Annotated in this window: 109 protein-coding genes and 1 riboswitch (2 of these 110 running past the window's edge); of the genes, 43 read left to right on the forward strand and 66 right to left on the reverse strand. The window is 61.7% G+C overall.

The features are described 5' to 3' along the window. A protein-coding gene (locus tag OIM99_RS04920; RefSeq protein WP_311849210.1) for an amidohydrolase family protein crosses the window boundary here: on the reverse strand, positions 1–894 show its 5' portion. The gene continues 201 nt to the left of window position 1, outside the view; 894 of the gene's 1095 nt are visible here — the first part of the coding sequence; it begins with the start codon at positions 892–894; the stop codon falls past the left edge of the window. A 380-nt stretch (positions 895–1274) separates the two neighbouring features. Here OIM99_RS04920 and OIM99_RS04925 point away from each other — a divergent pair, with 380 nt between their 5' ends. From OIM99_RS04925 to OIM99_RS04935, 3 genes are all read left to right on the forward strand, one after another. Then, positions 1275–3044, forward strand: a complete 1770-nt coding sequence (locus OIM99_RS04925; protein WP_311849211.1) for an iron ABC transporter permease — start codon at positions 1275–1277, stop codon at positions 3042–3044. Between the two features lie 55 nt (positions 3045–3099). Continuing rightward, positions 3100–4200, forward strand: a complete 1101-nt coding sequence (locus OIM99_RS04930; protein WP_311849212.1) for an ABC transporter ATP-binding protein — start codon at positions 3100–3102, stop codon at positions 4198–4200. 160 nt (positions 4201–4360) lie between these two features. Next, positions 4361–5347: a tripartite tricarboxylate transporter substrate binding protein gene (locus OIM99_RS04935; protein ID WP_311849213.1), complete on the forward strand. Its 987-nt coding sequence runs from the start codon at positions 4361–4363 to the stop codon at positions 5345–5347. Positions 5348–5404: 57 nt separating this feature from the next. Here the strand turns inward: OIM99_RS04935 and OIM99_RS04940 are convergent, their stop codons facing one another. The 10 genes from OIM99_RS04940 to OIM99_RS04985 form a co-directional block, all read right to left on the reverse strand. Then, positions 5405–5704, reverse strand: a complete 300-nt coding sequence (locus OIM99_RS04940; protein ID WP_311849214.1) for a hypothetical protein — start codon at positions 5702–5704, stop codon at positions 5405–5407. A 179-nt stretch (positions 5705–5883) separates the two neighbouring features. After that, positions 5884–6255 carry a Rieske (2Fe-2S) protein gene (locus OIM99_RS04945; RefSeq protein ID WP_311849215.1) on the reverse strand — a complete coding sequence of 124 codons (372 nt, stop codon included), beginning with the start codon at positions 6253–6255 and terminating at the stop codon, positions 5884–5886. Positions 6256–6288: 33 nt separating this feature from the next. Beyond that, positions 6289–7566 (reverse strand): amidohydrolase family protein, encoded by a 1278-nt coding sequence (locus OIM99_RS04950; protein ID WP_311849216.1) that lies wholly within the window; start codon positions 7564–7566, stop codon positions 6289–6291. 303 nt (positions 7567–7869) lie between these two features. Continuing rightward, a complete protein-coding gene (locus tag OIM99_RS04955; protein ID WP_311849217.1) occupies positions 7870–8781 on the reverse strand; it encodes a phosphate ABC transporter substrate-binding protein in 912 nt (303 codons plus the stop codon). A 30-nt stretch (positions 8782–8811) separates the two neighbouring features. Continuing rightward, the gene (locus tag OIM99_RS04960) at positions 8812–9669 is read right to left on the reverse strand and encodes an HpcH/HpaI aldolase/citrate lyase family protein (protein WP_311849218.1); all 858 of its coding nucleotides are present in this window, start codon (positions 9667–9669) and stop codon (positions 8812–8814) included. Positions 9670–9782: 113 nt separating this feature from the next. Continuing rightward, the gene (locus tag OIM99_RS04965; protein ID WP_311849219.1) at positions 9783–10811 is read right to left on the reverse strand and encodes an amidohydrolase family protein; all 1029 of its coding nucleotides are present in this window, start codon (positions 10809–10811) and stop codon (positions 9783–9785) included. Between the two features lie 303 nt (positions 10812–11114). Next, entirely contained in the window at positions 11115–11897 is a 783-nt protein-coding gene (locus OIM99_RS04970; protein WP_311849220.1) for an SDR family oxidoreductase, read from the reverse strand. Between the two features lie 37 nt (positions 11898–11934). Then, positions 11935–12963 carry an extradiol ring-cleavage dioxygenase gene (locus OIM99_RS04975; protein ID WP_311849221.1) on the reverse strand — a complete coding sequence of 343 codons (1029 nt, stop codon included), beginning with the start codon at positions 12961–12963 and terminating at the stop codon, positions 11935–11937. Positions 12964–12988: 25 nt separating this feature from the next. After that, positions 12989–14116 (reverse strand): 5-methyltetrahydropteroyltriglutamate--homocysteine S-methyltransferase, encoded by a 1128-nt coding sequence (locus tag OIM99_RS04980; protein WP_311849222.1) that lies wholly within the window; start codon positions 14114–14116, stop codon positions 12989–12991. A 98-nt stretch (positions 14117–14214) separates the two neighbouring features. Then, entirely contained in the window at positions 14215–15411 is a 1197-nt protein-coding gene (locus OIM99_RS04985; RefSeq protein WP_311849223.1) for an FAD-dependent monooxygenase, read from the reverse strand. Between the two features lie 118 nt (positions 15412–15529). Here OIM99_RS04985 and OIM99_RS04990 point away from each other — a divergent pair, with 118 nt between their 5' ends. Beyond that, positions 15530–16087, forward strand: a complete 558-nt coding sequence (locus tag OIM99_RS04990) for a cupin domain-containing protein (protein WP_311849224.1) — start codon at positions 15530–15532, stop codon at positions 16085–16087. Positions 16088–16266: 179 nt separating this feature from the next. Here OIM99_RS04990 and OIM99_RS04995 read toward each other — a convergent pair whose 3' ends face one another. Continuing rightward, positions 16267–17310: an ABC transporter substrate-binding protein gene (locus OIM99_RS04995; RefSeq protein WP_311849225.1), complete on the reverse strand. Its 1044-nt coding sequence runs from the start codon at positions 17308–17310 to the stop codon at positions 16267–16269. Positions 17311–17382: 72 nt separating this feature from the next. Continuing rightward, entirely contained in the window at positions 17383–18420 is a 1038-nt protein-coding gene (locus OIM99_RS05000; RefSeq protein WP_311849226.1) for an ABC transporter substrate-binding protein, read from the reverse strand. A 206-nt stretch (positions 18421–18626) separates the two neighbouring features. On the opposite strand from OIM99_RS05000, the gene OIM99_RS05005 reads away from it, so the two are divergent. The 5 genes from OIM99_RS05005 (at position 18627) to OIM99_RS05025 (ending at position 24225) form a co-directional block, all read left to right on the forward strand. Beyond that, positions 18627–19592, forward strand: a complete 966-nt coding sequence (locus tag OIM99_RS05005) for a tripartite tricarboxylate transporter substrate binding protein (protein WP_311849227.1) — start codon at positions 18627–18629, stop codon at positions 19590–19592. 74 nt (positions 19593–19666) lie between these two features. Next, positions 19667–20611, forward strand: a complete 945-nt coding sequence (locus OIM99_RS05010; protein ID WP_311849228.1) for a fumarylacetoacetate hydrolase family protein — start codon at positions 19667–19669, stop codon at positions 20609–20611. Positions 20612–20754: 143 nt separating this feature from the next. Beyond that, the gene (locus OIM99_RS05015) at positions 20755–21924 is read left to right on the forward strand and encodes a cobalamin-independent methionine synthase II family protein (RefSeq protein ID WP_311849229.1); all 1170 of its coding nucleotides are present in this window, start codon (positions 20755–20757) and stop codon (positions 21922–21924) included. A gap of 323 nt (positions 21925–22247) precedes the next feature. Beyond that, positions 22248–23021: an SDR family oxidoreductase gene (locus OIM99_RS05020; protein WP_311849230.1), complete on the forward strand. Its 774-nt coding sequence runs from the start codon at positions 22248–22250 to the stop codon at positions 23019–23021. A 7-nt stretch (positions 23022–23028) separates the two neighbouring features. Continuing rightward, complete coding sequence (locus tag OIM99_RS05025; protein WP_311849231.1) at positions 23029–24225, forward strand: acyl-CoA dehydrogenase family protein; 1197 nt, start codon at positions 23029–23031, stop codon at positions 24223–24225. A gap of 5 nt (positions 24226–24230) precedes the next feature. On the opposite strand, the gene OIM99_RS05030 is transcribed toward OIM99_RS05025, so the two are convergent. Then, the gene (locus tag OIM99_RS05030) at positions 24231–25079 is read right to left on the reverse strand and encodes a fumarylacetoacetate hydrolase family protein (protein WP_311849232.1); all 849 of its coding nucleotides are present in this window, start codon (positions 25077–25079) and stop codon (positions 24231–24233) included. A gap of 185 nt (positions 25080–25264) precedes the next feature. On the opposite strand from OIM99_RS05030, the gene OIM99_RS05035 reads away from it, so the two are divergent. Continuing rightward, positions 25265–27025, forward strand: coding sequence for a thiamine pyrophosphate-dependent enzyme (locus OIM99_RS05035; RefSeq protein ID WP_311849233.1), 1761 nt, complete (start codon positions 25265–25267; stop codon positions 27023–27025). A gap of 67 nt (positions 27026–27092) precedes the next feature. On the opposite strand, the gene tal is transcribed toward OIM99_RS05035, so the two are convergent. Continuing rightward, positions 27093–28046 (reverse strand): transaldolase, encoded by a 954-nt coding sequence (tal, locus tag OIM99_RS05040; RefSeq protein ID WP_311849234.1) that lies wholly within the window; start codon positions 28044–28046, stop codon positions 27093–27095. 8 nt (positions 28047–28054) lie between these two features. After that, the gene (locus OIM99_RS05045; protein WP_311849235.1) at positions 28055–28642 is read right to left on the reverse strand and encodes a YceI family protein; all 588 of its coding nucleotides are present in this window, start codon (positions 28640–28642) and stop codon (positions 28055–28057) included. A gap of 187 nt (positions 28643–28829) precedes the next feature. Between OIM99_RS05045 and OIM99_RS05050 the strand changes: the two genes are divergently transcribed. Next, entirely contained in the window at positions 28830–29060 is a 231-nt protein-coding gene (locus tag OIM99_RS05050) for a hypothetical protein (protein WP_311849236.1), read from the forward strand. A gap of 135 nt (positions 29061–29195) precedes the next feature. Here the strand turns inward: OIM99_RS05050 and OIM99_RS05055 are convergent, their stop codons facing one another. After that, the gene (locus tag OIM99_RS05055; protein WP_311849237.1) at positions 29196–30647 is read right to left on the reverse strand and encodes a porin; all 1452 of its coding nucleotides are present in this window, start codon (positions 30645–30647) and stop codon (positions 29196–29198) included. A 485-nt stretch (positions 30648–31132) separates the two neighbouring features. Continuing rightward, complete coding sequence (locus OIM99_RS05060; RefSeq protein WP_311849238.1) at positions 31133–32221, reverse strand: aromatic ring-hydroxylating dioxygenase subunit alpha; 1089 nt, start codon at positions 32219–32221, stop codon at positions 31133–31135. 192 nt (positions 32222–32413) lie between these two features. Between OIM99_RS05060 and OIM99_RS05065 the strand changes: the two genes are divergently transcribed. Then, positions 32414–32917 (forward strand): MarR family transcriptional regulator, encoded by a 504-nt coding sequence (locus OIM99_RS05065; protein WP_311849239.1) that lies wholly within the window; start codon positions 32414–32416, stop codon positions 32915–32917. Positions 32918–33023: 106 nt separating this feature from the next. Next, positions 33024–34082, forward strand: coding sequence for a DUF561 domain-containing protein (locus tag OIM99_RS05070; protein WP_311849240.1), 1059 nt, complete (start codon positions 33024–33026; stop codon positions 34080–34082). Positions 34083–34087: 5 nt separating this feature from the next. Here the strand turns inward: OIM99_RS05070 and OIM99_RS05075 are convergent, their stop codons facing one another. Further along, positions 34088–35284 (reverse strand): site-specific DNA-methyltransferase, encoded by a 1197-nt coding sequence (locus tag OIM99_RS05075; protein WP_311849241.1) that lies wholly within the window; start codon positions 35282–35284, stop codon positions 34088–34090. A 200-nt stretch (positions 35285–35484) separates the two neighbouring features. Further along, on the reverse strand, positions 35485–36153 hold the full coding sequence (locus tag OIM99_RS05080; protein WP_311849242.1) for a ribonuclease HII: 669 nt from the start codon (positions 36151–36153) through the stop codon (positions 35485–35487). 100 nt (positions 36154–36253) lie between these two features. Between OIM99_RS05080 and OIM99_RS05085 the strand changes: the two genes are divergently transcribed. Further along, the gene (locus tag OIM99_RS05085) at positions 36254–36760 is read left to right on the forward strand and encodes a hypothetical protein (protein WP_311849243.1); all 507 of its coding nucleotides are present in this window, start codon (positions 36254–36256) and stop codon (positions 36758–36760) included. Positions 36761–36763: 3 nt separating this feature from the next. Here OIM99_RS05085 and bla read toward each other — a convergent pair whose 3' ends face one another. Together bla and OIM99_RS05095 are read right to left on the reverse strand one after the other, a co-directional pair. After that, positions 36764–37687 (reverse strand): class A beta-lactamase, encoded by a 924-nt coding sequence (gene bla, locus OIM99_RS05090; protein WP_311849244.1) that lies wholly within the window; start codon positions 37685–37687, stop codon positions 36764–36766. Positions 37688–37818: 131 nt separating this feature from the next. Then, complete coding sequence (locus OIM99_RS05095) at positions 37819–39027, reverse strand: PA0069 family radical SAM protein (RefSeq protein WP_311849245.1); 1209 nt, start codon at positions 39025–39027, stop codon at positions 37819–37821. A 129-nt stretch (positions 39028–39156) separates the two neighbouring features. On the opposite strand from OIM99_RS05095, the gene OIM99_RS05100 reads away from it, so the two are divergent. Together OIM99_RS05100 and OIM99_RS05105 are read left to right on the forward strand one after the other, a co-directional pair. Then, on the forward strand, positions 39157–39705 hold the full coding sequence (locus tag OIM99_RS05100; protein ID WP_311849246.1) for a hypothetical protein: 549 nt from the start codon (positions 39157–39159) through the stop codon (positions 39703–39705). 14 nt (positions 39706–39719) lie between these two features. Next, on the forward strand, positions 39720–40181 hold the full coding sequence (locus OIM99_RS05105) for a hypothetical protein (RefSeq protein WP_311849247.1): 462 nt from the start codon (positions 39720–39722) through the stop codon (positions 40179–40181). A 21-nt stretch (positions 40182–40202) separates the two neighbouring features. Here the strand turns inward: OIM99_RS05105 and moaB are convergent, their stop codons facing one another. The 5 genes from moaB to OIM99_RS05130 form a co-directional block, all read right to left on the reverse strand. Beyond that, complete coding sequence (gene moaB, locus OIM99_RS05110) at positions 40203–40751, reverse strand: molybdenum cofactor biosynthesis protein B (RefSeq protein ID WP_311849248.1); 549 nt, start codon at positions 40749–40751, stop codon at positions 40203–40205. Between the two features lie 9 nt (positions 40752–40760). Beyond that, entirely contained in the window at positions 40761–41663 is a 903-nt protein-coding gene (locus tag OIM99_RS05115) for a neutral zinc metallopeptidase (RefSeq protein ID WP_311849249.1), read from the reverse strand. Positions 41664–41811: 148 nt separating this feature from the next. Next, positions 41812–42807 (reverse strand): tripartite tricarboxylate transporter substrate-binding protein, encoded by a 996-nt coding sequence (locus tag OIM99_RS05120; protein WP_311849250.1) that lies wholly within the window; start codon positions 42805–42807, stop codon positions 41812–41814. A gap of 205 nt (positions 42808–43012) precedes the next feature. After that, positions 43013–43495 carry a peroxiredoxin gene (locus OIM99_RS05125; RefSeq protein ID WP_311849251.1) on the reverse strand — a complete coding sequence of 161 codons (483 nt, stop codon included), beginning with the start codon at positions 43493–43495 and terminating at the stop codon, positions 43013–43015. A 161-nt stretch (positions 43496–43656) separates the two neighbouring features. After that, positions 43657–44454 carry a protein-disulfide reductase DsbD domain-containing protein gene (locus OIM99_RS05130; protein ID WP_311849252.1) on the reverse strand — a complete coding sequence of 266 codons (798 nt, stop codon included), beginning with the start codon at positions 44452–44454 and terminating at the stop codon, positions 43657–43659. Positions 44455–44671: 217 nt separating this feature from the next. Here OIM99_RS05130 and fahA point away from each other — a divergent pair, with 217 nt between their 5' ends. The 4 genes from fahA (at position 44672) to OIM99_RS05150 (ending at position 50538) form a co-directional block, all read left to right on the forward strand. Further along, entirely contained in the window at positions 44672–45949 is a 1278-nt protein-coding gene (gene fahA / locus OIM99_RS05135; protein ID WP_311849253.1) for a fumarylacetoacetase, read from the forward strand. A gap of 161 nt (positions 45950–46110) precedes the next feature. Continuing rightward, positions 46111–47052: a hypothetical protein gene (locus OIM99_RS05140; RefSeq protein ID WP_311849254.1), complete on the forward strand. Its 942-nt coding sequence runs from the start codon at positions 46111–46113 to the stop codon at positions 47050–47052. A 22-nt stretch (positions 47053–47074) separates the two neighbouring features. Then, the gene (locus OIM99_RS05145; protein WP_311849255.1) at positions 47075–48283 is read left to right on the forward strand and encodes an MFS transporter; all 1209 of its coding nucleotides are present in this window, start codon (positions 47075–47077) and stop codon (positions 48281–48283) included. Between the two features lie 251 nt (positions 48284–48534). Further along, positions 48535–50538: a carbohydrate porin gene (locus OIM99_RS05150; protein WP_311849256.1), complete on the forward strand. Its 2004-nt coding sequence runs from the start codon at positions 48535–48537 to the stop codon at positions 50536–50538. Between the two features lie 61 nt (positions 50539–50599). On the opposite strand, the gene OIM99_RS05155 is transcribed toward OIM99_RS05150, so the two are convergent. The 7 genes from OIM99_RS05155 to OIM99_RS05185 form a co-directional block, all read right to left on the reverse strand. Next, a complete protein-coding gene (locus tag OIM99_RS05155; protein WP_311849257.1) occupies positions 50600–51547 on the reverse strand; it encodes a DUF5996 family protein in 948 nt (315 codons plus the stop codon). A 125-nt stretch (positions 51548–51672) separates the two neighbouring features. Beyond that, complete coding sequence (locus tag OIM99_RS05160) at positions 51673–52182, reverse strand: OsmC family protein (RefSeq protein ID WP_311849258.1); 510 nt, start codon at positions 52180–52182, stop codon at positions 51673–51675. 17 nt (positions 52183–52199) lie between these two features. Next, the gene (locus OIM99_RS05165) at positions 52200–52982 is read right to left on the reverse strand and encodes an ABC transporter ATP-binding protein (protein ID WP_311849259.1); all 783 of its coding nucleotides are present in this window, start codon (positions 52980–52982) and stop codon (positions 52200–52202) included. Then, the gene (locus tag OIM99_RS05170) at positions 52982–53779 is read right to left on the reverse strand and encodes an ABC transporter permease (RefSeq protein ID WP_311850352.1); all 798 of its coding nucleotides are present in this window, start codon (positions 53777–53779) and stop codon (positions 52982–52984) included. The genes OIM99_RS05165 and OIM99_RS05170 overlap by 1 nt, the downstream gene beginning before the upstream one ends. A gap of 79 nt (positions 53780–53858) precedes the next feature. Then, on the reverse strand, positions 53859–54833 hold the full coding sequence (locus OIM99_RS05175) for an aliphatic sulfonate ABC transporter substrate-binding protein (RefSeq protein ID WP_409371472.1): 975 nt from the start codon (positions 54831–54833) through the stop codon (positions 53859–53861). A 30-nt stretch (positions 54834–54863) separates the two neighbouring features. Continuing rightward, positions 54864–54941: riboswitch (SAM riboswitch) on the reverse strand. Between the two features lie 78 nt (positions 54942–55019). Beyond that, positions 55020–55958 (reverse strand): methylated-DNA--[protein]-cysteine S-methyltransferase, encoded by a 939-nt coding sequence (locus OIM99_RS05180; protein ID WP_409371500.1) that lies wholly within the window; start codon positions 55956–55958, stop codon positions 55020–55022. Between the two features lie 107 nt (positions 55959–56065). Continuing rightward, on the reverse strand, positions 56066–56563 hold the full coding sequence (locus OIM99_RS05185; RefSeq protein WP_311849261.1) for a DUF2244 domain-containing protein: 498 nt from the start codon (positions 56561–56563) through the stop codon (positions 56066–56068). A gap of 41 nt (positions 56564–56604) precedes the next feature. Here OIM99_RS05185 and nth point away from each other — a divergent pair, with 41 nt between their 5' ends. After that, on the forward strand, positions 56605–57348 hold the full coding sequence (nth, locus tag OIM99_RS05190; protein WP_311849262.1) for an endonuclease III: 744 nt from the start codon (positions 56605–56607) through the stop codon (positions 57346–57348). Between the two features lie 161 nt (positions 57349–57509). Here the strand turns inward: nth and OIM99_RS05195 are convergent, their stop codons facing one another. Further along, the gene (locus OIM99_RS05195) at positions 57510–58319 is read right to left on the reverse strand and encodes an undecaprenyl-diphosphate phosphatase (protein ID WP_311849263.1); all 810 of its coding nucleotides are present in this window, start codon (positions 58317–58319) and stop codon (positions 57510–57512) included. A 240-nt stretch (positions 58320–58559) separates the two neighbouring features. On the opposite strand from OIM99_RS05195, the gene OIM99_RS05200 reads away from it, so the two are divergent. The 5 genes from OIM99_RS05200 to OIM99_RS05220 all read left to right on the forward strand — a co-directional run bounded on the left by OIM99_RS05200 (position 58560) and on the right by OIM99_RS05220 (position 62849). Next, a complete protein-coding gene (locus tag OIM99_RS05200; RefSeq protein ID WP_311849264.1) occupies positions 58560–59252 on the forward strand; it encodes a glutathione S-transferase family protein in 693 nt (230 codons plus the stop codon). Next, the gene (gene queG, locus OIM99_RS05205; protein WP_311849265.1) at positions 59150–60385 is read left to right on the forward strand and encodes a tRNA epoxyqueuosine(34) reductase QueG; all 1236 of its coding nucleotides are present in this window, start codon (positions 59150–59152) and stop codon (positions 60383–60385) included. The genes OIM99_RS05200 and queG overlap by 103 nt, the downstream gene beginning before the upstream one ends. A gap of 110 nt (positions 60386–60495) precedes the next feature. Next, the gene (locus OIM99_RS05210; protein ID WP_311849266.1) at positions 60496–61374 is read left to right on the forward strand and encodes an NAD-dependent epimerase/dehydratase family protein; all 879 of its coding nucleotides are present in this window, start codon (positions 60496–60498) and stop codon (positions 61372–61374) included. Positions 61375–61383: 9 nt separating this feature from the next. Next, positions 61384–62361 (forward strand): glutathione S-transferase family protein, encoded by a 978-nt coding sequence (locus OIM99_RS05215; RefSeq protein ID WP_311849267.1) that lies wholly within the window; start codon positions 61384–61386, stop codon positions 62359–62361. A 17-nt stretch (positions 62362–62378) separates the two neighbouring features. Beyond that, positions 62379–62849 carry a hypothetical protein gene (locus OIM99_RS05220; protein ID WP_311849268.1) on the forward strand — a complete coding sequence of 157 codons (471 nt, stop codon included), beginning with the start codon at positions 62379–62381 and terminating at the stop codon, positions 62847–62849. A gap of 60 nt (positions 62850–62909) precedes the next feature. On the opposite strand, the gene OIM99_RS05225 is transcribed toward OIM99_RS05220, so the two are convergent. The 5 genes from OIM99_RS05225 to OIM99_RS05245 all read right to left on the reverse strand — a co-directional run bounded on the left by OIM99_RS05225 (position 62910) and on the right by OIM99_RS05245 (position 68355). Further along, positions 62910–63827: a GNAT family N-acyltransferase gene (locus OIM99_RS05225; RefSeq protein ID WP_311849269.1), complete on the reverse strand. Its 918-nt coding sequence runs from the start codon at positions 63825–63827 to the stop codon at positions 62910–62912. Between the two features lie 105 nt (positions 63828–63932). Further along, positions 63933–65654, reverse strand: a complete 1722-nt coding sequence (locus OIM99_RS05230) for an ATP-binding protein (protein WP_311849270.1) — start codon at positions 65652–65654, stop codon at positions 63933–63935. A 106-nt stretch (positions 65655–65760) separates the two neighbouring features. Further along, a complete protein-coding gene (locus OIM99_RS05235) occupies positions 65761–66951 on the reverse strand; it encodes an ABC transporter substrate-binding protein (protein ID WP_311849271.1) in 1191 nt (396 codons plus the stop codon). A gap of 163 nt (positions 66952–67114) precedes the next feature. Continuing rightward, positions 67115–67702, reverse strand: coding sequence for a hypothetical protein (locus OIM99_RS05240; protein ID WP_311849272.1), 588 nt, complete (start codon positions 67700–67702; stop codon positions 67115–67117). Beyond that, positions 67699–68355: a hypothetical protein gene (locus OIM99_RS05245; RefSeq protein ID WP_311849273.1), complete on the reverse strand. Its 657-nt coding sequence runs from the start codon at positions 68353–68355 to the stop codon at positions 67699–67701. The genes OIM99_RS05240 and OIM99_RS05245 overlap by 4 nt, the downstream gene beginning before the upstream one ends. 79 nt (positions 68356–68434) lie before the next feature. Between OIM99_RS05245 and OIM99_RS05250 the strand changes: the two genes are divergently transcribed. Next, positions 68435–69661: an FAD-dependent oxidoreductase gene (locus OIM99_RS05250; RefSeq protein ID WP_311849274.1), complete on the forward strand. Its 1227-nt coding sequence runs from the start codon at positions 68435–68437 to the stop codon at positions 69659–69661. After that, positions 69658–70128 carry a flavodoxin domain-containing protein gene (locus tag OIM99_RS05255; RefSeq protein ID WP_311849275.1) on the forward strand — a complete coding sequence of 157 codons (471 nt, stop codon included), beginning with the start codon at positions 69658–69660 and terminating at the stop codon, positions 70126–70128. The genes OIM99_RS05250 and OIM99_RS05255 overlap by 4 nt, the downstream gene beginning before the upstream one ends. Here the strand turns inward: OIM99_RS05255 and OIM99_RS05260 are convergent, their stop codons facing one another. After that, positions 70129–70593, reverse strand: coding sequence for a MarR family winged helix-turn-helix transcriptional regulator (locus OIM99_RS05260; RefSeq protein ID WP_311849276.1), 465 nt, complete (start codon positions 70591–70593; stop codon positions 70129–70131). 125 nt (positions 70594–70718) lie between these two features. Between OIM99_RS05260 and OIM99_RS05265 the strand changes: the two genes are divergently transcribed. Then, positions 70719–71705 carry a TAXI family TRAP transporter solute-binding subunit gene (locus tag OIM99_RS05265; RefSeq protein ID WP_311849277.1) on the forward strand — a complete coding sequence of 329 codons (987 nt, stop codon included), beginning with the start codon at positions 70719–70721 and terminating at the stop codon, positions 71703–71705. 84 nt (positions 71706–71789) lie between these two features. Here OIM99_RS05265 and OIM99_RS05270 read toward each other — a convergent pair whose 3' ends face one another. Both OIM99_RS05270 and OIM99_RS05275 read right to left on the reverse strand, forming a co-directional pair. After that, the gene (locus OIM99_RS05270) at positions 71790–72512 is read right to left on the reverse strand and encodes an alpha/beta hydrolase (RefSeq protein WP_311849278.1); all 723 of its coding nucleotides are present in this window, start codon (positions 72510–72512) and stop codon (positions 71790–71792) included. Between the two features lie 42 nt (positions 72513–72554). Further along, complete coding sequence (locus OIM99_RS05275; RefSeq protein WP_311849279.1) at positions 72555–73598, reverse strand: ABC transporter substrate-binding protein; 1044 nt, start codon at positions 73596–73598, stop codon at positions 72555–72557. Positions 73599–74043: 445 nt separating this feature from the next. On the opposite strand from OIM99_RS05275, the gene OIM99_RS05280 reads away from it, so the two are divergent. Together OIM99_RS05280 and OIM99_RS05285 are read left to right on the forward strand one after the other, a co-directional pair. Continuing rightward, entirely contained in the window at positions 74044–75015 is a 972-nt protein-coding gene (locus OIM99_RS05280; RefSeq protein ID WP_311849280.1) for a tripartite tricarboxylate transporter substrate-binding protein, read from the forward strand. Between the two features lie 57 nt (positions 75016–75072). Further along, positions 75073–76095 carry a LysR substrate-binding domain-containing protein gene (locus OIM99_RS05285; protein ID WP_311849281.1) on the forward strand — a complete coding sequence of 341 codons (1023 nt, stop codon included), beginning with the start codon at positions 75073–75075 and terminating at the stop codon, positions 76093–76095. A gap of 8 nt (positions 76096–76103) precedes the next feature. Here the strand turns inward: OIM99_RS05285 and OIM99_RS05290 are convergent, their stop codons facing one another. Then, positions 76104–76538 carry a hypothetical protein gene (locus tag OIM99_RS05290; protein ID WP_311849282.1) on the reverse strand — a complete coding sequence of 145 codons (435 nt, stop codon included), beginning with the start codon at positions 76536–76538 and terminating at the stop codon, positions 76104–76106. Positions 76539–76821: 283 nt separating this feature from the next. Here OIM99_RS05290 and OIM99_RS05295 point away from each other — a divergent pair, with 283 nt between their 5' ends. Beyond that, on the forward strand, positions 76822–77880 hold the full coding sequence (locus OIM99_RS05295; protein WP_311849283.1) for an alcohol dehydrogenase: 1059 nt from the start codon (positions 76822–76824) through the stop codon (positions 77878–77880). Positions 77881–77884: 4 nt separating this feature from the next. Here OIM99_RS05295 and OIM99_RS05300 read toward each other — a convergent pair whose 3' ends face one another. From OIM99_RS05300 to OIM99_RS05340, 9 genes are all read right to left on the reverse strand, one after another. Next, complete coding sequence (locus OIM99_RS05300; RefSeq protein WP_311849284.1) at positions 77885–79423, reverse strand: YifB family Mg chelatase-like AAA ATPase; 1539 nt, start codon at positions 79421–79423, stop codon at positions 77885–77887. A gap of 97 nt (positions 79424–79520) precedes the next feature. Then, the gene (locus tag OIM99_RS05305; RefSeq protein ID WP_311849285.1) at positions 79521–81896 is read right to left on the reverse strand and encodes a molybdopterin-dependent oxidoreductase; all 2376 of its coding nucleotides are present in this window, start codon (positions 81894–81896) and stop codon (positions 79521–79523) included. A 72-nt stretch (positions 81897–81968) separates the two neighbouring features. Then, positions 81969–82280, reverse strand: a complete 312-nt coding sequence (locus tag OIM99_RS05310) for a hypothetical protein (protein ID WP_311849286.1) — start codon at positions 82278–82280, stop codon at positions 81969–81971. 79 nt (positions 82281–82359) lie between these two features. Next, on the reverse strand, positions 82360–83034 hold the full coding sequence (locus OIM99_RS05315; protein ID WP_311849287.1) for an orotate phosphoribosyltransferase: 675 nt from the start codon (positions 83032–83034) through the stop codon (positions 82360–82362). Next, a complete protein-coding gene (pyrC, locus tag OIM99_RS05320) occupies positions 83031–84116 on the reverse strand; it encodes a dihydroorotase (RefSeq protein WP_311849288.1) in 1086 nt (361 codons plus the stop codon). The genes OIM99_RS05315 and pyrC overlap by 4 nt, the downstream gene beginning before the upstream one ends. Then, a complete protein-coding gene (locus tag OIM99_RS05325) occupies positions 84113–85399 on the reverse strand; it encodes a Zn-dependent hydrolase (RefSeq protein ID WP_311849289.1) in 1287 nt (428 codons plus the stop codon). Before OIM99_RS05325 ends, pyrC begins: the two co-directional genes overlap by 4 nt. Beyond that, positions 85396–86361 (reverse strand): dihydroorotate dehydrogenase, encoded by a 966-nt coding sequence (locus tag OIM99_RS05330; protein ID WP_311849290.1) that lies wholly within the window; start codon positions 86359–86361, stop codon positions 85396–85398. The genes OIM99_RS05325 and OIM99_RS05330 overlap by 4 nt, the downstream gene beginning before the upstream one ends. Beyond that, positions 86358–87206 (reverse strand): dihydroorotate dehydrogenase electron transfer subunit, encoded by an 849-nt coding sequence (locus tag OIM99_RS05335; protein ID WP_311849291.1) that lies wholly within the window; start codon positions 87204–87206, stop codon positions 86358–86360. The genes OIM99_RS05330 and OIM99_RS05335 overlap by 4 nt, the downstream gene beginning before the upstream one ends. A gap of 9 nt (positions 87207–87215) precedes the next feature. Continuing rightward, positions 87216–88457 carry an MFS transporter gene (locus OIM99_RS05340; protein WP_311849292.1) on the reverse strand — a complete coding sequence of 414 codons (1242 nt, stop codon included), beginning with the start codon at positions 88455–88457 and terminating at the stop codon, positions 87216–87218. A 389-nt stretch (positions 88458–88846) separates the two neighbouring features. Here OIM99_RS05340 and OIM99_RS05345 point away from each other — a divergent pair, with 389 nt between their 5' ends. Beyond that, on the forward strand, positions 88847–89539 hold the full coding sequence (locus OIM99_RS05345) for an orotate phosphoribosyltransferase (RefSeq protein WP_311849293.1): 693 nt from the start codon (positions 88847–88849) through the stop codon (positions 89537–89539). A 19-nt stretch (positions 89540–89558) separates the two neighbouring features. Beyond that, positions 89559–90200: a TIGR00725 family protein gene (locus OIM99_RS05350; protein WP_311849294.1), complete on the forward strand. Its 642-nt coding sequence runs from the start codon at positions 89559–89561 to the stop codon at positions 90198–90200. Here OIM99_RS05350 and OIM99_RS05355 read toward each other — a convergent pair. The 3 genes from OIM99_RS05355 to OIM99_RS05365 all read right to left on the reverse strand — a co-directional run bounded on the left by OIM99_RS05355 (position 90186) and on the right by OIM99_RS05365 (position 94021). After that, positions 90186–91112 carry a helix-turn-helix domain-containing protein gene (locus tag OIM99_RS05355; protein ID WP_311849295.1) on the reverse strand — a complete coding sequence of 309 codons (927 nt, stop codon included), beginning with the start codon at positions 91110–91112 and terminating at the stop codon, positions 90186–90188. The genes OIM99_RS05350 and OIM99_RS05355 overlap by 15 nt on opposite strands. 316 nt (positions 91113–91428) lie before the next feature. After that, positions 91429–93033 (reverse strand): GMC family oxidoreductase N-terminal domain-containing protein, encoded by a 1605-nt coding sequence (locus tag OIM99_RS05360; RefSeq protein WP_311849296.1) that lies wholly within the window; start codon positions 93031–93033, stop codon positions 91429–91431. Between the two features lie 49 nt (positions 93034–93082). Further along, positions 93083–94021, reverse strand: a complete 939-nt coding sequence (locus OIM99_RS05365; protein WP_311849297.1) for a tripartite tricarboxylate transporter substrate binding protein — start codon at positions 94019–94021, stop codon at positions 93083–93085. 242 nt (positions 94022–94263) lie between these two features. Between OIM99_RS05365 and rocF the strand changes: the two genes are divergently transcribed. The 3 genes from rocF to nadA all read left to right on the forward strand — a co-directional run bounded on the left by rocF (position 94264) and on the right by nadA (position 97604). Further along, positions 94264–95184 (forward strand): arginase, encoded by a 921-nt coding sequence (rocF, locus tag OIM99_RS05370; protein WP_311849298.1) that lies wholly within the window; start codon positions 94264–94266, stop codon positions 95182–95184. A gap of 2 nt (positions 95185–95186) precedes the next feature. Continuing rightward, positions 95187–96236: an ornithine cyclodeaminase gene (locus OIM99_RS05375; protein ID WP_311849299.1), complete on the forward strand. Its 1050-nt coding sequence runs from the start codon at positions 95187–95189 to the stop codon at positions 96234–96236. A gap of 288 nt (positions 96237–96524) precedes the next feature. Then, a complete protein-coding gene (gene nadA / locus OIM99_RS05380) occupies positions 96525–97604 on the forward strand; it encodes a quinolinate synthase NadA (protein WP_409371473.1) in 1080 nt (359 codons plus the stop codon). 171 nt (positions 97605–97775) lie between these two features. Here nadA and OIM99_RS05385 read toward each other — a convergent pair whose 3' ends face one another. The 6 genes from OIM99_RS05385 to OIM99_RS05410 form a co-directional block, all read right to left on the reverse strand. Then, complete coding sequence (locus OIM99_RS05385; protein ID WP_311849300.1) at positions 97776–101114, reverse strand: error-prone DNA polymerase; 3339 nt, start codon at positions 101112–101114, stop codon at positions 97776–97778. Then, positions 101111–102628, reverse strand: coding sequence for a DNA polymerase Y family protein (locus OIM99_RS05390; protein ID WP_311850355.1), 1518 nt, complete (start codon positions 102626–102628; stop codon positions 101111–101113). Before OIM99_RS05390 ends, OIM99_RS05385 begins: the two co-directional genes overlap by 4 nt. After that, on the reverse strand, positions 102579–103397 hold the full coding sequence (locus tag OIM99_RS05395; RefSeq protein ID WP_311849301.1) for a hypothetical protein: 819 nt from the start codon (positions 103395–103397) through the stop codon (positions 102579–102581). Before OIM99_RS05395 ends, OIM99_RS05390 begins: the two co-directional genes overlap by 50 nt. A 108-nt stretch (positions 103398–103505) precedes the next feature. After that, positions 103506–104402: a transglutaminase family protein gene (locus OIM99_RS05400; protein ID WP_311849302.1), complete on the reverse strand. Its 897-nt coding sequence runs from the start codon at positions 104400–104402 to the stop codon at positions 103506–103508. A 115-nt stretch (positions 104403–104517) separates the two neighbouring features. Then, on the reverse strand, positions 104518–107394 hold the full coding sequence (locus OIM99_RS05405; protein WP_311849303.1) for a PAS domain S-box protein: 2877 nt from the start codon (positions 107392–107394) through the stop codon (positions 104518–104520). 231 nt (positions 107395–107625) lie between these two features. After that, positions 107626–108132, reverse strand: a complete 507-nt coding sequence (locus OIM99_RS05410) for a PRC-barrel domain-containing protein (RefSeq protein WP_311849304.1) — start codon at positions 108130–108132, stop codon at positions 107626–107628. 258 nt (positions 108133–108390) lie between these two features. Between OIM99_RS05410 and OIM99_RS05415 the strand changes: the two genes are divergently transcribed. Genes OIM99_RS05415 through OIM99_RS05425 form a run of 3 tightly spaced genes read left to right on the forward strand, consistent with a single transcriptional unit; the run spans position 108391 to position 109385 of the window. Next, positions 108391–108549: a DUF3309 family protein gene (locus OIM99_RS05415; RefSeq protein ID WP_311849305.1), complete on the forward strand. Its 159-nt coding sequence runs from the start codon at positions 108391–108393 to the stop codon at positions 108547–108549. A 25-nt stretch (positions 108550–108574) separates the two neighbouring features. Continuing rightward, positions 108575–108892, forward strand: coding sequence for a hypothetical protein (locus tag OIM99_RS05420; RefSeq protein ID WP_311849306.1), 318 nt, complete (start codon positions 108575–108577; stop codon positions 108890–108892). A 4-nt stretch (positions 108893–108896) separates the two neighbouring features. Then, positions 108897–109385: a hypothetical protein gene (locus tag OIM99_RS05425; protein ID WP_311849307.1), complete on the forward strand. Its 489-nt coding sequence runs from the start codon at positions 108897–108899 to the stop codon at positions 109383–109385. Positions 109386–109413: 28 nt separating this feature from the next. Here OIM99_RS05425 and OIM99_RS05430 read toward each other — a convergent pair whose 3' ends face one another. Then, positions 109414–110226, reverse strand: coding sequence for a response regulator (locus tag OIM99_RS05430; protein ID WP_311849308.1), 813 nt, complete (start codon positions 110224–110226; stop codon positions 109414–109416). A gap of 208 nt (positions 110227–110434) precedes the next feature. Here OIM99_RS05430 and OIM99_RS05435 point away from each other — a divergent pair, with 208 nt between their 5' ends. Next, positions 110435–110668 carry a NepR family anti-sigma factor gene (locus OIM99_RS05435; RefSeq protein ID WP_311849309.1) on the forward strand — a complete coding sequence of 78 codons (234 nt, stop codon included), beginning with the start codon at positions 110435–110437 and terminating at the stop codon, positions 110666–110668. A gap of 46 nt (positions 110669–110714) precedes the next feature. Beyond that, a complete protein-coding gene (locus tag OIM99_RS05440; RefSeq protein ID WP_409371501.1) occupies positions 110715–111233 on the forward strand; it encodes a sigma-70 family RNA polymerase sigma factor in 519 nt (172 codons plus the stop codon). A 1-nt stretch (position 111234) separates the two neighbouring features. Here OIM99_RS05440 and OIM99_RS05445 read toward each other — a convergent pair whose 3' ends face one another. Continuing rightward, the gene (locus tag OIM99_RS05445; RefSeq protein WP_311849311.1) at positions 111235–112524 is read right to left on the reverse strand and encodes an MFS transporter; all 1290 of its coding nucleotides are present in this window, start codon (positions 112522–112524) and stop codon (positions 111235–111237) included. 121 nt (positions 112525–112645) lie between these two features. Between OIM99_RS05445 and OIM99_RS05450 the strand changes: the two genes are divergently transcribed. Then, on the forward strand, positions 112646–113227 hold the full coding sequence (locus tag OIM99_RS05450; protein ID WP_311849312.1) for a TetR/AcrR family transcriptional regulator: 582 nt from the start codon (positions 112646–112648) through the stop codon (positions 113225–113227). 18 nt (positions 113228–113245) lie between these two features. Here OIM99_RS05450 and OIM99_RS05455 read toward each other — a convergent pair whose 3' ends face one another. Then, the gene (locus tag OIM99_RS05455; protein WP_311849313.1) at positions 113246–114073 is read right to left on the reverse strand and encodes a siderophore-interacting protein; all 828 of its coding nucleotides are present in this window, start codon (positions 114071–114073) and stop codon (positions 113246–113248) included. Between the two features lie 229 nt (positions 114074–114302). Then, on the reverse strand, positions 114303–115343 hold the 3' portion of the coding sequence (locus OIM99_RS05460) for a protein adenylyltransferase SelO family protein (protein WP_311849314.1). It continues 381 nt past the right edge of the window; 1041 of the gene's 1422 nt are visible here — the last part of the coding sequence; its start codon lies off the right edge, out of view — the gene reads right to left on this strand; the stop codon is at positions 114303–114305.

Here is a 115343-nt window from a genome sequence, read left to right on the forward strand (position 1 = left end):
CAGAATCTTGGGATCGCGCGGCGCATCGACCGGCTGCAAGGTGAGGCGGACGTGCTCGCGGATGATTTCGGCGGGCACCCGGTCGAGCCAGGGCACTTCGGTGCGCACACCGCGCCAGGTCTTCGACGTCCGCCACAGGAAGGTCGGCATCCAGGTGAAGCCGGATTCCATACAGACGAGTTTTAGCCCGGGAAACTTCTGGAACACGCCTTCCGCCAGGAAGCCGACGATCAGGTTCTCGAAGGCACTGCTTTGCAGCATGTAGTCTTCGCTCTGATAGGAGGGCCAGCCGGCGGCGGTGGGCGGATTGCGATAGGTCGAGCCGGCATGGACGGCCAGCGACAGACCATAACGCTCGCAAGCCTCGTAGATCGGCCAGTAGATGCGGCGACCGAGCGGGCTGTCCCCCATTACCGGCAGCAGCACCGCAACGAAGCGCTTGTCGCCGGCGCAGCGCTCGATCTCTTCGACGGCGAGGGCAGGATTTTGGGCATGGACGAGGATCGACGCGCGCAGGCGCGGATCGCGGTCGAGCCATTCCTTGGCCACCCAGGCATTGATCGCTTTGCAGAATTCGGCGCCCATATCCTCGTTGAACAGGGCCATGGCGCCATGCATCGTATGGCAGATGGCGCCCGACAAACGGCCAGGATCAAGTACGTCGGCTTGCAGCGCGGCCAGACCCGTCGGCCGGCCCGGCGCCGCGCGCCAGTCGTCACGCACGGTGAGCGGCGAGCGCGGCGGATAGCTCGTCAGATTGAAGCCGACACGATCGATATAGCGCGTGACAAGCTGATCGCTCCAATAGTCTGACATATAAGGCAGGAGCGTCGCGACATTGGGAACGCTCAGGTGCACATCACAATCGATGGCACCCTCCAGCGGCAGTTTCATCCTTCTCTCCGTTGCGCCGGGTCGAGCCGGCTCATTCTTTTCTTGGCCGCTATCCTATCACCAGCTCGTTATAGGCGGCGATTATATCGTTTATTAGAAACGATTATATCGCTGACTTGCAGTCGGTGACCGTGCCTTATTTGCCTTTAATTATACCGCATCCAGCGCGCTACGCCTAATGCATGTGACTTGTCATATTGAACGCGGGACGTGTCCCAACACTCGATGCTTGCGGTGCAAGGGCTTTTATCGCCTTGCCATGTAAGGTAGTTTTCGCTTATCCGCTTTCCAGCAGAGCGGCCCGAGCACAAGAACTCAGTTAAAAGCCGTTTTCGCAACGCATCTGGAAATCGGCGTGGGGAACCGCGAGAGGGTAGGACATGACTGATAACACAGCGGGAACGCTGCGAGGCTCGAAGCTTGCAGACAAACCGCTCGCCGGGCCCAATTCATTGGCGTTTCGGCTCTCGCGCTATTTCACCGGTCGCGACGCGGCGGTACTGACTCTCGTTCTCATCCTTGGGTTCCTGGCGGTCTATCCGCTCGCAATGCTGTTTTACGGCAGCTTGCATTCGACGCCGCCAGGCATGGCCGGCGAGTTCAATCTGGATGGCTATCGATCCATCTTCACCGCTTCCAACATGGTGGTGCTGCTCAACACCGTCGGCATCTCGCTGGCCAAGACCATTCCGGCTTTGCTGATGGCCGTGCTGCTTGCCTGGATCGTAGCGCGCACCGACACGCCCTACCGCGACAAGCTGGAAGTGCTGATCACCTTGCCCTTCTTCGTGCCGCCGATCCTCACCGCCATGGCCTGGGGCATGCTCGGCAATCCGCAAGTCGGCCTGCTCAACCAAGTATGGAAATGGGCGACGGGTTCGCAGACATCGATCATCAACGTTTATTCTTATGGCGGCGTCGTCTGGCACATGATCCAGTATTCGACGCCGTTCCTGTTCCTGTTCATCGTCGACATCTTCCGCGCCATGGATCCGTCGCTGGAAGAATCGAGCCGCATGTGCGGCGCCTCGCGCTGGCGCACGTTCCGCAACATCACCTTGATGCTGATGCTGCCGGCGCTGACCAATTCCTTCATTCTCAGCTTCATCCGCGGCATCGAGAGTTTCGAGTCACCCTTGTTCTTCGGCACTCCGGCGAAGATCACGGTGATCACCACGGAGATCTATAATTCGATCAACCATCGCGCGACGCCGGACTATCAATATGCCACCGCGCTCAGTTTCGCGATCATGGCTCTGATGTTCATCCTGGTGATCTGGCAATGGCGTCTGCTGCGCGGCCGCACCTTCTCCACGGTGACCGGCAAGGGCTATGCGCCCAATGTCATGAAGCTCGGCAAATGGAAGTGGGTGACGTTCGGCTTCTGCATCCTGTTCTTCTTCATCACCGTGGTGCTGCCGATCGGCCAGCTCGCCATCGGTTCGTTCTTCCGCTTCTTCGGCTTCTACTCGCGCGACATGCTGACGCTCGAACATTATTCCGCCGTGCTCGGCAATGCGGAAGTGTGGCGGGCGTTCAGCAACACCATGCTGCTTGGCCTGATCGGCGCGACAGCCACCATGGTGCTGGGTTCGGTGGTCGCCTATGTCTCGATCCGCACGCGCTGGCGCGGCCGCCGGCTCATCGATGCTTTGGCCTGGCTGCCGTGGATGATGCCCGGCATGGTTCTGGGCATCGGCTTCCTGTGGGCCTTCGCCATGCTGCCCGGCCCGATCCCGATCTACGGCACGATCTGGGCGCTGCTGTTGGCTTATATGGCGCTCGGGACGCCGGTTTCCGTCCGCGTCATGACCAGCGCCTATGCGCAATTGTCCTATGACCTGGAGGAATGTTCGCGCGTCCATGGCGCCTCATTCTTCCAGACCTTGTGGCGCATTCTCATCGCGCTCGCGTGGCCGTCCTTTGCCGTCGGCTGGGTGCTGGCCTTCTTCGGCATCATGCGCGAATTGTCGGCCTCGATCCTGCTCTATTCCGTCGGTTCGGAAGTGCTGTCGGTGGTGCTGCTGCGATTGTGGTCGAACGGTCAGGCGGAACAGGTCAGCGTCATCGGCCTGTTCATGATGCTGCTGGTCATCCTCTTCCGCTGGGCGCAATTGCGCTTCATCAAGAATCGGATCAGCACGCTGTAGTCTTATCGATCCATCATCCGTAGAAATTAGATATCTAGGCAAGGAGAGAACGCGAATGGCTGCGATTACGCTGGAGAACGTGAGCCGGCACTTCGGCTCCGTCGCGGCCGTGGACAATGTCAATCTGAATGTCGACGCGGGCGAATTCGTCACCCTGCTCGGCCCGTCGGGCTGCGGCAAGACCACGACGCTGCGCATGGTGGCCGGACTGGAGCAGAACACCGGAGGGCGCATCGCCATCGACAATCAGGTGGTGAGTGATGCAGGCGCCAGCTTCTTTGTGCCGCCGGAACGGCGCATGCTCGGCATGGTGTTCCAGTCCTATGCGATCTGGCCGCACATGACCGTGTTCGACAATGTCGCCTATCCGCTGCGCATCCGCCGCAAGTCGGCGCAGGAGATCGCCGAGAAGGTGAAGACGGCGCTGCGTCTGGTCGAGATGGAGAATTATGCCGACCGCCCGGCACCGGCGCTCTCGGGTGGCCAGCAGCAGCGCGTCGCCATCGCCCGCGCGCTCGTCTTCGAACCGCGCGTGCTGCTGCTCGACGAGCCGTTGTCGAACCTCGATGCGCGCCTGCGCACCCAGACGGGCGACGAATTCCGCGCCCTGCAAAAGCGCCTCGGCATCACCAGCCTTTACGTCACCCACGACCAGGGCGAGGCGATGGCCCTGTCCGACCGCATCGTCGTGATGCACTCGGGCCATATCCTGCAGATCGGTTCGCCGGAGGAAATCTATCGGCGGCCGGCCAATCGCGGCGTCGCAGGCTTCTTCGGTTCGCCCAACTTCCTGCCTTCGAAAGTGCAGGCCTGCACGCAGCAACCGGACGGCTCCTACCTGCTCACCCTCGACGGCCCGGGCTGGGTCGGACCCTGCGGCTGTTCAAGCGCACTGGCCGTCGGCACCGACGTTCTGGTGATGGTGCGGCCGGAAAACATGCGCATCGCCGACAAGGCTTCGATCGGCGCCGGCGAGATGAGCTGGACCGGCCCCATCGTGCAGTCGATCTTCCGCGGCACCCATCGCTCGATCATCGCCGAGACGCCGGCGGGGCGGCTCAACATCGACGTGCCGTCGGTCCACAATCCCGCCGTCGGCGAGAGCATTACGCTCGCCGCCGATAGCAGCGCCGTCTGGGCGACGCCGGCCAACTGATTTCCAAGCGGACGGGCCGTATCCCGTCCGCTTTTCCCTCCCTCTGTCCGATCTGGCACTGACTTTTAAGGGCTCGAGCTTAGCCACTTGCAGCCTCTTACAATCACTTGCTATTATGCACACGTGTGCGTAACCTGCCCACAAAAGGGGAGGAAGCAGCATGGCGATCTTTCGGCGTGTCCTGAATCTGTGCGCGATCCTGGCCGGACTGGCCGCGCTGGCACCGGCGGCCGCCCAGGCGCCTCCCGATTATCCCAACCGCCCGCTGCGCCTGATCGTACCTTTTGCCGGCGGCGGCACCACCGATGTGCTGGCCCGGCTGATCGGCCACCACCTCGGGCTGGCGCTGGGCCAGCAGGTCGTCATCGAGAACCGGCCGGGGGTGAACGGTAATGTCGGCACCGATGCGGCGGCCAAATCGACACCTGACGGCTATACGATCGTGCTGGTGGCCGACGGCACGGTGGCGATCAATCCCGGCCTCTATCCCAAACTGCCGTTCGATCCGGAACGCGACCTCATGCCCATTTCACGCGTCGCCCTCGTGCCGCTGATCCTCGTCGCCCATCCCAGCCTGAAGGCCGAGACGATCCCAGCCCTGATCGCTTTGAGCCAAGAGCCTTCCGCCAGTCTGTTCTTTTCCTCGGCGGGGCTCGGCAGCACCGGCCATCTCGCCGGCGAATTGTTGAAGAGCCGCACCGGCCTGCGCATGACCCATGTCAACTACAAGGGCGGCGGCCAAGCGGTGAACGATGTGGTGAGCGGACAGATTCCGCTGCTGGTCACAGCCTTGGCGACCGCCGGCTCCTTCATCGAAGCCGGACAGCTCAAGGCACTGGCGGTGACATCGGCGCAGCGGCTTTCCGGACTGCCCAATGTGCCGACCATCGCCGAGAGCGGCGTGAAGGATTTCGATGTCTCCTCCTGGTACGGCATCATGGCGCCGGCCGGCACGCCGGCCGCGATCATCGACAGACTGAACGGCGAATTGGTGAAGGCGCTGCGCAATGACGATTTGCGCCGCAAGATGCAGGCGCTGGGCGCCGAGCCGATCGGCGACAGCCCCAATACGTTTGCCAAAATCTTGACGGCGGATATCAAAAGCTGGGGCCACGTCATCAGCGCGGCGAAGATCAGCTTTCAGTAAACAGAAAGCCCGACCGTGGGAACCACGATCGGGCTTCCAAAACTCTTGGCTATCAGATCAGAACGTGCAGCCGTAAGCGCCGACCGCCGCCTTCATCTGATCCGACGAAGACTTACACATCGCTTCCATCGACGGCTTGGTCTGCGGATTCTTCGCCATGTCGGTCCAGGTCTTGCGCATCTGGTCGATCTGCATCTGGAACGTGCTCTTCTGCGCCTCCGGCACTTTGCCGGAAATGCAAGCTTCATATTTTGTCAGGAAGTCGTCGCAAGCGGGAATGCCAACCGGATCAGCCGCATGGGCGGCAACAGCCGAAAGCGAGACCGCAGCGGCGACAAGAGCGTTTCTGAAAAACATGAATCCTCGCAGAATGTAAAAAGTGAAGAAAGATGCGCCAGGCGCAGGCCTTATACGGCAGCGTAATGTGACAAGAATGCGGCTCCGCCACATCTAAGGCAGCGGAGCCGTGGAATAAAAGAATTGGGGCAGTTGCAAACAAACGCTTATGTCGTAAGTGACATTCGCGCAGCAGCGCATTATCCGCGCAACGTCACATAGATCTCACCGCGTTCGACGCGCACGGGAACTTTGCGCAGACGAATCGCCTGATTGGTCGGGTGACGGCCGGTGCGAATGTCGAATTCCATCCCATGCCAGGGGCATACGATATTCATATGCTCCTTGGAAAATTCGCGACCGCGACTGGTACGATCGTCATTCACGGCTTCCGTCGCCAGCGGCAGCAAACGACCCTGACAGGCAGGGCCATCGAGATGCGGGCAACGGTTCTCCCAAGCGTAGAACTCGCCCCCGAGCAGAAACACGCCAACTTCTTGTCCGCCGACTTCGAACACTTTGCGGCCGGGATCGGTGAAGGACGAAGCGGGGCCAACATTCACTTCAGACATGGTCTTGGATCCTGATGTCTTGTGCTTTGAAGATCAAGAAACGCGATCAGCGGCGCGCGCCGCGATCGCATCGGCCGCACGCGGACGCGTGCGCTTGATCGGTAGATTGAACAGCTTCGCTGCGTTGAGGCCGAGGATGTTGCGCTTCGCCTGATCGTCGAGGAAGGGCAACGTGGTGATCGAGCTCGGCGGATCGAAGTCCCAATGCGGCCAGTCTGACGAGAACAGCAATTGCGTGCTGGCCTTCATCTTCTCGAAGGTCGCTTCGAGCAGTTTCAGGTCGTAGCGTTCGAGCGGCTGGCTCGAATAATACATGTCCTGCATATATTCGCTGGGCATGCGCTTGAGGCCCGGCGCTTCGCTCTGGCGCAGCAGCACTTCATGATCGAGGCGCTGCATGAGGAAGGGAATCCAGGCAACGCCGCTTTCGACCCACACGGTCTTCAATTTCGGGAAGCGTTCCGGCAGCGCGTTGATGATCCAATTGGTCATGTGGATCAGGTTGTAGTGCACGAAGGACAGAGCGTGCATGGAGATGAAGCGATTGAGCTGGGTGAACGACGGATCGTCCCAATGCGGACCGGCGTGGAACACCAGCGGCTTGCCGCTCTCCTCGATCATCGCATAGAGGCGCATGTACTGATTGTGATGGATCGGCTTATGGCGCACGGCGCAGATCGTATAGCCGACGATCTGCGGATGGTTGCCGAATTCGCGAACCATGCGTTCGCATTGATCGACGTTGTTCAGGGGCAGATAGATCAGGCTGGTCAGGCGCGGTTCCTGCGGCAGAACCACTTCCACCATCCAGCGGCAATAGGCGCGGGCAAGGTAGACTTCGACATCGTCCATCGGGTTCATGCCCAGATGCAGCATCGAGGTCGGGAAGATCACCTGATAGTCGACGCCCATGAAGTCGATGCTGCGCTTGGCGATCTCGACGAAGGCGGCACCGGGCTTATCGGGATTGGAAACGCTTTCGCGCGGGCCCGACTGATGCGGCACGCGGCCCGACAGCGACTGGAAGCTCATGCCCGGCTGCATGTTGATCAGCGGCGTACGGATGCCACCGGCCAACTGATTGAGCGCCGTGTGTTTGAGAACGTCGTTCTCCATGAACTCGAGGATTTCCGGCCAGAAGCGGCCTTCCTGCGTATGCGCATCGACGTCGACGATCAGTTCGTAATCGTCATACTGGCGCTGCGCCTGACGGGCGGCGGCAAAGAGATAGTCGCGGGTATCGGTGGCCGCGGTGATTTCCTGAAGCTCGCGCACTTCGCCCACCAGCGACGATTTGAGTTCGTCAGGCATCGTTCCCTCCGCATAGCATTCTGCAGTCGTCAAACGCGTCGGACGCGTCAAACAAGGATCATGGACAAGATCGCGCTCGAACGAAACGCGGTTTGCCCTGGAATGTTTCTAAGCCCGGACAATGCCACCAAAAGCGGCAGCGTAAAAGCAAATTATTAGCTATTATAAAATGGAAACCGTTCAGTTTCCTTCAATACCCGAAAGATTAAGGATTTAGAGGCTTAGGCGCGGCGATATCAGCAAAAAAGCAAAAGGCGCGATCCTCCTGGACCGCGCCTCAACTCACGAAAACCGCAAGGACCGTCAGACGAGCTTGATCGTCACGTCGTCGAAAAGCTCTTCGACCTTGTAATGTTTTTTGACGATCTTCTGCTCGTAGGCATAGCGGGTCACCAGCTCGAGCGACTTGCGGCAGGCCTCCAGGCCCATCGGCAGCTGATCGATCTCGCCGCTCTTGGGCAGGCCGGCGCGGGCCTTGCTCTCCTTCAGCGCCGCGAAAATCTGCTTCACCACATCGGGCCGTTCCTTCGGCAGATCGCGATGCACGGCGAACATGTGATTGATGTGGCCGCAGCCATATTTCTCACCCCAGGCGCGCGCCGTCTCTTCCGGATTCTGGATGACGGTGCGCATTTCGGGGTTGGCAAGCAGATCGGCGGCGGGGATGACCGCATCGACGTCGCCATCGAGCGCCATCTGATTGAGGTTCTTACCGCCCGGCGGCGCACGCTCCACGAGCTGCGGCGGATCGGTGTATTCGGCGAGATGCGGATCGTCCCAGCACAGCCACTTCAGCTTGTTGAGATCGACGCCATACTCATCCTGAAGAATGCCGCGCACCCACACGCCGGTCGTCTGCGTATAGGAGCGCACCGCGACCTTCTTGCCTTCCAGGGTCTTGGGGTCCATCGGCGAGCGCTCTTTGCGGCAGACGAAGAACTGATGCTGAAACCGGCCAACCATGGTGGCCGGCAGCAGGACCAGCGGCTTGCCGTAATCGAGCGCCTGCATGTAGGTGACGATGGCCAGTTCACCGGCGGTGAACTTGCCTTCACGCACCATGGGCTTGAAGCCTTGATTGGCGGTGGCCGGACCGGCGAAATCCCAATTGACGAGCGGCGTTTCGATCTCGCCCGCCTTCAGCGCCTTCGACAGCGCCGAATCGGCGAGATTGGTGCGCAGCGTGACGGGCCCCGTCGCAGGGAAAGTCGCCATGTCCTTACCTCTTCTTCTTACTTGTTCTGCTCAGCGACCGGCCAGTTCACGGCCCTTGTTGAGGGCGTTGAACGTACGCTCCGGCGCCGCCATCAGGAAGCGATAGCCTTCGCTGAGCACGCGCTCGACATTCTTCGAATCGACATGCGGATGGCCGACGACCACATTGTTGGCCTTCGCCGTTTCGACGATCTTGCGCATGTGATCGAGCACCACCGGATGCTCGTACTGGCGCGGATAGCCGAGTTCCTGCGACAGGTCGCCCTCGCCGATCAGCACGGCGCCGATGCCCTTCACCTTCTTGAGGATTTCGTCGAGATTCAGAATGCCTTCGAGGTCTTCGATCATCAGGATGACGAAGATTTCGCCGTCCGGATTGAGCGGCCACACGTCGGCGCGCTTGTAATATTCCTGCTGCGACAGACCCCAGTAACGCACGGCACCGTGCGGGCCGTCGCCGCGTTGACCGAAGGGCTCGTGCAGCGGGTTGTTCTTCATGGTCGGATAGCGGCAAGCCGAGACGGCATTGTAAGCCTGTTCGGCGGTGCCGACATGCGGCCACACCACGCCATAGGCACCGAGGTCCAAAACCTGCTTGGCGAAGGTCTGGTTCATTTCCGCTCCATTAGGCGGAATGCGCACGATCGGCGTCAGCGCCGGCGCCAGCGAGCCGGAGGTGGCGATCTCGTTGCGGTTGAGCAGATATTGCAGGGCGTGGCGGACATTGGTGCCATCCCAGACGTTGTGCTCGGTCTCGAACACGACGCCGTCATATTTGGTGCCTTGCAGAGCGGTGGCGGCATCGGCCGTCGCCGGAGAAAACATCGTGAATGCGGGCTTGCCGGATTCGAGCGCCCGGATGACGCCGTTGAGCCGTTGCTGTGCCATGGAAGTCCTCTTGAAGATAAGAGCCGGACTGCTGCCGGCTTTGAGATTTCAGCCCGCCGTCTGCAGGCTGCGAAAAGGGAAAAGCGGCGCCCCAGAGGGACGCCGCGGATGGATCAGATCAGGCCGCGCTTCTTGAGCTGGCCGTCGAGGCGGCTGTAGACCTTGCGCGCATTGCCTTCGTAGATCTTGTGCAGATCTTCGGCGCTGAGGCCGAGCTGATCGACGTAGCGCTTGGTGTCGTCATATTCGTGGCCGGTTTCCGGATCGATGCCCTGCACCGCGCCGATCATTTCCGAGGCGAAGAGGATGTTGTCGGTCGGGATCACCTTGGAGAGCAGTTGCATGCCCGGCAGGTGGTAAACGCAGGTGTCGAAGTAGACGTTCTTGAGGAGATGTTCGCTGAGCAGCGGCTTCTTCAGCATCTGCGCCAGGCCGCGATAGCGACCCCAGTGGAACGGCACCGCGCCGCCACCGTGCGGAATGATGAACTTCAGGGTCGGGAAATCCTTGAACAGATTGCCCTGGATGAACTGCATGAACGCCGTCGTATCGCCGTTGATATAGTGGGCGCCGGTGGCGTGGAAGCAGGGGTTGCACGAGTTCGACACGTGCACCATGGCCGGCACGTCGAGTTCGACGAGCTTTTCGTAGACCGGATACCACCACTTGTCGGTGAGCGGCGGCTCTTTCCAGTAACCGCCCGACGGATCGGGATTGAGGTTGACGCCGACGAAGCCGAGTTCGTTGACGACACGCTCGATTTCCGGGATGCAATTGCGCGGGTCGACACCCGGCGACTGCGGCAATTGCGCGACGCCGATGAAGTTCTTCGGGAACAGTTCGGAGACGCGATAGATCAGGTCGTTACAGACCGTCGCCCATTGTTCCGAGGTCTTCTGATTGCCGACATGATGGGCCATGCCAGCGGCGCGCGGCGAGAAGATCGTCAGGTCGCTGCCACGCTCGCGCTGCTTCTTGAGCTGGCCCTTCTCGATCGTCTCGCGGATCTGGTCATCGCTGATGACCGGCGCCGGGCCCGGCAGCGGGCGATTGGAATCGACAAGGCCAGCAAGCTGGCGGTCGCGCCAGGGCTGGAGCGGCGCGGGCTCAGTCGTGTAGTGACCGTGACAATCGATGATCATAACTCGTGACCTTTGTGGTTCTTGCGGTGGACAAAGCAGCATCCCGGCCGGGTCGGGTGAATTTCCTCCCCCTTATGGACGGCCCGGATGATCCGGCCGGCACAATGACCGGAGAGACGGCGGAATGCAACGGGCGGACCCCGAGCGCAAGTCCCTTGATGGGAGGCGCGCGATAAAGTGCAGGCTTCGAACGGTTCATATATTAAGAGTTACCTAGGGTGCTGTGATTCCAAATGAATCAAAACTGGGCTCCAGCTTTTTGCACTGATGCGTTTTCTTCATAGGGCAAGGCACGCGCCAGCTTTAGACGAGACCTTCGTAAGAGCCGCCATCGAGCTGAATGTTCTGGCCCGTCATGAAGCCCGCATGCGCCGAGCAGACGAAAGCGCAGGTCGAACCGAATTCCTCGGTGGTGCCGAAACGTTTCGCCGGCAGGCTATCGGCGATCTGCTGGCGGGCCTCCGCCATGGTGATACCCTGCGCTTTCATCATCCGTTCCGCCATGAACTTCTGCCGGTCGGTGTCGATGCGTTCGGGCAGCAGATTGTTCAAGGTGACATTATTGACCATGACGCTGCGCGACAGAGATTTCGACGCGCCGATCAAAGCGGTGCGCGCCGCTGTCGACAGGCCGAGATCGGGATCGCGCGGCGATTTGGTCATGGCCGAGAGAATGTTGACGATGCGGCCGAACTTGCGCTCAACCATGCCCGGCAACACACCACGGATCATCAGCACGGCCGCCAGCATATTGGCCTCGAGCGCCTGGATCCATTGATCGTGGTCCCAATCGAGGAATTTGCCGGGCTGCGGCCCGGCATTGTTGTTGACCAGAATGTCGGCTTGCGGACAGGCGGCGAGCAGTTTGGCGCGGCCTTCCTCCGTGGTGATGTCGGCCACGACAGCCACGACATTGACGCCGGTGGCGGCGCGGATTTCAGCAGCGGTCGCATCGAGACGCTGCGTGTCGAGGCCGTTGATGACCACATCGACGCCCTCCTTCGCCAAGGCCAATGCGCAGGCTTTGCCAAGGCCGCGCGAAGACGCACAGACGATCGCCTTGCGGCCCTTGATGCCCAGGTCCATGTCGTTCTCCCAGTCCTGAAGTCTTTTGTCGTCGTTGCTATTCGGCGGCTTTCGCGGCTGGCGGATACCAGGTGGCGAAGCCAAGACCCGTGCCGGTCAGCGCATCTGTGCGATAGCCCGGCGCATAAGAGATCCAGGTCAGATCGAGATCGGGACAGGCGCCAGCGAGCACCAGCCAGTTGCGAATCTCGGAACTGCCCGCCTGCAAGCGCTTGACGTCGAGGTTGCTCAAGAACTCCAGATCCTTGCGCTTCATCGCGGCGATCACCGCATCGTCGAGATCTTCCTCGGCCTGGAAATGGCTGAGGCCGCCCGAGGCCATGAAGCCGACGCGCAGATTGTCCGGGAAACTGCGCACCAACTCGCCGATGCCCTTGCCCAGTTCGACGCAGCGACGCGGCGTTGGCTGATTCGGCGGAAAATAGGTGTTCAGGAAGATTGGTACGATCGGCACTTGGCCATTGGGGGCGCCGTCGAGATATTTCTTATGCATGAAGGAATAGGCGTGGCCTTCATATTGGTGATCGGCCATGCCGCCGAGCGAGGCGATATCGAAGCCGCGATCGCACAAGCCTTTGATGAGATGTTCGGCCAGCGGCTTGTTGACCGGATAGAACACGCCGTCTTCATCTTCCAGCCGGCGGTTCTGCGCGAACTTGTACCAGTGGAATGGATCGCTCTGCGGCAGTTCCTTCTTGCGGCCGTTGCGAATGCGATCGGCGTGATAGATGCCGATCGCCGGCTGCATGTTCTTGGAGAACAGTTCGTTCTGATCGTCGCCGCAGATGATCAGAACGTCGAGTTTGGCGGTCTGCACTTCCTTGCGCATATGCGCCATGGCGTCCTGCACCTGGGCAAAGCGCTTGGCGATGGCTTCGTCCGTCACCAGCTCCTTCGCATTGGACGGCGCCAAAGCGAGCAACTGATCGTAGGTCACCACATTGCCCTTGCGGTCAAAGTAAGTGCCCTTGGGATCGAACGTGCGAAAGCCCTTCTGCCAATCCTGCAAGGTGCAGGTCAGCATGACGCTGTGCGACGAGGCGAAAGCGGCGACCATCTCGGCCATGACCAAACTCCCTGTTCAACGATGCTTAGGCGTCAGCCCAGACTTCGCGCGCGGTTTCGCTGACCAGTTTCAACTTGGCGATCTCCTGATCGATGGTCATAGCCATGCCTTCGATGCCGCTGGCGAAGCCGCATTGCGGCGACAGTGCGAGCTGTTCGATCGGCACGATCTTCGCGGCCTCTTCGATGCGGCGCTTGATCGTGTCCTTCGTCTCCAGCGTGCCGTCCTTGGTGGTGATGAGGCCGAGCACGGCGATCTTGCCCTTGGGCAGGAAGCGCAACGGCTCGAACCCGCCGGCACGATCGCTGTCGTATTCGAGGAAATAACCGTTGGCGTTGATCTCGCTCAACAGCACTTCGGCCACCGGCTCGTAACCGCCTTCCGCCACCCAGGCGCCGCCATAGTTGCCGCGGCACAGATGGATGCAGATGACCATGTCGTCAGGCTTGCCGGACATCGTATCATTGAGCAGCTTGGCGTAGGTCTTGAGAAGCTGATCGGGATCTTCACCCAGGCTCTGCGCATGGGCGCGCAATGCGGGATCGCAGAGATAGGCGAGATTGGTTTCGTCGATCTGCAGATAGCGGCAGCCGGCGGCGGCGAGATCAGCGATTTCCTCACGATAGACGCGGGCGAGATCGGCGTAAAATTCCTCGATCGTCGGATAAGCGACCTTATCGATGGCTTCGCGGCCGCCGCGGAAATGTAAGAGCGTCGGCGAGGGAATGGTGATCTTGGGTGTCGAATTCGGACCGACCTTGGTTTTCAGGAATTTGAAATCGTCGACGAAGATCGGCCGCACGCGCTTGAGCTTGCCGGAAATCTGCATGGTCGGCGGCTGCTGCAAGGCCACGCCGTCGGCCTTGTGAAAGCGCACCGGGACTTTCGAGGGAATGAGCTTGACGTTCTCGAAGCCGAGCAGGAAGTCGCGCTGCCAGCCGCCACGGTTGTATTCGCCGTCGGTGACGGCGCGGAAACCGAGGTCTTCCTGCAATTTCACCACCGGACCGATGGCCTCGCGCTGCAGCTTGATCAGTTCCGCTTCAGGCAGCTTCCCGGCCTCGAACTCCTTGCGCGCTTTGCGCACATTGTCGGGGCGGATCAGCGAGCCGACCTGATCGGCACGGAAGGGCGGCTTTGACTTCGCGGACATGTTTCCTCCTCGGTTTTGTTTTCTGGCGCAGTTTTTTGACCGGCAGAACGCTCAAGCTTTTACAGCATCAGGGACCCTGCAATCAATTCGCATGGTCGTCAAATGAGGGCGGCCGTGGCATCGTATTCGAACAGCCAGTCGTAGCGCAGACGCACTTTTTCCGGTGCCCACTCGCGCTCCATATATCCCACCGCCGCCGCCGCATCGGCGAGAATGGGATTGTGGAAGCGCTTGCCGGCCTCGGTCGAGCCCACGACGATCTTGGTCGCCCGCTCGACGCGGGCTTTTTGATAAGCGGCGAGCGCGGCGCCGATATCCTCATATTTGTCGAGGCAGCGAGCCAGCACGACGCCATCCTCGATGGCCATGATGGCGCCCTGGGCCAGGAACGGCAGTGTGGGATGACAGGCATCGCCCAGCAAAGCGACATGTCCCTTGGTCCACGTCTGCAGGGGCGCGCGACCGATCAGTGCCCATTTATAAGGCTGGTCGGTCTTGGCGATCATTTCATGGACATAAGGATGCCAGCCGGGGAAATCGGCGGCGCATTCTTCCTTACTGCCCTTTTCGTTCCAGGATTCGCCGCGCCAATCGCTACGTTCGCCGAAACCGACGAAATTCAGGATTTCGCCCGAGCGCACCGGATAGGTGATGACGTGGCCGCGCGGGCCGACCCAATTGGTGCCCACCGGGCGCTGCAAGTCGGCGGACAGCGACTTCATCGGGATCAGACCGCGCCAGGCGATGATGCCCATGAATTCCGATTTGCCGGAATCGAACATCTGCTGGCGCATCAACGAATGGACGCCGTCGGCGGCGATCAGCACATCACCCTGCGCCTTGCGGCCGCCCTCAATGTCCAGGGTGACGCGACCATCCTTTTCGGTGAAACCGAGGCAGCGGGCGCCGGTGTGGATGGCATCGGGTTTGAGCGCCAGCACCGCATCGCGCAAAACGGAATTAAGATCGCCGCGGTGGACGAACCAATAGGGCGCGCCGAAGCGTCGGACGGAATCCTCGCCCAGATCGAACAGTTTGAACGTCTGGCCGCTGTTCCAGATGCGCACTTCCTTGCCGGCCGCCTCCTTGGCGACGCGACGCATCTGGTCCTCAAGACCGAGATGGATCAAAAGGCGCGATCCGTTGGCGGCGATCTGGATACCGGCGCCGAATTCGAGGAGCTGCGGCGCCTGTTCGTAGACATCGACGTCGAAACCGCGGCGCAGCAACGCCAGCGCCGCCGTCAGCCCACCGATACCCGCACCCGCAATCAGCACATGAGGTTTGGCCGCCACAGTTTCCTCCGTTTCTTATCTGTTCGTTGCACACTTGCAACGTGGTCTTGCAATGTGGTCTTGAATGTCGTCGCCGTTCCTGCAACGAAAGCGCATAACAAATCAAGCGGAGGAACCCATGGTTCGGCAAACCCGGCGCGTCATCGTCGATCACGACAGTTCCGGCAAGGCCGTCGTCACGGCGGATGGCCCCACCCCCAATGTCAAATTACGGCAGGCAACCGGTATTACCTCGACGCAGCTCTGGGTGACCGACCGGGCCCAGCCCGACCTGTCGTCAAGCGAAGACATGTCGCTGCGCGACGTCGGCGTGGCGCCGCCGGCCAATGGCAACATCCTGCGGATCGTCGATTTTCCGCCGGTGTCGGAGATGAAAGCCGTCGACAATGCCGCCATGCTGAAGGAAATGGGCCTGAGCGCCGATTCTCATGGCGGCGCGGCGAGCCGCAGCGCCTTCATGCATCGCACCAAGAGCATCGATTACGCCATCGTGCTGGAAGGCGAAATCGACATGCTGATGGACGACACCGAAGTGCATCTGAAGGCCGGCGACATTCTGATCCAGAAGGCGACCAACCACGCCTGGGTCAACAACAGCCAGGCGAATTGCCGCATCGCCTTCGTGCTGATCGATGCGCAAGAGCCGCCGGCGTGGAAGCAAACGCCGGGGCATTAGGGCGTCATTCTCGATCTTGGTGTCATCCCCGACGCGGCGAAGCCGCGAGCGGGGATCCAGGAGTCGAGGGCACGATGCCTGTCGTCCTTAGGTGTGGCAGCGTCTTACATTCTACCATTTTGCCCCTGGATCCCCGCTCAGCCGCTACGCGGCTGTCGGGGATGACACAAAGGCAGCGATCAGCGGCAGTTCTCCAGCTTCGAGTCCGGATTGACCTGCGGCGGCGGTCCCAACTGCTTGTTGGCATAATCGACATATTGCCGATCGAAGATTTTCTCCGCCGGCGCCGCCGTCTTCACCAGACCGACCTTCTGGTAATAGGCCTGCTGATCAAGCAGCCCCGCGACATTGATGATTCCATCCATGCGCCGGCCCGTCCACGGATTGCGCTCAATGCTTTCGGCGCTTTTATCGAGGCCATTACGCAAAGCGATTTCGATCACTTCCTTGCGGTTCGGCCCACCGTGATAGGCGACGCAATAGTCGCGCGCGGCGCGCATGTAGGCGACGAAGAAACGCTGCGCAGCCTCCTTGTTTTTCGCCGCCCATTCGGTGTTCATGAAGGCGACGGCGATCGTCAGAGGCCGGGGCTCGACGAGTTTGTCGACGCTGGCGATGGAATAGGCGATTTTCTGATCCTGGTAGGCGGCCGCGAAGGGCGGAATGACCAGAGCGGCATCGAGCGCACCGCTGACCAAAGCCGGGCCCATCTGCGGGAAGCCCAGAATCTTGATGTCGACATCGTCGAGCTTCATGCCGACGCCTTCCAGCATCTTACCGACTTCATAGGTCGTTACCGAGCCCGGACCATTGCTGCCGACCACTTTGCCTTTCAGATCGGTGAGCTTGGTGATCTTGCCCTGGTTCTGTATGCCCACCAGCATTTGATGATGGATCGGGGTGGAGACGCGATCGGCCACCATGATGACGGGCAGATTCTGTTCCAGAGCGTTGAAAAAACCCGCCGACGTGCCGCCTTCGACAAACTGCAGATCGCCCTTCGCCAGGATCGCCAGCACGTTGGCCGACGAATTCATCAGCGAAATTTCGACATCAAGGCCGGCGTCACGGAAGTAGCCTTTTTCCAGGGCAATGTAAGTTCCAACCGCACCGAACGATTGAACAGTGCCGACATTGACCTTGGTCCTTGTTTGCGCCTGCGCCACGGGCGTAACCAGCATCATGGCACCCAGCACGAGGGCGCCAGCGGCATATCCTTTCATGATTGTCCTCCCTTTTTTTCGTCCCTCCGGAGCCGTTGACTTCGAATTTCGGCTTCGAATTGTTGCGATCACCTATCGGCAGCCCTCGATCTTGCTGGCCGGATTCACCTGCGGCACGGGTCCCAGCACCTTCATGGCATTGTCCGTATATTGTCGCGTCACGAGCTGCTGTTCCGCGAATTTGGCCTTGATGAAGCCCTGTTCGTAGAAGAAATCCTGCATGTCGAGCAAGCTCGCCATATTGACCTCGCCATTCATATTGCGTGCAGGCCAGGGATATTTTTCGATGAAGGCGACATCCTTAAGAGGGCCGGTACGGGTGACGCGGTCGACCATTTCCTTGCGGTTGTCGCCGCCGTGCAGCGCTACGCAGTAGTCACGCACGCTGCGCATATAGGCGATGAAGAAATCGCTGATCAGCTTTTGATGCTGCTTCGCCCAATCGGTGTTGATCATCGTCACGGCGATGGTGAGCGGGCGCACCTTCACGTGATTGTCGGGATCGGCAAGCAGGAAGGCCGAATTTTCCTCGACGAGCGAGGTGCCCCAGGGCTGGATGATCAAAGTGGCGTCAATCGCCTTGTTTTTGAAAGCCGCGCCTTGCAGCGGAAACGCCAGGATCTTGATGTCGATGTCCTTGATGGTGCCGCCATCGGCTTCAAGCAACCGCGCCAGTTCGTAGGTGGTCACCGCAGCAGTGCCATTGCTGGCGACCATCTTGCCTTTCAGATCGGCGATGCGCGTCACCTTGCCTTCCAGGTCCTTGCGCACCAGCAATTTGTGATTGAGCGGCGTCGAAATGCGATCGCTGGCGATGGTGATCGGCATTTTCTGTTCAAGCGCGTTGAAATAGGCGGCGGAAATGCCACCCTCGATCATCTGCAGCCGGTTGGTCGCCAACAACGCCACCACATTGGCCGAGGTATCGAGATTTTCGATCTCGACATTGATACCATATTGCTTGAACCAGCCCTTTTCGATGGCGGTGTAATTATTGACCGTGGCGATCGAATTGACCGTGCCGATGCGAATCGTTTGCAGCTGTTGTTCCTGTGCTTTGGCTTGAGCCGGCGCAACAGCCAACGCCAAACCCATAGCCAGTCCGGCCATCCCAGCCTTCCGGATCATTTCTCGTTTCCTCCATGACGCCGATTATCTCGGCTTGATCTTTCGCCGCCCTACCGGCGACGCGGCGCCAGTGTCGCAGTGTTCGGCGTGCGCCGCAATATGGAACGCTTCCCAACGACCTGTGGGATTGCCTTGTCGCCGAGCGAACGATACCAAGCGGAGGCTAAAGAATTAGGGGGGGAGACCATATGCGTCCGTTTCGTTCCGCTTTGATCGGCGCCGCCGTGCTGTTCAGCGGGTTCGCCACGGCCAGCGACTATCCGACGCAGCAGATCACCATGATCGTGCCGCTGGCACCGGGCGGTCTGGCCGATATTGTCGCGCGCGCCATCCAGACGCCGCTGCAGGTGGCGCTGGGCAAACCGGTGATTATAGAAAATCGGCCCGGCGGCGGCGGTGCCGTCGGCGCCGTGGCTGTCGCGCGCAGCAAGCCCGATGGGCACACGCTGCTGCTGGCTCTCTCGCCCACCATCGCTTTGCCCGAGATGGACCGTCTCGACGGCAAGAAACCCTCTTATGAATTGTCAGAACTCACGCCGATTGCGCGTCTGACGGCCGAACCTTTCGTCGTGCTGGTGCGGCCCGATGCACCCTGGAAAAGCTTTGCCGACGTGGTGGCGGATGCGCGCAAACGGCCCAACGCCATTTCCTTCGCCTCGTCTGGCACGCGCGGCTCGATCCATTTCGCCGTGGCGCTCGCCGCTCATGCCGCCAACGTAGACTTTTTGCACGTGCCCTATCGCGGCGGCGGCCCGGCGGTGACAGCACTGTTGTCGAAAGACGTCGATTTTACGCTGGCGGCACCGAGCGTCGCGGCGCAATTCGTCGACGGCGGCCAGTTGCGCGCCATCGCCCGCAGCGGCGGTGACGAACCGCTGAAGCTTTATCCGAAACTGACGAGCTTCAAGGAACAAGGCGTCGATGCCTCATACACGCTGTGGTCGGCGCTTTATGCACCTGCCGCCACGCCGGCCGACGTACAGGAAAAGTTGAAGACCACGTTGCGCGCCATCTACGCCGACCCGGCTTTCCAGAAGGCAGCCGATGACGCCGGTCTCGATCTGAAAATGTTGCAAGGATCCGATCTCAAGGCCTTCCACGAGAGCGAAGAAGTCGCGACCAACAAGCTCATTCACATCATCGGCAAAATATAGATTCTTTATTTTGGCGCGTCTTTGTGACGTTTGATGTATCCATCAAACTACAAAACGCTATGGCTGGAGATTTCATGCGTATCGTCAATTTCGTCATCGATGGTGTGACGCGCTTTGGTGTGTTGCGCGACGAGAGCGTCATCGATCCTCTTCGCGCGGCGGCGGCCGAGGAGCGCGCCTGGTTCGCCGACACGGTGAGCTTTATTCGCGCCGGCGCGCCCGCTCGTCAGGCGCTCGACAAAATCGTTTCGCAAAGCGATGCAAAGGCCAATTTGAAGCTTCGCGATGTCAAACTGACGGCGCCGATGATGCCCAGCACGATCCTGTGCAGCGGCAGCAACTACCGCGCCCACAACGCAGAAAAGGCCAATACGGCGATCAGCGGCAAGGAGCCGGAATTCTTCATCAAGACGAGCGACTGCGTCATCGGCCCCGACGATGCGATCCTCTACGACGCCGCGCTCAGCAAGAAGATCGACTGCGAAACCGAACTCGCCGTGGTCATCGGCAAAGCGGGTCGACACATTCCGGTGGAGCGCGCGCTCGAGCACGTGTTCGGCTATACGATCGTCAACGACGTGACGGCGCGCGACCGGCAAGTACGCATGAAGGACGGCTTCGTCTGGTATGAGCTGGGACGCAGCAAGGCCTTCGAGACCAGCGCGCCGCTCGGCCCCTGCATCACCACCGCTGATGAAATCGGCGATCCGCAGGCCTTGATGCTCAAAACGCGCATCAATGGCGAGTTGCGGCAATCTTCGACAACAGCCGAAATGATTTGGAGCTGTGCCGAGCTCATTCATTTCTTCTCGGTCAATTTCACGCTCAAGCCCGGCATGATGATCATCACCGGCACGCCGGCCGGCACCGCCTGGTCGACCGACGCGGAATTGGGAGGCAAATGGTCGCCCACCCCCGGCCTCGTACCGGCGACGCGGTATTGCCAACCCGGTGACGTGATCGAAAGCGAGGTCGAAAAGATTGGCATCTTGCGCAACACCGTGGCCGCCAGTCGTTAAGTCGCCTCGCAGCCCCGTCGAGGGAACCTGCCCACAGAGAGCGCCAGATTTGTCGTTTTCCGTGGGCATTTGGCAGTCTTGCTGATACAGGCGATGACCGCTAGAAATCCGTCGTTCAAAAAACAACAGTTCAGGAAACACCCATGAAGCGCAGCACCGACCGCATTCTGACATCCCATGTCGGCAGCCTCATCCGTCCCGACAGCGTCGTCACCTATCTGCGCGACAAGCAGGCCGGCAAGCCGGTGGACGAAGCGGCGCATCAGAAGAAGCTCGGCGAGGAAGTCACGCAGGTCGTCAAGCAGCAGAAGGATGCCGGCATCGATATTCCCAGCGACGGCGAATTCGGCAAGGGCATTTCCTGGTCGCAATATGTGCTGGAGCGCATGAGCGGTTTCGAGCGCCGGCCCTTCAAACCCGGCGTCAACGCCTGGCGCACCGGCGCCGACCGCACGCGCTTTTCCGCCTTCTACGATGAGATGGACAGCAAGGAAGGCATGGCGACGACGATGGAATCGGTCTGCGTCGGGCCGCTGACCTATACCGGCCAGGCCGCCGTGCAAAACGACATCGACCATATGAAGGCGGCGCTGAAGGCCAATGGCGTCGAGGAAGGCTTTCTGCCGGTGGCCTCGCCCACCTCGGTGATCCCCGACCGTACCAATGAATACTACAAGAGCGACGATGACATTCTCGTCGCCATCGCCGAGGCGATGAACACCGAATATAAGATGATTACCGACGCCGGCCTCGTCGTGCAGCTCGACGATGCCCGTCTCGCCGTCACCTATGACCGCATGGTGCCGCCGGCCAGCATGGCCGATTATAAGAAATGGGTCGGCCGGCAGGTCGAACTGATCAACCATTCGCTGCGCGGCATTCCGCAGGAAATGGTGCGCTATCACGTGTGCTGGGGCAGCTGGAACGGTCCGCATACGACCGACGTGCCGCTCACCGACATCATCGACGACTTCCTGAAGATCAAGGCCAATTGCTTCGTCATCGAGGGCGCCAATCCGCGCCATGAGCATGAATGGAAGGTCTGGGGCAACGGCCGGTTCCCGAAAGACAAGATGCTCGCCACCGGCGTCATCAGCCATGCCACCAATGTGGTCGAACATCCCGATCTCGTCGCCGAGCGGCTGGTGCGCATCGCCAAACTGATCGGCCGCGAAAACGTGATGGCCGGCACCGACTGCGGCTTCGCGCAGGGGCCGTTCTATCGCCGCGTGCATCCCTCGATCATGTGGGCGAAGTTCGAGGCGCTGTCTGAGGGGGCGCGGCGCGCGTCGAAGGAATTGTGGGGCAAGTAGTTTTCCTGTTGAACGCAACCTCTTGGTGTCACCCCGGACAACTGCGTAGCAGATGATCCGGGGTCCAGGGGCAAGTGGTAGAGCCTATCCTCCATATCTTCCGTCGTTTTCAATACCGGCAACATTCGTCACACGCCCCTGGCTCCCGGATCACGCCGCGCGTGTCCAGGATGACACACGATGATGCGAGGCATTCTCTTCGCCTTCTGAAAGATCAGCAGCCAGGTTGCCGCGCCCAGCCGCCGATGGTTCAGTGCAAGTTACCTCTTGCGCAGGCCACGGCCGTCCTGCCAATATTGGTCCATTAACACAAGGAACCTTCCATGGCGGGGAAAATCACGGCTGATCTCAGCGGCATGACCATTTTGATCACCGGGGCCTCGTCGGGGATCGGCGCGCATTACGCAGAGATGACGGCGAGCCGGGGCGCGCAGGTGGTCGTCACGGCGCGGCGCCGCGACAAGCTGGAGGAACTTGTGGCCGCCATCGCAGCCAAGGGCGGCAAGGCCTATGCGGTAACCATCGATGTTTCCAGCGCCACCTCGATCCGCGATGGCGTTGCCGCCGCCGTCAAAGTGGCAGGACCGATCCATGCGCTGATCAACAATTCCGGCGTCGCGCCCGGCCGGCCACTGCTCAACGAAAGCGCCGAGGCCTGGGACGAGGTGATCGCCACCAATCTTTCCGGCGCCCGTCACATGGCCGTGGAAGTCGCGCGGCAGATGGTCGAGCAGAAGAGCGGCGGCACGATCATCAACATGGCCTCCATTCTCGGCCTGCGCCAGGGCGGCCATGTGACGGCCTATGCCACGTCCAAGGCCGGGCTGGTGCAATTGACCAAACAGATGGCGCTGGAATGGGCGCGCTACGGCATCCGCGTCAATGCCATCGCCCCTGGCTATATCGAGACACCGATGACGGCGGCGCATTTCGACACCGAGGCTGGTAAGCAACAGTTGCAACGCATTCCCCTGCGCCGCCTCGGCCAGGTTGAGGATCTTGACGGGCCTATCCTGCTCTTGCTGTCGCCTTCGTCTGCTTTCATGACCGGTTCGGTTCTCGTCGCCGACGGCGGCCATCTGATTTCCAGCTTGTGAGTGAATCATGGATTTCGCGCTACCTCCGGACCTGGACAACATCAGAGTTCGCACCCGAGCCTTCATCGCCGAACACGTGCTGCCGCTCGAAGCCGATCCGAAGAATTTCGACGAACATGAGAACATCCGCCTCGACCGGCTCGAAGACGTCCGCGCCAAGGCCAAAGCCGCCGGCTTATGGGCACCGCAGACGCCGAAACAGTTCGGCGGCATGGGCCTGCCGACGGTCGGCTGGGCCGCCATGTACGAAGAGGCGAATCGTTCGATCTTCGGGCCGGTCGCGCTCAACTGCGCCGCGCCCGACGACGGCAATATGAATCTCCTCGCCAAGGTCGGCACGCCGGCGCAGCAGGCGCGCTGGCTGCAACCGATCGTCGACGGCAAGGTGCGTTCCTCTTTCGTGATGACCGAACCCGCTCCTGGCGGTGGCTCGGACCCGACGATGATCCGCACGCGCGCCGAGCGCAAAGGCAATAAATGGGTGATCAACGGCCATAAATGGTTCATCACCGGTGCCGCCGAAGCCAGCCATTTCATCCTGATCGCGCGGACATCGGACGATGCCCGCAAGGGCCTCACGGCTTTCCTGTTTCATAAGGATCAGCCGGGCTGGCGCATTCTGCGGCGCATCGCCATCATGGGGCCGGAAGAACACGGCGGCCATTGCGAGATCGCCTTCGAAGGTCTCGAAGTGGACGACGACAACGTGCTGATGAATGTCGGCGATGGATTGAAGGCCACGCAAATCCGCCTGGGGCCGGCGCGTTTAACCCATTGCATGCGCTGGCTCGGCCTGTCGAAGCGCTGCGTCGAGATCGCCACCGCTTATATCAACGAGCGACAGGCCTTCGGCAAACGGCTCGCCGATTATGAAAGCGTGCAGATGAAGATCGGCGATGTGACCCATGCCATCGACATCGGCCGCCTGCTGGTGATGCGCGCGGCGTGGAAGCTCGATCAAGGCGATTTCGCGCGCACGGAAGTTTCAAGCGCCAAGCTGCACGTCGCCGATACGCTGCATCTCGCCGCCGACACGGCGATCCAGCTCAACGGCGCGCGCGGCTATTCCAAGGATACGGTGCTCGAATGGATCTACCGCTATGCGCGGCAGGCGCGGTTGGTGGATGGCGCCAGCGAAGTCCATAAAATGGTGCTGGCGCGTCACGCCGCCAGCGCCGGCATCGATAGCTGGCGCTGGGGCTAGAAAGATCAGACCTTCTCGGCTTTGATCGGATTGCTGAGCACGCCGACCTTGTCGATCTCGATCTCGCAGACGTCGCCATCCTTCATGAACAGCGGCGGCTTCTTGCGACCGCCGACGCCGCCCGGCGTGCCGCTGACGATGACATCGCCCGGCGCCAGTTCGGTGAAGATCGAGATGAAGGCGATCAAGCGCGGGATCGAGTGAATCATCATCTGCGTGGTGGCGCGCTGCATTTCCTGGCCGTTGAGACGGGTGATCAAGGTCAAAACGCTGTCGGCGGGCACTTCGTCTGTTGTCACCATCCACGGGCCGAAAGCGCCGGTCGAGGGAAAGTTCTTGCCCGTGGTCCATTGCGTCGTCGCCCATTGCAGGTCGCGGATCGAGCCGTCGTTGTAACAGGAGAAGCCGGCGACATGGCCGTAGGCGTCCTTCTCGGCGATGCGGCGGCCACCCTTGCCGATGATGACGGCGATCTCGCCCTCATAGTCGAGATGGCTCGATTCCGGCGGCAGCAGCATCGGCGCGTTATGGCCCATCTGGCTGTTGGCAAAACGTACGAACAGCGCCGGGTCCTCGGTGCGCTCGCGCTTGGTTTCGACCACATGATCTTCGTAGTTGAGACCGACGCAGATGATCTTTTCCGGATTGGGAATGACCGGCAGCAGGCGCACCTGATTCAATGCGACATCGGGCTTGGCGCCGGCGATCGCCGCCTTCGCCTGAGCGAAACCATTGCCGCCGATCAGGGCACGCAGGTCGGCGAAAGCGAGTTTACGCCCTAAGTCGACAATGCCGCCGTCCACCACGGCACCGTAGCTGACTTTGCCACCGGCCTCGAATGTCGCGAGCTTCATATTTCCTCCAGGATCTTGAACGATTGGTTGCGCCAATTCGCGGGCTTTATACGCAGGCGCGGCCGGCATGGACAAGCGCCACGCCTGCATTTTATCTCACCTTTTCTCGGTCCTAATGGGATGTTACGGGGAGCCCCGCCCATAAAATCGCGCCGATTTCAACAGGTGCGCCGGAGGAAACATTGATGCCTTATCTCGATACGCCCGAAGGGCAACCCGACGACAAGGTTGCCTGGGGATCGGACGTCGCGGCTCAGATGCTGCGCCTGTGCGGCTTCAAATATGCGGCGCTCAATCCCGGGGCGAGCTATCGCGGCCTGCACGATTCCCTCGTCAACCATCTGGGCAATCGCGATCCCGGCATGCTGCTGTGCCTGCATGAGGACCATGTGGTGGGCATTGCCCATGGCTATGCCAAGGCGACAGACGAGCCGATGGCGGCCATCGTCCATTCCAACGTCGGCCTGATGCACGCCCACATGGGCATTTTCAATGCCTATTGCGACCGCGTGCCGATGATGATCGTCGGCGCCACCGGCCCGGTCGATGCGCATCAGCGCCGGCCGTGGATCGACTGGATCCACACCTCCGCCGACCAGGCCGGCATCGTTCGCGACATCATCAAATTCGACAATCTGCCGACGTCGGCGGAAGCCATCGTCGATGCGATGACCAAGGCCAATATCGCCACCCGCACCGAGCCCTGCGCGCCGGTCTATATCGTGCTCGACGCCGGCCTGCAGGAGCAGTCGCTCGACAAGGTGCCGGCTCTGCCTGATATGAGCCGCTTCCAGCCGCCGGCTTCGCCGCGCGCGCAAAAGACCGACATCGATCGCGCGGCCGCCATGCTGAAGGCCGCGAAGCGGCCGCTGCTGCTTTTCGGCCGCGGCTCGCGTTCGCAAGCCGAATGGGATGCGCGCGTGCAGCTCGCCGAAACGCTCGGCGCCTGCGTGATGACGGACCTGAAGAACGGCGCCATGTTCCCGACCGATCATCCGGCGCATGTGATCGAGCCGTTCAATCAACCGGGCAAGGACATTCTCGATCTGATCGCCGAAGCCGATCTGGTCATCGCATTCGAATGGGTCGATCTCAACGGCAGCATCAGCCCGCCGAAGGGTTCCAACTTCGCGGGCAAGGTGATCAGCGTCGGTCTGGATCACCACCTGCACAACGGCGCGCATATGGTCTATCAGGGCACGGCGCCGACCGATCTCCTCATCTCGGCTTCGCCCGCCAGCGTCGTGGACGATCTCAACGCGACCCTCGGCAAGACCAAGAAAGAGCCCTGGCGCGCGGCCATCCGCAAACCGTTCAAGCCGGGCGACGGCTCGCGCATCCGCATGCAGGACGTGGCGCAGGTTCTGCGCGAAAACGTGCCCGATCCCGACAAGATTTCCTTCGCGGCGCTGGCGCGGCAATGGCCGTGCGACCAGTGGCCGTGGCGCGATCCAGGCGCCTATATGGGCAAGGACGGCGGCGGCGGCATCGGTTCCGGGCCTTCGCTCTCGGTCGGCGTGGCGCTCGCCAATGCGGATAAGGGCCGCCCGACGGTAGCAGTGCTCGGCGACGGCGATTTCGTCATGGGCAACCATGCGCTGTGGACCGCCGTGCGGCACAAGATTCCGCTGCTGGTGCTGATCAACAACAACCAGTCCTATTTCAACGACGAGTTGCACCAGGAAGGCGTCGCCAAGCGGCGCAACCGTCCGGTCGGCAATCGCTGGATCGGCCTGGCCATGGACAAGCCCTATGTCGACATCGCCAAACTGGCGGAGGCACAAGGCGCGACCGGCATCGGCCCGATCAAGACGCTTGCCGATCTGCCGGATGCGATCCGCAAGGGCGTCGATGTGATGATGAAGGGCGGTGTCTGCGTGATCGACATTCACGTGCCGCCGGGCACGGAGCGCAACACGAATTCAACGGGCCTGCGCAACACCTGATGCTTGCGCCCCAGCGCCGATAAATATGAAGCCCGGCTCTGATCCCTCAGAGCCGGGTTTTACTTTTTTAAGCCGCAGCCTTCAGCCGGGTCTCAACCAGTTCGCGCAGCGCGCGCAGATCCTTGGCGAAGAGGCGGATGCCTTCCGAGAGCTTCTCGGTCGCCATCGCATCTTCGTTGAACTGGAAGCGGAAAGTCTTTTCATCGAGCTTCATGCGTGCCGGCGCATTCTTCACGGCTGCCGGATCGAGCTTGCGCGGCAGCGGGCCTTCGCTCTTGCGCAGCTCTTCCAGCAGTTGCGGCGAAATGGTGAGACGATCGCAGCCGGCCAAAGCCTCGATCTCGCCGATGTTGCGGAAGGACGCGCCCATCACCACGGTCTTCACACCGTGCGCTTTGTAATAGGCGTAGATGTTGCGCACGGAGAGCACGCCGGGATCGGTCTCGGCGGTGAAGGTCTGGCCCGTCGCCTTGACGTGCCAATCGAGAATGCGGCCGACGAAGGGCGAGATCAGAAAGGCCCCGGCATCGGCGCAGGCCGCCGCCTGGGTGAGCGAGAACAGCAAGGTCATGTTGCAGTCGATGCCGTCGCGCTGCAGAATTTCGCAGGCGCGGATGCCTTCCCAGGTGGAGGCAAGCTTGATCAGGATGCGCTCCTTGCCGACGCCGCGCGCGGCATAATCGGCGATCAACGACCGCGCCTTGGCAACCATCGCTTCGACATCGAAAGACAGATCCGCATCGACCTCAGTCGAGACGCGGCCAGGCACGATCTTCGACAGTTCGGTGCCGAAGCTGACGGCCAGACGATCGGTCACTTCGCCGGTCTTGCGGCCGGAGCGCGCGCCCCAGGCGATCGCCTCGTCGACGAGATGGGCATAGGCCGGCATCTGGGCGGCCTTCAGAATTAAGGTTGGATTGGTGGTGCAGTCAGTCGGCTGAAAGGCGCGAATCGACTCCATGTCGCCGGTATCCGCAACAATGGTGGTCATCGCCTTGAGTTGCTCGAGTTTTGAAGCCATCACCTGTCCTATTCAGCGGGAGGTTGCGTGGTCAGCACGAAATCGACCATCGCCGTGATCAACGGATAACCCTTATCAATGCCAAATTCGAGGCGGTTGATCCGGCCCCGGGCGGTAAATCGGGCCTGTCCGGGCCGATCGTCTGGCGCAATCGTGGCAACCACCGACAACGGCCGGGTGACACCGCGCAGGGTCAGGTTGCCGTCGAAGCGCACGCGGCGCTCATCGATACGGGTCATGGCGCGCGATACGAACGTCATCTCAGGATATTGCGCCACATTGAGGATGGCGGGACCGCTCAGAAAGGCGTTGTAGCGCGGACCGCCGGCATCGAAGGCGCGGGTGTTGACGGTGACCGCAAAACGGCTGCGCTCGGGCCGTTCCAGATCGACATGGACCTGGCCCTTCACCTCGCGGAACCAGCCACCCTTCACCGGCAGAATGAAGGAATCCACCGTGGCGCGAACGGCCATCGTGTTGGGCTGGATGACGATGGGCTTGGCGGCTCGCTCCACGGCGGCACGCGCCGGCCCCTGCGCCGATGCGAGCGCGGAGCAACAGGTCATCATGACCGCGGCAAGCAGAAACTGTTTCATCTCTCATGCTCGGAGCTGGAACAACAAACCATTGCACGGCATCGGCGGGTCGGAAAGCGGCGTTTTTGTGGAGGCATTAACCCTTGGCATCATTGCCGGATCGCCGATGCGTCGACCATCCCCTGCATTCATCAGGCATTCATGGCGGGAAGCTCACCTTGGCCGTGCGTTTACTCAGGAGGTCGCGATGTCGCGGATCAAATCGCTCGGAGTTGTCCTGGCCGTCGTCGTGGGCGGGATCGCGCTCGCCGGCTGCACGCCAGACGGACCGCGCTACGGCTATGGATATGGCTACGGCCCGGTTTATGCCGGCACCACTTATAGCTACGGCTATTCCCGGCCCTATTACGGCCGTCCTTATTATGGCGGTTATTACGGTGGCTATCGCGACGGCTGGCGTCATCGCGACTACTACTGATCGATCATCTTCCCCATAACACTACGGCGCCCGAAGGCGCCGTAGTTTTTAGAGACTTCGGTTTTTCAAGACTCTTGTTTTTCAAGACTCCTGCGCGATGGCTGGCGGCTGATCAACGCGACTGAGGCCAAGCCTCTAAAAGGAGCGCACGATGCGCATGCGGGCTCCCCAATTGTTGGGGCTGATCGCTGCAAGCGTTCCCAGGCCGACAGGAACCGACAGCGGCAGGCTCTGGTTCAAGCGCGCATAGGTGACTTCGGAAATAATGTTGAAGTTCTGCACCGGTGACCAGACGAGCTGCGCCCAGCCTTGCCAGATGGAGGCCTTCGACAACCCGCCCTCCTGCCAGGCCGTCGCCTGACCGACGCGACCCGGCGTGAGATGCGAATAGGCCGCATAGAGATGCGTGCGCAAGGTCGGTGTCCAATAGTGCGTGAACACGGCCATCGCGTGGAAGACCTTGAGCTGCTCGCCGCCGCCAACGCTGCACGCCGCGTTCACGCAATAGATGGTGAAGTTGCGATCGGCGCGCAGAAAGCCACCCATGAAAGCGGCCACGTCGAACCAGTCGCCATTGGCGCCGCTGGACCAGACATATTCCTGAGCACCGACGCTATAGCCGGCGGCGATTTCGAACTTATCGCCCGCCGCCAGCATCGGCAGGTTGACGCGCAGGCCGGCGGTCACCGCCCAGCCGGTGGCGCTGATCTGCTTGCCATTATTACCGACAACGGCGAGCGGCAGGTTACCGAATGTCGCCGAGTTGCGCACGACGACGCCGGCGATCTTGGCGGCGCCCCAGGATTGATCGACCTGGAACGAACCGACCAGCGCCGGCAGACGCGTCGCGTTCGGCCCGGCCGTCGCCGCCGTGGCGGTGAACGGATTGGCGCCCAATGTGCCTGTTGTCATGGAGATCGGCCGCGTGCGGTCCTCGATACCAAAGGTCGCCGAGAAACCGCTGCCGAAGGTGGCGGTATAGGTGAGCTGCGGCACGAAGGGCGGATGACCGTCGCCTGCCGATGACGACAAGAGCGGCGTGTCTCTCAAGAAGAGAGAGTTCATGAGGGCGATACCGGCGGTGAAGCCGGCAAAGCGGATATAGGCGAATTCGATGCCAGTGCCTGGGCCGTTACCCGAAGCGAAGAAGCCGTTCGGATAACCGGGCGGCGCATTCATGATGCCCGAGAGACCGGACACGCGAATGCTCATCGCGGTCTGCAACGTGCCCCAGGCGGTTTGCGTGCGCGCGTCCATGGTGACGCTGGCGCGCAGATTGTCGCCGATCGTATCTACGCCATTGGCGGAGACGAAGGTGCCGGCAGCAAGGCCATTACCCACGGTGGAGCGATGAACGACGGCATTCTTCGCCGGCACGTAAGACATATCGTAACGGACACGGCCGCCGACCTTCAGACAGGTGTCGGTGCCGGGAATCCAATAGAAGCCCGTGCCGTAAGTGTCGCAGACGCGAACATAATCGGCTGGCGCTGATTTACGAGATGGCAGATCCGCCGCCTGGCTCGTGACGGACGACAATAATATAGCGCCGCTCGAAGCGAGCGCTAAGCCTTCCAGGACCCTCATTCATCCCCCCACAGGATAAGTTCGATTGTCTTGCGCGGCCAGGCGACAATCACGAGGAATGAGAACACAGTGCCTAATTCGTAGCCATTGCTGAAATGCGAAGGGCGCGTGCGTAGAGTTCCGTCAAAGCTTGGAGCGAAGAAGACAGTGTTTGCATTGAATCAGCGCGGCTTCTTCTTCGCGCGCGATACGCAGGCCAGCCAACTGTTATTGTTAGCCGTTGAGCACGGGGTGAGGGAGCTGGAATGTGCGCCGCATACATCGCTTCTTGCGGTTGCTCGCAACGACTGAATCATGCAGCTGCGCGCGTGATGTGAGGTTACGAGAACGAGCGCGCGCGTTGCTCAATTTGCAAACGTGAACTCTCAAAAATGCAAGGCAGGCTGACGATCACGTAGTTCTACGAGGGCGCCTGTTTTGAGTTGCATCGACAGGCTGGATTGCTTCGTCACTGCGCGTGAAGCAAAGCAATCCAGTTTCTTCTCTTATTCCGCAGCCATCGCCGGCGGCTGCGCCACCTTCGCATCATCGGCCATGAGGAGCGGGCGAATCACCGCGCTGGGATTTTCCTGCTCGCGCTTGATGACGTCATTGAGCAAACGACGCCCCTGCACCGGCGCGATGTCGACTTTCACCGCCGCTTGCGGGATCGACGGCATGCCTTCTTCCTGCAAACAACGATCCTGGACTTCGAGAATGCGCTGATCTTCGTCGAAGGTGTGAATGATCGCTTTCTTCAAACCCTCGCCAAGCGGTGCGTCATCGAGACGGAAGTTGCGGCATACGGCCCAGAAATAATGGGTCGAATGTTCGGTCTCCGGCGTCAGCAGATGCAACACGCGGAAGATGGCTGCCTTCTCGCGATCCGTACCGACCGGATGCGCGCCGACATCGGTCATATTCATGCCCGGCGGCATGAAGACGGCGATCTGCCAGCGATTGATCTTGCCGGTGTGATTGAGCATCAGCGAGAAGAATGGCGGCGGATCGATGTTCGGCATTTCGCGATGCGCGCGCACGATGAGGCCGCCCTCGACGCTGGTGACGACAGGCGAATCAGCGACAGCCGAATTGCCGATGGTTTCCCGATGCACATAAGTCTCATGGGACAGGTCGAGCAGATTGTCGGTGAGCAACCGATAATCGGCTTTCATGTGATGATAGCCAGTGGTCGGTGTCCAGCCGGGCGCATCAAGCCAATGCATGTCGGGAATCAGAGATTCATCGGCAAGCTCCGCCGCCCCGAGCCAGATCCACACCAGCGCATGCCGCTCGACGACCCGAAACAGTTTGACCTGCGCGGCCTTCGGCAAATTATCCTGACCGGGCACGTGGGTGCAGGCGCCTTGCGCATTGAAGCGCAGGCCGTGATAGCCGCATTGCACCTGATCCTCGACCAGTTCGCCCATCGACAGCGGCACCAGGCGATGCGGGCAGCGATCCTCCATGGCGACCAGTTTGTTCTCCGCCGTGCGCCACAGAATCACCGCCTGATTGAGGAGCTTGCGGGCCAGCAATTTCTGGCCGACCTCTTGCGCGAAACCGGCAATGTACCAACAGTTCTTCGGCCACATGACTCCAACCCTCCCACAGGTTCACACCGCCGCGATGCAGCCCTCCCAGGCCACGCGTTGCCGCTTGCACCGCGACCGAACTGGAAATATGATTCCATATGGAATTAGATTTCGCAAGCTTATTAGAGCAAATAAAAAGACTAAACTCGACCTTAACGGCACAAAATAACTCTATTACAGATAGATAAAGCTATGTCGAACGACCTTGCGGACACAGAGAAGCTGGACAATAAAATTCCAGATGGGCTTAATTCTGAGGTGGCTGATTTCGATTTCAGCCAGTTCGTGCCCTATCTCCTGAATCGAGCGACCTTGGCAATTCTGCCCCTGTTCCAGCCGACGCTGAAGTCATACGACGTGACGCTGGCCGGCTGGCGCATTCTGGCGACGTTGCACAAATCGCACGCGCTGCGGGTGCGCGAATTGCTGCATCTTACCGGCCTCGAACCGCCGACCTTGTCGCGCACCCTGGCCGATCTCGAACAGCGTCAACTCGTTCTCCGCCGACCGAGCGAGGAAGATGCGCGCGGTATTGTCGTCGAAATAACGCCGGACGGAATCACTCTGGCCGAAGCCTCGATTCCCGATGCTATCGCGCTTCAGAAAACCGCTTTGCGCGATTTCAGTGCCGACGAAACGGTGTTCCTTATTCGGCTCCTTAAACGCATACAGCAGAACGTTACGCCGGACGCATAACCGCACTGCGTTCATGGATTCGTTTTGGCTTGAAGTCGCATTGCCACCCGCCTCCACATGCAGTGTAGTGCCGGCCCAATCCCTGGTTTTGCGTGAGACGGCTGACATGTTCGACAAACTCAGCATCCCCATCATTCAGGCGCCGATGCTGGGCGCGACCACCGAGGCGATCGCTATCGCGGTGTCGAAAACCGGCGCGATGGGCTCCTATGCGGCCGCAGGCTCGGCGCCCGACCAGATACTCAATGGCGTGAAGGCCATTCGCGCGGCGACGGACCAGCCTTTCGCCGTCAATCTCTTCGTGCTCGATCCCGTCGATCCGCCGCCGGCCATGGTGGCGGAGGCCATGGCGCGGCTCGCGCCGTGGCGCGAACGCTACGGCCTGCCGGCGCAATCCATTCCCAATTCCTGGGCGCAGGCCTTCGCGCCGCAATTCGCGGCACTTGTCGAAGCCGCGCCGCCCGCCGCCTCCTTCACCTTCGGCGCTTTGACGCGCGACCAAGCGCGCGCGTTGAAAGCGCGCGGCACCTACCTCATCGGCACCGCCACGACGGTGGCCGAAGCGCGTCACTGGGCCGAGATCGGCGCCGATGCGATTTGCGCGCAGGGCATCGAAGCTGGCGGACATCGCGGCACGTTTCTCAAATCCATGCCCGAATCCTCCATCGGCACGATGGCTTTGGTGCCGACAATCCGCCAGGCGGTGAATCTGCCTGTCATCGCTGCCGGCGGCATTATGGATGGCGCCGGCGTCGCCGCCGCTTTGGCGCTTGGTGCCGTCGCGGTGCAGTTAGGCAGCGCCTTTCTGCTGTCCGAAGAAGTCACCGTGTCGGCGCCCTGGCGCAAGGCGATCGAGACCGCGCCCGACGATCCGACGCGCCTGACGCGCGCCATTTCCGGCCGCTATGCGCGCGGCATCGACAATGAATTCATGGCGACGATGCGCCCGATCGAGGACGAGATCGCGCCCTATCCGATCCAGAATGCGCTGACTCAGGAATTGCGCGCGGCGGCCACCAAGGCCGGCTCGCCGGACGTGCTGTCGCTGTGGGCCGGACAAGCCATCAAACTGGCGCGACCGGGACCGGCCGCGCGCATTGTCGAGGAGCTTTGGGCAGACGCGCAGGCCGTGATGCGGCGCGCGGCGGAGAAATACGCGGGCTGAATTGATTATTCAGCCGCGTCTTTCATCTGCGCGCGAATGGTGCCGCGCATTTCGTCGATCGACGTAAGCTTGCCGTTGCGCTCGACGTTCCAGAACACCCAGCCGTTGCAAGCCGGCAAGCCTTGCGCCAGAGCGCCAGCCTTGTGGATCGAAGCGACGATGCCCGACATCAATAGCGAGCCATCGGCGCGTACCACGGCCTTGAAGCGGCGGCGATCGTCGGTGAGTGTTTCACCGGCGTTGATGAGACCGGCTTCGACGACGCTGGCGAAAGCCACACGTGGTTCGCTGCGCTTGGCCGGCGGCGCGGCAATGGCATCGGCGGTCAACGGTTCGATGGCGGCGATACGGGCACGCGCGGCCTTGGCATAGACAGGATCGCGTTCGGTGCCGATGAAGGAGCGGCCGAGCCGGCGCGCCACGGCGCCAGTCGTGCCGGAGCCGAAGAAGGGATCGAGCACCACGTCACCTGGCTTCGATGTCGCCATGATGATGCGCGCCAGCAGCGCTTCGGGCTTTTGCGTCGGATGGGTCTTGCGGCCGCTCTCGTCTTTCAGACGCTCCGCGCCGGTGCAGATCGGGAAGAACCAGTCGGAGCGCACCTGAAGGTCTTCGTTACCGGCCTTCAGCGCATCGTAATTGAACGTGTAGGACTTGGCCTGCGCATCGCGCGACGCCCAGATCATCGTTTCATGGGCATTGGTGAAGCGGCGGCCGCGGAAGTTCGGCATCGGATTGGCTTTGCGCCAGACGATGTCGTTGAGAATCCAGAAGCCCTTGTCCTGCAGGATCGTGCCGACGCGGAAAATGTTGTGATAGGAGCCGATGACGAAGATCGTCGCATCGGGCTTCATGACGCGGCGCACCGCATCGAGCCATTCGCGCGTGAAACGATCGTAATCGGCGAAGCTGGCGAACTTATCCCAATCGTCATCGACCGCATCGACGACGCTCTGATCGGGACGCGACAGCGCGCCTTCGAGCTGAAGATTGTAGGGCGGATCGGCGAAGACGAGATCGACACTCTCGGCTGGCAGCCGATTGATCTCGGCGATGCAATCGCCAACGAGGATCTGATTGAGAGGCAGCGACTGCGGCTGAACTAATGCCGCAGACGCCGCCGGTCGCCGGGTCGAAACTCCGGTACGCGAGACCTGAATCCGAAGTTTCGAGCCGGCCAATCCGGCGCGCGCGATACTCATGTGAACACTGACACCGGTTACTCTTACTGACGGGGCGACTATGGCCGACAGCGAGTAAAAGCCGCGTTTAGGGGCGTCAAAACATGGTGTCTTTTTTCCGCACGTTTTTCTTAAAAAACGCGTTGATTTATTAAGGAAATTCGCGCGGCTGCCACAGCAATCTTAACAGCGGGTTACGGGATTGGCGCGCAAACGCGCCTTTATCCCTTCAACGACCCGAAGCTGAGGCGATGAAAAGCACAAGGCCCGTGCGCGGCGATTGCTTCGCGATGGCGCTTCGTCGGATAGCCGACATGATCGGCGAATCCATATTGCGGATGCCACTCGCCCATGCGGTGCATCAGCCGATCGCGTGTCACCTTGGCGATGACGGATGCTGCGGCAATCGACAGCGAGATGGCATCGCCCTTGATCAAGGTCGACGCCTCGCACCGCAGATTTTTCGGGCAATCATTGCCATCGATCAAAGCGAAAGCCGGCGCGACCGACAAAGCGGCCAACGCACGGCGCATAGCGGTATGGGTCGCCTGGCGAATATTGATCGTGTCGATCTCCGCCGCCGAGGCCATGCCGATGCCCACCGCCACCGCCCGCTGCATCACCTGATCGAAGGCATTCTGCCGTTCGTCGGCATCGAGCTGTTTGGAATCGGTGACGCCCTCGGGCAGCAGCTGCGGGTCGAGGATCACGGCGGCGGCGACCACCGGGCCGCAAAGTGGCCCACGGCCGACCTCGTCGACCCCGGCGATAAAGCGTAGCCCGCGCGCCAACAGGGCCCGTTCGTGGTTAAAGTGGGGGGCTTCCGGCAGGGTTCGTTCGGCCGGTTCCTGGTCGATGACGTCAGCGAGGGCCTGCGACCGATAAACCATAAGGGGCGTTCTGCGCTTCCGTCCGGCCGCGGCGATTGTGCTGGCGGGCCGGTTTCATTAAAAATCCCTTAAGGGATACAACAGGGCTCGGGAGCAGACCATGAGCGACACGTCTATGACTGTGGACAAGGAGGGCGCGAAACTGCCTGGTGGCGCCAGCTTCGACCTGGCGAAGGCCTCGGCGGCGGCCGCCGCCGACAGCGATGCCGAGCGCAACAATGTCTTCGCGAGCCTCGTCAGCGGGGACGCCGATATCGTCGGTCTCGTCGCCTATTCCATCTATAAGCAGAACAAGCACGACTGGCTCGTGTCGTTCGCCCGGCTCAAGAACCGCGAGCCCGACGAGGCGGAACTCGCCGCTTATATCATCGGCGAATCGACGCCGCGCCGGCTCGCCACCTATCGCCATCTGGCGCAGGCGACCCTCGACGGGCGCGGGCCGGAAGTGGGCACCGGCACCACCGGCCAGAGCTATGCCGGCTTGAGCAAAGCGCGCAACGGGCGCTTTGCCGGCGGCAGCCTGTCTCCACTCACCTGGATCGGCCTCACCATCGTGGTGCTGATCCTCGCTTATCTCGCGGCACGCGCCGGCTGGATCAAGGTTTAGATCTTATACCCTGGCATCGATGGCCACGGCACGGGCGACGGCGGCGATCGCGGCATTGCGCTCGTCCGACGTCGCCCTGCTGCCGGTGAGATAGACACTGACGATAATGGGCTTGCGCTGCGGCGCCCAGAACAGACCGACATCATTGGTCGTGCCGTGCCCGCCCGCGCCGGTCTTGTCGCCGACACGCCAATCGCCCGGCACGCCGGCGCGCAACCGCGTATCGCCCGTCTTATTGCCGACGAGCCAGGCGGTGAGCTGCGCGCGCGAAGCATCCGACAGGACATCGCCGAGAACGAGTTTCTGAACGGTCTCGGCCATGGCCTGCGGCGTGGTGGTATCGCGCAGATCATGCGGCGTCGCATTGCTCATCATCGGTTCGATACGATCGAGACGGAAGACCTTGTCGCCGATCGAGCGCGCGAAAGCCGTCATGCCTTTCGGGCCGCCGAGCGTCGCCAGAATCAGATTGGCCGCCGCATTGTCCGACAGGGTGGTCGTCGCCGCGCAGAGCTCCGCCAATGTCATACTGTCGCCGACCTTCTTCTCGGTGCCCGGCGAATTGGGAACGATGTCGCTCGCTTTAACGGGAATAGGACGATCGAGCTTTTCCTTGCCCTGATCGACGCGTTTCAAGACGGCGGCGGCCAGAACCAGCTTGAACGTGCTGCACATGGGAAAGCGCTCGCTCTGCCGATAGCCGACAGATCGATCCCTTTGCGTATCGAGCACGAAAACACCGAGACGGCCCTTGCTGTCACGTTCGATGTGTCTGAATTGCGTCGTGAGCTGCGCGGCCCAGGACGCACCTGAAGAAGTATTTGAAGAAGCGCTTGATTGAGCGAAGGCCGGTATCGAAAACGTCAGCGCCGTTGCGGCCACGGGCAGGGTTTGGGCAAAGCCACGTCTCGTGATCAAGGCCGCCATTCAATCTCTCCAATCGCTTGCAATCACCGCACACGCGCACGAGAGCATGTTCAAACCATGCTCTCGTGCGCAGCGCTTTCTGCGCAGCGATTGCGGCTATAAAACGCCGAAGGCGGGACGAGAGGCGGGCATCACAACAGCATCAACTGTTCCGGCCCGCGCAGCGGCGGTTTGAACAGATCGCAACGCAATTTGGCGCGCGATGCATTGAGGCCGAGTTTGGCGGCGGCGATCTCGAAGCGACGACCCGTGAGCCAGGCATAGGCGCCCGTGCCTTTCATGCGCTGGCCGAAACTCGAATCATAAGCCTTGCCGCCACGCATGCCGCGCACCAGCGACATGACGTGACGATATTTCGCCGGGAAATGGGTGAGAAGCCATTCGCCGAAAATATTCTCCACTTCGAGCGGCAGGCGCAGCATCACATAGCCGGCGCTGCGCGCGCCCGCCGCCTGCACGCGATCGAGAATGGCTTCGATCTCATGATCGTTGATGGCCGGGATGATCGGCGCGACCAGAGCGGCGGTAGGAATGCCGGCGGCACTCAATTCTCTTAAAGCATCGAGCCGCTTCTGCGGCTGCGCGGCGCGCGGCTCCATCAGGCGCGACAGCTTGCCATCGAGCGACGTGACCGAAATGGCGACCTTGGCGAGGCCTTTCTCGGCCATCGGCGCGAGGATGTCGATATCGCGCGTGACCAGAGCCGATTTGGTGACGATGCCGACTGGATGATTGGCGCGCGACAGCACTTCGAGAATGGCGCGCATGTTGCGATGCTGCCGCTCGATGGGCTGATAGGGATCGGTATTGGTGCCGATGGCGATGGTTTTCGGCTGATAATTCGGCGCCGACAATTCGCGCTCCAGCGCCTGCGCCACGCCGTCCTTGACGAAGAGGCGCGTCTCGAAATCGAGCCCCGGCGACAGGCCCATATAGGCGTGGGTCGGCCGGGCGAAACAATAGACGCAGCCATGCTCGCAGCCGCGATATGGATTAATCGACCGGTCGAAGGAGAGATCCGGGGAATCGTTGCGGGTGATGACTGTGCGCGGCTTCTCGTAGGAAACCTGGGTCTGAAACGCCTCGAGCGAACCGAGACTGTCCCAGCCGTCATCCTCGGCGACACGCGCATGCGGCTCGTAGCGGCCGCTGGCATTGGTCACCGCGCCGCGACCGCGCCGACGGTCTTCCGCGACGGCGCTTTCGACGGTTTCGGTCGGCGGCGCCTGTCTTTCACCATAGCGCGCATTATTGCCAAGGCTCTGTTTTTGAGCCGATTTGGCACTCTGGGACGGGGGGACGGTCGCAGCGGTCCGCGCTGCGGTCTCGACGCTCAACATACACAGGCTCCGCAATTCGACGTCCCCGAAAGAACAAATAGAGAACATTTAGATTCGCGTCAACGAGCCTGTGGACAATCGTGTTGAGGAACCGGATTATTGCACTGCAATCTGACACCTAAGGACCGTATGTTTTCTGTCATCGTTACGACATGCGATCCGGCTGTTCACGGTTCGGCCTCGCCCGAAGCCGTCGCCCGGACTTTGGCGGCCCTGGTGCCAGGCGCCATTTCGGGCATCGTCCGCGACGTGGTGATGGCCGCCACGGGCCAATCCGCTGAGGACGTCAAGGATCTGGCGCGCATCGCCGACCACGCCGGCTGTGAATTTATCGTGACCGAGAAGTGGCTGGACGCCGTGCAAGGCGCGTTGAAAATAGCCCGCGAACAGCGCGTGCTCGCCTTGCAGGCAGGCTTTGCGCCGGAAAGCGGCTTTTATGACGAACTCTCGGACCTAGCCTGGGAAACATCCTTGCGCCCGACCCGCCTCCTGGAGCGGCCGGCGACAACCCTGCACCGCACCCTGCCCTTTCTGGCGCCGCTCGCCGGAATCGTGGCAGAAAGGGACAGGTTGATGCAGACCAGCGGTTCGAAGGCCAGCGTCGCGAGTTTCAGCGCCTGGGCGCGGCAAGTGGGACCGAAACGGACCATGCGCACCAGGGCAAGGCGTGTCGACTGAGAATGAGGGGATCCATGTCGTTGAAGTTGATCTTCACTGCCGCTCTTTGCGCCGCTTTGTTTACCGGCGGCGGCAGCGCCTTGGCGCAAAGTTCTCCCAAAACGTCGCCCGCCACCGCGAAGCCCGCGGCAACACCAGCGCCCGCGAGCGCGCCTATCGATTGCCCGGCGCAAGGCGCCGACGCCATCGAGAAGACCTTGCTGGCGGCACCGACCTGCGGCGCCTCGGTGCGCTTGCTGAAAGCCTGCGCCTTCGGCTCAAGTGCCGATGTGCAATTGGCGCAGAAGGTCGTCAACAAATGCGAGGCACGGTTCAGCCGCCGCATCAGCAAACAGCGCTATCGCGCCTATCGCGCGGCGCAGGCGCGTTGCAACGCGCGCTATGGCAAGATGCAGGGCACGATGTATCAGTCGCTCGCCGCGATCTGCCGGGCGGAAGCCGCCGCGCGCACGGCGCGGGTGGCGCGCCGGCGCTAAAAATCCGTCGCGTTTGGAGCTTTAACTCTTACCTCTGCGCAGATGCTCGTCGAGACGCGGCATGATCTCGACGAAGTTGCACGGCATGTAGCGGTAGTCGAGCTGATGCACGAGAATGCCGTCCCAGGCATCCTTGCAGGCGCCCGGCGAACCGGGCAGGACGAAGATGAAGGTCGCGCCCGCGACACCAGCGGTGGCCCGCGACTGCACCGTCGACGTACCAATTTTGTCGTAGGAAATGCGATGGAAGACGGTCGAGAAACCGTCCATCCGCTTTTCAAATAATGGCTCAAGCGCTTCCGGCGTCACGTCGCGGCCGGTGAAGCCGGTGCCGCCGGTGGCGATCACCACATCGATAGCCGGATCGGCGATCCAGGCGCGGACGCGGGCACGAATCTTTTCGACGTCATCGGGAACGATTGCCCGATCGGCCAGTTCATGCCCGGCCTGGGCGATGCGAGCGGCCAAGGTGTCGCCCGATTTGTCATCGGCCAGAACGCGCGTGTCCGACACGGTCAAAACCGCGATCTTCAGCGCCACGAAAGGCCTTTTATCATCGAGGCCCGGCATGAGGCGCTCTCAACGCGCGAAGGTGTTGCAGGAATCGACCGAGCCGCTTTGCAGGCCGTTCTGCAGCCAGCGCACGCGCTGTTCCGACGAGCCGTGGGTGAAGCTGTCGGGCACGACGCGGCCGCGGCCGGCCTGTTGCAGACGGTCGTCACCGATGGCGGTCGCCGTATTGATCGCCTTCTGGATATCGCCGTCTTCGAGAATCTTCCATTTCTGATTGGCGTGATAGGCCCACACGCCGGCCAAGCAATCGGCCATCAGTTCGACGCGCACCGAAAGACCATTGGCTTCCGCCTGGCTCGAGGCACGCTGCTGCGCCTGCTGCACGCGCGGCAGAATGCCGAGCAGGTTTTCGATGTGATGGCCCATCTCGTGCGAGATGACATAGGCATAGGCGAAATCGCCGCCGCCACCGAGCTTGCGCTTCATGTCGTTGAAGAACGACGTGTCGAGATACATTTTCTGATCGATCGGGCAATAGAACGGGCCCATCGCCGATTGCGCGGCGCCGCAGGCCGAGCGCGTCTGACCATCGAAGATCACCAGCGATGCGGGCTTGAACTGAATGCCCTTCTGCTGCGGCAGAACCTCTTTCCACACGTCCTCGTTCATCGCGACGACGGCGGAGACGAAACGGCCCATCTGATCGGTCGGCGGACCGGACTGACGCTGGCTCTGCTGCTGCGGCTGGCTGTAGCCGCCGCCGGTGGTGCGGCTGAACATTTCAGCGCCGCCGATGAGAATGCGGGGGTCGATGCCGACAGCCCAGCCGATCAGGCCGAGAATGATGATGGTGCCGATGCCGAGACCGCCGCCACCGCCAGGAATCGGCAGGCCGAAACCGCCGCCTCCACCGCCGTCGCCACGGCGGTCATCGATATTGTCGGACTGGCGAAAATCTTCCCAACGCATGACCGGCATCTCCAGGCCGGCAACGGCCGGCACGCCCCTCAAGGGGCGGCCTTTATTTAACAGCCTGGCGGGCGAATTTACAGAGCGGAAAATTCGCCAGCCAGATCAGAGCGTTCCCGTCAGGCTCTTGCCGGCGAGAATCACAGGCTTATTCCGGCTGAATGCCGCTCGCCTTCACCGGCACCGCCCATTTGACGATGTCGTCCTTAACGAACTGGGCGAGATAGGCGGGCGTGCGCCGCCCCGGCACGACGATGGTGGCGCCGAGGGTTTCGAGTTTCGCCTTCACGTCGGGCGTCTCCATGGCCTTGATCATCGCCGCATTCATTTTCTCGACGATGACCGGCGACGTGCCTTTCGGGAAGAACAGGCCTGCCCAGGTGTCGGCCTCCGTATTGGGGAAGCCGCTTTCCTTGGCGGTCGGCAAATTCGGCAGAACCGACGACCGCGTGCCCGACAGAGTGGCGATGGCTTTCACCGTGCCGGCATCGATCTGCGGCTTCGCGGTGACGACGATCTCGCAGAGATAATCGATGCGGCCGGCAATCAAATCCTGCATGGCCGGCGCGGTGCCGCGATAGGGCACGTGCTGGATGTTGACGCCGATGGCGTTGTTGAGCAGCGCGCAGCCCAGATGCGTGGCCGAGCCGGTGCCCGCCGAACCGTAGTTCATCTTGGCGGCATTGGCCTTGGCATAGGCGGCGAAATCCTTCAGCGAATCGGCCGGCAGATCCTTGCGGGTGATCAGCACCAGCGGAATTTCGGCGATGAGGCCGACGGGCGCGAAATCGGTGGCGGAATTGTAGAGCGGCGCCTTGTAGAGATTTTGCGAATGGGTGTGCGTGGCGATCGTGCCGAGGATCGCGCTATAGCCATCGGGCTTTGCGCGCGCGACGGACTGGCCGCCGACCATGCCGCCGGCACCGGGCACGTTCTCGACATAGACCTGCTGACCGAGAAGCTGGCCCATCCGCTCGGCCATGACGCGGCCGAACACGTCGATCGGGCCGCCGGCGGCGGCGGCGACGACGACTTTCACCGGCTGTTGCGGCCAAGAATTCGCGGTTGCGCTCGGCGCTTCCTGCGCCATCACCGCCGAACTCAGCATGCATGCGGCCGCAGCCGTCGACACCATACGCATCATGAACGATTTCCCGTGATTTTTTTGATTGCTCCCGCAAGCAAGGCGCTTGCCATCACGTTAACCGTCCGCGATCCAGGCACGGTGTCAAGCCACGCCCGGATCATAGATCTAAAGCTACAGCTTATAAATCGAGCTTATGGCGTTTTGCGTTTGACGAAATCGCCAAGCAAAATTGCGTTTCTGTCGAAACGCAATTTGCTCCAGATTAGAGCTGCTTGAGCATGTTGTCGGCGCCGGAAGCCTCCGCGCCAGCGCCTTCTTCAATGTTCAGCGTGCGCACGACACCGTCATCGACCAACATGGAATAGCGGCGCGAACGCACGCCCAGGCCGCGCTCGGTGAGATCGAGCTCGAGACCGATATCCTTGGCGAATTTGCCGCTGCCGTCAGCGAGAAATTCGATCTTGCCCTTGGCGCCGGATTGCTCGGCCCAAGCGCCCATCACGAAAGCGTCGTTGACGGAGACGACGGCGATGGAATCGACGCCCTTGCCCTTGATGGCATCGGCCTTGTCGCGGAAGCCCGGCAGGTGGTTGTTGCTGCAAGTCGGCGTGAAGGCGCCCGGCACGGCGAAAAGAACGACCTTCTTGCCCTTGAAAATGTCGTCGGTGGTCTTGGGCTTGGGCCCTTCCGCGGTCATGACCGTGAACGTCGCGTTCGGCAGATGGTCGCCTACTTTAATCATCATACTCTCCCTATTCGGGTTTTTCAGCCGGGACTGAGGGTTTAAGGCCAGGGCCAGGCCATCTTCTATAGCGTTTTGCAGTTTGATGGAAACATCAAACGCCACAAAGACGCGTCAAAACAAATATCCTAGGCAAATCGCGTTTCGTTCGAAACACGATTTGCCTAAGGGGTAGAAGCGGCGGCGTCGAGATGGATCGCGCGCTCAAATGCACGTGTGCCGTCGCGATAGGTCAGCACGACGCGCACCGGCAGCGCCGCGTTTTTCGGCTTTTGCGCGAGAATCATCTCAAAGTTCTGATCCTTACGCTTGGTGTCGAAAAACCAGCCGTCCGGCCCTTCGACGAACAGATCGCTTTCGGCGCCAAGCGATGGCTCGAAACGGACGGACCATTTGCGTTTCTGTCCCTCGATCGGCGCGAGCGTGGCGACGGGCGGTTCGCCATCGTTGAGCTGCTTGGGCACCTGCGCCGTATAACTGGCGATCTTTTGCGCATGCGTCGAGGCCGGCGCGCTGGGGGCCAGCGTGATGCGTAGATCGGCTTCCGCCGGGATGCAGATTTTTTCGCAGGCCGCATAGTTCAAATGCAGATCGAGCTGCACCGGACGGGCTGGATCCAGCGGTTTGATGCGGATGGGAAAGACCACGTCATGACGATAACCGAAGGCTTCCTGGCCCGCTTCCTCAAGACGGAAGGGAGCAGGATAAGCGACATCGGCGGCGGCGAGATTGACCGATTTGGAAAAATCGAAAGTCGGCGGCACGCCGGCTTCGCCCGGCATGCGCCAATAGGTCAAAGCCTGACCTTCGAGCTTGATTTCGACCCCCGCCCGATAGGCGCCCTCGACAAGCGGGCCGGCCGAGACCAGCCGGGCGCGTGAATTAGGCCCCGTCACCCAGGGCGAAGCGCCGTCGGCGCGCGCCGTGGCGGTGCCCAAGGCAGAGGCCAAGACGGCAAACAAGACTGTTCCGATCAGCCAAGTCTTTGTTTTCAGATGCAACATCATGATCGAATGGTAACGTCAGGCTGCCTGCTGCGCCAGCAACAATCGCGTGACACGGGCGTGTCCGCCGCCCGGTCGCGCATGGACTGTCGCGACTGCCGGAGCTTTGCTAGAAGCGGATCAACATATCCATCCCAACGCCAAAATCGGCTGAAACATCCAAGGAAGAGCGTTCATGCATCCCAATGATCCGTCCCTGCGTTCTTTTGTCGAAGTCGCGGCGGACAGCGATTTTCCGATTCAGAACCTGCCTTATGGCGTGATTTCCACCCAAGACGACCGGCGGCTGCGGGTGGCGGTGGCGATCGGCGATCACGTGCTCGACCTCGGCATGATGGAAGATGCCGGCCTGTTGCCGCGCGTCTCCGCCAAGCCGGTATTCCGCACCGGTTCCATCAATGCGCTGATGGCGAACGGCGCTTATGGCATCGGCACGGTGCGGCGCAAGATCAGCGAACTCCTGCGCCATGACTCACCGACCCTGCGCGACAATGAAGCGCTGGCGAAACGCGCGCTCATTCCGATGAAGAATGTGAAGCTGCATCGGCCGGTGGATGTACCGGGCTATACCGATTTCTATTCATCGCGCGAGCACGCCACCAATGTCGGCACAATGTTTCGCGGCAAGGACAATGCGCTGCAGGAGAACTGGTTGCACATTCCCATCGGTTACAACGGCCGCGCCAGCACGGTCGTCGTCAGCGGCACGCCGGTGATCCGCCCGCAAGGCCAGCTCAAGGCGGCAGGCGAGAGCATGCCGACCTTCGGGCCCAGCAAGCGTCTCGATATCGAATTGGAAATGGGCGCCATCGTGGGCCGTGCCACGGAAATGGGCCACATCATGGATGTGGACGAAGCGCAATATTCGATCTTCGGCTTCGCGCTGTTCAACGACTGGAGTGCGCGCGACATCCAGCAGTGGGAATATGTGCCGCTCGGCCCATTCCAAGGCAAAGCCTTCGCCTCGACGCTCGGCGCCTGGATCGTGACGAAAGAGGCGCTGGAACCTTTCGCGGTACATGGCCCGAAACAGGATCCGGAGCCCCTGCCCTATCTGCGTCAAGACAAGCCGCACAATTACGACATCCGCCTCGAAGTGGAATTGAAACCGGCCAATGCAACGCGTGGCACGATCATCAGCGTGTCGAATTTCAAATATATGTATTGGTCGAGCGCGCAGCAGTTGGCGCATCATTCGTCGTCGGGCTGCTCGATGTCGGTCGGCGACCTGATCGGCTCCGGCACGATCAGCGGCCCGGACAAGGGCAGCTACGGTTCGATGCTGGAACTGTCGTGGGGCGGCAAGGAGCCGATCGAACTGGTCGAAGGCGGCACCCGCACCTTCCTGGAGGATGGCGATACCGTGACCCTGCGCGGCTACGCCCAGGGCGACGGCTATCGCATTGGCTTCGGCGAGGCCTCCGGCCAAATCCTGCCGGCCAAAGTCAAATAGTCCCGTCCCAGACGCCCAAATCGGAAATTTCGGCCCGGACCGCGTTTCTACGGAGGCGCGATCGGCTTTCTTGCGCCGACTCGCATCAAAAATCAGAATGCCTTAACGTCATCGCCCTAGTTTAGGATTTTGCCGGCGCTTGGCCGGCTTTTGGACTCTGCATGCGCCGTTTCGCCCTCGCTCTCGCTCTTTTGTCCGCCGGGACGCTTCCGGCCGCGGCACAATTGCAATTGCCGGGCGCGACCGGCGCGCCAACGCCGGTAGGCGGATCGGGCGCCGCCTCGTCGGGCGCGCCGCGCAGTGGTGGCGACGGCCCACGCAACTCGACGCCGGTCGCCGTCCGCTCCCCCTCGGAAGATACGATCGTCAATCGGTCGCTGCGCCTCAACGGCCGCCAGGGCCAGATGGTATTCGAACGCAAGGACGGCGCGCTGTCCCTGAAAAGCCTGGTGATCGCCGGCGAGCAATTGTCGCGGCGCGGCGAAGCCTGCCAGATCGAAGTGGCCGGCGGCCCCTTCACGGTGCAACGTTCCGGCCGGCACGACGGTCTGCGGCGTTATGACGTGGCGATCGAGAGCTGTCCCTTCACCTTCGACGTGATGGACGGCGCCATTCAGGTGAATGTCGGCGATGCTACCACCAGTTCGCCGCTCGGCGGCGTCTGTGAATTCAAGCAAGCCGATTGCCGCGGCTATGTCGCCGGCGTTTGGGGACCGCCCGGCAATTCGCTCGGGCCCAACGAAGCGCGCGAAATCGAAAAGGTCCGCAGCAAGGCCGAGAGCAATGCGCGCAGCAATTTCCGCGCCCTGCTCGCCGCGCAAGGCCATGACAAGGCGATGGTGAAGACCGTCGCCGCAGAACAGGCCGGCTTTTCCTCGCGCCGCGCCGAGCGCTGTGCCGATTACGAGCGCGAAGACGTACACGGCTTCTGCGCCTCGCGCGTCACCGAAGCCTGGGCGGTAGCACTGCGCGCCAAGCTCAATCCGGCGACTTTCGAGCGCGACGACGATTCCACCGAGAAGCGCGCGCCGACGCGGCCACGCCCGAAGCGCACGGCCGTTCCCACGCCCGGCGAAGACCTGCCGCCGCCCGTCCTCAGATAGTTCGCGGCGCAAGGATAGAAACGTGAACGAGGAAACATCGCCGGCAGACCTGCGCAGGCGCACCGTTTCCTCCATCATCCTCGGCGGCACGCAAATGCTGGCCTGGGGATCAAGCTATTACCTGCCAGCGATTATCGCCGCGCCGGTGTCGCGCGATCTGAACCTGCCGCTGACCTGGTTCTTCGGCGCTTTCTCCGTCGCACTGTTCGTCTCGGCTGTGCTGAGCCCGGCTGCTGGACGCTGGGTCGACCGCTATGGCGGCTTCGGCATTCTGTGTTTTTCCAACGCGGTCTTCGCCGTCGGCCTGCTGCTGCTTGCCTATAGTCATGGCGTGATCATGCTGTTCCTCGCCTGGTGCGTTCTCGGCGTCGGCATCACCATCGGTCTTTACGAAACCATTTTCGCCGCGCTCGCTGGCGTTTATGGCCAGGCGGCGCGCGGACCGATCGTCATGGTGAGCGTGCTCGGCGGCCTGGCCAGCACGGTGAGCTGGCCAGCGACCGCCTGGATGGAAGCCGAATATGGATGGCGCTTCGCCTGCCTCGTCTGGGCGGCGCTGCATATGACGCTGGGCTTGGGATTGCATCTTCTGTTCGCACCGCGCGGCGTGCGCAACACCCGTCCCGATCACACGCGAGAAGCAGCCATCGATCACGATGCGCAGAAGAACGAACCGCGATTGCGCGAGCGACGCATGGCGCTGCTGGCTTTCGTCTTCACCGCGGTCTGGTTCATCACCACGGCGATGGCCTCGCATCTGCCGAGCCTGTTGCAGATCGCCGGTGTCTCAGCGACGGCGGCGATCTTCGCCTCGGCGCTCGTTGGCCCGGCGCAAGTGTTGGCGCGGCTGATGGAATATGGCTTCACACGCCATTTGCATCCGATGTTCTCGGCGCGCATCGCCGCGCTCGGTCATCCCCTTGCGGCCGTTGCTTTGTTGACCTTGGGACCTATCGCCGCCATTCCTTGCACCGTGCTGCATGGCTTCGGCAACGGCATTCTAACGACGGCGAAAGGCACCTTGCCGCTGGCGATCTTCGGCCCCTATCGCTACGGTTTCCGGCAAGGACTTTTGAGCATCCCCGCACGTCTGGTTCAGGCATTCGCGCCCGTGACCTTCGGCGTAATGATCGAATGGTGGGGGCTTGGCGCGCTGGCGGTTTCAATCGCGCTCAGCCTGCTGATCCTCGTCGCGCTGCTCGCCCTGCGCACGGACGAAACGGCCGCCTGAACCGGCCTATACTCTCGTATAGGAGCACCACCCTTAAAGACACTGTCTCGCCCCATCCTGCGCTGTTATCGACCGGGCGTCGGCACACTGCCCCGGCAGCGTTCCGCCTCGTCGCCGTTCCAACCTGCGTTTCGGTCCGTATTGTGGTCCGCATGACGGTCTCTTGCGCTTTCGGCGACGGCTGTGTAATGGGGAAATGTATCCTAGGCTACATTCTGTGTAGCACGGTACAATGCGCCTAAGGTTTCAGCATGCATCGCAAACTCATCACCGCTTCCTTCGTTCCAGCGGACCGTGCCTGGCGTCGCCTGGGCCTCGGCATCTCCCTGCTGCTGGCGATCGCGCCGCTCTCCAAGGCGCAGGCGGCGGATATCGATGCATCCAGGCCCAAACCACCGCCCGCGCCGACGCGCTGGAATGGTTTCTACATCGGCGGCCATTTCGGCTATGGCGGCGGCAGCCTCGGCAAGAACGTCAATGCCGTGCCGAACCAGGCGGTCATCGGACCGCCGACCGTGACGGGTTTGGTTGGCGGCGTGCAGGCCGGCTACAACGTGCAGCTCCCCAATAACTGGGTGATTGGCGCGGAAGCGGACCTGACCTTCCCGAGCCCGGCGGACCAGACACGCGTCAAGCCGACGTCCTATCACACGACCCTCGACGTGATGGGCACGCTGCGCGGCCGCCTCGGCTATGCCTTCGGTCCGTTCCTGCCCTATGTGACTGGCGGTCTTGCCTACGGGCGTTCCAAGCTCGACATCGTCACCGTTCCCGATGGCAATGTGATCTCCGACAATCACCTCTGGCATCTCGGCTGGACGGCGGGTGCTGGCGTCGAAATGGCGCTCAACGGCCCGTGGAGCGCCCGGCTCGAATATAGCTACACGGATCTCGGCAATCAGACCTATCGCGTCGGCGGTGTCGCCTTTCCGACGGTGCGGCCGCAGGTTCATGCGGTGAAGTTCGGTCTCAACTACCAATTCGGCGACACCAGTACACCGCCGGTTGAAGCTTCGCCCGATTGGAACGTGCACGGCCAGACCACGTTCATCATGCAGGCCTATCCGCGCATCCGCTCGGCTTATGCCGGCCAGAACAGCCTTCCCGCCGTCGGCCTTGGCCGCGAAACCTGGACCGCAAGCGCCTTTCTCGGCGTGCGGCTGTGGAATGGTGGCGAGTTCTATTTCAATCCGGAACTGGCGCAGGGTTTCGGCCTGAATTCCACCCTCGGCATCGCCGGCTTTCCCAATGGCGAGGCGCAGAAAGGTGGTGCCGTCTACGCGAAGATTCGCCCGCAGCGCTATTACCTGCGCCAAACCTTTGGCCTCGGCGGCGAACAGGAAGAGGTCGAGGACGGCCCGCTGCAATTGCCCGGCAAACGCGACATCGACCGCATCACGGTGATCGTCGGGCGTTTCGCCGTCGGCGATTTCTTCGACGGCAACAGCTATGCCAAGGATCCGCGCGCCGATTTCATGAACTGGTCGATGTGGTCATCGGCGGCTTACGATTTCCCCGCCGATCTGCCCGGCCTCACCCGTGGCGCAGTGGTTGAATTGAACCGCAAGGATTGGGCGGTGCGCGCGGGCTTCTTCCAGGTGCCGCAGCAGCCCAACAGTGACGACCTCGTATTCAAGGGCGGGGCTGGCGGCGCCGTCGAGTTCGAAGGGCGCTACACGCTCTTCGACAGGCCGGGCAAACTGCGTCTTGGTGCCTTCCTGACGCGCGGCCGCACCGCCGACTACAATCAGGTCGTCGGCATCGCGGCGCTCAATCCGGCGTTCGACATCAACGACGTGACGGCGAACACCCGGCGCAACCGCGACAAATACGGCGTCTACGCCAATCTCGAACAGGAAGTCACCGACAACATCGGCTTCTTCGCGCGCGGAAGCTGGAACGACGGGCGTTCGGAAATCCTGTCGTTCACCGATATCGATCGTAGCGTCTCCGCCGGCTTCTCGATCAAGGGCACGGCATGGGGACGGCCGGATGACCGGATCGGCATCGGCGGCGCGATCAACGGCCTGTCGAAGGCGCATCAGAACTTTCTCGCCGCCGGCGGTTATGGCCTGCTGATCGGCGACGGTCGTCTCAACTATGGCACCGAGAAAATTCTCGAGACGTTCTATTCGGTGAAGGTGAACAATTGGGCGACCGTGACCTTCGACTATCAGTTCATCTCCAACCCGGCCTATAACACCGCGCGCGGACCGGCCTCCGTGTTCTCGATGCGCGCGCACGCGGAGTTTTAAGACCCGAAGTTTTGACGCGTTTTCTTCACGCGAACCGGTATCCACCTCGCTTGAAAACACTCTATACGACGCGCGGTCGGCCGGTCTGACCAAAGCTGCATTCCAGGGCCGCGCGATCCCATTTGCCGAGATTGGCCGCCGCATCATAGGTGCTGCACAGAAAAGCCATGAGCGCCGCCTGCGGATCGCGGGCGGTGCGTACGGCATCATAGGGCAGAATGAACTCGCCCAGTTCCTTCGAGAAAAACGCTTCACGCGGCTCAACGGCGGCCTCGCCGAAACCGGGCGGCGAGGGATAGGCATAGGAATAGAACGCCGGATAATCGATCGCCCCGCCGCCGGGCCAAAAGCCAGCGCTCGAGACTTCGTGCGAATAAGCTTCGCGCGTGACGGCGTCGGACAGAAAGGGCACGCCGCCTGGATGCTGGGGTGCCGTGCGGCCGGAGAAGCGCGTCACCGCCAGATCGAAACTGCCCCAGAAGAAATGCACCGGACTGACCTTGCCGATGAAGCCTGTGCGAAAGCGCGCGAGCACGTCCTGTGTCGACAGCAGAATACGCCAGAAGCGATGGGCATAATCACGATCGTAGGCGGCGTGAATGCGATCCTGATCGAAGGGAATGCAATCGGCCAGTTCGCACGGCATGGTCTGGATATCCATGGCCAGCCCGAGCTCGGAGAACGCGACCTCCACTTCTTCATAGAATTCCGCCACCGACTTTGGCGCCAGCATGATCTGACGGCTGTGTCCGTCGCTGGTGCGAATCCACAACAGATGATCGATGAAATCGAAATCGATCTGAAATTCACGCGGGGCAGGAATGAGTGAAGTGGTCAGGCCACGTGCAGTCACATAGAGCGGCACATGCCAGGAATGGTTTTGCCAGGGGGTGTGCGCCAGGCGAATCTTGCCGACGATCTGGCTCCACAGATGCAAGGTTTCGCAACTGCTCTTCCACGCGGCGTAAGGGAGTTCCGGCCAATATTCGGCGTTCGCGGCAGGCGCCATGACATCCTCCTATCCATCCCGAAACGGGAGAGGCTGCCAAAATCTTCCGCTTGGGCTTCAGACCTCGACGAGCCTCGATACACTGACAGGAGCTTCGGTCGCCTTCAAGGAGACCCCGCGCGGGATCAAACGCGCGAAACGTTAAGGGCCAGTTTCGGCGGCTTGTTCAAGGTCTGGAAGATGACGCAGTAACGCTCGGTGAGTTTGATCAACGAGTCGATCTTGTCCTGCGGCGCATCGGTGTCGAGATCGAAAGACAGCCTAATCTCGCGGAAGCCGACCGGCGCATCCTTGGCGACGCCGAGCGTGCCGCGAAAATCGAGATCGCCTTCGGCCTTCACAACGCCGGCCTTCACGGGAATTTCAAGCGCGGTGGCGACTGCCTTCAACGTCACGCCAGCGCAAGCAACAAGCGCTTCCAGCAACATGTCGCCAGAACAGAATTCCGCGCCTGAGCCGCCGGTCGCCGGGTGCAGGCCAGCGACCGCCAAAGCGCGGCCGGTTTCGACCTTGCAGGCGATCTTCGATTCATCGATCGAGCCCTGCGCCTTCAAGGTGATTAGAGCCGTATCGGGGCTATCCTTGTATTTATCCTTATAGGGCGCCTGCATGGCGCGAAGGGAGGCGGAATCCATCAGTCAACTCCTCAAAACTACCAGGATGCACCGGACGGCACTGATATGCGCCTCGGCGATGAATGGGGATTGCCGAGCGAACCGTCAAGCGCCGCCAGGATGGCGCGTTTGGCCTCGGCGAAATCATGCGACAGGCGATCGCGCGGACGCGGCAGATCAATCGGAATGTCCTTGAACACCCGGCCGGGGCGCGGCTGCATGACGATGGCGCGATCGGCCAGGGCGGCGGCTTCCTCGACATCATGGGTGACGAGCAGCAAAGTCGGCCGGTGCGCCTCCCACAGAGCGAGCAGATGATCCTGCAGCGAGGCGCGGGTCAACGCGTCAAGCGCCGAGAACGGCTCGTCCATCAGCAGCACTTTCGGGCGCGCCACCAAGGCGCGCACGATGGCAACGCGCTGCGCCTGCCCGCCGGAGAGTTCGCGCGGCCAGCGCGGGCCATAGCCGGCGAGACCGACGCGCAGCAGTGCTTCATCGACACGCGCATCGCGCTCGGCCTTGGGCAGATGTTCGACACCGAAGGCGATGTTCTGCGCCACGGTAAGCCAGGGCAGCAAGCGCGGTTCCTGAAAGACGATGCCGACATCGGGATGCGGCGCGGAAATGATATCGCCATCGACGGCGACGCGACCACCGCTCGCCTGTTCGAGGCCGCTGGCGAGACGCAGCAGAGTGGTCTTGCCGCAGCCCGAGCCGCCGACCAGAGCAACGATCTCGCCGGGTGCCACACCCATGGTGACGTCGGAGAGCGCTTGCGTCCCATTGGCGTAAATCTTGGAGAGGCGATCGAGGGTGAGCATCACACCGTCCGCGCGAAAGAATCCTGCCAGGTCAGCAGCGGCTTCGTGCCCAAGACCAGCAGCCAGTCGAGCACTTTGCCGAGCACGGCGAAACAGAGAATGGCGGCCAGAATCTGCGCCGGCTTGCCGAGCTGCTGGCCATCGACCAGCAGATAGCCGAGGCCTTCCGAAGCGCCCATGATTTCGGCGGCAACGACGAACATGAAGCCGAGGCCGAGGCCCGAGCGCAGCGCCACGATGTAATCGGGCAGAATAGCCGGCAGCAGAATGCGCCGCGCCAATTGCCAGCGCGACAGACGGAAAGCACGACCGACTTCGACGATCTTGCGATCGACATTGGCGATGGCGCCCATGACACCGAGATAGACCGGGAAGAAGACGCCGAGCGCAATCAGCGCGATTTTCGAACTCTCGAAAATGCCGAGCCACAGAATGAACAGCGGCACCCAGGCAAGCGAGGGTATGGCGCGCAGCGCCTGCAAGGTTGGATCTAGAAAGCGGCGTGCGGCCGAGGATGAACCCGTCAGCGCGCCAAGCAACGTGCCGGCGATAGCGCCGAGGCCGAAACCGAGGGCGACGCGCAGCAAGGTGGCGGTGATATGGGTGAGCAATTCGCCACTGGCTGCCAATTCCCACAAGGCCGCGAAAACGCGGCTGGGCGGTGGCAACAGACGCGCCTCGAAAATGCCGAGGCGCGCTGTGATTTCATAGAGAACCGCCGCGCCGACCGGAAGGACGAGGCCGAAGAGCCAGCGCGGGCTGGGCACGAATGCGCACTGACGATCGGCTGTCTCGATCTTCTCAAGCGTTCCCGCTTCACTCACCGCACCACTCCTCCCGAGTGCTTGGCCAAGTGTTTGGCCAAGTGTTCAGGCGCTACTGCCCTTTCGGCGCGAAACTGGTGTCGACGAGAGACGATACGGCGGCCTTCACATCGACATCGGCTTTGATGACCCCTGCCTTCTGCAAGGCGAGGCCCGCTTCCTGGATCGTCTCGGCGACTTTACCATCGATCGTCGCATTGCTGAGATCGGTCCGCTCAAGCTGTTTGGCGATGACCGCTTCCGGCAATTTGGTCTCGGCGACCAGCAGCTTGGTCAGTTCGGCCTTGTTCTGCACGGCCCACTGGCGTGCTTCTTCATAGACCTGATTGACGCGGCGGACGATGCCGGGGTTCTGCTTGGCGAAATCCTCGCGCGTATTGAGCACGCCCCAGGTGTTGGCGGCGGCGTTGCGATAGAACAGTTGCGCGCCGTCCTCGACTTCCGCCTGCGCCATGATCGGATCCAGGCCGGCCCAGGCGTCGACGTCCTTGCGGATGAGCGCGGTCTTGCCATCGGGATGCTGCAACAGAACGAGGCGCACGTCCTTTTCGGTGAGGCCGGCGCTGTCGAGCGCGCGCACCAGGAAGATGTGCGGATCGGTGCCGCGCGTGACCGCGACTGACTTGCCCTTCAGGTCGGAAATCTTGGTGATGCCGGTGTCGGGGCGCGTCACCAGGGCCGTCCATTCGGGGCGCGAATAGAGGCCGATCGATTTGATGGGATTGCCGTTGATCTTGCCGATCAGCGCGGCGGCACCGGCCGTGGAGCCGAAGTCGAGCGAGCCGGCGTTGAGGAATTCGAGCGCCTTGTTGGAGCCGGCGGAGAAGACCCAGCGGATGGCGATGCCATCGGCCGCGAATTCCTTCTCCAGCAGTTTCTTTTCCTTCAGCACCAGGGAGAGCGGGCTGTAGGTCGCCCAATCGACGCGGATCTCTTTGACCTGCGCGAAAGCGGGTGCGGCCAAAGCCATAAGGGCCGTGGCCGACAAAATGAGACGACGGGAAAATTTGGGCGAAAATTGTGTCATGACGGTCCTCACGGTTTGCGCGGACGCGTCCCGTGAGACCGGCCGGCGCTTTAGCTGCATTTTTTCCGCGCCCGCAAGCTGCGAGCTCAAATCGGCGCGTGGATGTTTTATGAGACGATATGTTCTTTATGTCAAACAAAACATCCTGATATCGGAATAGAATATTTCCACTCCGATATTATGTTATTAAGTAATCGAACCAACCTGTCCGGCTTCCCAGCCGATGATCGCCCGCTTGCGGGCCAAGCCCCAGTGGTAGCCGGTCAGCTCGCCGGTCGAGCCCAGCACGCGATGGCAGGGCACGACGAAGGAGATCGGATTGCGACCGACGGCCGCCCCGACCGCCCGCGCGGCTTTCGGCTTGTCGATGTGGCGGGCGATCGAGGAATAGGTGGTCGCCTTGCCGAGCGGGATGCGCAGCAGGGTTTCCCACACCCGCACCTCGAAATCGGAGCCGATCAGGACGACACGCAACGGCCGGTCGGCACGCCATTCCGTCGGATCGAAGGCGCGGCGCACATAATCGGCCGCCGCCGCATCGTCGCGGACATAGGTGGCATTGGGCCAGCGGCGCTGCATGTCAGCGAGCGCGCCTTCGCGCCCGCCCGCCGGCTTGCCGTTGGTGCCTGCCGTACCGGGCGCGGCCTTCTGGTCGACCCAGCCGAGGCCGGCGAGGCCGCGCGGCGTGAACACCGCCAGGGCTTCGCCGAACGGCGAGGTATGGAAGCCGTAAGTCAGCACCAGGCCTTCGCCGCGGGATTTATATTCGCCCGGCGACATCGCCTCGTGGGTGACGAAGAGATCATGCAGGCGGCCCGGACCGGAGAGACCCACTTCATAGGCGGTGTCGAGTACCGAGGCCTGATCGCGCAGCAAACGCCGGGCATGATCGATGGTCAGCGCCTGCAGGAAGGCCATAGGCGTGAGGCCAGCCCAACGCTTGAACAGATGAGCGAAATGCGAGGCCGACATGCCGAGATGCGCGGCGATATCCTCCACCGAAGGCTGATCCTTCCAGTTCAGGGTCAGATATTCGATGGCGGCGCGGATGCGGTTGTAATCATTGGTGTCGGGCGCGATCTGCACGGTGCCGGGGGCACGCAGGTCGATCGGGCGGGCGCCCATCGGAAGATCAGGTTGCAGGGTCATGGTTCTGGTCCTTGTGTCTGGCCCGTAACATGGCCCCCTCCCGCCCCTGCCGCCACCCGAAAACCGCGACGGTTCAGGGATATTCAATTATAGCGGGGACCACGCTTGGCCTCCGCCAGCGCCCGCGCCAGTTCGTTGGCATATTGCTCGCGTGCTTCCGGCCCAAGCCAGATGGCGACCTCGATGCGCCGGCCGCGCGTCACCAGCGCAATATGCTCCAGGCCGAAATCCTCGTCCTCCTGCCGCTCCAGCCGCACCCAGAGCGGGTTGAGCCGCCATTCGTGCCGTTTGCCGCGATGGCTGACGCGCTCGATATGCAGCAGCACCGGCGTCAGGGTGACATCCTCATAGGCGTTGGCGGCGCGGAAATTGGCCCGGAAGGCGAAATAAAAGATCAGGACGTCGACGCCCATGAAACCCGCCACCGGCCAGGCGCCCATGATGACGAACGGCAGGGTGACGCAAAACGAGAAAGCCGCGAAAACCATCAACAGGCGATGGAAACCGCGCCGGTCGAGCGAACGATGCGGCACGGTGCGGCGTGCGAAAATCTGTGTGTCGCTGGGATGGATCGCGGTCACGACGCTCGCGGCCTCCAATTCCTCTCTAATATAGACGGATCATGCCCGCGAAAAAATCCACTTCCGCAGCGCCGAAACGACGCTCCTCGAAAGCCCCGGCGGCGGTGCCGACGGTTCTCGGTAAAAGACCCGCAAAACCCGGCAAAAAACCGGTCAGCGCGGCGATCATTCACAAAATTTTTGAACGGCTTCGCGAGGCCAATCCAGAGCCGAAAGGCGAGCTGGACTATGTCAATGTCTACACGCTGCTGGTGGCCGTCGTGCTGTCGGCACAGGCGACCGACGTCGGCGTCAACCGCGCCACGCGCGGCCTTTTCGCCGTCGCCGACACGCCGCAGAAAATGGTCGCCTTGGGCGAAGAAAAAGTGCGCGACTATATCAAGACGATCGGCCTCTATCGCAACAAGGCCAAGAACGTCATCGCACTCTCACAACAATTGATCGACCAATATGGCGGTGAAGTTCCGCGCACGCGCGAGGCGCTGGAGACCTTGCCCGGCGTCGGCCGCAAGACCGCCAATGTGGTGCTGAACATCGCCTGGGGCGAAGAGACCATCGCCGTCGACACCCATCTTTTCCGCCTCTCCAACCGGCTGCGTCTGGCCCCCGGCAAGACGCCACTCGAAGTGGAACTGGGGCTTGAGAAAGTCGTGCCGAAGGAGTTTCGTCGCCACGCCCATCACTGGCTGATCCTGCATGGGCGCTACATCTGCAAGGCGATCCGGCCGGAGTGCGAGAAATGCGTCGTCGCCGATTTATGCACGTCGGGCGATAAGCGGATTTAATGCGCGACCGTCCTGCCGTCATTGCGAGCGCAAGCGAAGCAATCCAGGAGTCAAAGCGTGTAGCCATAGACGTAAAATGCCTGTTTCAGAGGCATTTCTTGACGTCCTACCACGCGCCCTAGATTGCTTCGTCGTTGCACTCCTCGCAATGACGGTGGGCTCTAGCGCACCGGCACGAAGTAGAGCCCGATCCAACCCAGGATGCCGACGATGATGCGCCACCAAGCGAAGAGCTTGAAGCCGTGGCGCGAGACATAGTTCAAGAAGCCGCGCACGACGACGAGCGCCGAAATGAAAGCCGCGACAAAGCCGATGACGATGAGCGCGACGTCGTTGAATTCGAGAATCTTGTAGTTCTTGAACAGATCGTAGGCAAAGGCGCCCGCCATGGTCGGCATGGCGAGGAAGAAAGAGAATTCCGCCGCCGCGCGCTTCTCGGCGCCCATCAGCATGGAGCCGACGATGGTGGCGCCGGAACGCGACACGCCCGGCACCATGGCGAGGCATTGGAAGAGACCGATCTTCAGGCACATCATCGGCGGGAAATCCATCACATCGGTGAATTTGCTCTTCAGCGGCATGTCCTCGACCGCCAGAAGAACGAGACCGCCGGCGATGAGCGTGGTGCAGACGATCATCGGATTGAACAGCACGTCCTTGATGAAGTTATGCAGCAACGCGCCGATGATGGCGGCCGGCAGAAAGGCGATCAGAATGCCGATGACGAAGGAGCGGGCTCTGGGATCGCTGGGCAGGGCCAGCAGGATCGACCAGAGTTTTTTGAAATAGACGATGAGAATGGCGAGGATGGCGCCGAGCTGCACCAGCACCTCGAAGGTCTTGCCCTTCGACTCGAAGCCGAGGAAATGGCCGATAAGCAGCAGATGGCCGGTGGACGAAACCGGCAGAAATTCGGTGAATCCTTCGACCACACCAAGGATCAGCGCCTTGATGGCTTCAATCGTGGACATCAGGAAGGGCCTCGGCGCGGAATCGAAGGGTCTACGGCCGCAGATACGCTCAGTCCGCGAATCGCGCGCACCGCAGCTCAAGCCTCTATAGTTGAAGCCACCATTATACCAAAGCCATGACGGTTAACCGGAACTTAACCTAGGGCCTATGCATTTTAAATAAAGTCTGGCCTTGCGCCTGTCTCCTCCTGCATAGATCTCACCCGTGTTCGCGTCGCGGTCCCCAAATCATTGTTGCTCATGCCCGTTCTGTTTCATCATCCGCTTTGTCCTCATTCGCGCTTTATCCGCATCGCTCTCGCCGAATATGGCTTAGAGCCCGAGTTGATCGAAGAACGAGCTTTCGAACGGCGGAATGAATTCCTGATGATCAATCCGGCGGGCGAGACGCCGGTTCTGGTGGAACCGTCGCAACTGGCCATACCGGGTGCCGGCAACATCGCCGAATATCTCGACGAGGCCTATGGCGCCCATCTGGGCGGGCACCGCCTGCTGCCCCAGGACCCCGCCGGGCGGATCGAGGTCCGCCGGCTGATGGACTGGTTCAACGGCAAATTCTTCGCCGAAGTGTCGAATTTTCTCGTCACGGAGAAGATCTACAAGCGCTACATGACCGCCGAGGCCGGCGGCGGCGCCCCCGATATGGACGCAGTGCGCGCCGGACGGGCTAACATCCGCTATCATATGGCTTATATCGGCTGGCTGACGGCCAAACGGAAATGGCTGGCCGGCGACATGATGACCTATGCCGATCTGGCGGCGGCGGCGCATCTGTCATGTGCGGATTATCTGGGCGACGTGCCATGGACCGAAGACGACACGGCGAAGGAATGGTACGCGAGGATCAAATCGCGACCGTCGTTCCGCGCCCTGCTGAACGACCGGGTGCCGGGCATGACGCCGGGGCCGGCCTACGCCAACCTCGATTTCTAAAACCATCCTTCATCGACGCCCTGCGCCAGCGCGCCGCCGAACTCGGTTTCGATCAGTGCCGCATCGCCGCGCCCGACGCCATTCCCCAGGCCCCTGCCCGCCTCAAGCAATGGCTCGGCGAGGGCGCTCATGGCGACATGGACTGGATGGAAGAAACGGCCGATCGGCGCAGCGATCCGCGTGTGCTGTGGAGCGAGGTGCGCAGCGTCATCGTGCTCGCCGTCAATTACGGGCCTGACACCGATCCACTCGCCTCGCTCGATCAGACCTCGCAAGCGACCATCTCGGTCTATGCGCGCAATCGCGACTATCACGAGCTGATCAAAGGCCGGTTGAAAATGCTGGCGCAATTTCTCGTCAGCCGCGCCGATGCAGAGACCGACGTGAAGGTCTTCGTCGATACGGCGCCGGTGATGGAGAAGCCGTTGGCGGCGGCCGCCGGTATCGGTTGGCAAGGCAAGCACACCAATCTGGTGTCGCGCGATCATGGCTCTTGGCTGTTCCTCGGCACGATCTTCACCACGCTGCCTTTGCCCATCGATCCGCCCGAGAGCGATCACTGCGGTTCGTGTCGGGCTTGTCTCGATGCCTGTCCCACCAACGCCTTTCCCGCGCCCTATCGCCTCGATGCGCGGCGCTGCATCTCCTATCTGACCATCGAATACAAAGGGCATATCGACCGGCAGTTCCGCACCGCCATGGGCAATCGCATCTATGGCTGCGACGATTGCCTGGCCGCCTGCCCGTGGAACAAATTCGCCGCGGCTTCGCGCGAAGCCAAGTTTCAGGCGCGCGACGACCTGCTGGCGCCGCCACTCGCGGACCTCGCTGCGCTCGACGACGCCGCCTTCCGGAGCAAATTCTCCGGCAGCCCGATCAAGCGCATCGGTCGCGACCGTTTCGTGCGCAACGTGATGATCGCCATCGGCAATTCCGCCGACGCACGCCTCATCCCGACGGCCCGCACCGGGCTTGACGATGCCGCGCCAGTGGTCCGCGCCATGGCCGTGTGGGCGCTGCAGCAACTCTTGCCAGCGCAACAATTCGCGGAGCTCCGTCAGCATCATCATGCACAGGAGTCGGATTCCGCTGTGCTTGCGGAATGGGCAGCGAATGCTACAAGTCGTACATGAGCTAGGCCGCAGCGGGCCTTCTCACTTGAAATGGCCGCCCAGGTCTGGCGAACTTGGTACGTCCGGCGAACTTGGCTGGCCGCAAGGATATTTGGAGCATCTCGATTGCGATGAACCTTTTCGTATTCGGCCTCGGTTATTCATCAGTTCATTACATTCACAAGCACGCGCCTGATTTCGACAGCATTGCTGGCACCGTCACCACCGACAAGAGAAAGGCTGAACTGACAGCCTCAGGCATCAAGACCTATCTGTTCTCGGACGACGGTGCGGACGAAGGCATTGTCGAAGCCCTCAGTGAGGCCGACGTTGTCCTCGTCTCCGTTCCACCAGGTGAAGCGGGCGATCCGGTGCTGGCGAAATTCGCTTTGCCGCTGACGCGCTCAAAACGTCTGCGCAAAATCATCTATCTGTCCACGGTCGGCGTTTACGGCGATCGCCAAGGCGAGTGGGTCGATGAAGGCACGGCGCCGCTGACGACGAATGCGCGCAGCCTGATGCGGCTTGCGGCGGAAAATCTCTGGCGCGCCGTGGCGCGCGAAGGCAAGCGCAGCCTCTATATCCTGCGCCTCGCCGGCATCTACGGCCCCGGCCGCAATGCGCTGGTGCAATTGCGCGATGGCAAGGCCAAGCGCCTGGTCAAGAAAGATCAGGTCTTCAATCGCATTCATGTCGACGACATCGCCCAGGCGATCGCCAAATGCGTAGCGCGCGACAGGAGCGGCGAAGATCTGCTGCTCAACATCGCCGACGGCCATCCGACGCCGGCGCAGGACGTCGTCACCTATGCGGCGAGCCTGATGCAGGTCGAACCGCCGCCGGTGATCGACTTCGAAACCGCCGAACTTTCCGAAATGGCGCGCAGTTTCTATGCCGAATGCAAACGCGTCTCCATCGAAGCGGCGCGGTTCGAACTTGGATTCGAGCCAATCCACCCCACCTATCGGGAAGGGCTAGAGACCTTGTGGGAAGCCGGCGAAGGCCGATAGGAGAGTGCGATGGGCATGCTGATCGACGGCAAGTGGGAAGATCAACCGCTCATCGCGGCGGCCAACAAGGGACGCTTCGTGCGTCGCGACAGTTCCTTCCGCAATTGGATCACGGCCGATGGCCGTTCCACGGATGGTCAACCGGGATACAAGGCCGAGCGAGGCCGCTATCATCTCTATGTCGGCTATGCGTGCCCGTGGGCGCAACGCACGCTCATCATGCGGGCACTGAAAGGGCTCGAAGACGCCATCTCGGTTTCCGTGGTGCATTGGCTGATGCTGGAAAACGGCTGGACCTTTGCGGAAGGTGACGGCGTGGTTGCAGATCCCGTGGCCCATGCCGATTTTCTTTATCAGGTCTATAACCGCGCCGATCCGACCTATACCGGGCGCGTGACCATTCCGGTGCTCTGGGATTTGCAGACCGGTACCATCGTCAACAACGAATCCTCCGAAATCATCCGCATGCTAAGTACCGCTTTCGACGGCATCGGCGCGACGCCCGGCGATTATTATCCGCAGGCCCTGCGCGCCGAGATCGATGCGGTCAACGAACGCATCTATACGACGCTGAACAATGGCGTCTATCGCGCCGGCTTCGCCACCACGCAGCAGGCTTACGAAGAAGCGGTGGTGCCGCTGTTCGAAACCCTCGATTTCATCGAGGAGCGTTTGAGCCGGCAGCGCTATCTCTGCGGCAACGTGCTGAGCGAAGCCGACATCCGCCTGCTGACGACGCTGCTGCGCTTCGATGCGGTCTATTATTCGCATTTCAAATGCAACAAGCGCCGTATCGTCGACTATCCCAACATCTGGGGCTTTACACGCGATCTGATCCAGCGGCCGGCCATCGCCTCGACCTTCCGCCTCGATCATTGCAAGAAGCATTATTACGGCAGTCACTTGCAGGTGAACCCGACCGGCATCGTACCGATTGGACCCGACATCGACTTTGCCGCGCCGCACGATCGCAACCGGTTCGGCTGAACATTTTGGAGAAGGCGATGCCGGTTCGCCGCTATCAGTTCGACCTGTTCGCCGATTATTTCCAGCTCTATCTGGAGGACGAGCGCGCGGACATCGATCGATCCATCGACTGGAACGACGAAGTGATCAATCGCATGTTCGCCGCCGGCGAAGGCTTCGTGATGATCGGCACCGTACGCAATATGACCGTACCGCTGACAATCGAAATCCTCGACAGCGAGCCTGCCACCGACTTCGAAACATGGGACCATGTGGCCGAGTGCCATCTGGCCGTCGTGTCGGACCGGCTCGTCATCAGCGGCTGTACCGACTATCTGCCCGATGCGCCGCGCGTCGCGGTCGAACCTGGCGACTATCGGGTGCGCCTCTCCTATGGCGATTTAAATACGCTTTCAGAAGACGGGCTTGAGGGCGACGATCATTATCGAGTGCAAGTGTGGCGCGCGCCGCCGGCAGCGCCGCGCATTCTCAAACAGCGGCCGCTATAGTTTTGACGCGTTTTCTTCACGCAAACCGGCATCCACTTCGCTCGAAAACGCTATGCCGCTTTAAGCCGCGATCTCGTTGGCCGGCGGATTGCCGCCGCCGAAGTGATCGATATAGCGCTCATCGATATTGGCGACCGGCAGGACGATCAGGACGTCCGTGGTGCCGAACTGATGATCGATGACGGCGCCATCGCCGATCATCGCGCCCAGGCGCAGATAGCCCTTGATCAAGGTCGGCAGCACCGCCAGTGCGCGGCGCGGCGAGACCGCACCATCAGCCAGCATCGCCATGTCGACGCGGCGATCGTCAAGCGCGCGCACGGCCCACTCCGCCGGCACGCCGGCTTTGTAATGCAGGAGCGACAGCGGCGCAGCGATCTTCGCCGGATCGACCGTCTCGAACGAAGCGCAGCCGATCATCACATCGATATTGTGATGGCTGACATACATCCAGATGCCACGCCACAACAGTTCCAAAGTGCGGCGGGCACGATATTCCGGCAGCACGCAGGAACGGCCGAGTTCGAGAAAGCGTTTTTCGACATGACGCGTCAGCAGCGGCGCGACATCGAATTCCTGAGCGCTGTAGAAGCCACCGTCGCTCTTGCGCGGATTTTGCCGCAGCAGCCGATAGGTGCCGACGACCTTCGGCTTGACGCGGCCATAGCGCGATTTCGCCGCGTGATCGACGACGATGAGATGATCGCAGGCGACATCGAAGGGACAGACATCGCGGCGGCGCAATTGCGTCGTCCGGTCGGCTTGAGCGGAACCTTGTTCGAAGAACACCCGGTAGCGCAGACGCTGCGCCTTGCGGATCTCCTTCCTGGTCACGGCGAATTTCAGTTCCAGCGAACCAACCCGCGCCAGCGATTCCGGCAGGCCGTGCAGATCGCGGACGATGCGGCGCTGCGGAACGAATGCACTGACAAGACCGGCGAAACGCTGCACGCCCGCTCGTTCACTTGTCGGTTTCATTGTGAAATCCCCGATCCCATGATTCGCCCCATGTAACCAGAAGCCATCCAGATCGGAAGAAATTATGACGATTTTCCGTCGTTCTTGTTACAGCGCCAGAATCCTTCAGGCGCGGGCGACCTGACGCTTGGGCAAAATGGCCGATGCCAAGTGGTCCGGATCGATCGGTTTAGTCAGGAAATCATCGATTCCCGCCTCCAGCGCGGCACGACGATCTTCCTCGAACGCATTGGCGGTCAGTGCGACAATACGCGTCGGCGTGACACCCGCCTCGTTCTCGAGCCGCCGGATCCAGCGCGACGCATCGATGCCATCGAGGCCGGGCATGCGAATGTCCATCAAGATCACGTCGAAACGGGAGCGATCGCCGCGCAAGGTGCGGCTGACGATATCGACAGCTTCGATGCCATCGACCGCGTGAGTGGTCTTGGCGCCGATGCGCTCCAGATGTTTGCGCGCCACGAGCGCATTGATCTCGTTGTCCTCGACCAACAACACATGCAGCTCGATCTGCGGCTTGGTGCTTGCTTCAACCTTGTTCGCCGACGTGCTGCCGGCCATCTCGCCGCGCAGACGCGCAATCAACGACGTGGTACGGACGGGCTTGACCAACCAGCCGTCGAAACCGGCCAGCGTATTCTGCGCCGTCGTGCGCCGTTCAAACGGCGAGAACAGAATGAGGCTGCGCTCGACACCAGCGGCGCGTGTCGCCGCGATGCTTTGGCGCAAAACGTCTTCACCCAGAGCGCAGTCGACGATCGCCACATCGGGCGTAGGCTTGTGCGCCAGCACGGCGCGCAGCTCTTCGATCGTCTCGGCGCGCAGGGTTTCCGCACCCACCGCCACCAGCCGTTCACCGAGATAGCTCGTTTCGAACGGCGCGCGACCGACGACGAGCACGCGACGTCCCCATAAAGGCGGCGCTTCGATCCTCTCCTGATCGGACGCTGCCGGCAGATCGACCTCGAAAGTGAAGATGGAGCCGCTGCTATCCGTGCTTTCCAGGCGCAGATCGCCCTGCATGTGATCGATGATACGCCGTGAAATAGCGAGGCCGAGGCCCGAACCACCGTGGCGGCGCGTCGCCGAGCCATCGCCTTGTTCGAAGTCCTCGAAAATCGTCTCCTGCTGATCGGACGATATGCCAGGCCCCGTATCGGCCACCGAGAAGATCACGCGGCTGCCGGACTTCCTGGCGACGCGTAGGCCGACGCCGCCGGTCTCGGTAAATTTCACCGCATTGCCTGCAAGATTGATCAGCACCTGGCGCAGACGCGCCGCATCGCCGATCAGGCGGCGCGGCACGCCAGGCTCGATCATGGCGGCGATGCCGACACCTTTATCTTGAGCACGCGGCGCCAGCAGTTCGGCGACGCCCTCGACCAGGGTCACCACGTCGAAGGGTTCGTTGGCCAGTTCGAGCCGGCCCGCTTCGATGCGGGAGAAATCGAGAATTTCCTCAATCAGATTGGCGAGCGCCGTGCCCGATGTGTGGATCGCCTCGACATAGGCGCGCTGTTCGGCCACCAGGGGGCCGTGACGCAGCAGGTCGGCCATGCCGAGAATGCCGTTCAGAGGCGTGCGGATTTCGTGGCTGACGGTGGCGAGGAAGCGCGACTTGGCCTCGTTGGCGGCCTCGGCCCGATGCCGGGCGGCGGCGGCTTCCTTCAAAGTCCACAATTCGTCTTGGAGCTTTTCGAACCGGGCTTCATCGAGCGACCGTTCCGGCGGCTTGCCCTGGCCGCTCGCCCGATGGACGGCCCAGCCGATCGCCGCCCCCAGAAGGGCGGCGCAAAGGCCGATGACGCTGATCACAAACCCAGACACAACCAAACCGAGCCCCCAACGCCAGCATGGCCTGGACCTTAACTGGCCCGACGCCACGCTGGATCGCCTAGGTTGAAAAACCGTTGCTCGGACTTCGACTTAATCGTTACTTCAGGGCCGGGCAACCGCCCTGGTCGAGGGGGCGAAACACGTCATCGCCCTTCAGCGGGCCGACAGTCTTCACCAGATCCCATTCCCCTTTTGATTCCGCAGGAGATTTGATCTGCGTGAGGGCGACACTGTGGACCATGCGGCCGTCAGGGCGCAGGTAACCATCATTGGTGAATATGTCGCGGACGGGCAGCTCGCGCATTTTGGCGACCACTTTCTTGTTGTCGGTGCTGTCGGCCGCCTGAACCGCCTTCAGGTAATGTTTGACCGCCGAATAGACGCCAACCTGGAACGAGCCCGGAAAGACCTTCCGCCGCTCGATAAATTTGGCGATCCAGGCCTTGGTCTCGTCGTCCTCGCGGTTAACCCAGGCGGACACGTTATAGGCGCCCTGGCCCACTTCGAGCCCCATGGCCTTCACCGCCAGCGGGCTATCAAGGCCGAAACCGACGACCTTAGCCTTCAGTCCGAATTCGCGGATCGCCTTCAGGCCGTTGATCGTGTCGTCGCCGCCATTGTTGAGGGCGATGACATCGGCGCCGGAATTCTGCGCTTGCAGCACGAAGGACGAGAAATCGTGGTTGCTGAGCGGATGTTTGACGGCACCGACGATATCGACCCCAGCCTTGGTCAGCGAGGGGCGCAGACCGGCTTCCAGCGCCGCGCCAAAAGCGTAGTCGGCGCTGATGAAATACCATTTCTTGCCGAGCTGCGGCACGGCGGCGGCGATCGAGGCGCTGAGCTGGTAGGTGTCATAGACCCAGTGGACGCTGTTGTCGGGCGCGCAGGCCTTGCCGGTGAAATCGGCTGAGCCAGCACCGGCCAGCATCACCAGTTTATTCTTCTGCTTGGTCACATCGAGGACGGCGAAAGCCACCGCCGAATTAACCAGTTCGGTGATGACGTCGACCTTATCGACGTCATACCAGCGATTGGCGATGGAAACGCCAACATCGGGCTTGTTCTGATGATCGCCGGCCAGAACTTCGATCGGCTTGCCGTTGACCTTGCCGCCGAACTCCTCGACCGCCATGCGCACCGCTTCGACTGAGCCATGACCGGCGCCGGATTCGTAAACGCCGGAGAGGTCGGTCATAACGCCGATCCGCACTTTGTCGCCGGCGATCTGCGCCTGAGCCGCGCTGGCCGCCACCAGCAGCGCCAATGCCGAAACCATAGTCCTCATCGTGCCCCTCCCCTCATATCCGCACCGGATTGGAATATCAGTTTCACTGATTTCCGCGCCGTTTGGCAATGGGGAAGTGGCAATTCGACATTCAGATCAATGGAAAGCGGAACAATGCAAGACGGGACTTGGCCCACTCGCTCCGATGGTTCGCAAAGCGAAATTACGCGTCGTCACCCTGCGCCAAGGCTGCTGCGATCGCCGGCCAGCGAAAGGCGCTGAGATCGACAGCCGCGTGTGCGTGGCCGCAATGGGAACAGGTGCGCCGCGCCGTCTCGCCATTATGACGTTCGCAGGCGGCGGCATAGCCGGCCTGCGGCGCCTGATCGCTGGCGTTCCAGCTTTGGCGATCCATTTCATGGCTGCAACTGTCGCAATACCAGACGACGGTTTCCAATCCCGGCTCGCGCGCTTTGTAGCGCAACTGATTGCCCGGCTCCTTCGTCAGAATGCGATGGGCTGTGCCACCGGGGACATAAACGAAGTCACCTGGTACGAGATCAAAATAGCGAACCGGCCCTTCGTGAAAGACGACCTGCGCCCGGCCGCTCGCCTGCGCGATCACGCTGTCCTTCTCGCACACGAGGAAAAATGGCTGATCGACGGAATTGCTGCTCAAGGTCAATTGCGGATCGACCTCGGGCCGCAGCATGGGAAACTCGTCGAAGGAGGCGAGCTTCGCGGCTTCGCGAAAGAGATTGAAGCTGTTCTTGCGCCGCGTGGTGACGCGCTGGGTGATGGCTTGATTCATGATTGAGCGGCCTCCGCGAGAGCGCGACGCGCGTTGGAGGTGATCCCCGTGCGCCGCATGTAATGTCCCCAGCCCCAGATATGCAGCGGAAACGGCTGGGTGACGTGACCGCAAGATTTGCAGGTGCGCTTGGCTTCATCCATGTTGAGCATCATCGCCGCATCATTCGAGCCTTTGAGGCTCGGCAGCGGCAGCAAATCGCCGCGGCTTTCCTCATCGGACAGTCCGCCGTCGAAATCGTAACGGAACAATTCGGTGGCGCATTTCTCGCATTGAAAGGTCACGCCCTCAGGCTGTTCACCGCTTTCCAACTGACGCTGGGTGATGACCAGAACGGCGAAAAAGGCCTGATCGGAATCACCGCCAACGCCGTGGCTCTTGTGACCGACAAACACGTCGCCGGATCGCACGCGTCCCGTCGAGCCAAACGACACGCCCACTTCGTCGACCGCATTGGTGTGAACGAAATAGCCGATGTGCATGCCCTTCCCGTCACTCGCCAGGGCCGCGACACACGGCACGATGTCGCCGGCACCTTGATAGGGAAAGAGCGGTAGCAATTGCGTATTGCCCTGGCGGGCCGCCTCAAAGGCATTGACCTTCATGGGAACCTTAGCCGCAGGATCAAAGCAGACATCCGGTGCTGTCAGCATGAGCAACCTCCCTTGCCATGATGACTAAATTCTGTCAGTTTGACTAAATTCTGTCAATCTGCTTTTGCGTGACCGCATCATGGATCAGACCGTTCGAACCGTCGTTATCGTGGGAGGCGGCCAAGCTGGTGCTCGCACAGCCAAGTCTCTTCGCGCCCTCGGTTATGACGGCGCATTGACGTTGATCGGCGCGGAAAAACATCCGCCCTATGAACGGCCCGACCTTTCCAAAGCCTGTCTGATCGATGCCGACGCTCAGCCGCCATCCGTTGTCGACACAGCGTTCTGCGCGGAACAACGCATTGTGCTGATAACCGGGCGACGGGCCTGCGCCATCGATCGTCGGCAAGCCTGCATCCATCTCGATGATGGATCGCAGCATCCCTATGACAGATTGGTGCTGGCGACCGGGTGCAAACCGCGACAGCTCTCCCTAACGGGGCTCGATTCGCGGCGCGTGTTCTATTTGCGAACGCTCGACGATGCGCAGGCATTGCGTCCTCGCCTGCAAGCCGGATCGTCCATCGTCATCGTCGGCGGCGGCTTCATCGGATTGGAAGTGGCGGCTGGCGCGCAAGCGCTCGGATGCCAAGTGAGCGTGCTCGAAGCGGCACCCGTACTGTTGCCGCGTCTTGGATCGACAGCCGCCAGCGACAGAGTGTTGGACCATCATCGTCGCACCGGCATCGACATCCGGCTCGACACGCGCATCGCCTATGCCGATGGCGAAAGGCTCGTTCTCTCCACTGGCGAGGCGATCAAGGCGGATACGATCGTCGCCGGCATCGGCGTCATGCCCGACACAACGCTGGCCGAGGCAGCCGGGCTCGCCATTGATGACGGCATTCTGACCGATGAATTCGGCGAGACATCCGATGGCTCGATCCTCGCCGCCGGCGACGTGACCCGCCATTTCAATCCGCTGCTGCAACGCCATCTGCGGCTCGAATCCTGGCAGAATGCCAATCTGCAACCGGAAACCGTCGCCCGCACCATTTTGGGCGAACGCGTGCCTTACGCGGAAATGCCCTGGCTGTGGTCGGACCAGGGCGATTTGAATCTGCAGGCCGCCGGCGCGCCCGCGCAGGTCGATATGACCGTACAGCGCGGTGGTGATGATACCGGCGTTTCGATCTTCCAGTTCGCGCATGGCGCGCTCGTCGGCGGCATCACGATCAATCGGAACAAGGATATGCCGTTGATCCGCCGCCTGCTGCGCCAGGCCCAGCCGATCGACGATCCGGAGTCTTTAGCCGACGACAGCAGGCCATTGCGTGCATTCTTGAGGACGGGAGCATCATCATGAGTGAAACCATCACCATTCTCGTCGCCACCATGAGCGGCACGGCCGAGATGGTGGCCGAAACCGTAGCCGAACGTATCGAGGAGGCCGGCCTCAACGCCCGCATCCTGCGCATGGAAAAACTCAGGGAGCCGGCCGTGGCGCTCGGCAATGGCGGCCGCTGGATCATCTGCTCGTCGACCTATGGCACCGGCGACGTGCCCGACAATGGCAAGGACCTCTATGCCGCCTTGGACAGCCAGCGGCCCGATCTCAGCGCGCTGCGCTACGGCGTCATCGCGCTCGGCGATTCCGTCTATCCCAACACATTCTGTTTCGGCGGCAAGAAATTCGATGCGCTGTTGAGCGGCCTGGGCGCGGTGCGGATCGGCGAACGTCTCGAACATGATGCGCGCGGACCGGACTATCCGGAGGATCTTGCGGCGACCTGGACGGACACGTGGCTTGAGCGCGTTGGCGATGTCGCCTGATCATTTGGCGCTGGCGATCACGTTGTCGTGCAGCCGCTTGACGGCGGAGAGAACTTTTTTCAGTTCCGCCGCGCTCATGCCCTCGGCCACGCCGTTGGACCAGATCGCCTGGCGGCGATTGATCTCATCGAACAGCTTGCGGCCATGGGCGGTCAATTGCACGAGCTGGGCGCGGCGATGATTGGGATTTTCGATCAATTCGAGGATGTCCTCCTTCACCATCGCCTGGACGACCCAGAGTACGCCCTGGCGCGACAGACCGAATTCGCGCGCGATCTGCGCCACGGTCTTCGGTGTGTCGCCAATGGCACCCAGAACCTGCCAGCGCGTCGACGTGACGCCCAAGTCCTTCATCAGTGCATCGCCGACGCGCAGAAGCGCGCCATTGGCCCGAAAGATGGTGATGATCAGATCGGTGATCACTGCGCCTTCGGGCGTGTGCTGCACCTTTTTGAATTTACTCACAGGCCTCTCGATTCTGGCGAGAAGAAAGCCGTTGCGCGGCTCACGAAGCTTATGCGCGGCATAACAGAACGGGTCACTACCGGCAAATATCGGGCCATCGAGCCATTCTCACAAGGAGGCCCATTATGACCGCTTCTTCGACCATCGCATCGCCGCACATCGCCCGTTCGCTCACGTTGAATTTCATCGGCGACTGGGGCCAGGCCAATTTCCACCGTATCTGCTCCTGGCTGGCACAGGAATTTTGCGACCGCGCAGGTAGTCGCAGCCGCGTCGCGATCTGGAGCTTGCGGGACGGCGGCCTGGAGGCGATGCAAGCCGTCCAGGATGGCGATGCGCAGATGTGCATCTGCACGCCGGTGGGGCTGGTGCCCGCGGCTTTGACGGGCAAGGACATGTTCCGCGATCGCGCCCTGCCGGATCTGCGCGCTCTGGCGACCTTGCCGCAGAACGACCGCTTCGTTCTGGCGATCGCGCCGGACTTCGGCGTGTCGACCTTCGCCGAATTGCGCGCCAAGAAGCCGCCGCTGCGCATCGCCACGTCGATCGACGACGGTACCAATTTCATCGGCTTCACGGCGCGCCGCTATATGGAAGCGCACGGCATTTCCGAAGACATGCTGAACTCCTGGGGCGGCAGCTACGTCAATACGGTGCGGCCGGAACAATCGCTGTTCCTGATGCGTGACGGCGCCGTCGATGCGGTTTTGCAGGAGGCTGTGCTCGCCCCCTGGTGGGCCGAGATGATCCGCAAGCGCGGCGCGATCGCTTTGCCGGCGGAAGACCAGGCGCTGACCGCGCTGGAACAGACTTATGGCCTGCACCGCAACAGCCTGCCGGCGGGTTTTTGGGAAACACTGTCGACCGATCTGCCGACGTTGGATTTCTCAGATTTCGTCGTGCTCGTGCGCAACGATCTGCCCGACGATGTGGCTTATCTCCTCACCTGGTGCCTGTGCGAAACGCGACAGGTGCTGGAACAGCAATATCGCCACCTGCCGCAGGATCGCAGCCCGGTGAGTTATCCACTGGTGCCGAAGGATATGGCGCGCACGCCGATCCCTCTGCATCCCGCCGCCGCCCGCTTCTATCGCGAGGCCGGCCACCTCTAGCGCGGGCGAGACCGCAAAATCGTACGAGCGGTAGCGATTATCAGCCGTTTCAGGACAGCAAGAAAACGCGATGTCGATTCCGCTTCATCGACGCCCCGCCTCAACCAATTTCTGCGCCAAAAGCCCCGGATTGGTGAACAAGGCCTCGTGATCGCCAGGCATGGTCACGAAACGAAAACGGCCGAGGCGATTTGAAAAACGCGGATGCCACGACAGATCGGGCATCGGCACCCGGATATCCTCGAGGCTCAACAGGTAGCTTTTGGGAATGGTAAGACCGTGGAATTTCTTCAAATCCAAGCGGTCTCTAAAAGGTTGCATCGGCTGCGGTGTCCAGCGCTGATAATACCGAAGCGCATCTTCGTAGCTAACCGTATTGAAGAAGCTATCCCGCACCGCTTCGAACGGCGGTAAATAGGTATCGTCGCCACTTCGACGGGCGCCCTCCTCGGAGACAGCGACATTCTGCGGTGTCTCGTCGAACAGACATTGCCCGTCCAGCAGAACGAAAGCGCTCCAGAAAACCAGGCGCGAGATGCGATCCGGGATCGCTTCGGCAACTTTGGCAATGATTGTCCCACCATAACTATGACCGACGAGAACGAAATCGCGTAAGTCCTTCTCGACGATATAGTCGACAATCGAAGCCGTGCAGGCCGCATGATTGACACGACGATCCGCCGCCTTGCCATGACCCGCTATCGTGGGAGCGAACGCGCGATGACCTGCTTTCTCAAGATGCCCGATAACATCGTCCCAGCATGATCCGTCATGCCAGCCGCCGTGAACGAGCACGAACTCAATCATCCACTTCTCTCCAGAACCCTATGTATAGCGCCACTGCCGCTATTATTTGCCAAACGGCGCCTCGGCATCGAGCCGCGCTTTGGCTTCCTTGGCGATGCTGACATCGAACAACTGCTCGGCTGTGACTTTCCGTTCAACAAAGTCGAAATAATCAGCCCAATAGTCCTGCATCTTCATGATGGAAGCGATATTGGGCACGCCATCTTCGTTGACGTAGGACCAGTTCGGCGCGATCTCTTTCAGAGTTTCCGGTTTCAGCATCGTCGTTCTGACGAGAAGATTGACGATGTCCGGGTGCTGATCGGGATTAGCGGCGGCGGCATTGAACTCCTTGGCGCCCTGTAGATAAGCCATGGCAAAGCGCACCAAGATATCGTGCTTGTCCTTGATGAGATTACGCCGGGTGGCGAAGACCGCGATGGTGCCGTCGGGATCGATCAAGTCGCCGGTGGCGATGATAGGGCCCCATCCATTATTGGCGGCGAAAAAGCCGAACTGATACCCAAGATCGGTGCCATCGACTTGGTTCTGCCCCAGCATTTTCATCAGGTCGGGCTGCGGGATGTTGGTGATCCATCGAACGTCCTTGCGCGGGTCCAACCCGGCCTTCCGCAGCGCAAGCGAGAACGTATATTGATTGATGCTGCCGGTGCCGCTGACGCCAATCCGCTTGCCTTTCAGCTTGTTGAGATCGGCTAATGTCTTGATGCCGCTGTCGGCCATTTCTTTGCTGACGTTGATGACGGAATACCCGCGACCAACCTTGTTGTTGCCGCGATCGAGGATCGCCACCAGCGGCGCACCGCGCGCGACGCTGTTGAACAGGCTTGCATTGGCGGTCATGAACGTGAGGTCGAGTTCGCCGGAGATGAGCGCCGGCACCGCCTGCTGGCCATCGATGAACATTTTGGTTTCGATGCGCAGGCCCAGCTTGTTGAAATAGCCTTTTTCATTGGCCACCAGAAAGCCGCCGCCGGTGATGAACGGCCCCTCGCCGACGCGCAAAAGGTCCTGGCTACGGGCCGGGGCGGATGACATAAGGCCGAGGACGATCGTTGCTGACAGTACCGAAATCAATCCCTTCATGATTTTGCTCCGGCGCTTTGTTGTCTGTGATGCTCCCCTCAAGACGCAAGCCGGCTCGTTCCCGATAAACCGTCGCGCCATCGGTGTCGTTTAATCTTTATATTGATTATCTTAATGTTGATGTAACTGAGCAAGACTCGATTGCGCTGTCAAGGGGCGAACACGTGCAACGACGAAAGATTGCAGCGCACCGGCGATGGATGATCGCTTCTTGGGCAATGGCTCACGCGATAGGCAGCGATGTTCAAGCCATCATGCCCAAAATGCGCGCGCCAAATGGCCAGAGGATCGAGTTATAACTTAAATATGATCGATGTTTAATCTTTAGTTCCTAGGAGATATACGGGGCGCCGTTATCATCCTCTCTACTCTGCTGGACCAATCGTCTTCGGCGATGGCTCTGCGCCATCGTCGCACAATCCAAACCGGCACGGAGGGAGAAGGGATGGCTTTAACAAGAAGAACAGTGATCGCTGCTGGCGCGGCCGCGACGGCCAGCGTGTTGGCGAAGCCGGCCATCGCTCAATCGAACGTCATCAAGGTGATTTATCCTTACGCGGCGGGCGGCGGCGCCGATACCGTGGCGCGTTTTCTCGCCGAGCAGATGCGTGCCGTTCTGAACGAGCCTGTCATCGTCGAGAACCGCGTCGGTGCCGATGGCCGCATCGGCGTGCGTGCTGTTGTCGATGCACCGGCGGACGGGCGCACTTTTCTCTTCACGCCTTTCGCGGCGATCGTTCTTCATCCCACCGTCTACAGCAACCTGCCCTATAATCCCCTCACGGACCTCACGCCCATCGCGCAAGCCTGCGTCTTCGACTTCGCGCTTTCGACGGGACCGATGACCGGTGCGCGCAATCTCGAAGAATTGGTGACATGGCTGCGCGCCAACCCGGACAAGGCAGCGTTCGGCTCGCCAGCCGCGGGCTCGATCCCGCATTTTTCCGCTATTCTGTTCGCACAGGCCGCCAAGGTCGAACTGCGTCACGTGCCGTTTCGCGGCCCGGCGCCGGCGCTCGCTGATCTCATTGCCGGACAGATCGCCCTGGCCTCGACGTCGGCCTCCGATGCCACCGAATTGCACAAGAGCGGCAAGCTGCGCATTCTGGCGACGACGGGAGAGAAACGCACCACCACCACGCCGGATGTTCCAACCTATAAAGAGCAGGGCTACGACATCACCGCCGAAGGCTGGTACAGCATGTATGCGCCAGCCAAGACGCCGCAAGCGCTCGTCGACAAAGTCCGCGACATCGTCATCGACACGGTCAAGAAGCCGGAGGGGCAGGACTTGCTGCGCCGTCTCGGCCTGACGCCGACGGGGCGCAACGGCACGGAACTCGCAGCCATTCAGGAACGGGATTTCAAATTCTGGGCCGGTCCCATCAAAGCTTCGGGCTTCAAGCCCAGCGATTGATCTTGCTGGCTGACTTGATTGCCGAGGAAGGCGCTATAGACTTTGGCCGATAATCCGATGTTTTCAAAGGATGTCGCCGAAGTGCGTCAACTCGCTGCTAGCGAACCGTCCTGGATGCGGCGGCTCAAGATCCGTCACCTGGAAGTCTTTCTCACTTTGGTCGAGACAGGCAGCCAGAGCGCGACGGCGGCGCAACTCAACATTACGCAGCCAGCTCTATCCAAATGGCTGCGCGAACTGGAAGAGGACATCGGCGCGCCGCTGTTCGAGCGCGGCCGCCGTCTCACGCCCACGACCTATGGCGAGATCGTGCTGCACTATGCGCACCGCGTGCTGGGCGACACGACGCGCATGGGCGACGAGCTGAAGACCTTTCGCGCCGGTCAATCCGGACGGGTTCGTGTCGGGCTTTTGCGTTCGGCCGCCGCGACGCTCATCCCCAAAGTGATGACGGCCTATCGCCGGATCGCGCCTGACGTTCGCATCTCCTTGTTCGAGGATACGCTCGACAATCTGCTGCCGCGATTGGAACGGCGCGAGCTCGATTGCATTCTTGGCCGGCTGCACGGCAAGGCGCTGACAGCCGAGATTTTCACGGAGGCGCTTTACGACGAGCCGGTCTGCATCATCGCTCGTGTCAAACATCCGCTGCATGCCAAGAAAAACTTGACGAAAACTCTGACTTGGCGCGAGGCTTTGAGCTATCCCTGGATCGTGCCGCTGCCCGACACACCGATGCGCCAGCTCCTGGAAGCGGAACTGGGCGCTATGGGACTGGCGCTGCCATCGACGACGATCGAATCGTCCTCCTTCCTGGCGACCGAACGGCTGCTGCAGGAGACGGACATGATCAGTCTGGTGTCGCTGCAGCTCGCCCTCTATCACACGGAGACAAAGTCGCTGGCGATCCTGCCGCTGACGATCCCCCACGCGCGACTGGGTCCACTGGGTCTTTTATGGGTCGATCGCCATCCGACGGCCGCTGTACAGCGTTTTCTCGATCTCGTGCGGCAGGAATCCGCCAAACTGGCACGTGGAGCCACGCCGCGCAGGAATGCTCCGCGAGAAAAGAAACGCTGAGCTGTGCTTCAGTCGCCTTCCTGATCCTGCGGCACGTTGAACAGCGGAATCACGCGCGTGGCTTTTGGCTGTGCCACGCCGGACGGCCGCCTGATCTCGCGCACGTCCGGCTCTTGCGGCAGCTCGTTCATGCGAACGCGATTGATGCGCGTGGCGGGCTTTGCACTTTCGCCTGACGGTTCGCTGGGACGATAGACGCTCACCGCTTCGCGATAGCGTTGCGGCCGATAGACTTCAGCCGGTTCGCGCACGCGCGCACCCGGCGTCTGCCAGGAATAGGGCTCGCCCCAAAAGCGCAGGCCCGGCAGGCGGGACTGGGATGTATGATAGGCATATTGAGGCGGCGCGGCTTTACGTCGTCCTTTCGCCTGCGCGACATCCGCGCAAACAAAAGCAAAACCCACCGCAAGTGAAACGGCGAAGGCCAGCGCCTTGGCTCTCATGACATTTCCCCACTACGCAACTCTACCCACACACAGGCAAACACTTATCAAGACACCTTTGGCAACGTCGACGGAAATCGTCGGCGATCCAAACGATTGCTTAACGCGTGTCGCGCCGCACATAGAACGCGCCAGACGGGCGGGCTCCGCAACGTCCCACCCCTGCCCACGTGTGATTTTCAGTCGGGCGGAATTGACGAGGTTGGCCAGCGGCTTACCATGCTGAATGTGATCGGTCGGCTCACCGATTGCGTCTGCGCAGGAACCCCGAGGGAGGAATTGGATGAAAAAACTCGCCATCACGCAATGGGGTGAGCCGCTGCAATTGCTCGATGCTGAAACACCCGCGCCGCAGGGGCGCGAAGTGCTGATGAAAACGCAAGCCTGTGGCGTCTGTCATAGCGACGTGCATGTTTGGGAGGGCTATTTCGATCTCGGCAGCAAAGGCAAAATGCGCATGGCCGATCGCGGCATGAAACTGCCGTTCACCTTGGGCCACGAGATCGTTGCCACCGTCGCGGCCTTGGGGCCGGACGCTTCCGGCGTCACCGTCGGCCAGAGCTATATCGTCTATCCGTGGATCGGCTGCGGCGCCTGCGCCGCCTGCGCCAGCAAGGACGAATTGATGTGCGTGCAGGCGCGGTCGCTGGGGCTGCGCTGTGACGGCGGCTATGCCGATCATGTGCTGGTGCCGGATGCGAAATATCTGGTGCCCTACGACGGCCTGTCGCGCGATGTCGCCTGCACCTATGCCTGTTCGGGCATCACCGCCTATAGCGCCTTGAAGAAAGTCGGCCCGCGCACGGAGGCTGATTGGCTTTGCATCGTCGGCTGCGGCGGGCTCGGCATCGGTGCGATCCGGATCGCCAAGGCGATTTCGCGGGCGCGCATTCTCGCCGTCGATGTCAACGATGGCCGCCTCGATCTGGCGAAAGCGGCTGGCGCCGATGCGGTGTTGAACAGCACGCAGGCGGATATCGTCAGCCAGATTCAAACGCTCACCGGCGGCGGCCCCCATGCAACGATCGATTTCGTCGGCTCGGGCGAGACGTTCGCCCTGGCGGTCGATACGGCGCGACGCGGCGGCCAGATCGTCATCGTCGGCCTGTTCGGCGGTTCGACCACGCTCGCGCCGCTGGCGATCACCACCAAACTGTTGCGCATCGAAGGCTCCTATGTGGGCACGCTGCAGGATTTGAAAGACCTGGTCGCCCTCGCACAGACTGGTAAGCTGCCACCCATTGCCACCATCGCCATGCCTTACGCGCAAGCGACCGAAGCGTTGAATGCGCTGAAGCAAGGCAAGGGCGGCGAAGGCCGCGCCGTGCTGCAGTTCAGTTAGACGCCTAAGCCGCCTGCGTCTGCATCGCGGACTGGCCGCGATGGCTCAGCGCTTCGGCGAGATGGAGGCGCGAGACCGTATCGCGGCCATCGAGATCGGCCAAGGTGCGCGCCAGTTTCAGCACGCGGTGGAAACCGCGCGCGGTGAGGCGCAGGCGCTCGGTGGCATCGCGCAGCAGAGCGGTGCCTGAGGCGTCGAGTTGCGCTACCTGTTCGACGATATTGGCTGGCGCGGCCGCATTGGTCGTGACGTGCGGCAGGCCGAGCGCCGCGTAGCGTTCGACTTGAATGGCGCGGGCCGTGGCGACACGGGCTGCGACTTCGGCGGAACCTTCCGCCGGCGGCGGCAGAAGGAGATCGGCGGCGGTGACGGCCGGCACTTCGATGGCCAGATCGAAACGATCGAGCAAGGGACCTGAGATGCGCGCTTGATAGGCGGCCATGCAGCGCTCGTTGGGCATGCGCCGGCAGGCGTAGCCCGGATCGGTGGCATGGCCGCAACGGCATGGATTCATCGCCGCGACCAATTGGAAGCGCGCCGGATAGACAACGCGATGATTGGCGCGGGCGAGCGCGATCTCGCCCGTCTCCAGCGGCTGGCGCAGGCCATCGAGCGCGGCGGCGGGAAACTCCGGCAATTCGTCGAGAAACAGCACGCCGTGATGGGCGAGCGAGGCTTCGCCCGGCCGCGCATGGACGCCACCTCCGACCAGAGCCGCCATGGAGGCGGAATGATGCGGCGCGCGAAACGGCCGCCGATCGGTCAGCTCACCGCCCGCCAGAATGCCGGCGAGCGAATGCACCATCGACACTTCCAAGAGTTCGGCGGGGCCAAGCGGCGGCAGGATCGACGGCAGCCGTGCCGCCAGCATGGATTTGCCCGAGCCCGGCGGCCCGTTCATGACAAGGTTGTGGCCGCCAGCGGCGGCGATTTCGAGCGCCCGCTTGGCGCTTTCCTGGCCCTTGATGTCTCTGAGATCGGGCAGCAGCGGTCCCTTAGCGCGCACGGCCGGATGTGGGCGCGCCATCACCTGGGTGCCGCGAAAATGATTGGCGAGTTGGATGAGTGAGCGCGGCGCCAGGATATCGAGATCGGCCGAGGCCCAGGCCGCCTCCGGCCCGGTTTCGAACGGGCAGATCAGGCCATGTCCGCGCGCATTGGCGGCGACGGCGGCGGGCAAGACACCCGCGACCGGGCTGATCGCGCCATCGAGCGCCAGTTCGCCCAACACGGTGTAGCCGGACAGCGCATCGGACGGGATGGCGCCGATGGCCGACATGACGGCGAGCGCGATCGGCAGATCGTAGTGACTGCCCTCTTTCGGCATGTCGGCCGGCGCCAGATTGATGGTGATCTTCTTGGCCGGCAAGGCGAGCCCTGAGGCGTTAAGAGCAGCGCGCACCCGCTCGCGCGATTCTCCCACAGCCTTGTCGGCCAGGCCGACGAGCACGAAGCCCGTGGAGCCGCCGGACAATTGCACCTGCACGTCGATGGGCCGGGCCTCGACGCCTTCAAATGCCACCGTCGCGACGCGCACCACCATCTCGGCCCCCGCAGATCAATGGCCTCAAGCTAGCGGGCAACCTTGGGGAGCGCAAGAACATTTCATGAACATTGGTAAAGGCCAAGCTTTAACAGGCTCAAACCACCCGTTCGATCTCGCAGGGAAAGGCGCGGTGGGGCGCCGAGCCGGCGATCGCGTCGAGATCCTGTTCGTCGATCAGCAGATTGTAATTCGAGCCGTCGCGGTCGAAGGGCGCATAGCCGGCGATGTTCAGCTCGCTGTTGGATTGCCACCAGCCATATTGGCCAACGACCACGTCGGGCTTCAGGCGAGTTTCCAGCTTGGCGCGCATCTGGATTTCGCCGGCGCGGGTTTTGACGCGAACGAGATCGCCATCGGCGATGCCTCGCGCACTGGCCGCCGACGGATGCATCTCGATCAGCGGTTCGCGCATGCGACGGCGCAGTGAAGGCACATGCCGGTGCTGGCTATGACAATACTGTGCCAGTTTTGCCGAGGTCAGCACCAGCGGATAGCGTCGCTGGCGTTTGAGCTGTTGCTGCGGCGCATAGACGGGCAATGGCGCGTAGCCGTGATCGAGGAAAGTCTCGGAATAGAGCTCGATCTTGCGCGTCGGCGTTTTGAAACCCTTGGGCGTCGCACCGCCTTCGGCATATTTCCTATAGCGCATGGTCAGCGGCTGACGTAGACCGCCGGGCGATGCCCGGAGATCATCGAGGCTGAGGCCGAGCGGCGCGACGATGGCGGCAAGGCCGGCTTCGAGATCGCCGCCCCAGAACTGATCGGCGAGACCAAGACGCTTCGCCAGTTCGAACACGATCCAGGCATCGGATCGGCTTTCACCCGTGGGCTCGACGACCTTCTGGCGAAGCTGAATCAATTCCTCCGCGCCTTGATTGACCTCGAAGCCGGTGCGCAGGGCTTCGCGCTCCCAAGGCGTATTCACCGGCAGAACGACGTCGGCGAAAGCGGCCGTGGGCGTCATCACCACATCGGCATGGACGAAGAAATCGAGCTTTTGCAGCGCTTGCCGGGCGCGCAGGGGATCGGCGTGCGAGAGAATGACATTGGCGCCGAAACAGAGCAGCGCTTTCACCGGATAAGGATCTTCCTCGAGGATGGCGCGATAAAGTGAGTCCGAGCCGATCCAACCGCGCGACGCGGGGCCGAGCGGACGGCGACCGAATTCAACGCATTTGCGCCGCTGTTCGGCGCTCATCAGTTCAAAGCCCGAGACATCGAAGACGGCATGATGGGTGAGTTGCACATTGCCGCCGGGCGCATCGACGCTGCCCGTCAGGGCAAAGAGCATGGCGATGGCCCGATCGGTCTGCGTGGCATTGGCATGCTGGCTGATGCCGGACCAGCAGTAGTAACTGACCGGCAGGTTCTCGTAGATCAAGCGCGCTGTGCGCGTGATCTGTTCGTGCGAAATGCCGGTTTCGTGTTCGACTTCTTCCGGACTCAATCGCGCGCAGACCTCCGCATAAAGCGAAAAGGCCGTCTGGCAGCGCACCGTCTGGCCTGCGATCACGAACGTCGCATCGGCGCGCAATGCCGGCTCACACTGCGGCTCTTCGTAAACGCCGCGTGTCGGATCGAACAGCAGTGACGTAGCGCGTTCGCTGTCCCAGGCGACGAGATGCGTTTCTGGCGCAAGGCCAATGTCTCCGGCGCGCAGAAAGCGTTTCGTATCGTCGCGCACGAGCAGCGGTCCGTTGGTCCAATCGCGCACGAAGCGCTCGTCGAACCAGCCGTTTTCGATCATCGCGCCGGCAAGACCCAGCGCCAGGGCGCCATCGGAGCCGGGTTTGACCTGCAGCCATTCGCGGGCCCGCCCCGCAAAGCCCGCCTGGCGCGGATCGATGACGACGAGCGCGGCGCCGCGCGCATTGGCCTCCGCGACGCTGGTTGCGTGATCGAGCCAGGTGGCACCAGGATTGTGACCCCATAGGACGATGGCGCGGCTGTTGGAGAATTCCGGCGTCGCTATGCCGTGACCGAACGTATAGGCGTGCGAGAAATCCTTGTGCCAGTTGCAAATTTCGGTGCCGCGCAAGAGATTGGGACTGCCGAAGGCATGGACCAGACGCTCGATCCATTTGATGCCATCGGACACCGGCGATCCCGAGGGCGAGGTGACGCCGAAAGCCACCGCCTCGGCGCCATGACCATCGCGCGTGGTGCCGATACGGCGCGCGATCAGATCGAGCGCCTCGTCCCAGCTCGCCTCGCGCCATTGCGGCGCGTCCGTTTTCGGCGATGTCCGGATGAGTGGATGCAGCAGGCGCTGCGCATTGTGAACGATCTCCGGCGCCGCGCGACCCTTGATGCAGAGCGCTTTGCCCGTCGGATGATCGGGATTGGGCTCCTGCGCGATGAGGCGCCCGTCTTCCACCACGGCGGTGGAGCCGCAACGCGACCGACACAAAGCGCAGAAGATCGGCGTTCGCGTTTGCATCGGCAGCACGTCCTTGATGGCTTGTCTCAATTATGAGACATAATCTCCTTTTTAAGATAGCACGTCAAGACTGCCGACGCAGATGAAGTGAACCGGGCTCCGTCAGCTCGGCTCAAGTTCGGAAATGCTGATTTCATTGAGCACGCGCAACCGCGTGGCGGCATCCGCATCGCTATGCTCGACCGCTTTGCCGAGCAGCTTGCCCAGGCGATCCAGCGCACCGGCAGCTGCATCGACGGGCAACGGCTCTTCGTAATATTTGTCGGCGAAGCGGCCCGCGATGTCGGCGAGCAGGCTGAGACAAGCGGCCTGATCAGGCTCCGTGGTGCGCAGCTTCAACGCCCGCAGTTGAAATTCCCAATAAGTGGACACGCCACCCTTCTGCGATTTCAGCCATTCCAGAAGTTCACGCATGATGCTTCTCCATCGATCAAAAAATAAATCGTCAATGCCGCCTCGTGAGGCAACGCTCCTTCATCCGTTGTGCTGTCAGTTAGGCCGATCGGCCACCGTGGCGGGCCGACCACGCCACCGGATCGCTGAGAAAGCGCTCGATCTCCTGGCGATCGGCTGCCGAGAGCTGGCCATCATCCTGCGCCGCCAAAACGTCGGACCAGGTGGCGAGGGCATGAAGGGTCAATCCCGCCTGCCCCAGTCGGACGCCGGCATCGGGAAAGGCATCGTGATAAAAGATCGTCAAGATATGTTCCACATGCGCGCCGGCCGCGCGCAGGCCACGCACGAAATTCAGTTTGCTGCGCCCGTCGGTGGTGAGATCGTCGACCAGAAGCGCGTTGAGCCCTTCGATGGAGCCGCCCTCGACCTGGGCATTGCGGCCGATGCCAAGCGGGCGTTTGCGGATGTAGCGAAATTTGAGGCCGGTGCGTTCGGCGATCCAGGCGGCGAAGGGAATCCCCGCCGTCTCCGCGCCGACCAGCGCATCGAAGGCGCTGGTCTGCAAAGCTTCCTTCATCCAGTTGGTAGCCAGGGCGACAGCTTGCTGGCGCAACTCCGGCTCGCCGATGAGAAGACGAATGTCGACATAGACCGGGCTCGCCCAGCCGGCGGCCAAGATATAGGGCTGTTGCCGGCTGACGTGAATGGCGCCAGCCTTGAACATGATCTCGGCGATCCGTTGTCCCCGTTCCTTGGCCGCTGTCGAAGTCATGGGCGCGTCTCACCCAACGACCAAGGCAGTTGCTCTCCGCCCCGGAACATGACGATGTCTTCGCCGGCAACCTCGATGGCGGCCATCTGGCGATCCGGCCTACGCTCCAAAGTGAGAGTGCCCGTATTGACCGGCAGACCGTAGAAGCGCGGACCGTTGAGCGAGGCAAAAGCTTCGAAATGCGGCAGCGCGCCTTCCTCGTCGAACACTTGGACATAGGTTTGCAGAGCGGTGGCGCCACAGAAAATGCCCGCCGCGCAGCACTCGGCCTGTTTGGCGCTGCGCAGATGCGGCGCCGAATCCGTGCCGATGAAGAAATTGCCGTCGCCCGAGGTCGCCGCCTGGCGCAAAGCGAGGCGATGGCGCTCGTGTTTGGCGACGGGCAGGCAATAGAAATGCGGCTGCAGGCCGCCGTTGAACAGCGACGAGCGGTTCAAGATCAGATGATGCGGCGTGATCGTGCCAGCAACCCGGCCCGCATGTGCCCGCACAATCTCTACCGTCTCGGCCGTGGTGACATGTTCGACCACCACCTTGAGACCCAGATGGCGCTTGAGCAGCGGCAGCAGCTTCTGCTCCATGAAGACCGCCTCGCGGTCGAAAATATCGACGCTCCAATCGGTGACTTCGCCATGGATCAAGACCGGCATGCCGATCTTTTCCATCCGCTCGAACACTGGCGCCAGCACCTGAATGTCGCGCACACCCGCGTGCGAATTGGTCGTCGCGCCAGCGGGATAGAGTTTGGCGGCGGCCCAGACACCCTCCTTGAAGCCGCGCTCGATCTCATCGGCCGTGGTCGCTTCGGTGAGGTAGCAGGTCATCAGCGGCGTGAAGTCGCTGCCCTCGGGCCGAGCCTTGAGAATGCGCTCGCGATAGGCCTGGGCACTTTCCACCGTCGTGACCGGCGGCACCAGGTTCGGCATGATGATGCCGCGGGCGAATTGCGACGTCGTGAACGGGATGACGGCCTTCAACACGTCGCCGTCGCGAAGATGGATATGCCAGTCGTCCGGTCTTTTGATGGTGATCGACGGCACGGTGCTGGCCGGCGGATCGGGAAAGAGCTCGGAAATGCTCATTCTAGCGCGTCCTTGATCGCTGTGCGGAGAACGCTGACACCGGCAATAAAGTCATCGATCGTCATCGCTTCCTTCGGATTGTGCGAACCATGCTCGTTACGCACGAACAGCATGGCGGCGGGAATTCCGACATTAGCAAAGACGGCGGCATCATGCCCAGCGCCGCTGGGAATATCTTCACATGCCAAACCGAGCTCGTGAGCCGCCTTTTCGAGCCGCTTGATCCAGCCCTGATCGAGGATGGCGGGGGCGGAATCGATGCGCCGGTCGAGCTTGAATTCGACGCCGCGCTCCTCGCTGACAAGAGCGCATTCCGACAGGAACAGGTCGTAGAACGCTTCCAGCGTCTCCTGGCTCTGGCTGCGAACTTCGAAGGAAAACTGCACCTTCTCCGGGATACGGGCGAGGGCGTGGGTCTTGGGATCGGTGCCGATGACGCCGCAGGTGATGACCAGATCGCGGCCGCGCTCCAACATGGTGCGCCAGTGGCGATCCAAATGAGTGATCAGTTCGGCCACCGCGAACAGCGCATCGCGCCGCAGCCAGCGCGGCACGGCGCCGGAATGGCCGGCCTCGCCGAGGCATTCGACCTTGGCGTGGCGGATATTGCCGCGAATGCCGGTGACGATGCCAACCGGCAGCTTGCGGGCGACCAGCACCGGCCCCTGTTCGATATGCAGCTCCAGCCAGGCGAAGACCTGAGCGGGATCGAGCAGCCACTCGCCCTTTTCGATCGGCGCCATGGCGATGCCGACCGAGGCCATGGCCTGCGCCAAGGTCTCGCCATTGGCATCGACGGAGGCGAGATCGGCGGCGGAGAGTTTTCCAAACAGCGCGCTCGAGCCCATATAGGCGCGCCCAAACCGGGCGCTTTCCTCGCCGCGCAGCGCATAGATCTTGATCGTGCGCTGCGGCCGAAACCCCTCGCGCTTGAAATGCGCCAGAACCGTGAGACCGGCGATGACGCCGGCGGCGCCATCGAAATTACCGCCCTGCGGCACTGAGTCGAGATGGGAACCGCAGGCGAGGAACGGCAGGCTCGGATCGCGTCCTTCCAAGGTGATGATCAGATTGGCGCCGGCATCGCGCTCGGTGGCGAAACCCAATTGGTGCGCTTCCGCCTCGACGAGATCGAGCGCCGCAGATTCCAGCTCGCTGTAAGCGAGCCGCGTGATGCCTTCGCCATCGCTGGTCAGCGCCCGCAACGCGTCAAAAATAGCGGCGGCGAAATCGCGATCGGCCGTGTCTTCCACATAGGCCGAGGGGGCAATCTGCGCGGTCACGAGATCGGGTCCAGCCAGGCGAGATCGGGTTCGTCGGCTTCCTCGATCACGACACCGCCAATGAGATCGCTGACGCGGCCGATATCGCGAAGGGCGCAGAAACGTTCGAGATCGTCGATGATCGTCGTCATCGTCTTGGGTTGCAGGAAGGTCGCCGTTCCCACCTGCACGGCGCTGGCACCGGCGAGCAGATATTCGACCGCATCATCGCAATTGGAAATGCCGCCACAGCCGATCACCGGAATGTCGACGGCCTTGGCGCATTGAAACACCTGCCGCAGGATGATCGGCTTGACCGCCGGACCTGACAAGCCACCCATCACATTGCCGAGGCAGGGGCGAAAGGTTTTCAGATCGATCGCCATGGACAGGATCGTATTGGCGACCACCACCGCATCGGCGCCGGCGGCTTCTGCCGCGCGCGCCACGTCCGGCATCTCGCCAGTGTTGGGGGTGAGCTTGACCCAGAGCGGCAGGTTCGTCGCCTTGCGCAATTCGCGTGTGACCTTTTCGGTCGACTCAGCGCGCATGGCGAAGGCCTTGCCGTCCTCCTCGATATTCGGACAGGAGATATTGGCTTCGATGGCGGTGATGCCGGGGATCGTCAGCTCGGCGGCGAGACTGGCGAAACCCTCGGCCGTCGGCGCCGAAATGGAGACGACCAGCGGCGTGCTGTAGCCGGCATAATGCGGCATGGTCTTCTCAAGAAAGTAAGCGACGCCTTTGGAAGGAATGCCTATGGCGTTGATGAGGCTGCCGGGGCGTTCGACGACACGCGGCAAAGGATTGCCTGTGCGCAATTCACGGGTGATCGTCTTGGTGACGCAGGCGCCGAGCCGATCGAAATCCAGCACCTTCTGCAAGCCTTCGGCGAAGGTACCCGAGGCCGGCATGATCGGATTGCGCAGGGTCAGGCCACCGATCTTGACGGAGAGATCGATTTTGCTCTCGACGGCGTTCACGGCAACGCCTCCTTCAGATCGAAGACGGGGCCGTCCCAGCAGACGCGGCGGCTGACGATTTCGCCATCGACGTTGAAGTCGCGGACGCAGCAGTAGCAAAGGCCGATGCCGCAAGCCATTTGCTGCTCCATCGCCACCTGGCCCGGCAGATCGAATTCATGGGCGAGACGCTGCTGCACCCGCATCAACCGGCTGGAGCCGCAGGTGAAGAAGGCGTCGCAGCGGTTCTCGGCGATCAGCGAGCGCAGAATACGCTCGACATTGGCGGGACCGCTGGTCTGGCGGGCATCGGTGACGGTGATGACCTCGGCGCCGAAGCTTTGAAACAGATCGACGGAAACCAAGAGATCCGGTCGCCGCGCGCTGAGAATGGCGGTGACGTGAATGCCGCGTTCCTTGGCCGATCTGGCCAAGGGCGCCAAGGTGGCAAGACCCGCGCCACGGCCGACGGCGACGATCGAGCGCCACGACGGATCGAAGGTGAAGCCCGTTCCGAGCGGACCGAACACATCGAGCTGGTCGCCGGGCCGCAAGGTCGCAAGCCCGCGTGTGCCGGCGCCCGTGACCTTGTAGAGAAACTCCAGCTCGCGCGTTTGCGGATTCATCCCATAGACGCTCATGGGACGGCGCAGAAACGGCTGCGCCTCGCCGGAATGCGGACACAGGAGCTGGAAGAACTGCCCCGCCTGCGCCGCCGCAGCCTCTGGGCTGCAGCGGACGACGAGGTGGTAATACTCCTCATTCACCGGCTCGTTCTTGAGCACTTCGGTCAGTTCCGCGACCACGGGATGGTGCGGGGACGCCTCAGTCTGCGAACCGAAGTGATGAGGATGCATGTGGTTCATGACGCCCCTTCATTCCAATTCAGCGCCACGCCGTTCCGGAATCAGGAACCACATGGCCAGAATGTCGATGACATAGAGAACCGCGAGCAGCGCTATGGCCGTCTCGAAGTTGTAGAGCCCGGCGATCGCGCCGATGACGACCGGCCCGAAGCCGCCGACACCGCGCCCGATGTTGAACAGGACGTTCTGCGCCGTGGCGCGGGCCGCCGTCGGGAAGAGCTCGCTGATCAAAGCGCCATAGCCGCCGAGCATGCCGTTGACGAAGAAGCCCATGATGGCGCCAACGATCAAAAGCTGCGTCGGATCGGTCAGTCGTGAATAGACGACGACCATGATCGCGGCACCCAGCATGTAAGCGAAGAAAGCAGGGCGGCGGCCGATGCGATCGGCGATGTGGCCGAAGGCGAAGATGCCGAGCGCCATGCCGGCGATCGTGACCGCGGTCCACATGGCCGACTGCGTGAGCGCGAAGCCGAAGCGCGAGGCGAGATAGTTCGGCAGCCAGATCATCACGCCGTAGTAGCCGAAGTTCTGTACCGAACAGAGGATGACCATGCCTATGCTGAGCTTGGTCGTTTCCCAATCCTTGACCAGCAGCTTGAGCGCCGATTGCTTCGACTGCTCCTTGACTTTCGCGACGAAGATTTCCGGCTCATGCAAGGAGTAGCGAATGAAATAGGCCACCAGCGCCGGGAAAATGCCGACGGCGAACATGCCGCGCCAGCCGATAACTGGCAGCAGCAGCGGGCTCACCAGAGCCGCCGCGAGCACGCCCAACTGCCAGCCAAGGCCGACATAGGAAGACGCACGCGCCCGCTTGGAGGCCGGCCAGGCTTCGGCGACGAGCGCCATGCCGATGCCGAACTCACCGCCCAGGCCGAGGCCGGCGATCGTGCGATAGATGAGGAGATCCCAATAACCCTGAGCCAGAGCGCAAAGGCCGGTGAAAACGGCGAACAGAACGATCGTCCAGGTGAGAACGCGGACACGGCCGATGCGATCGGACAACATGCCGAAGACCAGACCGCCGACCACCGCGCCGACCAAGGTGGCCGTGACCAGTGAAGCGGCTTGCGCCTGGCTCAACTGCAGATCAGCGGAGATGGCTCTCAACATAAAGCCCAGGATCAGCAGATCGAAGCCGTCCATGGCGTAACCGATGGCCGCGCCCCACAGCGCCTTGCGCGCCTTGCTGTCGACCTCGGATGGTGCGGAGAAAGACTCCGCGGTTGCAGTTTGATTGTCACTCACAGCCTATTCCCCCGTTGCCAAGCCCGCCGGCGGGACGAGCGGAAAGCTCGGCAAGCCGGCCAGGGTCCAGAAATGCTTCGTCGCTCGGGCTGGCGGCCCGATGTTTAGTCGCCCTTTTGAATAAGCCGTTTTAAGCCCGGCGGCTGACAAAAACGAAGTATCGATGATTCCACAGCCTCATCTCACTGACAAGTGGAAATATCAAAAAAGATACTTCTGTCTAAAAAATGATACTACTGCTCAAATTTTGAGCTATTTTATGTTGTTTGCTTCCAGAGTCAGCTATTGACGCGCCCCGGATAGGGCGCAAGAAGCATGGGAGATCCTCTGAATGTACCTCTCAACGCGTCGGTCCCCAACCGGCGGCCTTCAGCCTGGAGTGTTCGCTGATGTCGAATCTGTTTGCGCCGATCGATAAATCCGTCATCGCGCATGAAGCCGCAAAAATGTTGCTCGAAATCAAAGCGGTGCATTTCTATCAAGAAAAGCCGTTTTTTTTTACGTCCGGCTGGGCTAGCCCCGTCTATATCGACTGCCGAAAGATCATTTCCTATCCCCGCCTGCGCTCGGCGCTGATGGATTTCGCCGCCTCCACGATCGTGCGCGATATCGGTTATGAATCCATCGACAATATCGCCGGCGGCGAAACGGCCGGCATTCCCTTCGCGGCGTGGATTTCCGACCGCCTGCTGCTGCCCATGCAGTATGTGCGCAAGAAGGCCAAGGGCTTTGGCCGCAACGCACAGATTGAAGGCGAAGTCGTTGAAGGCGCGCGCACGCTGCTGGTCGAAGACCTCGCCACGGACGGGCGCAGCAAGGTGAACTTCTGCCAGGCGCTGCGGGAAGCCGGCGCCAAGGTCGACCATTGCTTCGTGCTGTTCTACTACGACATCTTCCCGAAAAGCCGTGAGCTGATGGAAGAACTCAACGTCAATCTCCATTATCTGACCACGTGGTGGGACGTTCTGAAAGTGGCCAAGGACAGCGGCCATTTCGAACCGAAGGTGCTCGCCGAAGTCGAAAGCTTCCTCAACGCGCCGGCGGCATGGTCCGCCGCGCATGGCGGCATCTCCGAGTTCTAAGCGGCACGAGGTTCGAGCCATGGCGCTTCGTCTCGACCGCGATCTGCAACTCTTGGTCAACGACGAAGCCAAGGTTTTCGACTCGCAATCGCGCAACTGGAGCGTGCATGCGGGCACCGTCGGCGGATCGATCGTCTCGCCGCGCGAGGCGATCCGATGGGTACAGCGGGAAAGCGGCCATCCGATCCGTCCGCCGGTCGCGGTGCTCGGCACGCGCACGCCGACAGCCGAACAATCGGCGCTGGCTGAACATCTCGGCAAATTGCTTGCCGAGGTTGGCCTCACGGTTCTGTGTGGCGGCCGTGGCGGCATCATGGAAGACGTGTGCCGGGGCGTGGCGGCGGCGGGCGGGCTTTCCATCGGCCTGTTGCCCGACACCGAGGCCGACATGGCCAATCCCTATGTCTCAGTGCCCCTCGCGACCGGCATTGGCGTCGCCCGTAACGCTCTGATCGCACGGGCGGCTTGCTGTGCCGTGGCGGTGGGCGGCGGCTATGGCACCTTGTCGGAAATCGCTTTCGCGCTGCAATTCGAGCGGCCCGTGTTCGTCTTGAACAACGCACCCAGCGTCGCCGGCGCGGTCAGCTATGCGAGCGCCGAGGAAGCGCTCGACCTTGTCGCCTGCGCCCTGCTCCGCGAGCCGGCGTCACGCCACCTTTGAGGACGATTTCTTCGGTGCCGGCTTGGCAATCGCCGAGCGGTTGAGGACAGTGCGCAACAGCGCGCTGGCATCGCCGCCTTTCAAAGCCCGACGCCACAGATCGTTGGCCAGCTCTTCATACAGACGCACCGGCTCCGCATCCGAGGTGAGCATGGCAATGCCGCCGCGGATATTCGGCAGGTCGCCGCCCAAGCGGAACGGGCTGAGCCCCAGCGAGGTCTTTTCCTTCGTCCGGAACAATTGAAACGTCGTGTTCGGCAGGTTCTCTTCGATCACGCCGATCTGCACACCCATCGGCTGGCTTTCGATGAGCGCGATCAGATGTTCGATCTCGGTGCGCGCGGCAAGCCGGCGCCGGGTCAACTCGGTTTCGGAAATATTGAAGCGGCCGACAACACCGAGCTTCAGCCAGCGCTCGATCTCAAGCACGTTGACGAAATTGACGACGCTCAAGCCACGGCGCTTTCGCGCCTGCTTGCGTTCATTCAGGATCTCGATGACGGCCTCGATCTCCGCCTCGGCCTTGCGAGGATCTTCGACATAAGGCGGCAGGGATTCCACCAGCGTCTGCTTCAGATGGCCGGCATAGGCATCGGAGGTCAGCAGGTAGGAGAGCGGCGGAAAATGCGCCACCACCTGATCGGCCTGTTCCTCGATCTGCCGCATGCGTTCGAAATAAGCGAGCGGGCTTGAATAATATTCGACGGTCGCGCCGAGCAGCGACGCGACGCTGGTCTTGAGAATCGCCGCCAGGCGTTCAAGCGTCTCGATCTTGACGACGCCACCGCTCTCGATGCGATAAACGGCGGCGCGCGAAATATCGAGGCTTTCGGCGACTTCCTCGGCGGACAGGCCACGACCAAGACGGTAGGCCTTCAGTCTCTCGCCAATTTCATCAAACCGAATTGACATCGAATAGACTTTCCGCGGCACCGCTGCTGCTCAGATGCGTTCATCCGGTTGCAGTCTCACCGGATGAAAACCGCAAAAAAGAGGCCGACGCTGGTCGGCCCCACGCCTCGAATGGCACGGTTTGCGTCGCGCCGTTCGATCCGCCCATCTTTATCATCGCGGCGCAGGCGCACAAACTCGAAATGCGCCATTGCATGGTGCTGACGAACCGTGTCCACGGAAACGACAGGCGCAACGCGGCCATCGCATGGACGATGCGTACCGCGCGCCTATCGTGGAATCGTCGCATAACAATAGCTTAAGCTAAGCTAATTACTTAAGTCGCCGCCTTGATCATGTCCGCCGCCTTCTCACCGATCATGATGGTCGGGAGATTGGTATTGCCGCTCGGCAATTCCGGCATGATGGAAGCATCGGCTACCCGCAGGCCTTCGATGCCGCGCACGCGCAATTGCGCATCGACGACGGCTTTGTCGTCGATCCCCATCTTGCACGTGCCGACCGGATGGGAGCGATGGCCGGCGTTGGCGCGGATGAACGCGGCGATATCGTCATCGCTTTGCTTGGCGTCACCGGGCGCCAGTTCGCATTCGATCATATCGGCCAGAGGTTTCTGCGCATAGAGCTCACGGCAGGCACGCACGCCGCGCACCATCGTGTCGAGATCGGATTTTTCGGCGAACATGTTGAAGAGAATGCGTGGATGAGCGGCCGGGTCGGCGGAACGCAATTTCACCCAGCCGCGCGACAGCGGATGCAATGCGCCGACACGGATGGAGAAACAATAATTCGGCGCTGATGTCGCGCCCGGAAACCACAGTTCGGCAGAATTGCTCAGGGTCATGGCGATGCATTGCACATCGGGACGATCGAGGCCGTCGCGGGTGCGTAGAAAGAGATTGGCAGCCGCGCCATTGGTCGCGAAAGGCCCGCCGTGATCGGCATACCAACGCACCACCTGCGCCGCCGCGCGATCGAGACGCAGGAAGCGGGTGAGGCCGACTTTGCCGCGCGCCCTGTAGATGTTGAGGATATTGGGATGTTCGCCGAGATTCTGGCCGACGCCCGGCAGATCGTGCAGCGGCTTGACGCCGACCGATTTCAAATGGTCGGCTGGGCCGATGCCTGACAGCATGAGAATCTGCGGCGAATTGTAGGAACCGCCCGAGACGATGACCTCGCGTTCGCAGCGCGTCTGAATCACCTTGCCGCCTTGCGCATATTCGACACCGACGGCGCGGCCTTTCTCGATCAGGACGCGTGTGGTCAAAGCGCCGGTCTCGATGGTCAGATTGCTGCGCGCCAGAGCGGGATGAAGATAGGCCCGGGCACTCGAAGAGCGCACGCCAGCGCCCGTCGTCTGTTCCATACGCGCCAACCCTTCCTGGGCCGTGGCGTTGGGGTCCTCGTTGAAACCATAGCCCGCCGCGATGGCAGCAGCCTTATGCGCATCGAACAGCATTTCGGGATAGATGGTCGGGCTCACCTGAATGGGGCCATCCGCTCCGTGAAAATCGCTGGCGCCGCGCCAGGAATTTTCGAGCTTGCGGAAGTAGGGCAAAACGTCGTCGTAGCTCCACCCCTCCAGACCCTGCTGCCGCCACAGATCGTAGTCGGTGCGGTTGCCGCGAATGGCGATCATCGCATTGATCGACGAGGAGCCGCCGAGCGTGCGGCCGCGTTTGATTTCAAGTTTTCTGCCGTCCAGGCCCGGCTCCGGCTCGGTCTCGAACCGCCAGGTGCCGAAGCGGCTCTTCGCCACCTTGATGAAGGCGAGCGGCATGAGCTGGAACGGATGCCGGTCTTTTCCACCAGCTTCAAGAAGCAGCACGGAAACCGCGGGATCTTCACTCAAACGGCTGGCGATCACGGCACCGGCGGAGCCGGAGCCGATCACGATGTAATCAAACGAAGAGGTCATCGAAGTCCTGAGTGGCGAGGCGAAAGGAGGGATCGGTTGTTGTTATTGCTTATTGCGGTTCGATCTTCGCGATTTTCACATAGTCCTCCCAATCGCGGATATCTTTCAGAAACAAAGCCTGCGCCTGATCCGGCGTGTTGATGAACGGATCGCCGCCAAACTTGTTCAGGAAATCCTTGGTTTCTGGCGTTGTGAGAATGTCTTTGAACCAACCGTTCAGCTTGTCAACGATGGGACGCGGAATGCCGGTTGGTCCCATGACGGCGAACCAGCCGGTCAAATCCATGGGAATGCCCACTTCCGTCATTGTGGGCAGATCCGGATTGGCTTCGAGCCGCGTGCCAGTGCTCACGGCCAGCGCGCGCAAGCGGCCGGCGCGCACCTGCGTCATCGTATAGACGGGATCGAACATGCCGTAATCGATCTTGCCCGAGAGCTGATCGTTCAGGGAATCGGCGCCGACGCGATAGACGACTTCCAAGGCTTCGACGCCGGTCTTTCTCTTGTAGATTTCGCCCATCACCGTGCCGGTGGAGGCCGAAGTCGCATAGGTAGCCTTATCGCCCTTGGTTTTCAGAAAAGTCGTGAGTTCATCGACGGTCTTCCACGGCTTGGTGGCATCGACGGCGACCATGAAAGCCTGACGGTTGAGCGTGGCGATGACCTGGATCGCCTTGCCGGCATCGACAGGTGGCTTCTTGAACAGATACATATTGGCCGCCAGCGCGCTGGCCGCATGCACATAAAGCGTATAGCCGTCCGGCTTGGCGCGCGCCGTATATTCGGTGGCGATATTGCCGCTGGCGCCGAAGCGATTTTCGACGAGGATCGTCCGCCCGGTAGCGAGGCGCAGCTTTTCCGCAAAATAGCGGACCAAAGTGTCGGAACCGCTGCCGGCCGGAAAGGCGCAGATGAACGTGATGTTGTGATCGGGATAATTAGCGGCGGACTGGGCGAAAGCGCCCGCGCCAAACGCTGCCGATGCCATGAGCCCGATCGTCAAACGTCGCACGGCTCGCAATACATGCGCAAAATCCATCCCGGCCTCCCCGTTTTCGCCGATTGATCCGGCCTCGTTGTGGCAGATGCTAGAAGATTAGTGTCACGAAATCGACCGCTGACTCTGATCGTGTTCTGCCCACTTGGCCGGGTGGGCCATTCATTCGGAAATTGCCTCACGGCGGCTGGCGGGGGATGATGGCCCATCGCTTCGCCTCAGAGGGTTCGAACATGCGGTGCAAGATACTCGGCGTGCCGGTGCAAGCGGGAGCGGGTCGTATGGGCTGCGACATGGGGCCGAGCGCGCTGCGCACCGCCGGACTGATCCCGACCTTGATCGACCTCGGCCATGAGGTGGAGGATCTCGGCACGGTGCAGCCGGAAGTGCCGCGTCCACTCTCGCACAAGAATCCGACGATCAAGGCCCTGCCGGAGATCGTCGCCTGGACCGAAGCGATCATGGCTGCGACCTATCAGGCGAGCGCCGATGCCATGCCGATCGTGCTCGGCGGCGATCATTCCCTATCCGCCGGCACCCTGCCCGCCGCCGCGCGCCGCGCCGCCGAACAACAACGGCCGCTGTTCGTGTTGTGGCTCGATGCGCATCCGGATTTCCATACGCTCGACAGCACGCAGAGCGGCAATCTGCATGGCGTGCCCCTGGCCTATGCCAGCGGACAGCCAGGCTTTGCCGGCTACTATCCCGATCTACCGGCGCTGATCGATCCGAAACATGTCTGTACGCTTGGCTTGCGCAGTGTCGATCCGGCGGAACGCCAGGCGATCGGTACGGCCGGCATCACCGTCTACGACATGCGCGCCATCGACGAACATGGCATCGGGCCGCTGCTGCGCACGTTTCTGGCGCGCGTCGAGGCGGCCAACGGCCGGCTGCATGTGAGCCTCGATGTCGATTTCCTCGATCCGGGCATCGCGCCCGCCGTCGGCACGACCGTGCCCGGCGGCGCGACGTTTCGCGAGGCGCATCTGGTGATGGAAATGCTTTCCGATAGCGGGCTCGTCACCAGCCTCGATCTCGTCGAGCTCAATCCGTTCCTCGACGAACGCGGCCGCACCGCGACCTTGATGGTGGATCTGACGGCGAGCCTGATGGGCCGGCGCGTCATGGATCGCCCAACCCGGAGTTTTTAAGGGTGGCCACGGCCCATCTGAACATCGTTCCCTTCGTCAGCGTCGACCATATGATGAAATTGGTCCTGACGATCGGCGTCGAGCGGTTCATCACCGAGCTGGCCGGCTATATCGAGCACGACTTCCGCCGCTGGGACGTGTTCGACAAGACACCGCGCGCCGCCTCGCACAGCCGCGACGGCGTGATCGAACTGATGCCGACGAGCGACGGACAGCTCTATGGCTTCAAATATGTCAACGGCCATCCCAAGAACGCCAAGGCCGGCTTGCAGACCGTGACGGCTTTCGGCGCCCTGGCCGATGTCGGCTCGGGCTATCCGATGCTTCTCACCGAAATGACCATTCTGACAGCGCTGCGCACCGCCGCCACGTCGGCGCTGGCCGCCAAATATCTTGCACCGCAAGGCGCGCGCACCATGGCGATCATCGGCAATGGCGCGCAGTCGGAATTTCAGGCGATAGGATTCAAGGCGCTCGCCGGGATCGATCGGCTGCGCCTCTACGACATCGATGCATCGGCCTCGCAGCGCTGCGCGCACAATCTCGCCGGCATGGGGTTCGACATTACCCTTTGCCGCTCGGGCCAGGAGGCGGTGGAAGGCGCTGACATCATTACCACCGTCACCGCCGACAAGAATTTCGCGACCATTCTCACCGACAACATGGTCGGCCCTGGCGTGCACATCAACGGCGTCGGCGGCGACTGTCCCGGCAAGACCGAACTGCATAGGGACATCCTGCTGCGCGCCGACATTTTCGTCGAATTCGCGCCGCAGACCCGGATCGAAGGCGAGATTCAGCAGTTGCCGCCCGATTACCCCGTTACCGAACTCTGGCAGGTGATGACCGGAGCAGCGCCCGGCCGCACCAGCGCGCAGCAGGTGACCTTGTTCGATTCCGTCGGCTTCGCCGTCGAGGATTTTTCGGCTCTGCGCTATGTGCGCGACCAATTGCCGGCGACCGGTCTCTACGAGGAGCTTGACCTCTTGGCCGACCCCGACGAGCCCCGCGACCTCTTCGGCATGCTGCTCAGGGCGGCGAAGAAGGGATGAGCGGCAGCGCCCTCATCAAAATAAGATATTGATATTACCTGTTCTTTCCGGAGTTGTTCGCAGCGTTAGGAACCCCACGCGCCGAACCGGCGTTGGCTAATCGGTATTGACTTGCATCCCGTCAGTCGCAGCCGCCCGAAAACCAGGAGCCATCTATGCAAGCCGAAGCCCTTTACGGATGGACGCAGACCGACTATATTTATACTCGAATGGAGCATAAGGGGTGACCGGCGCAGGCCGGGTTTTTGCGACCTTTGATATGCTCATAAGGAGTAAAAGGGGACGCCCATGTACAACGCCAGCGACACTCAGACCCTTGCTCGCCCTATGCCGGCGCTCTCGGATGCTGCGGCGCGTTTCGGCGTGCTGCCGATGCCCAATCTCGCCTGGACGCCGGAAGTCGAGCGCGAGACCGCGCATCTCTATGAGAAGGTGAAAGGCATCATTCCGCCGGTCGAATGGCCTTTCCACGCGCCCTATGTGAAGGCGATCAACGACCTCAAGAAAGAGCGCAACGCCGTCATCCTGGCGCATAATTATCAGACGCCGGAAATCTACAACTGCGTCGCCGACGTGGTTGGCGATTCGCTGCAGCTCGCCCGTCTCGCCACCAAGACCGATGCCGAGATCATCGTGCAGGGCGGCGTGCATTTCATGGCCGAGACGTCGAAACTGCTCAATCCGTCGAAGACGATTTTGATCCCGGATTCGAAGGCCGGTTGCTCGCTGGCGGAATCGATCACCGGCGCCGACGTGCGCCTGCTGCGCCAGCGCTATCCGGGCGTGCCCGTCGTCGCTTACGTCAACACGTCGGCCGACGTGAAAGCGGAAGTCGACATCTGCTGCACGTCGTCGAACGCACTGAAAGTGGTCGAGAGCCTCGGCACCGACCGCGTGCTGTTCCTGCCCGATCGCTATCTGGCGCAGAACGTCCAGGCACAGACCAAGGTGCAGATCATCGCCTGGCATGGCGCCTGCGAAGTGCACGAGCGTTTCACCGCCGAGGAACTGCTGCGCTATCGCGAGGACGATCCGTCGATCCAGATCATCGCCCATCCGGAATGCCCGCCGGAAGTGGTGGCCGTGTCGGATTTCGCCGGCTCGACCGCGGCGATGATCGACTTCGTCAAGACCAAGAAGCCGAAGCGCGTGCTTCTCGTCACCGAATGTTCGATGGCCTCCAATGTGGAAGCGGAGACCAAGGGCACGGAATTCGTCAAGCCGTGCAATCTCTGCCCGCATATGAAGCGCATCACTTTGCCGAAGATCCTCGACAGCCTCGTCTATATGCGCGAGGAAGTGCTCATCGACCCGGAGATCGCCGAACGCGCTCGCCGTCCGGTCGAGCGGATGATCGCGCTGGGGTGAGTTTTACATCGGGCCGAAACCTCTGTGTCATACCGGACGCGCGTGAGCGCGATCCGGTATCCAGAGCAAAGGCTTCAAGCTTGGCCGACATAAAAACTCTCTACCACACGCCCCTGGTTCCCGGATCGCACCTGCGGTGCGTCCGGGATGACACCAAGGCGTGCGGGCTGACTAATGAAAATCCCGCGACTTCGGGATGATGCGCACATTGCGCGGATGATGCGGCCGGCGCGGCGGTTGCGGATGGACGAATTCGTCGGCCGGAGACAGGACCGGCTTGGTTTCGTGATCCTCCGACAAGCGGTTCAACTCCGCCGTGCAATCGATCAGCCGTTCGGTCATCAGATGAATCACGCCTTCCACGCTTTTCTGCACGCGCCCTTCCGCCAACAACAGGCGTGAGCCCATCGTCTCCTTGCGGAAACGCTCGAAGGTGCGGGCCCAGAGCACGAGATTGGCGATGCCGGTCTCGTCCTCCAAGGTGATGAAGATCGCATTGCCTTTGCCCGGACGCTGACGAACCAGCACCACGCCGGCAACTCGCACCCAGGCGGCATCTTTGCAGTCCGTGAGATCGCCGCAGCGAACTACCCGTTCGCGTGCGAACGTCTCACGCAGGATCTGCATCGGATGACCCTTCAGGGACAGATGGATGGTCTGGTAATCGGCGGCGATATGTTCGCCTAGGCGCATCTGCGGCAGATGCGCTTCCGTATCACGACCCAGCTCACGGGCATCCGCCGCGATGAAGAGCGGCAAAGGCACATCGTCGGGCAAACGCCGCACTGCCCACAGCGCCGCGCGCCGATCAAGCCCCATGGAGCGGAAGGCATCGGCATCGGCGAGGCAGCGCAGAACGCTGTTCGGCAAAGCCGTGCGTACAGCGAATTCCTCGACAGACGTGAAGCGCGTATGACGGTTGCCCGTGATGCGCAGAGCCTGCTCTTCACTCATGCCGCTGATCTGGCGGAAACCGATGCGCAGCGCCGGAGTATCCTGCTCTTCCAACGTATTGTCCCACGTGCTGTGATTGACATCGACTTCGCGCACTTCGACTTTGTTCTTTTGCGCATCACTGATGATTTGCGCCGGAGCATAGAAACCCATGGGTTGCGAATTAAGGAGCGCGCAAGCGAAAGCCGCTGGATAACGTTTCTTGATAAAGGACGAGACGTAGACGAGCTTGGCGAAGGAAGCGGCATGGCTTTCGGGAAAGCCATATTCACCAAATCCTTTGATCTGATTGAAACAGCGCTGAGCGAAATCAGGATCGTATCCACGCATGATCATGCGGCCGACCATCAGTTTCTCGAAATTGTGAATGGTGCCGTTGTGACGAAAGGTGGCCATGGCTTTACGCAGGCCGTTGGCTTCATCGGGCGTAAATTCCGCCGCGACCATGGCGAGGTCCATGGCTTGTTCTTGGAAGAGAGGCACACCGAGCGTGCGGCCAAGGACGCTGTGAAGCTCCTTCGGATCGTGGGGTGATTTCGGCGAAGGGAATTCAACACGCTCAACTCCGCTCCGCCGTCGAAGATAAGGATGAACCATATCGCCCTGGATCGGACCCGGGCGAACAATCGCCACTTGAATGACAAGATCATAGAAGACGCGTGGTCGTAAGCGCGGCAGCATATTCATCTGCGCGCGGCTCTCGACCTGGAAAACGCCTAAAGATTCGCCCTCGCACAACATGTCGTAAACATCAGGCTGTTCAGAAGGCACGTCGGCAAGCGTGGTCTCATAATCATGATGATCCCGCATCAGATCGAAGGCCTTACGAATGCAGGTGAGCATGCCGAGCGCCAAAACATCGACCTTCATCAGGCCGAGCTCATCGATGTCGTCCTTGTCCCATTCGATGAAGGTGCGGTCGTCCATAGCTGCATTGCCGATCGGCACCATCTCGTCGAGGCGACCGCGCGAAATCACGAAGCCACCAACATGTTGCGACAGATGACGCGGGAAAGTCATCAAACGAATGGCAAGATCGACGGCACGACGGATCAGGGGATTTGACGGATCAAGTCCTGCTTCTTTGATCTGGCTATTTCTGATCGGACCGCCCCAACTGCCCCAGACGGTGGAGGACAATTTCGCCGTCACGTCTTCCGTTAGCCCCAGGGCTTTACCGACATCTCGAATGGCGCTGCGCGAACGATAGCTGATCACCGTGGCGGCAATGCCGGCGCGGTGCCGACCATATTTATCATAAACGTATTGGATGACTTCTTCGCGGCGCTCATGTTCGAAATCGACATCGATATCCGGCGGCTCGCCGCGATTTTCGGACAGAAATCGAGCCAGCAGCAATTTATGTTTGTCAGGATCGACGGCGGTGATCCCAAGAATGTAGCAGACTGCTGAATTCGCCGCCGACCCGCGCCCCTGACAGAGAATACGGTTGTCATTGGCGAAACGCACGATGTCATGGATCGTGAGAAAATAGCGCGCGTAATCCAGCTTGCGAATTAATTCCAGCTCATCCTTGACCAATTCCTGCACTTTATCCGGAACGCCGTCCGGATAGCGCATCATGCCGTGCTTACGCACCAAATCTTCCAACCAGTCCTGCGGCGACCATCCCGGCGGGATCGGCTCATCTGGATATTCATATCGCAGTTGATCAAGAGAAAACGAAATCCGATCGAGGAAATTGCCCGTTTCCTCGATCGCCTCCGGCGCGTCCTTGAACAGGCGCGCCATTTCCTTGGGCTCTTTCAGATGGCGTTCGGCGTTGACCTCAAGCCGTCGGCCGATGCTCTCCACGGTCTCGCCTTCGCGGATGCAGGTCATCACATCCTGCAGGTCGCGCTGTTCCGGCGCGTGATAGAGCACGTCATTGGTGGCGAGCAGCGGCAGGCGTGTCTGGCGCGCGATCTCCATCAGCCGGCTCAGCCGGCGGCGATCGTCGCCGCGTCGATGCATGGTGGCGGCGAGCCAGACCGCGCCGGGCGCGGCTTCATCCAGGCGCGTCAGCAGCTCTGTGAGGCCATCGAGCTGGCGTTCTGGCATCACCACTAAAAGCAGATGCGACGTATCGACGAGGAGATCATCTAATGTCAGATGGCATTCGCCTTTCTTGGCGCGCCGATTGCCTTGCGTCAGCAGGCGGCAGAGGCGGCCCCAGCCGGCGCGGTCTTCCGGATAGACGAGAATATCCGGCGTGCCATCCATGAAAGCGAGGCGTGCGCCGACCGCCAGTTTGAACGCTTCCGCCAGGGCTTGAATCTCTTCCGTCTTGAGAACGACGGGTGTCGGATGTTCGATCAGCTTATATTCACCCGGCCCGGTGCCCTCGCGTTCCGGCGTCGCGGGCAAAGTGCCTGTCTTGCGTAAATGGTTGAGCGCCGCATAGGCACGCACCACGCCCGCCACCGTATTGCGATCGGCGATGCCGATGCCAGCATGGCCCAGGCCCAGGGCCTGCGCCACCAGATCGCGCGCATGGGAGGCGCCGCGCAGGAAGGAGAAATTGCTCGCCGTGGCGAAGTCCGCATAGCGCGTCATGGGAACAGCCCGTGCAGATACCATTGCGGTTCGCTGGTTTCGCGCTCGTAGAGACCTTCACGGAAAATCCAGAAGCGGCGCCCATCCCGATCCTCCACGCGATAGTAATCGCGCGTCGGCATCGCCTGTTCGCGCCGCCACCATTCCGGCGCGATCCGTTCAGGCCCTTCCGCCAGCACAATGTCATGAGCAGCGCGGCGCCAGACGAAGCGCGCCGGCGGCCCATCGGGCACCTGCGCCGTCACCAGAACCGGCTGCGGCGGCGTGAACACATGCAAGGGCCGCAGCGGCGGTTCATCCGGCTCCGGCCGATCCCAGCGCACCGCCGGCGCCTCAGCGGCGGGCACGGTGAAGGAACGGCGACGCGGATCATGCGTATCGCGCGGTACGAAACGCTGCACGCGCTCGCGGCCCAGACGCGCGACGAGCTTGTCGACCAGATCGGCCACTTCGCTGTCGGCATTGACCTTGCCATCGAGGCTAACCTGCGCCGCGTCGAGCGGATCGGCCACTGGCACGGCGATGCGGATGAGATCGAAGCCGAAGCCTGGATCAAGCGGATCGGCCAGGGCATCGAGGCGTTCGCGATAAAGCCGCAGGATGGTTTTGGGATCGCGTGAGGGATGGCCGGTTTCGACCGCAATGGTCCGCACCGCGCCGTCAGCGCGAAAAAAACTGGCTTCGAAGCGGCGCCCGCCTTCGCCCCGCTCTTGCAGGAGATCGGCGATGCGCTGCATCAGGCGCTCCAGGGTCGCTTCGATATCTTCCGTGCGGGCGATAGGATCGGCGAACGGCCGCTCGGCCATGCAGGCGGGCGGCATGCGACGCGGCGTGATGCGCATGTCATCGCGCCCGAGCACACGGTTGAGCCTGGCGATCAGATCGTCGCCGAAGCGCGCCGCCAGAGGCGTCGACGGGCGTTCGGCCAAAGCGGCGATGGTCTTCAAGCCGGCGCGCGACAGGCCATGCACGACCTGCTGATCGACGCCGAGCGCGGCGATCGGCAAAGCTCCGACGCTCTCAGCCTCGGCACCCGCCGCGACGATGCCGCCGCGACCGAAACGTGCCAACGCGCGCGCCGCATCGGGCGTGCCGGCAATGGCGGAACGCAGGTCGAGACCGCTGCGCTGGAAGCGGCGGCGAATGTCCTTCACCAGTTCCGCTTCGCCGCCGAAGAGATGGGCGCAGCCGGAAATATCGAGCATCAGGCCATGCGGCGGATCGAGCGCGACCAATGGCGTCCAGCGATCGCAGAAATCGGCCAGACGTTCGAGACAAGCTGCATCGGCCGCCGCATCGAGCGGCGTGACGCGCAGGTCCGGTACGCGGGCGCGCGCATCGGCCAGCATCAGACCCGGCGCCAATCCCAAAGCGAAAGCCCGCTGATCGACCGCGACAAGACGCAGAGCGCCTTTTTGCTTGTCGATGACCGCGAGAGGCGTTTCTTGCGGCGCTTGCCGGGCCTCAGGCGCTTTTGCGCCATGTGTCCGCGGCAGCAGCCGGTCGGTCGACAGAAAGGGCGCCCAGAGGGCGAGATAGCGTCTGGCTGTCTCTGATTGGACGCTGTCTGATCGAGAAACATCCTGCGTCACGGTTCCACTCCACACGCCAATCCCGGCCGGCGATGCCGGCGCGGTGTCGCAACAAACTCAACTGAAAGGCCGGCAGACCCGGCGCATCGGCCGCCAAGGCTTGCGACGGCAAAGCACGCACGGACCACCGCGTCGTCGCGGCGCTGGGCAGCGGGGTCGCTGCCGGGCGCAGCATCAGGGCCGGCACGGCGGACGTGGCAGCGGCCAGGGACAGACGGCGGGTGGCGACGAGATCGATCACGCCAGGCTCGCCCCACGGTTCGATCAGGACGGCGCCCAGCGCCGTGCAGGCCAGAGCCTCGGCGCTGGCGCGCAACACGCCCAAGGCATCGCGCGCGCGCACCAGGATGATCCGTGAGGGGTCGAGACCGAGTTCCGCCAGACCGGCCGGGCTCAGACTGCCGGCTTCGGTCTCGGCGAAATCCTGGCGCACCCAGACCACGGGCCGCTCCTGCGCGCGTTGGTCTTGCGCCGCCCGGATTGCCAGGGCCGCCGTGAAGCCCGTGGCGGACACCACGTCGCGCAGGCTGCCGGCATAGACCTCATGCAGGGCGCCCCGCGCCAGGCCGCCGCCGAGCGCCGCATCGACGTCGGATAAACCAAAGGAAAAGATCGCGGCGGCCTGCGGCGCACCCGTCCGTTCCAAAGCGGCAAGGTCACGCCGCAGCGCCTGAAGGCTTTCGCGGGCCATTTTCATGTTCCTGTTTTGTTCCGTATAAACGACTCCGTTTCGCGCCAGAGTCAAGCAAGCCGACAGGTCGAAACCTGTCGGCTGCGGCAAATACTTGGATTCGTGGATTTATCCGGCGATCGCCGATGGACCCGCAGCCTCCGCCACGACCGGCATCGGTACCGGGCGGCGCAGGGATAGCCGGGGAACGGCCTCCGTCTCGGCGATCTCGTCCGTCCAGACCTGGAAATGGACCAGATTATGCGGCCCGAAACTGCTGATCATCGCCACGTCGGCGGCATCCCGGCCCCGCGCCATGACGATTCGGCCGATGCGGGGCTGGTTGTGTCGCGCGTCGAAGACATACCAGCGGCCCTCAAGCCACACTTCGAACCAGGCACTGAAATCCATGGGGGCCGGATCCTGCGGCACGCCGATGTCGCCGAGATAGCCGGTGCAATAACGCGCCGGAATATTCATGCTACGACAAAGGGCGATGGCAAGGTGCGCGAAATCCCGACACACGCCCTGACGTTCGTTGAACGCTTCGAGCGCGGTGCGGGTCGCACGCGCGCAGGCATAATCGAACCGGATGTGGTTATGGACGAAATCGCAGATCGCCTGGACCCGCGCATAACCCGCCGGGGCATTGCCGAAAAGCTCCCAGGCCGCGGCATTCAATTGATCCGTCTCGCAATACCGGCTGCCCAGCAAATAGACGAGAACGTCGGCGGGCAAATCAGCGACCGGCGTTTCGCGCGCCGATGTATTGGCAAAATCGGGCAGCCCGGTGTCGCGCACCAGGGAATCGCTTGTCAGACGAACGGTGCCAGGCTGCGCCATCACGCGATGCACCCGATTGCCGAACATATCGATATGTTCGGCGGTGACGACGCCTGAGGTGACGCGCAATCCCGTCGACGTCCGCACATCCTTGGCACGGAACGGATGGATGTTGAGAAGAAGAACCAGCGGGGTCGGCTGCGCGCAGCCGATCGCAATATCGAATCCAGCGCGAATGAGCATGGGCGAACCTGACGGTTGATCAAAAAGGACGGGTATTTCTTGTCTCGCCGATTCAACGCGACGCCCAGCCGATCGTTCCCAAGGCAAAAAAGCCAAGCCAGAACAGTCAAGCCAATCAAGTCACCAGATTGGACATCGGGAACGAGATCGCCCAGCGCAGCCCGCCCGGCGCGTAATCGATCTCCACGTGACCATCGAGCGAGCGCCCGGCCATGCGGGTGATGACCACATGGCCGAAACCCTGGCCTGTCGGCGGCCTCACCTTGGGCCCGCCGGTTTCCGCCCATTCGAAACGCAACCGCTGCTGCCCCTCGACGGTGATGAAATCCCAGGTCACGGCCACCCGGCCGCCGGCCGACGACAGAGATCCATGCTTGGCTGCATTGGTCGCCAGTTCATGCAAGGCCAGGCCCAGAGCCTGCGCCGCTTCCGGGATCACCGCCACCATGGGGCCGCCCACCTCCAAGCGGTCGCTATCGATATCGACGAAGGGGGCGAGCTGCTGGCGCACCAGATCGACCAGCAGAACGTGCCGCCAATTCTGATGCACAAGCAGATCATGCGAGGTCGCCAAGCCTTGCAGGCGCTGGGAGAAACGATCGAGAAAAACGTCGATGTCGTTATTGGAGGCGCGCGCCGTCTGGCGTGCCATCGCTTGAATGACGGCAAGAAGATTTTTCGAGCGATGCGACAATTCCCGCATCAGGAAGAACTGATGCTGTTCCGCCTCGCGATGGGCGCTGATGTCGCGCACCACATGCAGAAAATACAAGGGATGACCGGCATTGTCGCGCTCCAGCGAGACGGTGATGCCGACCCAGATGGTGGAGCCGTCCTTGCGAATGAAACGCTTGTCGAGCGCGAAGGATGAAATCTTGCCGTCGAGCAAATCCTGCATCTGGCTTTCGTCGGAATAAAGATCATCGGCGAAGGTCAGATCGACGGCCCGGCGGCGCAGCAATTCGGCCGTACTGAAGCCGGTGATCTCGGACATGCGCGCATTGACCATCAGCCAACGGCCATCGAGTCCGGAGCGGGCCATGCCGACGGCGGAATTGTTGAAGACGCTGCGAAACTGCGCTTCACGGCTGCGCAATTCCACTTCGATGCGTTTGCGCTGGGTGATGTCGCGGGCGATGGTCGAAACGCCGACGATATTGCCCTGTGCGTCGAGGATCGGCGCGGCTTCGATATGCACGTCGATGAGGCTTCCGTCCTTGCGACGGCGCACCGTTTCGCGGCGATAGTTCTCGCCTCTCGCGACGGCGGAAATCTTTTCCTGCAATTCTTGTCGCCGCGAATCGGGAATCAAAATACCGAGCGACTTGCCGACGATCTCATTGGCTTTATAGCCAAACAGACGCTCGGCCCCCTCGTTCCAGGAAATCACATCGCCTTCGAGCGAGATGCTTTTGATCGCATCGGCGGAGGAGGTGACGATCGCGGCGAGATGGGCATTCACCGCTTCGGCGCGCAGGCGCGACGTGATGTCGACCACGGTGCAAACGACACCGTGCAATTGATCGTCATGATAGATCGGGCGCACCCAATATTCGACCGGAAAGGATTGACCGTCGCTGCGGAAGAAGAATTCCTTCTCGGCGTGGCGATTGAAGCCATTGCGCGCCGCCGACAGAATGGGATCATCGATATTCGTGTAGAACGTCCCTTCGGACCTGGCGTGATGGATCACCTCCAATAGCGGCCTGCCGACGACCTGCGTTTCATCCGTGGCTCCGGTAAGCTTGATAAAAGCCGCGTTGCAGATGGTGATCGTGCCGCTTTGGTCGATGCTGAAAATGCTCTCCGCCGCCGAATCGATCAGCAGGCGAAAAAACAATTCATGGGACCGCAGCCGGTTCTGGCTTTCGCGATGTTCCTGAGCGATCTGGCCGGCATATTCAAAAGCGCGCTGCACTTCCGACAATTCGCGGATGCCGGGGTTTTCGATCTGCGGCGCACCGCCATCCACCAGGGCCACCGCGGCGCCGCTCAAACGACGCAGCGACAGCGAAATGCGGCGCGCCAGCAGAGACGCCAGCAGCAGCGCCAATCCGACGAGGATGACGCTGGCGATCGCCATTAGCATGAAGATGCGGGTCAGCGGCGCATTGATCACCGTTTTTGGAATGGCGATGATCGTCGTCCATCCCGTCAAGTCCGACTTCCGATAGATATTGGAAACGGCGATATCGTCGAAACTGACGCCCTCGAAAACGCCGCCTCTTTCCGGGCGTTGGATGGTGGCCTGGGTTTCGGGACGCGAGGCACGACCGAGAAACGCGTTCGCGTCGCGGCTGCGCGCCAGCATGATGCCATTGCGGTCGAGCAGACCGGCGGTCCATTCGCTCGGCACATTGCCTTCCGTGAACAGCCGGTCATAACGCTTGAGCAGTAGCACGGCGCTGAGCACACAAGGAACCCCACCGGCGCAGGTGGTCGGCACGCTCAGCGTGAACTCCGGCTCATTGTTGGCGCCGCGCAGAAAGCCGGACACGGAAAGGTCCTGTCCGGTCGGAATATCAGGGGCGCGAAACGCCGTGGGAGGCGCTGGACCGCCGGCGGGCGCCTGCACGAACAGTGGCCTGCCGCTCTGATCGGAGAGGATGACGGCATCGATCGCCGCCAGGCGCGCGGCCGCGCCGAGCTGGTTGCGGAAGGCGGTGAGATCGGGAGAGCGCAGACTATCGCTCGTCGCCACCGTACGCAGCGTATGGGCGATCTTCTCGATATCGCGATGCAATATCTCGGTGATGCTTTCGACCACGTCAAAGCGCCGGGCCTCGATCACCCGGCGTTCGGCGCTGGCGTAACGATCGGCGAGATAGAGGCTCAGCGCCAGCAGCGGCAGCAGGACCGCCGCGATCAGCAGAACGAGCAGCATGCGGATGGTGAGCGGGCGTGCCTTTGCAGCGCTGCCGGATGCGGCCAGCTCCTCGCCGCCGATCATCCCATGCTGCAAAGATGGAACGGAACTGTCGCGACCGAACATCTCGCCTACCAAATGGCACCAAGCTATTCCCCCTGAGGGAGAAACGCGACGGCGCTATACTTAAATTGACACAATTGATCGGAAAACGACGTCATATTTGCATAAACCGGCTGGTTTCGAAACTCCCGACGGGGCGATGAAAGCAGCTTCGTCACAGCGCAAACAAAGCGGCTGCCGTAACCGGCAGCCGCTGCAATTGAACGGGTCGAGAGGGCTCGCTTCGCCGGAGCCTTATTTCGACGTCGAGCGATCCGGCGGCGGGTTCAGGCCCGGCGGTGTCGGCGCCGAGCTTCCCGGGCGCGCAGGCGTGACCACCTTGAACTCCGGCGCGGCCTTCAGCTCATCCTTCGTCGTGTTCAACACCAGACGTTCCTTCGCATCCTTCATCGTCACCTTGATGTTCTGGAACGGCACGGCGACGTTCTTCTCGCCGATGCCCAGAAAGCCGCCGACACCGATCACGGCAGCCGCGACGGCACCGGTGGAGCGATCGAGCAGAAGATCGTTAACCTCGCCGATCTTCTCATCCTTGGGATCATAAACGTTCTTGTTGACGATACCCGATGCCAAAGATTGGCTTGGCGAATGGGTCGTCACATAGTTCGAGGCAGGGGCGCTCGTGGCCGGCGCCTGCGCGGGGGCGGCCGGCGGCGTCGATTGTGCGATACCGTAACCACCACTGACGGCGACAAGGAACGCCGCTACGCTGATGTTCTTCAGCGTGACTTGTTTCAACATGGCCTTTTCCTCCTTGTGTCGTTAACAATCGAAAGCGACCGCTTAAAGCCATCAGCTTCCATGGAATCGAACGCACAGCCACAGCGCCAGTTCCGCCTTCTTTGCGAATGGCTTCAGCAAGTAGAGCCAAAAGGCGGTTTTGGAACCAACTTTTAGACTGTGCGTTGGCCATACGACTGTCGGTTCCCAACAGTCCTTTCACACGCAATGGCCTTGCTGCCGTGCAGACTCCTTCTGCGCGCGCCCGGAGTAGTCGCCATGACCCTGAGCACCATTCTTCTCGTTATCCTTATTTTGCTTCTTCTGGGCGCCATTCCCAGTTGGCCCTATAGTCGCAACTGGGGTTATGCTCCTTCGGGAACGCTGGGTACCATTCTCGTCATACTTCTCATTCTGATGTTGCTGGGACGAATATAGATCTTCAAACCAAAGGAGAGAAACGATGGCGCAAGCCGATGATGCAGAGAAATTCGCACGCAAACTGGCAGAGGACTACACTGCGCTGCGCGACGACATCACCAAGCTTTCGGAGACGGTGTCCAAGCTTGTCTCGCGACAAGCCGACGTTGCCAGCGACCGCGTGAGCGAAGTGGTGGGAACAGCGAAAGCAGCCTTGACCGATTCCGCTGAAAGAGCGCAGGAACGCGTGAAGGGCATTGGTGCGGACATCGAGTCCAGTATCGAGCGCAATCCCTATTCCGCCGTTCTGATCGCGCTCGGCGTTGGACTGGCGCTCGGCCTGCTGAACCGCTCGCGCTAGACCGATGCAGAAGCTGTTCGCAACGCTTCTCACGGAAGCTTCGGGGCACGGCCGCAAACTGGCGATCTTCATGATCGTTCTGTTCAGCGCCGTGCTGCTCGGTCTCGTCGGCGTCGGCTTCCTCACCGCCGGCGCCTATCTGTGGCTAGCACCGCGCTACGGCGCTATGGAGAGCGCGCTCGGCATCGGCGCTTTCTTCATCGTCGTCGCGGTGATTGCAGCGGTCGCGGCCAGTACGGGGCAGAATGCGGCGGCACCATCAGCGGCGCCTGACGCGGCCATGCCGCCGAAGGAGCCCGCACCCACGCCGCCGGCCATTGACAGCCTGTTGCAAGCGCTGCAGGAGAACGGGCGCGACAACGAGCGACTGGCGCTCCTGGCCACGACCGAGGCGATCAAGAATGCCAGCCCCTTGCAACTGGTCGCCACCAGTCTGGTGGCCGGCTATATCGGCGGGCAGATGATCAAGCAGGTGCTCACGAAAAAGAAGTGACGATCCTACAGGGGTCGTCACCTTCGTTTCAGCGGGACGCCACCGCCTGATCGCGCCGCTGCGATTTACGATCGAAGAACAACGCCTGGCTGACCACCGCCTTGACCGTTCCAGGCACATAAGGCTTGGCGATCAGGAAGGCCGGCTCCGGCGCCTGGCCGGTGAGGAAGCGTTCCGGATAGGCGGTGATGAAGATCACCGGCGCTTCGAACGAGGCAAGGATTTCATTGACGGCATCTAGACCCGAACTGCCGTCAGCCAGATGGATATCGGCGAGGATCAACCCCGGCTTGTGCATTTTCGCCGCCGACACAGCCTCTTTGTGCGTGCGCGCCACGTTGACGACATTGTGGCCGAGGTCTTCCACCAAGGCTTGCAGATCGAAGGCGATGAAGGGCTCATCCTCGATGATGAGAATGCTGGTGGCGATCTGTTCGCTGATCTCTTGCCCCGCATCAGCCAACAAGCGATCGACCGTAGCCACGGAACAATCCATCACCTGCGCGATTTGATCTTGATCGAACCCTTCCAGCGTACCGAGGAGGAAAGCAATGCGCGGACGCAACGACATCGCGCCAAGATGGCGTTGCGCGCCGGCCTCGTCGCCATAGGCGGAGGTTTCCGGGATCGCGCGCATCGGATTGTCAGACCAGCATTGGAGGAACCGCCGATAAAGGGCGATCCGGACATCGGCGGCGGATTTGATATCCGCAGGATCCGCCACGATCGCCTCAAGCGTCGCCATGACATAGGCGTCGCCATCAGCCTGCGTACCGGTCAGCGCACGGCCAAACCGGCGCAAAAAGGGCACATGCTGGGAAATCGTCTCGGAAATGGCCATGGGTTGCCCTTCAAGTTGTCGATTTATCGCCTTTAGGCTTGCTGTAAGCACACTTAGGCGTTGCGACGTAAACGTCTGTCATCAAAAATAGTTCCTGGACAGGGAACCTGCAAACGCTTCTCGCGTTGGCTCTCACAGACCAGCAAATGATGCTGAATATGCGAGATTCAACAGGTTGAGGGCGCCGCTTCTATTGGGGTGAAGTTAGATGAGCGAACCCGACAAAACAGACCAGCGGGACAAAGTGGATAACAAGCTCATGGAAAATCAACCGGAGGCAGGCCGCTCGCCCCGCCGGCGTACATCCCCGGCTAACCGGGAAGCCCATGCGCAAATCGGCCGGCAACTGAAGTCCATCTACGACGATGTTCTGAACCAGCCCATCCCGGATCGATTCCTCGATCTGTTGCAGAAACTGGAAGACGACAAGCGTGACAAGTAGCCCTCAGCAAATCCAGGAAGCGGCGACCCCGTCGTTGAAAGCCGACATGATCGCGGCCATCCCGAGCTTGCGGGCTTTCGCGGTGTCGCTTTCCGGCAATGCGGATCGCGCCGACGACCTGGTGCAGGAAACCTTGGTGAAGGCTTGGGCCAATCTCGGCTCGTTTCAGGCCGGCACAAATCTGTCGGCGTGGCTCTTCACCATTCTGCGCAACGTCTATTATTCCGAGTATCGCAAACGCCGGCGCGAGGTCGCCGACAGCGACGGCGCTTTCGCCGCGCAGCTCATCGAGCCGGCAGCGCAAGACGATCACATGAACTTCCTCGACTTCCGCTCCGCCATGCAGAAACTGCCTGCCGATCAGCGCGAGGCGATCATTCTCGTCGGCGCCTCGGGCCTCTCCTACGAAGAGGCGGCCAAGGTCTGTGCTTGCGCCGTCGGCACGATGAAAAGCCGCGTCAATCGCGGGCGCAATAAATTGACGGAACTGCTGAACGCCAGTCCCGCCAATCCATTGCCCGCGAAGACAGAGACGCCTGCGAAGTCCGACACCTCCGACGAGTGATCTACCGCGCCGGCACCGGCTGCGCGGCGCGATTGCGCGGCAACAGCACCAGCGCCGCAGCAATCAGACAGAGCGCGCCCGCCACGAAGAAGGCCGGCAGATAGCTGTCGAGCACGGTGCGCGACAGACCAGCCCCGAATGCCGCTGTAGCAGCACCCAATTGATGGCCGGCGAAAACCCAGCCGAACACGAGATTGGCCTTTTCGCGACCGAAATGCTGGGCCGCCAGTTTCACCGTCGGTGGCACCGTGGCGATCCAATCGAGCCCATAGAACATGGCGAACAGCGATAGGCCGTAGAACGAGAAATCGGTGAACGGCAGATAGAGCAGTGAGAGGCCACGCAGGCCATAATACCAGAACAACAGCCAGCGATTGTCGTAGCGGTCCGACAACCAGCCCGAGCCGACGGTGCCGACGAAATCGAAGGCGCCCATCATCGCCAACACGCCGGCAGCGCTGACGGCCGCGAGGCCATAGTCGCCACACAGCGAGATGAAATGCGTCTGGATCAACCCATTGGTCGAAGCACCGCAGATGAAGAAGGTGCCGAACAGCACCCAGAACATGCTGCTGCGTGAAGCCTCGCGCAAAGCCTCCAGCGGCGCCAGCACCAGCGACCACAGCGACGCGGCCTTCGCCGGCGGCGGCACGACGGCACCCTCGCCGTAGGGCGCGAGGCTCAAGTCCGACGGGCGATCGCGCATGAACAGGATGACGGCGATCGCGGCGGCGGCTTGCAGGCCGCAGACCAGCAGCAAGGCCGAGCGCCAGCCCAGATGATCGGTGACCTGCGCCATGAGCGGCAGGAAGACGAGCTGGCCGGTGGCGGAGCTGGCCGTCAGGAGACCGATGACGAGACCGCGCCGTTCGGTGAACCAACGCGTCGCCACGGTGGCACCCAAGACCAGGGCGACCAGACCGGTGCCGAAACCGACCACGACACCCCACAGCAGGATGAGCTGCCACACCTTCGTCATGGCGAGCGAGGCCAGCATGCCACCGCCGATGAGCGACAAAGCGACGAGGATGACCCGGCGCAGGCCAAAGCGGTTCATGAAGGCGGCGGCGAACGGCCCCATCAGGCCGAAGAGCAGCAGACGAATAGCCAAGGCCGAGGAAATCTCGGCGGTCTGCCAGCCGAATTCTTTTTCCAGGGGGACGATGAGGACACCGGGGGCGCCAACGGCGGCAGCGGTGACCAGCATGGTGAGGAAGGTGACCGCCGCGACGACCCAACCATAATAGATGCCGCGGCCGGTGAGCGACGCGGCCAGACGAGTAGACAGCATGAGGAGCCCCAAAAAGAGACGTCCGGAACCCCTCGAATCCGGCCGTATTTCCTTTACATGACGAACATCATATTATATGCTGGCCATCATGTAAAGGAGCGGATCAGAGGTTATTGCTGCCATGCGCTACGGTAAGGGCCACAAGGACGAGACCCGCAAGCGGATCCTCGACGTCGCCGCGAAACGATTTCGCAAGGACGGCGTGGACGCTGTGGGCGTTGCCGGCCTGATGGCCGATGCCGGCCTCACCCACGGCGGCTTCTACAGCCACTTCCCGTCCAAGGAACATTTGGTGCGCGAAGTGCTCGATACCGTTCTCGAGACGCGCCATGCGAGTCTCGAACGCTCCGCCGCCAGCGGCAACGGCATCGAACCGGTGATCGAACGATATCTCAGCGAGCGCCATCGGGATGAGCCGGAGAACGGCTGTCCCTTCGCCTGTTTTGCGGTGGAGATCGCCCGGCACGAACCGGAAACGCGCGAAATATTCACCGCGAAATTCAACCGCCATGTCGAACTGATCGCCGCGCATCTGCCCGAAGGCAGCGAGGAGCAGCGCCGCCAGCGCGCCACCGCTTTGCTCGGCTTGATGTCGGGCATGTTGCAATTGGCGCGGGCGACGCCAAGCCCGGAAACATCGGATGAGATTCTCGCCAGCGCGCGTCAGCACGCCCTGGCGATGGCTGTGGCGCCTTACGCGTGAAGCGTTAGGCTATCCGCTCTAGTCGTTGTGGGTTTCGTGCACGCTGGCGGCACCGATCTTCCAATAGCCGGCGGCTTTCACCCATTGCTTGGGATGAGCGTGATCCTCGACGAGGATGCGGCGCAGGCGCTTGGCGGTGAGGGATTCGCATGCCACCCAGGCATAACCTTCGCCCGCCGGCAGTTTCAGCTTCGCCACCGCGTCATCGAGCAAAGTGGTCTTGCCCGGCTCGGCCTTGCCGCGATGCAGCCAGACGGTTTCGACTTTAGCCTTACTGTCGAACGTCTGTTCTTCGGCCGCATCGGTCACTTCAACGACGACGATGGCGCAGGCGCCGGTGCGCAGTTCGGCCAGACGGCGCGCAATGGCCGGCAGTGCCGTCTCATCGCCGACGAAGAGATTCCAATCGAAATCATCGGCGACGACGAAAGAGCCGCGCGGACCGCCGATACCGAGCAGGTGACCGGGCTTGGCCTGCATGGCCCAGGCGGTCGCGGGACCGGCCTCATGAATGGCGAATTCAACATCGAGTTCGCCCGCCGCCGGATCGTAACGGCGCGGCGTGTAATCGCGCATGATCGGCTTCTCGCCATCCTCGGTCTCGGATGAGCCGGGCGCCGTCACCACGGGCTGGGTCTCGCCCGGGCGCGGAAAGAACAGTTTGATGTGATCATCGTAGGAAGCGCTCAGAAAGCCTTCGAGATCTTCGCCCTTGAAGGTGACGCGGATCATGTTCGGCGTGACATGGGTGACGCGATCGACGGTCAGCAAGCGGCGTTTGGTTTCGTGACGCACGCGCTCGATGCGATGCGGCGCGAGAGAAGGTGCAACAGCGGTATCGGACATGAGAATTCCTTCGCAAGAGCCGGCGGAGTGCCGGGGCTTTCGCTTGCCGCGGGCCAGCACGGTCAAGTCACAGCATGATCGGTTGAGCGCACAGCCGCTCACTTCATGATCGAGACGAAGGTAGGCGCGTGGCGCCCCCGGCGCAAGGATTGGCGCGCATTCTTGAGTCGTTCAAATCTATGTCGTCAAAACGCGGCCAATCACCGTCCCGAAATTTGACTTTGGTCAATCAACGCACACCATAAGCTTCGGCCATCTCGTCGATAGCGGCCAGTTTGGCATGAAACAGCGACCAATCATCGGCGGTGGCGATCGGTGCCCAGATCGCCTCGACATCCTCAATCAGCATGGTGCACGGCGCTTGGCGGGCGAAATAGGCATGGTCGATCTTGGCGCCGGCCGCCGTCTGGCGCTGCATCAGATCGGCGCGGACGGCTGCGAAATCCTCCTGCGCATAGAAAGACGCCATGGGGCCAGCTTCGGCGCGCGCGGCGGCGGCAGGCCCGCCATACCAGTCGAAGAAGAAGCGTTCGAACGGCATGCGCGTCTTCTGCAGGAAAGGCCAGATCACCCGCGCCAGCGCCGTATCCTTTTCATCGCCTTGGCTGACGATACCGAGACGGCGCAATAGGGCGGCGAGAAAAGCTTCATGGAAGGCCGGCCGGAAGGCTTCGAGCGCCTTCTCCAATCCCTCTTGCGAGGCGAGCGGCAACAAGCATTCGGCGAGCCGCGCCAGATTCCACAACAGCGCATCGGGCTGCGCGCCATAGGCATAAAGGCCGGTCTCATCGAAATAGGCGGCCGTGAAGCGCGGATCGAGCACCGGCAGAAAACGCCACGGGCCGTAGTCGAAACTCTCGCCGGTGATGTTGATGTTGTCGGTGTTGAGCACGCCATGGACGAAGCCGGCCAGCATCCATTGCGCGCCCATCACGCCGACGCGGCGAGACACCTCCTCGAGAAAGGCTATTGTCCGCGCCTCGACATCGTCGCGCCAGAGCGAAGGCATGTAAGTGGTGATGGCATAATCGAGCAGGCGCGCGATATTGGCGTCTTCCTGCAGATAGCGCAGGCGCTGAAACGTGCCGATGCGAATATGCGAATGATTGAGCCGCACCAGAACCGACGAACGGGTCGGCGACGGCTCGTCGCCTCGTACCAGATCCTCACCTGTCTCGATCAAGCTGAAGGATTTCGACGTGTTGACGCCGAGCGCTTCCAGCATCTCCGTCGCCATGACTTCGCGTACGCCGCCTTTGAGCGTCAGACG

Source organism: Methylocella sp. CPCC 101449 (assembly GCF_031921685.1).
GTDB lineage: Bacteria > Pseudomonadota > Alphaproteobacteria > Rhizobiales > Beijerinckiaceae > Terripilifer.

Bases quoted from the DNA above. Each gene is read 5' to 3' on its own strand.
- OIM99_RS04925 (WP_311849211.1), top strand. From the start codon at position 1,275: ATGACTGATAACACAGCGGGAACGCTGCGAGGCTCGAAGCTTGCAGAC.
- OIM99_RS04930 (WP_311849212.1), top strand. From the start codon at position 3,100: ATGGCTGCGATTACGCTGGAGAACGTGAGCCGGCACTTCGGCTCCGTC.
- OIM99_RS04935 (WP_311849213.1), top strand. From the start codon at position 4,361: ATGGCGATCTTTCGGCGTGTCCTGAATCTGTGCGCGATCCTGGCCGGA.
- OIM99_RS04940 (WP_311849214.1), bottom strand. From the start codon at position 5,704: ATGTTTTTCAGAAACGCTCTTGTCGCCGCTGCGGTCTCGCTTTCGGCT.
- OIM99_RS04945 (WP_311849215.1), bottom strand. From the start codon at position 6,255: ATGTCTGAAGTGAATGTTGGCCCCGCTTCGTCCTTCACCGATCCCGGC.
- OIM99_RS04950 (WP_311849216.1), bottom strand. From the start codon at position 7,566: ATGCCTGACGAACTCAAATCGTCGCTGGTGGGCGAAGTGCGCGAGCTT.
- OIM99_RS04955 (WP_311849217.1), bottom strand. From the start codon at position 8,781: ATGGCGACTTTCCCTGCGACGGGGCCCGTCACGCTGCGCACCAATCTC.
- OIM99_RS04960 (WP_311849218.1), bottom strand. From the start codon at position 9,669: ATGGCACAGCAACGGCTCAACGGCGTCATCCGGGCGCTCGAATCCGGC.
- OIM99_RS04965 (WP_311849219.1), bottom strand. From the start codon at position 10,811: ATGATCATCGATTGTCACGGTCACTACACGACTGAGCCCGCGCCGCTC.
- OIM99_RS04970 (WP_311849220.1), bottom strand. From the start codon at position 11,897: ATGGACCTGGGCATCAAGGGCCGCAAGGCGATCGTCTGTGCGTCTTCG.
- OIM99_RS04975 (WP_311849221.1), bottom strand. From the start codon at position 12,963: ATGGCCGAGATGGTCGCCGCTTTCGCCTCGTCGCACAGCGTCATGCTG.
- OIM99_RS04980 (WP_311849222.1), bottom strand. From the start codon at position 14,116: ATGTCCGCGAAGTCAAAGCCGCCCTTCCGTGCCGATCAGGTCGGCTCG.
- OIM99_RS04990 (WP_311849224.1), top strand. From the start codon at position 15,530: ATGGTTCGGCAAACCCGGCGCGTCATCGTCGATCACGACAGTTCCGGC.
- OIM99_RS04995 (WP_311849225.1), bottom strand. From the start codon at position 17,310: ATGAAAGGATATGCCGCTGGCGCCCTCGTGCTGGGTGCCATGATGCTG.
- OIM99_RS05000 (WP_311849226.1), bottom strand. From the start codon at position 18,420: ATGGCCGGACTGGCTATGGGTTTGGCGTTGGCTGTTGCGCCGGCTCAA.
- OIM99_RS05005 (WP_311849227.1), top strand. From the start codon at position 18,627: ATGCGTCCGTTTCGTTCCGCTTTGATCGGCGCCGCCGTGCTGTTCAGC.
- OIM99_RS05010 (WP_311849228.1), top strand. From the start codon at position 19,667: ATGCGTATCGTCAATTTCGTCATCGATGGTGTGACGCGCTTTGGTGTG.
- OIM99_RS05015 (WP_311849229.1), top strand. From the start codon at position 20,755: ATGAAGCGCAGCACCGACCGCATTCTGACATCCCATGTCGGCAGCCTC.
- OIM99_RS05020 (WP_311849230.1), top strand. From the start codon at position 22,248: ATGGCGGGGAAAATCACGGCTGATCTCAGCGGCATGACCATTTTGATC.
- OIM99_RS05025 (WP_311849231.1), top strand. From the start codon at position 23,029: ATGGATTTCGCGCTACCTCCGGACCTGGACAACATCAGAGTTCGCACC.
- OIM99_RS05030 (WP_311849232.1), bottom strand. From the start codon at position 25,079: ATGAAGCTCGCGACATTCGAGGCCGGTGGCAAAGTCAGCTACGGTGCC.
- OIM99_RS05035 (WP_311849233.1), top strand. From the start codon at position 25,265: ATGCCTTATCTCGATACGCCCGAAGGGCAACCCGACGACAAGGTTGCC.
- tal (WP_311849234.1), bottom strand. From the start codon at position 28,046: ATGGCTTCAAAACTCGAGCAACTCAAGGCGATGACCACCATTGTTGCG.
- OIM99_RS05045 (WP_311849235.1), bottom strand. From the start codon at position 28,642: ATGAAACAGTTTCTGCTTGCCGCGGTCATGATGACCTGTTGCTCCGCG.
- OIM99_RS05050 (WP_311849236.1), top strand. From the start codon at position 28,830: ATGTCGCGGATCAAATCGCTCGGAGTTGTCCTGGCCGTCGTCGTGGGC.
- OIM99_RS05055 (WP_311849237.1), bottom strand. From the start codon at position 30,647: ATGAGGGTCCTGGAAGGCTTAGCGCTCGCTTCGAGCGGCGCTATATTA.
- OIM99_RS05060 (WP_311849238.1), bottom strand. From the start codon at position 32,221: ATGTGGCCGAAGAACTGTTGGTACATTGCCGGTTTCGCGCAAGAGGTC.
- OIM99_RS05065 (WP_311849239.1), top strand. From the start codon at position 32,414: ATGTCGAACGACCTTGCGGACACAGAGAAGCTGGACAATAAAATTCCA.
- OIM99_RS05070 (WP_311849240.1), top strand. From the start codon at position 33,024: ATGTTCGACAAACTCAGCATCCCCATCATTCAGGCGCCGATGCTGGGC.
- OIM99_RS05075 (WP_311849241.1), bottom strand. From the start codon at position 35,284: ATGAGTATCGCGCGCGCCGGATTGGCCGGCTCGAAACTTCGGATTCAG.
- OIM99_RS05080 (WP_311849242.1), bottom strand. From the start codon at position 36,153: ATGGTTTATCGGTCGCAGGCCCTCGCTGACGTCATCGACCAGGAACCG.
- OIM99_RS05085 (WP_311849243.1), top strand. From the start codon at position 36,254: ATGAGCGACACGTCTATGACTGTGGACAAGGAGGGCGCGAAACTGCCT.
- bla (WP_311849244.1), bottom strand. From the start codon at position 37,687: ATGGCGGCCTTGATCACGAGACGTGGCTTTGCCCAAACCCTGCCCGTG.
- OIM99_RS05095 (WP_311849245.1), bottom strand. From the start codon at position 39,027: ATGTTGAGCGTCGAGACCGCAGCGCGGACCGCTGCGACCGTCCCCCCG.
- OIM99_RS05100 (WP_311849246.1), top strand. From the start codon at position 39,157: ATGTTTTCTGTCATCGTTACGACATGCGATCCGGCTGTTCACGGTTCG.
- OIM99_RS05105 (WP_311849247.1), top strand. From the start codon at position 39,720: ATGTCGTTGAAGTTGATCTTCACTGCCGCTCTTTGCGCCGCTTTGTTT.
- moaB (WP_311849248.1), bottom strand. From the start codon at position 40,751: ATGCCGGGCCTCGATGATAAAAGGCCTTTCGTGGCGCTGAAGATCGCG.
- OIM99_RS05115 (WP_311849249.1), bottom strand. From the start codon at position 41,663: ATGCGTTGGGAAGATTTTCGCCAGTCCGACAATATCGATGACCGCCGT.
- OIM99_RS05120 (WP_311849250.1), bottom strand. From the start codon at position 42,807: ATGATGCGTATGGTGTCGACGGCTGCGGCCGCATGCATGCTGAGTTCG.
- OIM99_RS05125 (WP_311849251.1), bottom strand. From the start codon at position 43,495: ATGATGATTAAAGTAGGCGACCATCTGCCGAACGCGACGTTCACGGTC.
- fahA (WP_311849253.1), top strand. From the start codon at position 44,672: ATGCATCCCAATGATCCGTCCCTGCGTTCTTTTGTCGAAGTCGCGGCG.
- OIM99_RS05140 (WP_311849254.1), top strand. From the start codon at position 46,111: ATGCGCCGTTTCGCCCTCGCTCTCGCTCTTTTGTCCGCCGGGACGCTT.
- OIM99_RS05150 (WP_311849256.1), top strand. From the start codon at position 48,535: ATGCATCGCAAACTCATCACCGCTTCCTTCGTTCCAGCGGACCGTGCC.
- OIM99_RS05155 (WP_311849257.1), bottom strand. From the start codon at position 51,547: ATGGCGCCTGCCGCGAACGCCGAATATTGGCCGGAACTCCCTTACGCC.
- OIM99_RS05160 (WP_311849258.1), bottom strand. From the start codon at position 52,182: ATGGATTCCGCCTCCCTTCGCGCCATGCAGGCGCCCTATAAGGATAAA.
- OIM99_RS05165 (WP_311849259.1), bottom strand. From the start codon at position 52,982: ATGCTCACCCTCGATCGCCTCTCCAAGATTTACGCCAATGGGACGCAA.
- OIM99_RS05175 (WP_409371472.1), bottom strand. From the start codon at position 54,833: ATGACACAATTTTCGCCCAAATTTTCCCGTCGTCTCATTTTGTCGGCC.
- OIM99_RS05180 (WP_409371500.1), bottom strand. From the start codon at position 55,958: ATGGGCGCCCGCCCGATCGACCTGCGTGCCCCCGGCACCGTGCAGATC.
- nth (WP_311849262.1), top strand. From the start codon at position 56,605: ATGCCCGCGAAAAAATCCACTTCCGCAGCGCCGAAACGACGCTCCTCG.
- OIM99_RS05195 (WP_311849263.1), bottom strand. From the start codon at position 58,319: ATGTCCACGATTGAAGCCATCAAGGCGCTGATCCTTGGTGTGGTCGAA.
- OIM99_RS05200 (WP_311849264.1), top strand. From the start codon at position 58,560: ATGCCCGTTCTGTTTCATCATCCGCTTTGTCCTCATTCGCGCTTTATC.
- queG (WP_311849265.1), top strand. From the start codon at position 59,150: ATGGTACGCGAGGATCAAATCGCGACCGTCGTTCCGCGCCCTGCTGAA.
- OIM99_RS05210 (WP_311849266.1), top strand. From the start codon at position 60,496: ATGAACCTTTTCGTATTCGGCCTCGGTTATTCATCAGTTCATTACATT.
- OIM99_RS05215 (WP_311849267.1), top strand. From the start codon at position 61,384: ATGGGCATGCTGATCGACGGCAAGTGGGAAGATCAACCGCTCATCGCG.
- OIM99_RS05220 (WP_311849268.1), top strand. From the start codon at position 62,379: ATGCCGGTTCGCCGCTATCAGTTCGACCTGTTCGCCGATTATTTCCAG.
- OIM99_RS05225 (WP_311849269.1), bottom strand. From the start codon at position 63,827: ATGAAACCGACAAGTGAACGAGCGGGCGTGCAGCGTTTCGCCGGTCTT.
- OIM99_RS05235 (WP_311849271.1), bottom strand. From the start codon at position 66,951: ATGAGGACTATGGTTTCGGCATTGGCGCTGCTGGTGGCGGCCAGCGCG.
- OIM99_RS05240 (WP_311849272.1), bottom strand. From the start codon at position 67,702: ATGAATCAAGCCATCACCCAGCGCGTCACCACGCGGCGCAAGAACAGC.
- OIM99_RS05245 (WP_311849273.1), bottom strand. From the start codon at position 68,355: ATGCTGACAGCACCGGATGTCTGCTTTGATCCTGCGGCTAAGGTTCCC.
- OIM99_RS05250 (WP_311849274.1), top strand. From the start codon at position 68,435: ATGGATCAGACCGTTCGAACCGTCGTTATCGTGGGAGGCGGCCAAGCT.
- OIM99_RS05255 (WP_311849275.1), top strand. From the start codon at position 69,658: ATGAGTGAAACCATCACCATTCTCGTCGCCACCATGAGCGGCACGGCC.
- OIM99_RS05265 (WP_311849277.1), top strand. From the start codon at position 70,719: ATGACCGCTTCTTCGACCATCGCATCGCCGCACATCGCCCGTTCGCTC.
- OIM99_RS05270 (WP_311849278.1), bottom strand. From the start codon at position 72,512: ATGATTGAGTTCGTGCTCGTTCACGGCGGCTGGCATGACGGATCATGC.
- OIM99_RS05275 (WP_311849279.1), bottom strand. From the start codon at position 73,598: ATGAAGGGATTGATTTCGGTACTGTCAGCAACGATCGTCCTCGGCCTT.
- OIM99_RS05280 (WP_311849280.1), top strand. From the start codon at position 74,044: ATGGCTTTAACAAGAAGAACAGTGATCGCTGCTGGCGCGGCCGCGACG.
- OIM99_RS05285 (WP_311849281.1), top strand. From the start codon at position 75,073: ATGTTTTCAAAGGATGTCGCCGAAGTGCGTCAACTCGCTGCTAGCGAA.
- OIM99_RS05290 (WP_311849282.1), bottom strand. From the start codon at position 76,538: ATGAGAGCCAAGGCGCTGGCCTTCGCCGTTTCACTTGCGGTGGGTTTT.
- OIM99_RS05295 (WP_311849283.1), top strand. From the start codon at position 76,822: ATGAAAAAACTCGCCATCACGCAATGGGGTGAGCCGCTGCAATTGCTC.
- OIM99_RS05300 (WP_311849284.1), bottom strand. From the start codon at position 79,423: ATGGTGGTGCGCGTCGCGACGGTGGCATTTGAAGGCGTCGAGGCCCGG.
- OIM99_RS05310 (WP_311849286.1), bottom strand. From the start codon at position 82,280: ATGCGTGAACTTCTGGAATGGCTGAAATCGCAGAAGGGTGGCGTGTCC.
- OIM99_RS05315 (WP_311849287.1), bottom strand. From the start codon at position 83,034: ATGACTTCGACAGCGGCCAAGGAACGGGGACAACGGATCGCCGAGATC.
- pyrC (WP_311849288.1), bottom strand. From the start codon at position 84,116: ATGAGCATTTCCGAGCTCTTTCCCGATCCGCCGGCCAGCACCGTGCCG.
- OIM99_RS05335 (WP_311849291.1), bottom strand. From the start codon at position 87,206: ATGAACCACATGCATCCTCATCACTTCGGTTCGCAGACTGAGGCGTCC.
- OIM99_RS05345 (WP_311849293.1), top strand. From the start codon at position 88,847: ATGTCGAATCTGTTTGCGCCGATCGATAAATCCGTCATCGCGCATGAA.
- OIM99_RS05350 (WP_311849294.1), top strand. From the start codon at position 89,559: ATGGCGCTTCGTCTCGACCGCGATCTGCAACTCTTGGTCAACGACGAA.
- OIM99_RS05355 (WP_311849295.1), bottom strand. From the start codon at position 91,112: ATGTCAATTCGGTTTGATGAAATTGGCGAGAGACTGAAGGCCTACCGT.
- OIM99_RS05360 (WP_311849296.1), bottom strand. From the start codon at position 93,033: ATGACCTCTTCGTTTGATTACATCGTGATCGGCTCCGGCTCCGCCGGT.
- OIM99_RS05365 (WP_311849297.1), bottom strand. From the start codon at position 94,021: ATGGCATCGGCAGCGTTTGGCGCGGGCGCTTTCGCCCAGTCCGCCGCT.
- rocF (WP_311849298.1), top strand. From the start codon at position 94,264: ATGCGGTGCAAGATACTCGGCGTGCCGGTGCAAGCGGGAGCGGGTCGT.
- nadA (WP_409371473.1), top strand. From the start codon at position 96,525: ATGTACAACGCCAGCGACACTCAGACCCTTGCTCGCCCTATGCCGGCG.
- OIM99_RS05385 (WP_311849300.1), bottom strand. From the start codon at position 101,114: ATGACGCGCTATGCGGACTTCGCCACGGCGAGCAATTTCTCCTTCCTG.
- OIM99_RS05395 (WP_311849301.1), bottom strand. From the start codon at position 103,397: ATGGCCCGCGAAAGCCTTCAGGCGCTGCGGCGTGACCTTGCCGCTTTG.
- OIM99_RS05400 (WP_311849302.1), bottom strand. From the start codon at position 104,402: ATGCTCATTCGCGCTGGATTCGATATTGCGATCGGCTGCGCGCAGCCG.
- OIM99_RS05405 (WP_311849303.1), bottom strand. From the start codon at position 107,394: ATGTTCGGTCGCGACAGTTCCGTTCCATCTTTGCAGCATGGGATGATC.
- OIM99_RS05410 (WP_311849304.1), bottom strand. From the start codon at position 108,132: ATGTTGAAACAAGTCACGCTGAAGAACATCAGCGTAGCGGCGTTCCTT.
- OIM99_RS05415 (WP_311849305.1), top strand. From the start codon at position 108,391: ATGACCCTGAGCACCATTCTTCTCGTTATCCTTATTTTGCTTCTTCTG.
- OIM99_RS05420 (WP_311849306.1), top strand. From the start codon at position 108,575: ATGGCGCAAGCCGATGATGCAGAGAAATTCGCACGCAAACTGGCAGAG.
- OIM99_RS05425 (WP_311849307.1), top strand. From the start codon at position 108,897: ATGCAGAAGCTGTTCGCAACGCTTCTCACGGAAGCTTCGGGGCACGGC.
- OIM99_RS05430 (WP_311849308.1), bottom strand. From the start codon at position 110,226: ATGGCCATTTCCGAGACGATTTCCCAGCATGTGCCCTTTTTGCGCCGG.
- OIM99_RS05435 (WP_311849309.1), top strand. From the start codon at position 110,435: ATGAGCGAACCCGACAAAACAGACCAGCGGGACAAAGTGGATAACAAG.
- OIM99_RS05440 (WP_409371501.1), top strand. From the start codon at position 110,715: ATGATCGCGGCCATCCCGAGCTTGCGGGCTTTCGCGGTGTCGCTTTCC.
- OIM99_RS05445 (WP_311849311.1), bottom strand. From the start codon at position 112,524: ATGCTGTCTACTCGTCTGGCCGCGTCGCTCACCGGCCGCGGCATCTAT.
- OIM99_RS05450 (WP_311849312.1), top strand. From the start codon at position 112,646: ATGCGCTACGGTAAGGGCCACAAGGACGAGACCCGCAAGCGGATCCTC.
- OIM99_RS05455 (WP_311849313.1), bottom strand. From the start codon at position 114,073: ATGTCCGATACCGCTGTTGCACCTTCTCTCGCGCCGCATCGCATCGAG.